103 protein-coding genes and 5 pseudogenes (2 of these 108 running past the window's edge) are annotated in these 115,343 nt (G+C 61.8%); 60 read left to right on the top strand and 48 right to left on the bottom strand.

From position 1 onward, the window contains the following. Together IM701_RS19175 and IM701_RS19170 are read right to left on the bottom strand one after the other, a co-directional pair. On the bottom strand, positions 1–687 hold the 5' portion of the coding sequence (locus IM701_RS19175; protein ID WP_370584382.1) for a PepSY-associated TM helix domain-containing protein. The gene continues 414 nt to the left of window position 1, outside the view; the window shows 687 of its 1,101 coding nt (coding positions 1–687); the start codon lies at positions 685–687; its stop codon lies off the left edge, out of view. Between the two features lies 1 nt (position 688). Next, positions 689–2,851 (bottom strand): TonB-dependent receptor, encoded by a 2,163-nt coding sequence (locus IM701_RS19170; RefSeq protein WP_370584381.1) that lies wholly within the window; start codon positions 2,849–2,851, stop codon positions 689–691. Between the two features lie 195 nt (positions 2,852–3,046). Here IM701_RS19170 and IM701_RS19165 point away from each other — a divergent pair, with 195 nt between their 5' ends. After that, complete coding sequence (locus IM701_RS19165; protein WP_039338491.1) at positions 3,047–3,979, top strand: sensor histidine kinase; 933 nt, start codon at positions 3,047–3,049, stop codon at positions 3,977–3,979. Between the two features lie 333 nt (positions 3,980–4,312). Here the strand turns inward: IM701_RS19165 and IM701_RS19160 are convergent, their stop codons facing one another. Then, positions 4,313–5,314 carry an AraC family transcriptional regulator gene (locus IM701_RS19160; protein ID WP_193828908.1) on the bottom strand — a complete coding sequence of 334 codons (1,002 nt, stop codon included), beginning with the start codon at positions 5,312–5,314 and terminating at the stop codon, positions 4,313–4,315. 135 nt (positions 5,315–5,449) lie between these two features. Here IM701_RS19160 and IM701_RS19155 point away from each other — a divergent pair, with 135 nt between their 5' ends. The 8 genes from IM701_RS19155 (at position 5,450) to IM701_RS19120 (ending at position 14,544) form a co-directional block, all read left to right on the top strand. Beyond that, positions 5,450–6,427 carry a quinone oxidoreductase gene (locus IM701_RS19155; protein WP_168904986.1) on the top strand — a complete coding sequence of 326 codons (978 nt, stop codon included), beginning with the start codon at positions 5,450–5,452 and terminating at the stop codon, positions 6,425–6,427. An 11-nt stretch (positions 6,428–6,438) separates the two neighbouring features. Further along, entirely contained in the window at positions 6,439–7,287 is an 849-nt protein-coding gene (locus tag IM701_RS19150; RefSeq protein WP_168904987.1) for a TauD/TfdA family dioxygenase, read from the top strand. 37 nt (positions 7,288–7,324) lie between these two features. Next, complete coding sequence (locus IM701_RS19145; RefSeq protein ID WP_193828907.1) at positions 7,325–8,389, top strand: 3-keto-5-aminohexanoate cleavage protein; 1,065 nt, start codon at positions 7,325–7,327, stop codon at positions 8,387–8,389. After that, entirely contained in the window at positions 8,386–8,940 is a 555-nt protein-coding gene (locus IM701_RS19140; RefSeq protein WP_193828906.1) for an alpha/beta hydrolase, read from the top strand. Before IM701_RS19145 ends, IM701_RS19140 begins: the two co-directional genes overlap by 4 nt. 22 nt (positions 8,941–8,962) lie before the next feature. Beyond that, positions 8,963–10,249, top strand: a complete 1,287-nt coding sequence (locus tag IM701_RS19135; RefSeq protein ID WP_168904990.1) for an MFS transporter — start codon at positions 8,963–8,965, stop codon at positions 10,247–10,249. A gap of 3 nt (positions 10,250–10,252) precedes the next feature. Continuing rightward, complete coding sequence (locus tag IM701_RS19130) at positions 10,253–11,248, top strand: YeiH family protein (protein ID WP_193828905.1); 996 nt, start codon at positions 10,253–10,255, stop codon at positions 11,246–11,248. Between the two features lie 96 nt (positions 11,249–11,344). Then, on the top strand, positions 11,345–13,708 hold the full coding sequence (locus IM701_RS19125; protein ID WP_193828904.1) for a TonB-dependent receptor: 2,364 nt from the start codon (positions 11,345–11,347) through the stop codon (positions 13,706–13,708). A 203-nt stretch (positions 13,709–13,911) separates the two neighbouring features. Further along, entirely contained in the window at positions 13,912–14,544 is a 633-nt protein-coding gene (locus IM701_RS19120) for a tyrosine-type recombinase/integrase (protein WP_193828903.1), read from the top strand. Between the two features lie 115 nt (positions 14,545–14,659). Here the strand turns inward: IM701_RS19120 and IM701_RS19115 are convergent, their stop codons facing one another. The 3 genes from IM701_RS19115 to IM701_RS19105 form a co-directional block, all read right to left on the bottom strand. Continuing rightward, positions 14,660–17,626, bottom strand: coding sequence for a PAS domain S-box protein (locus IM701_RS19115; protein WP_193828902.1), 2,967 nt, complete (start codon positions 17,624–17,626; stop codon positions 14,660–14,662). A 348-nt stretch (positions 17,627–17,974) separates the two neighbouring features. Beyond that, positions 17,975–19,090, bottom strand: coding sequence for a Fic family protein (locus tag IM701_RS19110; protein ID WP_039338022.1), 1,116 nt, complete (start codon positions 19,088–19,090; stop codon positions 17,975–17,977). Between the two features lie 420 nt (positions 19,091–19,510). Then, complete coding sequence (locus tag IM701_RS19105; RefSeq protein ID WP_193828901.1) at positions 19,511–20,023, bottom strand: hypothetical protein; 513 nt, start codon at positions 20,021–20,023, stop codon at positions 19,511–19,513. Positions 20,024–20,403: 380 nt separating this feature from the next. Here IM701_RS19105 and IM701_RS19100 point away from each other — a divergent pair, with 380 nt between their 5' ends. The 18 genes from IM701_RS19100 (at position 20,404) to IM701_RS19015 (ending at position 39,606) form a co-directional block, all read left to right on the top strand. Then, the gene (locus tag IM701_RS19100; protein WP_193828900.1) at positions 20,404–20,718 is read left to right on the top strand and encodes a hypothetical protein; all 315 of its coding nucleotides are present in this window, start codon (positions 20,404–20,406) and stop codon (positions 20,716–20,718) included. Positions 20,719–20,788: 70 nt separating this feature from the next. Next, a complete protein-coding gene (gene traL, locus IM701_RS19095) occupies positions 20,789–21,073 on the top strand; it encodes a type IV conjugative transfer system protein TraL (protein WP_193828899.1) in 285 nt (94 codons plus the stop codon). Between the two features lie 10 nt (positions 21,074–21,083). Then, positions 21,084–21,656 carry a type IV conjugative transfer system protein TraE gene (locus tag IM701_RS19090; RefSeq protein ID WP_193828898.1) on the top strand — a complete coding sequence of 191 codons (573 nt, stop codon included), beginning with the start codon at positions 21,084–21,086 and terminating at the stop codon, positions 21,654–21,656. Between the two features lie 38 nt (positions 21,657–21,694). Beyond that, the gene (locus tag IM701_RS19085; RefSeq protein WP_255527866.1) at positions 21,695–22,450 is read left to right on the top strand and encodes a type-F conjugative transfer system secretin TraK; all 756 of its coding nucleotides are present in this window, start codon (positions 21,695–21,697) and stop codon (positions 22,448–22,450) included. Continuing rightward, a complete protein-coding gene (locus IM701_RS19080; RefSeq protein ID WP_193828897.1) occupies positions 22,450–23,805 on the top strand; it encodes a TrbI/VirB10 family protein in 1,356 nt (451 codons plus the stop codon). The genes IM701_RS19085 and IM701_RS19080 overlap by 1 nt, the downstream gene beginning before the upstream one ends. 14 nt (positions 23,806–23,819) lie before the next feature. Further along, positions 23,820–24,725 (top strand): DsbC family protein, encoded by a 906-nt coding sequence (locus IM701_RS19075; protein ID WP_193828896.1) that lies wholly within the window; start codon positions 23,820–23,822, stop codon positions 24,723–24,725. Continuing rightward, the gene (locus tag IM701_RS22315) at positions 24,722–25,585 is read left to right on the top strand and encodes a TraV family lipoprotein (protein WP_193828895.1); all 864 of its coding nucleotides are present in this window, start codon (positions 24,722–24,724) and stop codon (positions 25,583–25,585) included. The genes IM701_RS19075 and IM701_RS22315 overlap by 4 nt, the downstream gene beginning before the upstream one ends. 5 nt (positions 25,586–25,590) lie before the next feature. After that, entirely contained in the window at positions 25,591–28,176 is a 2,586-nt protein-coding gene (gene traC, locus IM701_RS19065) for a type IV secretion system protein TraC (RefSeq protein WP_193828894.1), read from the top strand. Beyond that, positions 28,173–28,535 carry a hypothetical protein gene (locus tag IM701_RS19060; protein ID WP_193828893.1) on the top strand — a complete coding sequence of 121 codons (363 nt, stop codon included), beginning with the start codon at positions 28,173–28,175 and terminating at the stop codon, positions 28,533–28,535. The genes traC and IM701_RS19060 overlap by 4 nt, the downstream gene beginning before the upstream one ends. Beyond that, positions 28,528–29,106: a TrbI F-type domain-containing protein gene (locus tag IM701_RS19055; RefSeq protein WP_193828892.1), complete on the top strand. Its 579-nt coding sequence runs from the start codon at positions 28,528–28,530 to the stop codon at positions 29,104–29,106. The genes IM701_RS19060 and IM701_RS19055 overlap by 8 nt, the downstream gene beginning before the upstream one ends. Then, positions 29,090–29,608, top strand: a complete 519-nt coding sequence (locus tag IM701_RS19050) for a S26 family signal peptidase (RefSeq protein WP_193828891.1) — start codon at positions 29,090–29,092, stop codon at positions 29,606–29,608. Before IM701_RS19055 ends, IM701_RS19050 begins: the two co-directional genes overlap by 17 nt. After that, positions 29,605–30,321 (top strand): type-F conjugative transfer system protein TraW, encoded by a 717-nt coding sequence (traW, locus tag IM701_RS19045; protein WP_230487943.1) that lies wholly within the window; start codon positions 29,605–29,607, stop codon positions 30,319–30,321. The genes IM701_RS19050 and traW overlap by 4 nt, the downstream gene beginning before the upstream one ends. After that, complete coding sequence (gene traU, locus IM701_RS19040) at positions 30,318–31,331, top strand: conjugal transfer pilus assembly protein TraU (protein WP_193828890.1); 1,014 nt, start codon at positions 30,318–30,320, stop codon at positions 31,329–31,331. The genes traW and traU overlap by 4 nt, the downstream gene beginning before the upstream one ends. A 77-nt stretch (positions 31,332–31,408) precedes the next feature. Then, a complete protein-coding gene (gene trbC, locus IM701_RS19035; protein WP_230487942.1) occupies positions 31,409–32,122 on the top strand; it encodes a type-F conjugative transfer system pilin assembly protein TrbC in 714 nt (237 codons plus the stop codon). Next, positions 32,119–34,230, top strand: a complete 2,112-nt coding sequence (locus IM701_RS19030; RefSeq protein ID WP_193828888.1) for a conjugal transfer protein TraN — start codon at positions 32,119–32,121, stop codon at positions 34,228–34,230. The genes trbC and IM701_RS19030 overlap by 4 nt, the downstream gene beginning before the upstream one ends. A gap of 29 nt (positions 34,231–34,259) precedes the next feature. Next, the gene (gene traF, locus IM701_RS19025; protein ID WP_370584380.1) at positions 34,260–35,084 is read left to right on the top strand and encodes a conjugal transfer protein TraF; all 825 of its coding nucleotides are present in this window, start codon (positions 34,260–34,262) and stop codon (positions 35,082–35,084) included. Positions 35,085–35,170: 86 nt separating this feature from the next. Beyond that, complete coding sequence (locus IM701_RS19020) at positions 35,171–36,532, top strand: conjugal transfer protein TraH (protein ID WP_230487941.1); 1,362 nt, start codon at positions 35,171–35,173, stop codon at positions 36,530–36,532. A 35-nt stretch (positions 36,533–36,567) separates the two neighbouring features. Next, the gene (locus tag IM701_RS19015) at positions 36,568–39,606 is read left to right on the top strand and encodes a conjugal transfer protein TraG N-terminal domain-containing protein (RefSeq protein WP_193828886.1); all 3,039 of its coding nucleotides are present in this window, start codon (positions 36,568–36,570) and stop codon (positions 39,604–39,606) included. A gap of 424 nt (positions 39,607–40,030) precedes the next feature. On the opposite strand, the gene IM701_RS19010 is transcribed toward IM701_RS19015, so the two are convergent. From IM701_RS19010 to IM701_RS21985, 5 genes and pseudogenes are all read right to left on the bottom strand, one after another. Continuing rightward, a complete protein-coding gene (locus tag IM701_RS19010; protein ID WP_230487940.1) occupies positions 40,031–40,246 on the bottom strand; it encodes a DUF5818 domain-containing protein in 216 nt (71 codons plus the stop codon). A 179-nt stretch (positions 40,247–40,425) separates the two neighbouring features. Beyond that, positions 40,426–40,743, bottom strand: a complete 318-nt coding sequence (locus IM701_RS19005; RefSeq protein WP_193828884.1) for a DNA-binding transcriptional regulator — start codon at positions 40,741–40,743, stop codon at positions 40,426–40,428. Continuing rightward, positions 40,727–41,128 carry a type II toxin-antitoxin system RelE/ParE family toxin gene (locus IM701_RS19000; protein ID WP_193828883.1) on the bottom strand — a complete coding sequence of 134 codons (402 nt, stop codon included), beginning with the start codon at positions 41,126–41,128 and terminating at the stop codon, positions 40,727–40,729. The genes IM701_RS19005 and IM701_RS19000 overlap by 17 nt, the downstream gene beginning before the upstream one ends. Positions 41,129–41,566: 438 nt before the next feature. Then, a pseudogene (mobF, locus tag IM701_RS18995) lies at positions 41,567–44,611 on the bottom strand (MobF family relaxase). A 3-nt stretch (positions 44,612–44,614) separates the two neighbouring features. Continuing rightward, on the bottom strand, positions 44,615–46,114 hold the full coding sequence (locus IM701_RS21985; protein ID WP_230487939.1) for an SLOG family protein: 1,500 nt from the start codon (positions 46,112–46,114) through the stop codon (positions 44,615–44,617). A gap of 452 nt (positions 46,115–46,566) precedes the next feature. On the opposite strand from IM701_RS21985, the gene IM701_RS18985 reads away from it, so the two are divergent. The 4 genes from IM701_RS18985 (at position 46,567) to IM701_RS18970 (ending at position 52,456) form a co-directional block, all read left to right on the top strand. Further along, complete coding sequence (locus IM701_RS18985; protein WP_193829016.1) at positions 46,567–47,814, top strand: ATP-binding protein; 1,248 nt, start codon at positions 46,567–46,569, stop codon at positions 47,812–47,814. An 837-nt stretch (positions 47,815–48,651) separates the two neighbouring features. Next, on the top strand, positions 48,652–49,866 hold the full coding sequence (locus IM701_RS18980) for a tyrosine-type recombinase/integrase (RefSeq protein WP_230487938.1): 1,215 nt from the start codon (positions 48,652–48,654) through the stop codon (positions 49,864–49,866). Further along, on the top strand, positions 49,857–51,980 hold the full coding sequence (locus IM701_RS18975; RefSeq protein ID WP_193828882.1) for a tyrosine-type recombinase/integrase: 2,124 nt from the start codon (positions 49,857–49,859) through the stop codon (positions 51,978–51,980). Before IM701_RS18980 ends, IM701_RS18975 begins: the two co-directional genes overlap by 10 nt. Further along, positions 51,977–52,456, top strand: a complete 480-nt coding sequence (locus IM701_RS18970) for a hypothetical protein (protein WP_193828881.1) — start codon at positions 51,977–51,979, stop codon at positions 52,454–52,456. The genes IM701_RS18975 and IM701_RS18970 overlap by 4 nt, the downstream gene beginning before the upstream one ends. A gap of 250 nt (positions 52,457–52,706) precedes the next feature. Here the strand turns inward: IM701_RS18970 and IM701_RS18965 are convergent, their stop codons facing one another. Then, positions 52,707–53,069, bottom strand: coding sequence for an XRE family transcriptional regulator (locus IM701_RS18965; protein ID WP_193828880.1), 363 nt, complete (start codon positions 53,067–53,069; stop codon positions 52,707–52,709). A 75-nt stretch (positions 53,070–53,144) separates the two neighbouring features. Here IM701_RS18965 and IM701_RS18960 point away from each other — a divergent pair, with 75 nt between their 5' ends. Together IM701_RS18960 and IM701_RS18955 are read left to right on the top strand one after the other, a co-directional pair. Then, positions 53,145–53,444: a DUF1778 domain-containing protein gene (locus IM701_RS18960; RefSeq protein ID WP_062343467.1), complete on the top strand. Its 300-nt coding sequence runs from the start codon at positions 53,145–53,147 to the stop codon at positions 53,442–53,444. A gap of 3 nt (positions 53,445–53,447) precedes the next feature. Then, the gene (locus IM701_RS18955) at positions 53,448–53,957 is read left to right on the top strand and encodes a GNAT family N-acetyltransferase (protein ID WP_062343466.1); all 510 of its coding nucleotides are present in this window, start codon (positions 53,448–53,450) and stop codon (positions 53,955–53,957) included. Positions 53,958–54,098: 141 nt separating this feature from the next. On the opposite strand, the gene IM701_RS18950 is transcribed toward IM701_RS18955, so the two are convergent. The 5 genes and pseudogenes from IM701_RS18950 to IM701_RS18930 form a co-directional block, all read right to left on the bottom strand. After that, positions 54,099–54,656, bottom strand: coding sequence for a hypothetical protein (locus IM701_RS18950; RefSeq protein ID WP_193828879.1), 558 nt, complete (start codon positions 54,654–54,656; stop codon positions 54,099–54,101). Positions 54,657–55,162: 506 nt separating this feature from the next. Then, entirely contained in the window at positions 55,163–55,498 is a 336-nt protein-coding gene (locus tag IM701_RS18945) for a single-stranded DNA-binding protein (protein WP_039336867.1), read from the bottom strand. Positions 55,499–55,974: 476 nt separating this feature from the next. Further along, entirely contained in the window at positions 55,975–56,319 is a 345-nt protein-coding gene (locus IM701_RS18940) for a thermonuclease family protein (RefSeq protein ID WP_193828878.1), read from the bottom strand. A gap of 519 nt (positions 56,320–56,838) precedes the next feature. Continuing rightward, a pseudogene (locus tag IM701_RS18935) lies at positions 56,839–57,529 on the bottom strand (pentapeptide repeat-containing protein). 164 nt (positions 57,530–57,693) lie between these two features. Continuing rightward, positions 57,694–58,509, bottom strand: coding sequence for a DUF3800 domain-containing protein (locus IM701_RS18930; RefSeq protein WP_230487937.1), 816 nt, complete (start codon positions 58,507–58,509; stop codon positions 57,694–57,696). A 230-nt stretch (positions 58,510–58,739) separates the two neighbouring features. On the opposite strand from IM701_RS18930, the gene IM701_RS18925 reads away from it, so the two are divergent. The 3 genes from IM701_RS18925 (at position 58,740) to IM701_RS18915 (ending at position 60,824) form a co-directional block, all read left to right on the top strand. After that, positions 58,740–59,972: a DUF1173 domain-containing protein gene (locus IM701_RS18925; protein ID WP_062345128.1), complete on the top strand. Its 1,233-nt coding sequence runs from the start codon at positions 58,740–58,742 to the stop codon at positions 59,970–59,972. Between the two features lie 66 nt (positions 59,973–60,038). Then, positions 60,039–60,335: a hypothetical protein gene (locus tag IM701_RS18920; RefSeq protein WP_193828877.1), complete on the top strand. Its 297-nt coding sequence runs from the start codon at positions 60,039–60,041 to the stop codon at positions 60,333–60,335. 225 nt (positions 60,336–60,560) lie between these two features. Next, positions 60,561–60,824, top strand: coding sequence for a hypothetical protein (locus tag IM701_RS18915; RefSeq protein ID WP_156135954.1), 264 nt, complete (start codon positions 60,561–60,563; stop codon positions 60,822–60,824). A 233-nt stretch (positions 60,825–61,057) separates the two neighbouring features. Here the strand turns inward: IM701_RS18915 and IM701_RS18910 are convergent, their stop codons facing one another. Then, on the bottom strand, positions 61,058–61,522 hold the full coding sequence (locus IM701_RS18910) for a hypothetical protein (RefSeq protein WP_039338706.1): 465 nt from the start codon (positions 61,520–61,522) through the stop codon (positions 61,058–61,060). A 53-nt stretch (positions 61,523–61,575) separates the two neighbouring features. Continuing rightward, positions 61,576–62,190 carry an SOS response-associated peptidase gene (locus IM701_RS18905; protein ID WP_039338704.1) on the bottom strand — a complete coding sequence of 205 codons (615 nt, stop codon included), beginning with the start codon at positions 62,188–62,190 and terminating at the stop codon, positions 61,576–61,578. Between the two features lie 97 nt (positions 62,191–62,287). On the opposite strand from IM701_RS18905, the gene IM701_RS18900 reads away from it, so the two are divergent. After that, positions 62,288–62,479 carry a DUF6771 family protein gene (locus IM701_RS18900; protein WP_039338703.1) on the top strand — a complete coding sequence of 64 codons (192 nt, stop codon included), beginning with the start codon at positions 62,288–62,290 and terminating at the stop codon, positions 62,477–62,479. A 528-nt stretch (positions 62,480–63,007) separates the two neighbouring features. On the opposite strand, the gene IM701_RS18895 is transcribed toward IM701_RS18900, so the two are convergent. Beyond that, entirely contained in the window at positions 63,008–63,541 is a 534-nt protein-coding gene (locus IM701_RS18895) for a DUF736 domain-containing protein (RefSeq protein WP_039338701.1), read from the bottom strand. 499 nt (positions 63,542–64,040) lie between these two features. Between IM701_RS18895 and IM701_RS18890 the strand changes: the two genes are divergently transcribed. Both IM701_RS18890 and IM701_RS18885 read left to right on the top strand, forming a co-directional pair. Beyond that, on the top strand, positions 64,041–64,319 hold the full coding sequence (locus tag IM701_RS18890) for a hypothetical protein (RefSeq protein ID WP_370584387.1): 279 nt from the start codon (positions 64,041–64,043) through the stop codon (positions 64,317–64,319). 315 nt (positions 64,320–64,634) lie between these two features. After that, positions 64,635–65,789 (top strand): choice-of-anchor tandem repeat GloVer-containing protein, encoded by a 1,155-nt coding sequence (locus IM701_RS18885; RefSeq protein ID WP_193829007.1) that lies wholly within the window; start codon positions 64,635–64,637, stop codon positions 65,787–65,789. A 144-nt stretch (positions 65,790–65,933) separates the two neighbouring features. Here IM701_RS18885 and IM701_RS18880 read toward each other — a convergent pair whose 3' ends face one another. Then, on the bottom strand, positions 65,934–66,458 hold the full coding sequence (locus IM701_RS18880) for a hypothetical protein (protein ID WP_193829006.1): 525 nt from the start codon (positions 66,456–66,458) through the stop codon (positions 65,934–65,936). A gap of 112 nt (positions 66,459–66,570) precedes the next feature. Beyond that, positions 66,571–68,193, bottom strand: a complete 1,623-nt coding sequence (locus IM701_RS18875; RefSeq protein WP_193829005.1) for a hypothetical protein — start codon at positions 68,191–68,193, stop codon at positions 66,571–66,573. 255 nt (positions 68,194–68,448) lie between these two features. Here IM701_RS18875 and IM701_RS18870 point away from each other — a divergent pair, with 255 nt between their 5' ends. Next, positions 68,449–68,760 carry a hypothetical protein gene (locus IM701_RS18870; protein ID WP_193829004.1) on the top strand — a complete coding sequence of 104 codons (312 nt, stop codon included), beginning with the start codon at positions 68,449–68,451 and terminating at the stop codon, positions 68,758–68,760. Positions 68,761–69,223: 463 nt separating this feature from the next. On the opposite strand, the gene IM701_RS18865 is transcribed toward IM701_RS18870, so the two are convergent. The 8 genes and pseudogenes from IM701_RS18865 to IM701_RS18830 form a co-directional block, all read right to left on the bottom strand. Further along, positions 69,224–69,526 carry a type II toxin-antitoxin system RelE/ParE family toxin gene (locus IM701_RS18865; protein WP_039338748.1) on the bottom strand — a complete coding sequence of 101 codons (303 nt, stop codon included), beginning with the start codon at positions 69,524–69,526 and terminating at the stop codon, positions 69,224–69,226. Positions 69,527–69,528: 2 nt separating this feature from the next. Next, positions 69,529–69,774, bottom strand: a complete 246-nt coding sequence (locus IM701_RS18860) for a type II toxin-antitoxin system ParD family antitoxin (RefSeq protein WP_039338749.1) — start codon at positions 69,772–69,774, stop codon at positions 69,529–69,531. Between the two features lie 44 nt (positions 69,775–69,818). Further along, positions 69,819–70,879: pseudogene (locus IM701_RS18855) on the bottom strand (IS110 family transposase). A gap of 159 nt (positions 70,880–71,038) precedes the next feature. Next, positions 71,039–72,253: a type II toxin-antitoxin system HipA family toxin gene (locus tag IM701_RS18850; protein ID WP_039338718.1), complete on the bottom strand. Its 1,215-nt coding sequence runs from the start codon at positions 72,251–72,253 to the stop codon at positions 71,039–71,041. Further along, the gene (locus IM701_RS18845; protein ID WP_230487957.1) at positions 72,250–72,792 is read right to left on the bottom strand and encodes a helix-turn-helix domain-containing protein; all 543 of its coding nucleotides are present in this window, start codon (positions 72,790–72,792) and stop codon (positions 72,250–72,252) included. Before IM701_RS18845 ends, IM701_RS18850 begins: the two co-directional genes overlap by 4 nt. A 613-nt stretch (positions 72,793–73,405) precedes the next feature. Beyond that, a complete protein-coding gene (locus IM701_RS18840) occupies positions 73,406–74,188 on the bottom strand; it encodes an alpha/beta hydrolase (protein WP_193829003.1) in 783 nt (260 codons plus the stop codon). 303 nt (positions 74,189–74,491) lie between these two features. After that, a complete protein-coding gene (locus tag IM701_RS18835) occupies positions 74,492–75,871 on the bottom strand; it encodes a nicotinate phosphoribosyltransferase (RefSeq protein WP_039338029.1) in 1,380 nt (459 codons plus the stop codon). Positions 75,872–75,930: 59 nt separating this feature from the next. Continuing rightward, complete coding sequence (locus tag IM701_RS18830; RefSeq protein ID WP_039338030.1) at positions 75,931–76,995, bottom strand: bifunctional nicotinamide-nucleotide adenylyltransferase/Nudix hydroxylase; 1,065 nt, start codon at positions 76,993–76,995, stop codon at positions 75,931–75,933. Positions 76,996–77,097: 102 nt separating this feature from the next. Here IM701_RS18830 and IM701_RS18825 point away from each other — a divergent pair, with 102 nt between their 5' ends. After that, positions 77,098–77,802, top strand: coding sequence for an NUDIX domain-containing protein (locus tag IM701_RS18825; protein WP_052242734.1), 705 nt, complete (start codon positions 77,098–77,100; stop codon positions 77,800–77,802). 156 nt (positions 77,803–77,958) lie between these two features. Here the strand turns inward: IM701_RS18825 and IM701_RS18820 are convergent. After that, positions 77,959–78,153, bottom strand: a pseudogene (locus tag IM701_RS18820) (helix-turn-helix domain-containing protein); the annotation flags it as partial. 21 nt (positions 78,154–78,174) lie between these two features. On the opposite strand from IM701_RS18820, the gene IM701_RS18815 reads away from it, so the two are divergent. The 4 genes from IM701_RS18815 (at position 78,175) to IM701_RS18800 (ending at position 79,709) form a co-directional block, all read left to right on the top strand. Continuing rightward, positions 78,175–78,372, top strand: coding sequence for a carboxymuconolactone decarboxylase family protein (locus IM701_RS18815; protein WP_230487962.1), 198 nt, complete (start codon positions 78,175–78,177; stop codon positions 78,370–78,372). A 212-nt stretch (positions 78,373–78,584) separates the two neighbouring features. Then, the gene (locus IM701_RS18810; RefSeq protein WP_156135919.1) at positions 78,585–78,746 is read left to right on the top strand and encodes a hypothetical protein; all 162 of its coding nucleotides are present in this window, start codon (positions 78,585–78,587) and stop codon (positions 78,744–78,746) included. Between the two features lie 74 nt (positions 78,747–78,820). Further along, entirely contained in the window at positions 78,821–79,555 is a 735-nt protein-coding gene (locus IM701_RS18805; protein ID WP_193829002.1) for a hypothetical protein, read from the top strand. Then, positions 79,548–79,709, top strand: coding sequence for a hypothetical protein (locus tag IM701_RS18800; RefSeq protein WP_156135920.1), 162 nt, complete (start codon positions 79,548–79,550; stop codon positions 79,707–79,709). The genes IM701_RS18805 and IM701_RS18800 overlap by 8 nt, the downstream gene beginning before the upstream one ends. Before the next feature lie 1,387 nt (positions 79,710–81,096). Here the strand turns inward: IM701_RS18800 and IM701_RS18795 are convergent. Then, entirely contained in the window at positions 81,097–82,185 is a 1,089-nt protein-coding gene (locus IM701_RS18795; RefSeq protein ID WP_039338312.1) for an IS5 family transposase, read from the bottom strand. Between the two features lie 211 nt (positions 82,186–82,396). Between IM701_RS18795 and IM701_RS18790 the strand changes: the two genes are divergently transcribed. The 7 genes from IM701_RS18790 to IM701_RS18765 all read left to right on the top strand — a co-directional run bounded on the left by IM701_RS18790 (position 82,397) and on the right by IM701_RS18765 (position 86,143). Beyond that, positions 82,397–82,687: a hypothetical protein gene (locus IM701_RS18790; RefSeq protein WP_052242735.1), complete on the top strand. Its 291-nt coding sequence runs from the start codon at positions 82,397–82,399 to the stop codon at positions 82,685–82,687. 366 nt (positions 82,688–83,053) lie between these two features. Further along, entirely contained in the window at positions 83,054–83,248 is a 195-nt protein-coding gene (locus tag IM701_RS22155) for a hypothetical protein (protein ID WP_255527865.1), read from the top strand. Continuing rightward, complete coding sequence (locus IM701_RS18785; protein ID WP_255527863.1) at positions 83,169–83,726, top strand: SRPBCC family protein; 558 nt, start codon at positions 83,169–83,171, stop codon at positions 83,724–83,726. The genes IM701_RS22155 and IM701_RS18785 overlap by 80 nt, the downstream gene beginning before the upstream one ends. A 284-nt stretch (positions 83,727–84,010) precedes the next feature. After that, complete coding sequence (locus IM701_RS18780) at positions 84,011–84,304, top strand: hypothetical protein (RefSeq protein WP_156135922.1); 294 nt, start codon at positions 84,011–84,013, stop codon at positions 84,302–84,304. A 196-nt stretch (positions 84,305–84,500) separates the two neighbouring features. Continuing rightward, a complete protein-coding gene (locus IM701_RS18775) occupies positions 84,501–85,493 on the top strand; it encodes a methyltransferase (protein ID WP_052242737.1) in 993 nt (330 codons plus the stop codon). Then, a complete protein-coding gene (locus tag IM701_RS18770) occupies positions 85,483–85,842 on the top strand; it encodes a hypothetical protein (protein ID WP_230487956.1) in 360 nt (119 codons plus the stop codon). Before IM701_RS18775 ends, IM701_RS18770 begins: the two co-directional genes overlap by 11 nt. An 88-nt stretch (positions 85,843–85,930) precedes the next feature. Continuing rightward, positions 85,931–86,143 (top strand): hypothetical protein, encoded by a 213-nt coding sequence (locus IM701_RS18765; protein ID WP_039338035.1) that lies wholly within the window; start codon positions 85,931–85,933, stop codon positions 86,141–86,143. 568 nt (positions 86,144–86,711) lie between these two features. On the opposite strand, the gene IM701_RS18760 is transcribed toward IM701_RS18765, so the two are convergent. The 4 genes from IM701_RS18760 to cas9 all read right to left on the bottom strand — a co-directional run bounded on the left by IM701_RS18760 (position 86,712) and on the right by cas9 (position 90,837). Further along, on the bottom strand, positions 86,712–86,894 hold the full coding sequence (locus IM701_RS18760; RefSeq protein ID WP_193829001.1) for a hypothetical protein: 183 nt from the start codon (positions 86,892–86,894) through the stop codon (positions 86,712–86,714). Continuing rightward, complete coding sequence (locus IM701_RS18755) at positions 86,891–87,235, bottom strand: CRISPR-associated endonuclease Cas1 (RefSeq protein WP_193829000.1); 345 nt, start codon at positions 87,233–87,235, stop codon at positions 86,891–86,893. The genes IM701_RS18760 and IM701_RS18755 overlap by 4 nt, the downstream gene beginning before the upstream one ends. Before the next feature lie 203 nt (positions 87,236–87,438). After that, on the bottom strand, positions 87,439–87,585 hold the full coding sequence (locus IM701_RS18750; RefSeq protein ID WP_156452209.1) for a hypothetical protein: 147 nt from the start codon (positions 87,583–87,585) through the stop codon (positions 87,439–87,441). Positions 87,586–87,633: 48 nt separating this feature from the next. Continuing rightward, complete coding sequence (cas9, locus tag IM701_RS18745) at positions 87,634–90,837, bottom strand: type II CRISPR RNA-guided endonuclease Cas9 (protein ID WP_193828999.1); 3,204 nt, start codon at positions 90,835–90,837, stop codon at positions 87,634–87,636. A 338-nt stretch (positions 90,838–91,175) separates the two neighbouring features. Here cas9 and IM701_RS18740 point away from each other — a divergent pair, with 338 nt between their 5' ends. From IM701_RS18740 to IM701_RS18730, 3 genes are all read left to right on the top strand, one after another. After that, positions 91,176–91,334: a hypothetical protein gene (locus IM701_RS18740; protein WP_193828998.1), complete on the top strand. Its 159-nt coding sequence runs from the start codon at positions 91,176–91,178 to the stop codon at positions 91,332–91,334. Between the two features lie 281 nt (positions 91,335–91,615). Continuing rightward, on the top strand, positions 91,616–92,770 hold the full coding sequence (locus tag IM701_RS18735; protein ID WP_230487955.1) for an ATP-binding protein: 1,155 nt from the start codon (positions 91,616–91,618) through the stop codon (positions 92,768–92,770). Beyond that, positions 92,748–93,083 (top strand): response regulator, encoded by a 336-nt coding sequence (locus tag IM701_RS18730; RefSeq protein WP_039338037.1) that lies wholly within the window; start codon positions 92,748–92,750, stop codon positions 93,081–93,083. Before IM701_RS18735 ends, IM701_RS18730 begins: the two co-directional genes overlap by 23 nt. Positions 93,084–93,552: 469 nt before the next feature. Here the strand turns inward: IM701_RS18730 and IM701_RS18725 are convergent, their stop codons facing one another. The 6 genes from IM701_RS18725 to IM701_RS18695 form a co-directional block, all read right to left on the bottom strand. Then, the gene (locus tag IM701_RS18725) at positions 93,553–94,233 is read right to left on the bottom strand and encodes a thermonuclease family protein (protein ID WP_211257967.1); all 681 of its coding nucleotides are present in this window, start codon (positions 94,231–94,233) and stop codon (positions 93,553–93,555) included. Between the two features lie 773 nt (positions 94,234–95,006). After that, on the bottom strand, positions 95,007–95,612 hold the full coding sequence (locus IM701_RS21980) for a hypothetical protein (RefSeq protein WP_039338041.1): 606 nt from the start codon (positions 95,610–95,612) through the stop codon (positions 95,007–95,009). Positions 95,613–95,896: 284 nt separating this feature from the next. After that, a complete protein-coding gene (locus IM701_RS18710) occupies positions 95,897–96,799 on the bottom strand; it encodes an ArdC family protein (RefSeq protein ID WP_193828997.1) in 903 nt (300 codons plus the stop codon). A gap of 823 nt (positions 96,800–97,622) precedes the next feature. Next, positions 97,623–98,015, bottom strand: a complete 393-nt coding sequence (locus IM701_RS18705) for an RES family NAD+ phosphorylase (RefSeq protein ID WP_370584386.1) — start codon at positions 98,013–98,015, stop codon at positions 97,623–97,625. 107 nt (positions 98,016–98,122) lie between these two features. After that, positions 98,123–98,419 carry a hypothetical protein gene (locus IM701_RS18700; RefSeq protein WP_193828996.1) on the bottom strand — a complete coding sequence of 99 codons (297 nt, stop codon included), beginning with the start codon at positions 98,417–98,419 and terminating at the stop codon, positions 98,123–98,125. A 528-nt stretch (positions 98,420–98,947) separates the two neighbouring features. Further along, positions 98,948–100,972 carry a ParB/RepB/Spo0J family partition protein gene (locus IM701_RS18695; RefSeq protein ID WP_193828995.1) on the bottom strand — a complete coding sequence of 675 codons (2,025 nt, stop codon included), beginning with the start codon at positions 100,970–100,972 and terminating at the stop codon, positions 98,948–98,950. A 256-nt stretch (positions 100,973–101,228) separates the two neighbouring features. Between IM701_RS18695 and IM701_RS18690 the strand changes: the two genes are divergently transcribed. Both IM701_RS18690 and IM701_RS18685 read left to right on the top strand, forming a co-directional pair. Continuing rightward, the gene (locus IM701_RS18690; protein WP_039338233.1) at positions 101,229–101,687 is read left to right on the top strand and encodes a helix-turn-helix domain-containing protein; all 459 of its coding nucleotides are present in this window, start codon (positions 101,229–101,231) and stop codon (positions 101,685–101,687) included. 12 nt (positions 101,688–101,699) lie between these two features. Continuing rightward, positions 101,700–102,290, top strand: coding sequence for a PIN domain-containing protein (locus IM701_RS18685; RefSeq protein ID WP_039338235.1), 591 nt, complete (start codon positions 101,700–101,702; stop codon positions 102,288–102,290). Positions 102,291–102,313: 23 nt separating this feature from the next. On the opposite strand, the gene IM701_RS18680 is transcribed toward IM701_RS18685, so the two are convergent. The 3 genes from IM701_RS18680 to IM701_RS18670 all read right to left on the bottom strand — a co-directional run bounded on the left by IM701_RS18680 (position 102,314) and on the right by IM701_RS18670 (position 109,348). Next, on the bottom strand, positions 102,314–106,018 hold the full coding sequence (locus tag IM701_RS18680; RefSeq protein ID WP_193828994.1) for a strawberry notch-like NTP hydrolase domain-containing protein: 3,705 nt from the start codon (positions 106,016–106,018) through the stop codon (positions 102,314–102,316). A gap of 427 nt (positions 106,019–106,445) precedes the next feature. After that, on the bottom strand, positions 106,446–107,036 hold the full coding sequence (locus IM701_RS18675; RefSeq protein ID WP_193828993.1) for a hypothetical protein: 591 nt from the start codon (positions 107,034–107,036) through the stop codon (positions 106,446–106,448). Positions 107,037–108,781: 1,745 nt separating this feature from the next. After that, a complete protein-coding gene (locus IM701_RS18670; RefSeq protein ID WP_039338320.1) occupies positions 108,782–109,348 on the bottom strand; it encodes a porin family protein in 567 nt (188 codons plus the stop codon). A gap of 948 nt (positions 109,349–110,296) precedes the next feature. Here IM701_RS18670 and IM701_RS18665 point away from each other — a divergent pair. Then, entirely contained in the window at positions 110,297–110,770 is a 474-nt protein-coding gene (locus IM701_RS18665; RefSeq protein ID WP_039338254.1) for a MucR family transcriptional regulator, read from the top strand. A 495-nt stretch (positions 110,771–111,265) separates the two neighbouring features. On the opposite strand, the pseudogene IM701_RS18660 reads toward IM701_RS18665, so the two are convergent. Continuing rightward, positions 111,266–111,598 (bottom strand): annotated as a pseudogene (locus tag IM701_RS18660) (GDP-mannose 4,6-dehydratase); the annotation flags it as partial. A gap of 976 nt (positions 111,599–112,574) precedes the next feature. On the opposite strand from IM701_RS18660, the gene IM701_RS18655 reads away from it, so the two are divergent. Together IM701_RS18655 and IM701_RS18650 are read left to right on the top strand one after the other, a co-directional pair. Next, positions 112,575–113,327, top strand: coding sequence for an IS1595 family transposase (locus IM701_RS18655; protein WP_193828992.1), 753 nt, complete (start codon positions 112,575–112,577; stop codon positions 113,325–113,327). Position 113,328: 1 nt separating this feature from the next. After that, positions 113,329–114,282: a transposase gene (locus IM701_RS18650; protein WP_156452043.1), complete on the top strand. Its 954-nt coding sequence runs from the start codon at positions 113,329–113,331 to the stop codon at positions 114,280–114,282. A 6-nt stretch (positions 114,283–114,288) separates the two neighbouring features. Here IM701_RS18650 and IM701_RS18645 read toward each other — a convergent pair whose 3' ends face one another. Both IM701_RS18645 and lptC read right to left on the bottom strand, forming a co-directional pair. Further along, positions 114,289–114,846 carry an LptA/OstA family protein gene (locus tag IM701_RS18645; protein WP_174544621.1) on the bottom strand — a complete coding sequence of 186 codons (558 nt, stop codon included), beginning with the start codon at positions 114,844–114,846 and terminating at the stop codon, positions 114,289–114,291. Between the two features lie 11 nt (positions 114,847–114,857). Next, positions 114,858–115,343, bottom strand: the 3' portion of a protein-coding gene (lptC, locus tag IM701_RS18640; RefSeq protein WP_062344511.1) for an LPS export ABC transporter periplasmic protein LptC. The gene runs 159 nt beyond the window's last position; only the last 486 of its 645 coding nucleotides appear in the window; its start codon lies beyond the right edge, outside the window; its stop codon occupies positions 114,858–114,860.

Below are 115,343 nucleotides of genomic sequence, written 5' to 3'. Positions count from 1 at the left end.
ATGAGGCGCAAGCGGCTCGACCGCGAATTTCGGAGCTTTGAGATCGGCTTCGATTGCTGCCGGAAAAGTAAGCGGCGCCAGCACGGCACCGGCGACCGGGCGAAAGATCATCATCGTGCCGGTGAGCGCCAAGAGCAGCAGCAGGGGGGCGGCAATTATCCCAAGGTCGCGGTGCTGCATCCGGATGGCCGGGCCGGTCATGCGTGATGGCCAAAGCCGGAACCTGAAGGTGCGCCGCGTGCGCCACCACAGTATCGTTCCAGTCACGGCAAAAACGATAGCGGCAAGCCCGGCGACGCCCACGACTGTTTCGCCGACATCGCCGGTGAACAAGTGATGGTGCAAGTCAAACAGCCACAGTTCGGGTCGCTCCCACAGGCTCGACCAACGGGCGATGACTTCACCGCGCTGTGTGGCATAGAGGCCGTGCGCCCCTTCCCGTAACTGCACCAAGCCGAAACGGTCGCTGGCGAAAACGAGACTTTCGCCCCCCTTCGCACCGCCCAGCAGCTGTTCTGCGAGCCGGCCGAGCTGCGAGGGATCCGTTACCCGTACGTCCGACGCATGGGGTAGGCCGATCCACTCTTCCTTGTGAACTAGGATCGCACCGCTCAGGCCCAAGATCGTGAGGATCAGCCCCAGCAATCCACCGCACCAGCGATGCAACAGGTCCAGCAGCTTGATCATCCTAGAAGCGGTAGTCCCAGCCCAGCGTGAAGCTGCGGCCTCGACCAGCAAAATAGAAAGTGTTGTCCGTCGGCCTCTGCGTATCGCTCGCATAGGTAATGTATTGCCGGTCGAACAGGTTCTGAACGCTCAGCGTCAGCGCCCCGATGCCTGTCTGGTACCGGACGCTGGCATCGGTCAGCGTATAACCGCCGAAATCGTTTCGAGGATCTCGTACCAGCCCCCTGAACTTGCGCGAGAAGTAGACCTGGGTCTGGACGCGCGCCGAGAGCGGCCCCTTGGCATAGCTTGCGGCAAGATTGAGTCGGTCCGGCGAAATGTTGGCACCATCGAGATCGGTATCGACGACGTCGTCACCATTGCTGTCGAAGCGTCCCGAAAGATGAGCATAGCCGGTACTGAGCTTCAGACCTTCAATCGGCGTCATGACCGAGAGATTGATCTCGATGCCCTCGATTTTTACACGCTGGCGCTGCACATCGAAGATGCCATCTGGACGGGCGATGAGCAGCTGGCCCTTGTCCGAGGACGACCAGAAATACGTGGCCGATGCATCAAGTGGTCCACGCTTGATCTCGATGCCAAGCTCGCGATTGTTCGAAACGATCGGGCTGATGTCGAGAAAGGTATCGATATCGACCCCGGAACGGTTCACCGCGCGAGTGATGCGACCGACGTCGGGCACCGTGTATCCTTCAGCGTAGCTGGCATAGGCGCGAATGCCTGGCACCGGTTCGACGATTACGCCACCATTGAGCAACGTATCGGAAAAACGCGGACTGCCGCCGGCGACCTTCACACGATTTGACGTGGCAAGGGTGGTGTAGTCATTGATGGTGATGCGCACATCTTCATACCGCACCCCGGCAGCAAATCGCAGAACCTTGTCAAACAGGGCGAGGTTGGCTTGGGCGAACGGGGCGAGGCTACGGAAGTCGGTTGGCGGCACCCAGACCCGGTCGGTGGCAATCAGGCGCTGCTCGGTCTTGTCCCAGAGCGCATCGATGCCGACAATGGTCGTCAGCGCCTCAAGGCCGGGGACCGAGCGCTCGTAGCTGATCTTGCCACCATACTTGCGTGAACGGTTCTGCGACTGGTCGAAGAGCGTTCCGACAGGCGCAATGAGCGGGTCTTGGAAGGTTGCTACCGGAGCAATCTCTCCACCGAAGGTGTCGCGACTACGGTTCCAGAACACTTGCGTAATCAGATTGCCGCCCCACAGCGCACTGTCAGTCAACGAAAGGGCAACGCTTTCGGTGCGGTTGGCTGCTGGCACGCCTGGGGGCGTCCCGATCACGGCGCTGGTTGGCAGGTCCCTGAGGCGATCGCCGTTGGCTGCGACATAATCGCCATCGCTCTTGAGTTCGAAGCGGCTGGCGATGAGGTCAAGGCGTGCGCTGTCGCTCAGTGCGTAGCCAAAGCGTCCGAACAGTGAGAGTGTGGCGGTGTCCTGCGTTTCGCCTTGCGTCAGGTTGATGCCGACGCGGCGATCCTCCGCGTCGTAGAAGACGCCTCGGCGTTCGTATGCAGCACCAACGGAGGCGTCGAAGCGCTCGCTCTTGTATTGGACCAGACCCGCGGTCTTTCCGCCGATGCTGTCACCCTCGAACCCATCGGCAGCAGTACCCTGGATCAGCGCGCGACCGCTGATTCCGTCCTGCCGGGGCGCGCCGACGGTAACCTGATTAACGATTCCGCCAGTTCCACCAATTCCTTGGAGCGCATTCGACCCGAAGATCAGTTCGACCCGCTCGATGAAGAATGCGTCTATTGTAAAGCCGTCGCGACTGCCGTCGCGAAGTGGCGTAGATTGCGGGATACCGTTGATCGCATAGAGCGGAGAGCGACCCCGCAAGGTCTCTCCAGCACCTGAAAGCTTCTGGCGCGTCGGCGAAAATGAGGGCGTGAGCGTGGCCACTGCATCAGTCACCGAGCCTGATATCGCCACCTGCTGGTCGAGGTCTTCCTTGCCAATTACGTCAACGGTCAAGGGTAGGGCGTTCGCTGGCAAGATTGATCGCGCCGCAGAGACGATGATCTCATCTGAACTCTCTGCTTGGGTCGCGGAATACTCAGGCTTTGTGGCTTGCTGAGCAAATACAGGAGCGCTCGACAAGCAGGCTGCAGTTGACAGGAGGAGAACGTAGGTTGCGGAATTGGACAAGGGGCTGACCTCGGAATCTGGACGCAGAGCCGGCTAGCAACCTTCCGATGCTAATGCAAGCTATTCGCAATAACACGTCAACATATTGAGTTTTTCGGCTTTCGGATCCGACAACTGTGTAAAATCGGTCTCAGTCGCACCAAGGTTGACAAGCAATCGAGAAGGTCCACTAGTGACCTAGATTGGGGATAAGAGTTGCGCCGCAGTGGTTTCATCCGAAGCCTGACCAAGTCGCGCCCGTTTTGGGTCAAGGCGGCGATGCTTGTCCTGACTTTGTCAGCCGCAACGCTCATCCGCTGGTATATCGATCGAGGCAGGTCCGGCGCGCCCTTTGCGCTCTACTATCCCCTGGTCATATTGGTCGCTGTAGCGTTCGGCGGCCGATGGGCTGTCGTCGCTGGCGCGTTGTCCAGCTTCTTGTCGGTTGTCCTGTTCTTCGACCCCGCTTTTACGCTCCGGGCTTCAATACCCGATCTGGTTATTCTTGGTCTTTATGCCTTTGGCTGCACGCTTATCGCCTTTTTCGGGCACCTACTAAGAGCGACGATGCGCGAAGCCGACGAGAATGCTGCTGCCTTGAAGAGCATCAATCGCGAACTGCATCATCGCTCGCGCAACGTTGCAACAGTGGTGCGTGCCCTGCTGCATCGTGCAAGGAAATCCCAACCGCAAAGCATCCAACTCGACCAGTTCGAGGCTCAGCTAACGGCTTTGTTTGCGGCTAACGAAATACTGAAGTTCGGCATGGCTAAGTCATGCGATCTCAAGGCTCTGGCGCAGGCGGTGCTGCGGCCATTCCCAATCCAGCAAATCAAGTTACTTGGACCGGCTTACGAGGTCCAAGAGCAGGTCGTTACGCGTCTCGCCATGATCCTGCACGAACTGGCCACAAATGCTGTCAAGTATGGGGCCCTGAGCGACGAAGGCGGTCAAGTGGCGATCACCTGGGCCGACAAGAATGGGTTATTGCAGATTGTCTGGCAGGAAACAGGGGGGCCGCCGGTACAACAGCCCTCTCGCGAAGGGCTGGGCTCCTATCTTCTGAGGCCGGGAGGAGGTCTAAAGGCGGCAAAAGCAAGCTATGACCCTGAAGGGCTTACTTGCCATATGGTATTTGCCGCCCAGTAAAGGAAGTCGATCGTCCAGAATAGCAATAAGGAGTGACGAGGAATTCAGCCTACCTCGACATTGACGCTGTCCAACTCACTCGTGATCTTCGAGCTAACTAGGCCGCGTGGACGCATTTGAGCCCGCACGTGGTAGTGGCGTAATGGATTGCCCCGAGGAAGCTACGCCTCGTTTGGGTCGACGTTGACGATGCAATCACCACTGGCAGAGCGGACGAGAATTAGGCGTCGGAGATTGAGGCCTGCGAGCAATCGGCTGGCCCGAAAAGCGATGAACGGATGGCAGAAATCAATTTTCCAAAACCGACCTTGGAATGACCGGGTTCAAGGCGGCTTAAGAAAAAGACCGGGCCTTCCTCGGGCTTTCTCCAAAAGTCGCGCCATGCCAGCGAGTGAATGCGCCAATAGAGCTATAGCCTAGCAGTTCCGCAACGTCGGTTATTCGCATCCGAGGATTGGCAAGATATTGCACGGCAAGGTTCATGCGGGCGCTGTGGAGGAGCGTGCTGAAGCTGGTTCCTTCGGCGTCCAGTGCCCTTTGCAGTGTCCTGACCGTCATGCCCAATGCGGCAGCACAGCCCTGGATGCTCGCACGGCCCGATGGCATCAGGAGTTGGATCAATTGGCTGACGTCCTGCGCAACCGTGCGGTCAACCGGGCTCATGACCGCTTCGAGCAATTGCCGAGCGTGGCGGGCCAACTGGTCGTCCGCCTTGGCGTTGCGTCGGTCAAGATCGGCGATTGGCAGGACGATGCCGTTGAATTCACTTCCGAATTGCGGCCTGCAATGGAACACCCGGCTGAAGATCTGCAACTCCGCCGCAGGGGGGGCATCATGCGTGAAGCAGACCATGCTTGGCGACCACAGATCACCCAGCACGCTGCTGCAAAGGCGCGCAAGCACGCCAAGCGCCAGATCGTTTGACTGCCGCGATGGTTCAGGCCGGCGAAGCTGGAAGTCTTCGCGCAGGATCACGTCCTCCCCGTGTTCCTCGAAATGCAGCACCAGCGTCGAATTGATGCGCGAGCGAAACTCGGCCAAGGCCGAAAGGGCCTGCCGCAACGTAGGTTGATGGGCAATCAGCAGGCTCGTCGCGCCGAGGTTGGCGAGCGATCGGCATTCGGCCATGCGCAAGCCCAATGTGACGCAGCCCGTCATCGCCGCACTGCGTTCGAGCAGACGGATGGCTGCCTGTGCCGGGATCAATTGTTCGGGGTTCACCAGCAGATCGGGCGAGAGCCCCTGTTCGCGCAGGAGAGGCCGCGGATCGACGGCGAACCCGGCCATCGTTTCCATGTAGCCGGTCAAGGCCGCCACCCGGACATGCTCTGCCATGGCCAGTCTTCCCCCGCATCGCCCGACTTGGCGTCGAATGGGAAAACAATGTCATGAAATGTGAAAAAGGCAAGCGCGGGCCGCTCTAGGTCCAAGACAACTGCACAGGCAGAAGTTTTGGGGAGAGATGCTGCGATGGCCAAGGCTGTCCGCTTTTACGAAACCGGTGGGCCCGAGGTTCTCAAGCTTGAGGACGTCCATGTCGGCGAACCCGGTCCGGGCGAAGTACGCATCCGCCACGCGGCGGTCGGGTGCAACTTTGCCGATACCTACTTTCGCTCGGGGTACTATCCGGTGCAGCCGCCCTGCGGCATCGGCGTCGAAGGCGCCGGCACCATCGTCGCTCTCGGCGCTGGCGTAACCGGCTTCGCTGTCGGTGATCGGGTGGCCTACAACGGCAGCCCGCTGGGCGCCTACAGCACCGAACGGGTGATGCCGGCAGCGCCTCTGTTCAGGCTGCCCGACACGATCACCTTCGAGCAGGCCGCTGCCTCGACCATGCGCGGCCTTTCGGCGACCTACTGGCTGGTCAAGGCCAACCCCTCGATCAAGGCGGGCGATACGATCCTGTTGCACGCTGCGGCGGGCGGCGTCGGCTTGCTTGCGGTCCAGCTTGCCAAGCTGCTCGGCTTGCGGGTGATCGGCACCGTCTCGAGCGAGGAGAAGGCCGAAAAGGCGCGCGCCATGGGCTGCGACGAGATCATCTTCTACCGTCGCGAGGACGTGGCCGCGCGGGTCAGGGACCTGACCGGCGGCCAGGGCGTGAGCACCGTGTTCGACAGCGTCGGCAAGGACACGTTCGAAGGCTCGCTCAAGTCCTTGAAGCGGCGCGGCGTGCTCGTCGGCTGCGGCACCGCTTCCGGCCCATTTCCGCCGATCGATGCCTTCCAGCTGATGCTGCAGGGCTCGGTCTACTTCACCCGCCCTGCCTTTGCCGATTATTACGCCGATCCCGCCGAGCGTGCCGAACTGGCATCGCTTTGGTTCGGCCACCTCGCCGCAGGGCGGATCAAGGTCGAGATAGGTCAGAGCTATGGCCTTGCCGATTGCGTCGAGGCGCATCGCGACCTCGAAGCCGGGCGCACCATCGGCTCGTCGATCTTCGTGGTCTGAGGAGAAATTCCGTGCGGATCGATAAGCTTACCACCCATATCGGCGCGGAACTGGTCGGCGTGAACCTGGCCGACGCGGTTCACGACGACGCCCTGTTCCGCGTGATCCGCGTGGCGCTGCTCGAACACAAGGTGCTGTTCCTGCGCGATCAGGATTTCGACCGCGCCACCCACGTCGCCTTTGCCGAACGCTTCGGGTCGCTCGAGGACCACCCGGTGGCCGGGAGCGATCCCGACCACCCCGGTCTGGTCAGGATATACAAGGACGAGAACTCGCCGCCTGACTTCTATGAGAACGCCTGGCACTGCGACGCGACCTGGCGCGAAGCCCCGCCCCTGGGCTGCGTGCTGCGCTGCATTGCCTGCCCTCCGGTAGGCGGCGACACGATGTGGGCGAACATGGCTAGGGCCTATGACGATCTGCCCGCCAACGTGAAGCAGACCATCGCCCCGCTCAAGGCGCGCCATTCGATCGAGGCTTCCTTCGGCGCGCGCATGACCGAGGCAGAGCGTCACGACCTGAAGGCGCGCTTCCCCGATGCCGAACACCCGGTGGTCCGTACCCATCCCGAGACGGGCGAGAAGGTGCTGTTCGTCAACGGTTTCACCACCCACTTCACCAATTACCACACGGCACAGAACGTGCGCTACGGGCAGGACTATGCCCCCGGTGCCGCCAACCTGCTGCAGTATCTGATCGGCCGCGCTTCGATCCCCGAATACCAGGTGCGTTGGCGCTGGCAGCCCAACTCGGTCGCGATCTGGGACAACCGTTCGACCCAGCACTACGCGGTCATGGACTATGCGCCCACGGTGCGGCGCATGGAACGCGCCGGGATCATCGGCGACCGCCCTTTCTGAACACCCATCAACGACAAGAATTCCAAGGAGAGATCCGATGCAGTTCCTCGACGACTCCCTGCTCCCCCGCAATCAGGAAAAGCTGGTCATCACCGTGGCGCCCTATGGCCCGGAATGGGCGCCCGAGGACTTCCTCGAGGACATTCCGGTGACGATGGACGAGCAGGTCCAGAAGGCGGTCGATTGCTACAATGCCGGTGCCACCGTGCTCCACCTGCACTGCCGCGAGCCTGACGGCCACGGTTCGAAGCGCCTGTCGATGTTCAACGAGATGATTGGCAAGATCCGCAACGCCGTGCCCGAGATGATCATCCAGGTCGGCGGCTCGATCTCCTTCGCGCCCGAAAGCGAGGAAGAAGGCGCCGAGGCCAAGTGGCTCTCGGACGAAGTGCGCCACATGCTCGCCGAACTGACGCCCGCTCCCGAGCAGGTCACGATCGCCGTCAATACGACGCAGATGAACATCATGGACCTGATGCACGAGGAGGAATACGCGCAGACCTCCATCGCCAGCCCCGCCCTCTACCACGCCTATCGCGAGATGGTGGTGCCGGCCGGACCGCAGTGGGTGGAAGAGCACCTGCGCCGCCTCACCGGCGCCGGCATCCAGCCCCACTTCCAGCTGACCTGCATGCCCGACATGGAAACGGTCGAGCGCCTGATCCGTCGCGGGCACTACAAGGGGCCACTCAACCTCACCTGGGTCGGCATCGGCGGCGGTTTTGACGGGCCGAACCCTGCAAACTTCATGGAGTTCATCCGCCGCGCGCCCGATGGCTCGACCGTGACGCTCGAAAGCGTGATGGGCAATGTCCTGCCGATCAACACGATCGCCATCGCGCTGGGCATGCATGCCCGCTGCGGCATCGAGGACACGATCTACGATCCCCATGGCAACAAGATGGGCTCGGTCGCACAGATCGAACAGCTTGTCCGCATCAGCCGCGAACTGGGCCGCGAAGTCGCCAACGGTGACGAGGCGCGCGCGATCTACAAGATCGGCACGCAGTACAATTCCACCGAGGAAACGCTCGCCCGTCTCGGCATGGCGCCCAATCGCGAACGCGGCCAGCTCGCCGTGCCGATCCGCGAAGTCGCATGACGAAGACGGTCCTCTTCGTTCCGGGCCTGCGCGACCACGTGGAGGACCACTGGCAGACGCACGCGGCACGGGCCATTCCGGGCTCGGTCACGGTCGAACCGCTGACCGAAGACCGCCTGAGCCTTGCCGCGCGCGTTGCCGCTTTGGATGCCGCGCTCAACGCGATCGAGGGCGAAGTGGTGGTTGCCGCCCACAGCGCCGGGTGCCTGATGGTGGCGGCATGGGCACGCAATCCGACGCGCGCAGTGCGCGGCGCGCTGCTGGCGACGCCTGCCGATGTCGAGAATCCCCTGCCCCCGGGCTATCCCTCGCTGGAGGACCTGACGGCCAACGGCTGGTGCCCGATCGCCCGGGAACGCCTGCCATTTCCGGCAATCGTCGTGGCCAGCAACAACGATCCGCTGGGGCCTTTCGACCGCGTGGCGGAACTGGCGCACAGCTGGGGCGCGCGGCTGCACGATGCGGGCGAAGTCAGGCATCTCAATCCCCCTGCGGGCTATGGGCCGTGGGACGAGGCCCTGCCGTTGATCATCAAGGTCGCGGCGGGCTAAGGGACGGATCGGGGAGCGAAAAATGGCAGGGCCGATCAGCATCGAGAACGGGCAGGAAGGCCCTGCAAGCGCCAGCGCCTACAGCTGGATCGTCTTCGCGCTGAGCTTCGGCCTGCTTATCTCGGACTACATGGCACGACAGGTGCTCAACGCCGTATTCCCACTGCTCAAGGCCGAATGGAGCTTGAGTGACGGACAACTCGGCCTGCTTTCGGGCGTCGTTGCGGTCATGGTCGGCCTGCTGACCTTTCCGCTCTCGCTCGCTGCCGATCGCTGGGGCCGCGTTCGCAGCCTTGCCCTCATGGCGGTGCTGTGGAGCCTTGCCACCCTGCTCTGTGCCGTGGCGAGCGGGTTTGGCGAAATGCTGGTGGGCCGCGCTCTCGTCGGTCTTGGCGAGGCCGCTTATGGCAGCGTCGGCATCGCGGTGGTGATCAGCGTGTTCCCGCAACGTCTGCGCGCGACGCTTGCCGCTGCATTCATGGCGGGCGGATTGTTCGGGCAGGTGCTCGGCGTGGCCGTCGGCGGCACGATTGCGGCAAGCCACGGCTGGCGCAGCGCTTTCATGGCTATCGGCATTGCCGGTCTGGTGCTGGGTCTGCTCTATCCGTTGCTGGTGAGCGAGCGCCGTATCCGGGCGATGACCCGGCAGACAACCGATCAGGACAGCTGCGATGGACCTGCCAGGTCCGCCCCTTTGCGTGCGCTTGTCCGCAGCCGCTCGGTCCGCCTCGCCTACCTCGGAAGCGGCCTGCAGATGTTTGCCGCAGGTTCACTTCCTGCCTGGCTGCCCAGCTTCCTCAATCGCAACTACGGCTATGCAGTCGACCGTGCCGGGCAAGTGGCCGCGCTGCTGCTGCTGGCGTGTGGCGCGGGGATGATCCTGTGCGGAGTGATCAGCGACCGTCTCGCGCAGCAGCGGCCCGAGCGCAAGATCACCCTCGCCATGACCTACAGCATCGGCACGGCTGCGTGCCTCGCACTCGCCATGGCACTGCCACCCGGCCTTGCACAACTTGTCCTGATTGGCCTTGCCATGTTCCTGGTCGCCGGAACCACCGGCCCCGCCGGAGCGATGGTCGCGAACCTGACTCCGCTTGCCATCCACGGCTCGGCCTTTGCCACGTTGACGCTCGCCAACAACCTCGTCGGGTTGGCGCCGGGACCGATCCTGACCGGTCGCATCGCCGACGCCGTGGGGTTGGTCGGAGCCTTCCGCCTGCTGCCGCTGCCCTGCATCGCGGCCGCGCTCGTCTTTGCGGCCATGCGCCGCAGCTATCTTGCCGATCTGGCCACCGCCAAGGATACCTGACCCATGCAGACCCTGACCAGCCGTGCCCGGGCGCTCGCGCCGGGGCTCGGAGTCGCGCTCGTCATCGCCGCAGCGGCTACCTTCCTGTCGGAACACTACACCGCTCCGGTCATGCTCTACGCGCTGCTGCTGGGCATGGCGTTCAACTTCCTGATGGAAGGCGAACGCACGCGCCTTGGCATCGAGTTCGCCTCAAAGGCGCTGCTGCGCACCGGGGTCGCACTGCTCGGCATGCGCATCGGCTGGGCGCAAGTCACGGCGCTCGGCTGGGGACCGGTTGTCATGGTGTTGCTGCTAGTCGCAGTGACGATCCTCGCCTCGATCCTGCTCGCCAGACTCATGGGCTTCAACCCCCTGTTCGGCTTCCTCTCGGGCGGCGCGACCGCGATCTGCGGTGCATCGGCCGCGCTCGCAATATCCGCCTCGCTCCCCGCCCATGAGCGCAAGGAGCAGGCGACGCTGTTCACGGTCATCGGCGTCTCGGCCCTGTCGACGCTCGCCATGATTGCCTATCCGGTGATTGCCCACGCGGTCGGGCTCGACAACCGGCAGGCCGGCGTGTTCATCGGCGCGACGATCCATGACGTCGCGCAGGTCGTCGGCGCCGGTTACGCGATCTCGCCCGAAGCCGGGGACACTGCGACCATCGTCAAGCTGCTGCGCGTGGCCATGCTCCTCCCGGTGATCCTCGTCGCCGGGCAGATCACCCGGCGTCAGGCGACCGAAGGCACAACCCGCCCGCCCCTGCTGCCATGGTTCGTCGCGGCTTTCATCGGTCTCGTCGTCCTGAACAGCGTGGTCGCGATGCCCAAGGCCGTCACCGACGGTGCCAACGATCTTTCGCGCTGGTGCCTCGTCACCTCGCTCTCGGCGATCGGCATGAAGACGCAGCTGGGCGATATCGTGAAAGTCGGGCTCAAGCCCGTCGTGCTGATGCTGATCGAGACGGCGCTGCTGGCAGCGATGGTCCTCGCGATCCTGCATCTCCACCTCGTGTGACACGAAATGCAAAATCGCTGTCATCTATTGTGAAATAACGTGCGGGTCTCCCGGGTATCAGGGTGGCAACAACGGGAAATTGGGGAGGATACTGAAATGACCACCGGACACCTGCGCCTTTGCGCCAGCGCGCTTGCCATCCTTGCTGCGGGCACGACCATCGCCCACGCGCAGGACAGCGCAAGTGACACCGCCAGCGAAGCACCCGCCAACGGCGAGATCATCGTGACCGCGCAGAAGCGCGCCGAAAGCGTCCAGAGCGTGCCGATCTCGATTGCAGCCTTCAGCGGCGCCAGCCTCGACAAGCAGAACGTCGTGACCGTGCTCGATCTCGGAAAGGTGGCGACCAACTTCCAGACGGTCCGCTCGTCCAACACCGGTTCGACCCGCATCGGCATCCGTGGGGTCGGCTCGCTCGCAAACACCCTGATCGAACCCAGCGTCGCGGTGTTCGTCGACGGCGTCTACGTGCCGCGCTCGGGTTCGGTGCTCGGCGCGTTCCTCGATATCGAGGGCGTCGAAGTCCTGCGCGGGCCGCAAGGCACCCTGTTCGGCCGCAATGCCAGCGTCGGCGCGCTCTCGCTGCGCAGCGCTCTGCCCAAGGGCGAGTTCAGCGGCGAAGTCAGCGGCGAGGTCGGCTCGTTCGACCGCTACAAGATTTCCGGCAACCTCAACCTGCCGCTGACCGAGAACGTCGCCCTGCGCGTCGCCGGCATGGGCCAGTGGTTCAAGGGCCCTTGGATCAACAAGCTCGATGGCAAGCATTACGGCGGTTCGGACGACGTGTCGTTCCGCGGCACGCTCAAGGCCGATCTCGGCAACGTCGAATGGATCCTGCGCGGCGATTACACCCGCCTCGATGGCGATGGCGTCGCCAACTTCGATTTCGATCCCAACTCGGTCAGCGCCGCACGCCTTGCCTTCATCAAGGCCGCATTCAACGGCGGGCCGGACACCAACCTCAACGACCGCGTGATGAACCAGTCGATGGCGACGGGCCTGATCGATGAGAACTGGGGCATCTCGAGCACTGCCTCGCTCGAACTCGCGGGCGGCAGCACATTGAAGCTGATCAACAGCTACCGCGTCTGGACCAACGACCAGCTCGATGGCGACATCGTCTACTTCCCGGTCAGCCTCGCCTCGCGCCGCAGTCTGTTCGATTCGAAGAGCCAGAACCACGAGTTGCAGTTCATCTCGCCCGAGAAGGAATGGCTCGGCGGCAAGTTCGACATGGTCGCAGGCGTCTATTACTTCGAGGAAGACTTCGCGCTGGGCGAACAACTCAACCTGGGCACCGCCTTCTGCGGCGTGCTCGTCCCTGCTGGCCCTCCACGCACCGCTTGCGGCAACTACTACGCCGTGAACAACGGCGTAGCAGCGACCGACCAGGACGTGTTCCAGAACGTCAAGAGCTTCGCCGCCTACGGTCAGGGCAATCTGCACCTGTCCGACCAGCTGACCCTCACGCTGGGCGGCCGCTGGACCACCGACAGGAAGCGCGGCACTTATGCCCAGGCCTCCAGCCCCTTCACCCAGACCCTGCGCGCTACCGAGATGCTGACCTTCCCCGGCATCAGGGAGAACCGCTTCACCTATCGCGTCAGCCTCAACTACAAGCCCAGCGACGACATCCTCGTCTTCGCCAACCACTCGACCGGCTACAAGTCGGGGGGCTACAACTCGGGCGGCGGCACGCCGTCGCTCTCGGTGGTCGACGGCAACGGCAACCTCGTCTCGACCAAGCGGCTGTTCACGCGTGAGACGGTCAAGAACTACGAACTCGGCATCAAGTCGGCATGGCTGGATCGCAAGGTCCGCGCCAACGTCACGCTTTACCGCATGGACATCGGCGGTTTCCAGGACCGCGCGTTCGATGGCGTCAGCTTCATCGTCCGCAACGCCGGCAACTTGCGCCAGCAGGGCGTCGAAGTGGACCTGACCATCGCGCCCAGCCGCGATTTCTCGGTCACCGGCTCGGTCGCCTATCTCGACTCCCAGTTCACCGATTTCAGGACAGCTTCGAACCTGCCTGGCCTGCCCGGTACCCAGGACCTGACCGGCAAGCCCAACACCTTCTCGCCGAAGTGGTCCGGCAATGTCGCGGTCGACTGGGGCACGGACCTTGGCCAGAGCGGGATGCGCCTCGCCGTCAACGGCACGATGTCATTCATCTCCAGCCAGTTCGTCGGCACGGTGAACGACAACAATCCACAGTCACTGGCGGCGCCCTATGCCCTGCTGGGCGGTCGCATCTCGCTGAGCGGCGCGGATGATCGCTGGACCCTCTCGGTCTTTGCACGGAACCTCGCGAACAAGCACTATCGCCCGCTGTCGGTCTACCAGCCACTGGGCGGGGCACTGGGGCTCAACAATACGGTCTTCCCCGGCAGCACCGCCAATCGCGTCTCAGCCAGCGAGCCGCGCATGTTCGGAGCAGCCGCAACTTACCGTTTTTGACGACTGTCTGTCGATTGCACCCTCAGTCGAAACTCCCAAGGAACGAGAGTTGTGTAGAGCGAGGTACGCGACTGCCGACATTTTTTCAGCCGGTTGCGAGCAAAGCCGCACCCGGCTGACCACCTGTGACGCAGAACCCATGGTGGTTGATGAAGGCTACGTGGCAAAGTCTCCAAGGCCGTCAGGCCTACAGGAGAATCGTCATGGGATATTCAGATCTTGATGCTGCCGTGCATGATCGGCCGCCTTGGAATGCAGGGCAAAATGTTGGCCCGAAACGCCCTTTGCGCAGGCGAGACATCTGGGCAATTCGCTTCTATCTCGACGAGCACAAACGCCTTCGCGACCGCGCGTTGTTCGACCTCGCCATCGACAGCAAGCTTAGGGGCTGCGATTTGGTGAAGCTCCGCATTGGGGACGTTGTAAGCGGCGGACACATCAGAAACCGTGCAACCGTGATCCAGCAAAAAACGGGCCGACCTGTCCAGTTTGAAATCATGACTGAAACGCGAGCTACGCTAGAACGCTGGCTTGAACGAAGAGGCGGGCGACTCAACGATTTCGTGTTTCCAAGTCGGATCGATTATCTCGGCCATCTTAGCACGCGGCAATACGCACGGCTCGTCGATGAATGGGTGTCGGTGGTCGGCCTCGACAGGCGAGACTATGGCACACATTCGCTTCGACGAACGATAGCGTCCTTGATTTACAAATCGACCGGAAATCTGAGGGCGGTCCAGATCCTGCTCGGACACACGAACATTCAGAACACCGTTCGCTATCTCGGTGTCGACGTGGACGATGCAATAACACTGTCAGAGCGAACGGAGATTTAAACTCTTGGCAATTGGGCCTGTGGGGGATCGGCAGGCCCGACTATCGATGAACGAATGGCAGCAATCAATAAAAGGAAATCGACAACGGAATGACCGAGTTGAAAGGCGTCAGATGTCACTTTTTGCCGATGCCCAGCGCCGCAAGCGCCTGATCAAGATCTGCGGCTTTGAAGGGCTTGGTTAGCCTCGGAAGGTCGGGTGATATTCCTTCCACATCGGCGTAGCCAGATACGATCAGGCACGGAAGTCCTGAACGAAGGTCCTGTACTTGGCGCACAAGTTGCGACCCGTTCATGCCTGCCATCAGGTGATCTGTCACAAGGACTGCCACGTCGTCTAAGTCGTCCAGCAGGCGCAAAGCTTCTTCGGCTGACCCAGCTTCCGCCACTTCGAAGCCTGCGTCTTCAAGCATATCGGCAGTGCTAGCCCGTACCAGTATGTCGTCGTCAACAAGCAGAGCGACGCCGCGATAGCTTTGGGATCCTAACCGGTTGCGAACAGGGGCAGTCGCGTTCGAGTGCTGGTCTTCTGCCACCGGCAACCAAAGTTCGATGTTGGTGCCGTAACCTTGACGGCTGAAGATGCGAAGCTCGCCGCCAAGTTGGCGCGCAAGGCCGTGGACCATCGACAAGCCGAGGCCAGTTCCTTTGCCCACTCCTTTTGTCGAGAAGAAAGGTTCAATTGCCCTGGCAACGGTTTGTGCGTCCATGCCCGAGCCAGTGTCAGCGACGGATACTACGATGTAGCTACCCTCTTTAAGCTGGCCCTTGGGCGATTTGGATTGATTGCGAACGGATGCGCTAATCCGAAGTGTTCCACCCTCAGGCATGGCATCTCGTGCATTCACGCACAGGTTAAGCAGCGCCATCTCCAGTTGATTGAAGTCGGCCTGGGCAGGCCGAATATCATCGGCAAGGTCGGTCACCACCTTGATTTGCGGACCCGTGGTACTGGCAATGAGCTCGCTCATGCCTGTGATGAGTTCGCGAATATCGATGGCGGTCGGCTGCAGAGGTTGACGCCGTGCAAACGCAAGCAGCCTTTGTACGAGCATGGTTGCGCGCTCTGCCGATTGCATGGCTCCAGCAATCAGGCGTTGCTCGCGCTCGCCGCCGAACTGCTTTCGGGCAAGGAGGTCGAGCGTCCCGACGATGGGGGTGAGCAGATTATTGAAATCATGTGCGACGCCGCCGGTCAGCTGTCCCAGAGATTCAACCTTCTGAGCCTGCCGCAGCTGCTCCTCTGCTTCGGCCAGACGTTGTTGTTCGCAAATTCGGTCTGTCACGTCATGGACTATCTGGTAAGCGCCAATCTGCTGACCGGCGGCATCGCAAAGCCTGTTGAAGGTGATCTCGAATGATCGGCGCTGCCGTCCCAGGTCGCCAAACTCATCAATGATCGTAAATTCCTCGCCTGCCAGGGCCCGGCTCCAGGTCGCGCCAACATGCTCTTGCTCGTCCGGCAGGTGTCGGAGGACATCGAGCATCGAAGCGCCAACGCGGGGCTGGACGCCATAGACGGCTTCAAAGGCCGCGGCGGCAGCCTTGTTGACAGCGAGCCAGCGGAAGTCGCGATCTGCGACGAGAATGATAGCCGTAGTGTTTTCGACCACATCCGTAAGCAGCTTGCGCTCTGCAAGAGCGTCAGCAATCCGCTGCTCAAGCGTCTCGTTCAGCTCCCGCAGCGACTGTTCGATCGCCTTCCTTGCAGTGATGTCGATCGCTGTGCCGATGACGCGATTGCAAACGTCACCAGCGAAGACCCCGCGACCTTTGGCGGCGATCCATCGTACTACGCCATCTTCCTTGCCAATCGTGCGATATTCGACGTCATACGTCGTACGACGAGCGGGGTCCGCAGCCGAAGCGTAGGCTGCCGCCGTCGCTTGACGGTCGTTGGGGTGTAGCCCGGCGTAAAAATCATCCATCGACACTGCAACATTTGGAGAGATGCCGAACATTGCCTTCACGCGCGGTGGCCAGAACAACGTCTGGTTGATCTCGTCGACGTCCCACAGTCCGATCTCAGCCGCATCGATGGCCAGGCGCAATTGCTCTTCGCTTGCGCGCAGGTTTGCCTCGGCACCCACGCGCTCGACATGCGCCCAGGATCGGTCAGTGACCTCGCGAATAACCCTGAGCTCATAGTCAGACCAACGATGTGGAACGTTGTCGTGAATCGCCATCAGGGCCGCGAGCCGACCATCCTTGATCAGCGGCATGCAGATGGTCGCAGCTATCCCGATATTCTGAAATGTCTCTGCTTCTTCGGGAGCAATCTCGGTCAGATTATCATTGATGATCAAGGGTCGCCCAGCGTTGAGCTCCTGTACTGCGAGCTTACCAAAAGCAGCGAGGCGATACCGGCCAATAATCGATGGCGAGCCCGGAGCATGCCAGTTACCGCGGATGGTAAAGCCGTCCTGGTCGTCATCCATGTCGGCGTATGCGCAGTTGGTTATCGAGAGATGCTCGGCAACCATGCGCGTGCTTGTCGCCAAGACGGCGTCAGCGTCCTCAAGCCCGCCGACAGCTTGTCCCAGATCATCGAGAAAGCGATAAAGTTCTTCGCTTTTTGCCAGCTGCTGCTCTGCCAAGACGCGAGCTGTGATATCGAAAACCATGGCCAGGCTGCCCACTGGCTCGCCGTGCTGATTCCGGATCGGCAGGTATTCAAGGTCCATGAAGACTTGTTCGGGCCTGCCATGACGCCACAGTTCGAGTTCCTGCGCCTGGAAGCTCAGGGTCTCACCTGTTAGCCCCGCTGCTATCACTCTTGCGTTGAAATCACGCGCCTCTGGCCAGATCTCGAGAACCTTCCCACCCAAAGCTTCAGGGTGGCGAGGCCCACAGACCTGCGCATAGCCATCGTTATAGAGCAGGATCCCGTCAGCACCCCAAAGGACGACCATCGGCACTGGAGATGACAGCACCGTCTGAACGTTTATCTTCAGCTCGGCAGGCCAACTCTCGATTGCACCGAGCCCGGTCGATTCCCAATCCTTGGAGCGGATTAGATCGCCCGTCTTGCCACCGCCGAAAAGGCCGCTGCTACCAGGAGAACTTGCTACAGTGTCCAGCATAAGCTGGCATCGTAGCTCCTTTAGGTTTGGACGAATAGCCAAGACTTTGAAAACGCGCCATGAATAGCAACTCGAGGTTCGATAAATGCTGAGCCAGATCGGCGTCGTGAACGCTACTCCTGGCGAGATCGCTCGACCGAATTTCCGCACCTCCGGAGCTTACACTGTCAGAGCGAACGGATATCTCAACGTCTTTGTCTTGGGCCTATGAGGGACAAGCAAGCTCGACAATCGATGAATGAACGGCAGCAATGAATTTGACGAGATCAACTACGGAATGACCGGAGTTAAGGCGGCTTCTGCCTTGATGTTGAGAGCCACACCAACGAGAGGTTTGGGCGCTTACAGTCAAAAAGCCTCTCGCCCCTCGGCAATGTTGAGTAGTTCAGAGAAAACGAAAGTCGCCGGTGCGCGTCCTGAAGCTGGAACCAGTTCGCGCAGAAGGCCATTATCACGTAGGTCACGGATGATCTTTCGCGCCGTTGCCGGTGGAATTTGGGCCGAGGCTATAAAATCCGGCGTTTGGAAGATCGGGCGCTGGAAGATCCAGTCGAGGGCGCGGACCGCATATTGCGAGTGGGTGATCTCCACCACCCAATCTCGCTTGTCCTGATGGAGGGCAAGGATCGCCTGTGCTTTCTGGGTGTTGGCATCTGCCTGGGTGATTATGCCGCGCAGGAAGAAGGCCGCCCACCCGCTCCAGTCATCGTCACGGGAGACGGCGAGCATGCGGTCGTAATATTCGTCGCGATTGGCTTCGAGATATTCCGAAAGATAGAAGTTCGGCCGCGAGAGTAACCCGTGGGCGTAGAGGAACAGCGGGATGATCAGCCGCCCGATGCGCCCATTCCCGTCAAGAAACGGATGGATCGACTCAAACTCGGCATGGACGATGGCTAGTTGCACCAGTCTGTCTGGCGCGTCGGCGTGAATATAGGCTTCCCAGTCTGCCATTGCGCCGTCAAGGCAGTCAGCGCCGGGTGGCACAAAGCGCGCCTGTTCAATGGTACAGCCTTCTGGCCCGATCCAATTCGGGATGCGGCGGTATTCGCCGGGATCTTTGTTGCGGCCGCGAACGCCATCCATTAGCACACGATGAGTGGCTTTTATCAGCCGCTGCGATAGCGGAAGTTGTTTCATCAGACTTTCTGCCTCGCGCAGGGCGGCGCGGTAGTTCAGCACTTCGCGCGCGTCGGCCTTCTTCGGTGTGCTCTCGTCAAACAGATGGCCCTGGGCTTCAAACTCCAGGACTTCACCCAACGTCACCTGCGTTCCCTCGATCTTGCTGGACAGCACAGCTTCGCGGGCGGTTAGAGGTGACAGCAGGATATCGGGATTTGGAATGCCTGCGAGGACACCTTCATACCGTGCAATCGCGGCATTTGCAGGTCCAACCAGCGGAAAAAGTGCGCCAAGATCAAGCGCGGCTGGCGGAAATCGTCCTTCGTGATAGGCAATAGGCAATGGCGTCTCCGTCAGACCATCATGGACTGGCGAGCGAATCACACGCTCGCCGCTTGTTGATCGTCTATCGACAGTTACATCATTTGATGATCGCAAAACACGGTTTCGCTCACATCAAACTTTACTGATGTTCGTAGGCGATCATCAAGCCCACTGGCAAAATCCACATCCAGATGGCGAGAGGATTCGGTTGGACGCTCACGTTTCTTGATCTGGCCGTCATGGGGCTGACGGCCAGCACCCAGTCCCCGAACGATTAATGAGCGCGAAGGCCTCCTGAACCTACGGCAAGTGCCGCCGGACAATTCTTTGCCCGGAACGGCAGCAATGGACGGCGGAATCTGCTGCACCAGAAAGAACCGACACAGCTGACTTGAATTTGGTGCAGAAGGCATTGCTGAGTCCGTCCTGAGGGCTGCCTCAGCTCAACAACGTCTGGTTAGCCTCCGGCACCCGTTCCTGATGTGTCAGCAACATCTCGTAAGCGCGGCCTAACGCGGTATGAATAATCGCCGGACGCAGGTCGACCTGAATTGCGCCCCGTCTGCCCGATGCGGCTTCGCAGTACAGCCCTTTCAGCGCTTCGGCAGCCAGGAAAACTGCTTGATCGTGATAGACCGCTTCGCTTTTCAACAAGGAGACCGCAATCGTCGCGCGGGTATGGTCGATCCCGAGTTGCGCGAAGAGTTGATCGCGAAGCTCCTCGGTCAAAAATGCGCCTTGGCGAAGCACCTTGTGCAACTTGGTCCGAAGAAGTCCAAGCCTGTCCGCCATATGCGCCAGGGGGATAGCCTGGCGGGCAAGCTCGGCGTTGATCAGGCGCTTGTAACGTGACTGCTCGGTTTCCGGTTCAGCAACTCCTACGGCATCCACGTTCCGTATGACAGAGGACGAGTTGAAGACCGTCTCTGGTGTCATGGCCCCATGCAGCATCAAAGTTCCCCTTTGATCGCATGGCATCATATCCAGCCTTTTACGGTCAACATTATAATCGGCTTATCTCTCTGCATTGAATGCCAAACCCTTCGGCACGGTGCGTACCAAGCGCGACTCGCCACTCGGCAAATTGGTGCCAAGAACCGGGATCAGCATTTTCCGATCTTGGTCCTGGAATCCCTGATCTCGGGAATCTCCGTCCCCCACCGCCGCAATCCCCGACTCCAAGTTACGCAAGATCGCGCGCAGCGCGTCCCCACTTCCTGGAATTCTGCCATCAGCCGGCGCCTTTTCCATTGCTCTCGGCCCATCGTGAACGCTCCGTGAATTCGCCTGCGGACAACGCGGCGACCTTTCACGAATGGAGCCAAAGACCAATGACAAGCAGTTGGAAAGGAAAGGGCACAGTCCTCCTCCAGGGCGCAGCGATCATGGCCATTGCCGCAGGCCTCGGAAGCGAGATGGCCATGGCTGGCAACGACCAGACATTCAATACGGCCCTGCTCAAGTTCACCGGCTTCCTCCAAGGCTCGGGCGGGAAGATCATCACTGTTCTCAGTCTTGCGGGCGGGGTCGTTGGCCTCGCCGCCGGGCGCTTCAGCCTCGCGCAGATCGCGATACCTGTCGGTGTAGGCGTGGGCGTCGGCACCGGCGTGCCGATCGTGACCGCCGCGATCACCGCGACGATCTGAACTTCGATCGGCTGTGGCTCGCGAATCCCTCGGGACGTGACAGCTACAGTCGGAGGGTGGCGAAGTGACCATGCACAGATACATCGTGCCTCAGCACCTCGACGATCCGGAACTGATCGGATTTTGGACTCTCGACGAGTTCCTTGGCCTGATCGTGCCGTTCGCTTGGGGGATCCTGTCCCAACATATTCTGATCGGGCTCATGATGAGCGTGCTGGCCTGGTGGGGATTGCGCAAGTTGAAGGCAGGGAGGGCGGTGTCCTGGATAGTGCACACGGCCTACTGGCATCTGCCGGGCGCCTTTATCGGCCTCAAGGCAACGCCACCCTCACATATTCGCATCATGGCAGGATGAGGCAGCGACCATGGACCTGGCGATCACCTACCAGCAATCGCAGCGCCTGCTCAAGCAGCGCAACCTGCTTGCCGCGAGCTCGCTCGGCCTGTTCGCAGCGACGTTACTGCTAGTCCTTGCGGCAGCGGGACAAAACCGCGAGGTCATCCTCCAGCCCGTCCTGTCGCGTCCGCTGACAATCACTTCGGACGAAGTCAGCCGCGATTATCTCGAACTGGTGACGCGTGACGCGGCCTTGCTGATGCTCAATCGCTCGCCTTCCAATCTGCAATACTGGATGGAAGCGGTGCTCGCGCTGACCGATCCCAAAGCTCACGGCCGGATGAAGGCGGAGCTGCTCAAGGTCGTGACAGACCAGAGCGGTTCGAGCGTGTCGCAATACTTCACGATGGAGCGACTTACGGTCGATCCCGCAGGGCTCACAAGCGAAGTCAATGGCACCTTGCACACCGTCCTCGGCTCCAAGGAAGTAAGCGCGGAGGCACGGACGTTCCGGTTCGTGTGGAGCTACAGCGGGGTGTCGCTGCGCCTCCTTGCATTCGGGCAGGTGCAACCCGACCAGAAGCAAGGCGAGGACGCATGATGCACGCGCCTGACAATTGGCCCACCGTGTCCATAAGCATGGCACGGCTGCTGCGGTCCAACGGAGCTCTTCGTGCACATTTGTCGGCGGTTCTATCGGTGGGCGCGTGTCTGGTAGCAAACCCGGCCTTGGCTGACCAATCCGTGCTGGCGGCAGACAACGGTACGGTTGGATGTATCGCGTCGGCCAAGGACCTCACGCGGATCAGCCTAGCCGGCGATCAGTTCGCATCAGTGTCCAAGATCTCGACCGGCAACGCCGACGACGACTTCAAGATCGTCAACGAACCCACGCGTGGCGACATCTACCTCTCCGTTCCCGACGGCTACGGGAAGTCAAAGCTTTCGTTCTTCGGCACCACTCGCAAGGGTTACGTCTACAAGTTCGTCTGCGAGGTGAGGGGCGAGGAGGCCGAACAGCTCTTCGTTGCCAATCGCGCAATTCAGGCGGAGGAAGAACGGCAGACCGTACGATCCGTATCGCCTGAGGAGACGGCGGCGCGCCTCGTCCAGGCGATGTACCGCGGCGAAGCTCTCGAAGGCTTCGAGCAGGTGGATGATGTGCTGGCGCCGGTGCGCATCGGCAAGCTCGAAGTGCAGCAGATCGGGCAATACCAGGGCGAGGACTTGCGTGGCCTTATCCTGCGGGTCCGCAACACGGCGCGCGAGCCGATCACGCTTGACGAGCAGGTCCTCTCGGCCCGCGGCGCCGTCGCCTTCATGGCACCGGTCAGCGAGCTCGCACCGAATGCCGTTTCAGCCGTCTACCTCATCCAGAAAGCGGGAGCACGATAATGAAGCTCGCCCATATCTTTCGAAAGAAGCAGCGCGCGCTCGATGGCGGCGCAACTGTCGATACACTGCGAGGCGACGTCTCCCCACTGGGCGATGCCAATGCCATAAACGAGGCGGAACGGCGCAAGCAAAGCATACGCTTTGCCGGCGTCGGCTGCTTCGCGCTGGTGGCAGGATCGCTCTACATCTTTTCGGGTGATGATGCCGCTGAAGGCGTCTCGCCGGATGCATTGGCCTCCGGTGTCTCGGTCGACGAGATGGTCAACACCAACATGGCCGAGAAGGAATGGCGGGCGCAATCCGAGGCGCAGATTGCCGGGATCGAAACAGAACTGCGCACGCTTGGTGCGCGGGCCGAGCGGGCAGACCAGCTCGAAAAACAACTGTCCGGCTCGGCAGGGGAAAGTGGCGGTGCCGTTTCAGCGGACACGCAGCGGATCCTTTCCGCCTACCAGGCAGAGAACGACCAGCTGCGCGCGGCGCTCGATGCGGCGCGCCAGTCGCCGGCAACTGCGCCGGCAGCTCCTGGAAACCTGTACGGGCCCGGCGCTTCCTCGTTTACCCAGAGTGGGACGACGCCGGCGGGCGAAGCGGCGGCCGCGGCCGCCGGGTTCGGCTCGCTGCGCAAGAGCGAGGTCAGCTTGGTCTCGTTCGGAGAAGGCGCCGCAGGGACGGGATCTCCGGTGCCCAAGGGCAACACCGTCTACACCGACAGTGCCAACTATCTGCCGCCCAATTCGATCGCGGTCGCACGAGTCATCGTCGGCGTCGATGCCAATGCCGGCGTTCGCAGCGAGACCGATCCGCTCCCGGTTGTCCTGCGCATCACTGGCCCTGCACGCTCGGTCTATGACAGGGGGCGCCTCCTCAAGACGGAGATCAGCGGCTGCCTGGTCAACGGCGCGGCGCGCGGCGACCTCTCCTCGGAAAAAGTCTATGTCAAACTGCAGCGCATGACCTGCCCGCAAAAGGGCGGTCGCTATGCAGTGTCGGACGTCAAGGGCTTCATCGCGTTCGGCGGGAAGACCGGCGTGCGCGGTCGCGTGGTGAGCCGCGAAGGCGCGCTCGTCGGCCAAGCGTTCCTGGCAGGCCTCGCCGGAGGCTTTGGCCGAGGCTTTGCTGCCAACAGCAGCTCTTTGCTCACCGGCAGCACGGTCAATGTCAATGGCGAGCGGCAGAAGCTCGGCACCGGAGACATCCTGCAGGGCGGGATCGGCGAGGGCGTCGCGACTTCTGGCGACATGGTCTCGAAGTACCTGATCGAGCGGGCCGAGCAGTACCAGCCCGTGATCGAGATGCCGACCGGCATCGATGTCGAAATCGTGTTTCTCGAAGGCGTATTCATCCAGGGCTGAGGAGGCCGCATCCCATGTTTGCAGACGCCACGACCAGAATTGCGCGCACCAGAATCGCTGCGCCTGCAGTCAGGATCCTGCTGCCCCTCGCCGCCATCCTTGTCGGCAGTGGCACTTCGCTGGTCTGGGCCGAGGCCGGCTCGCCAAGCGCGGGCAAGACCGCCGACATTGAGATGCAGGTCAGGCATGCAATGGGGCAACGCTTGCCGCGTACGCCCGTTACCAAGGTCAACTGCACTCTAGTCGATGGTCTTTGCGAAGTGACCGCAGGATCGCAGCTGTTCTATGTCGATCGCTCTGGCCGATATCTGCTGGTCGGCCGGGTCTACGACATGGAAACGCACCGGGACCTGACGGCAGCACGGTTACTGGAAGTGAACCCGGATCTCCTGCTCGGAGCCCCCGCCACCAAGGGCAGTGGACATGACACCGACCTGGCATCCGATGACCCCAATCCCGAACGCGGCGCCCCCACTCAGGCCGCGAGCGGGGCGCCCCGGACAATGTCCCTTGCCGGACTGCCCGCCGCTGGCGGCATTGTCTGGGGCAACCCTGCAGGCCCGGCCGTCACTGTCTTCAGCGATTTCCGCTGTGGCTACTGCCGCGCCCTGTCGCAGACCCTAGAGGCCATGAAGGTACGGGTCATCGAGCGGCCTATCTCCATTCTTGGCAGCCGAGCACTCGCGAACCAGGTGTTCTGTGCTCGCGATCGGGCCCGGGCGATCAAGGCCGCTTATGCCGGAATGGCTATCGAGCAGGCCAAGCCCTGCGATACCTCGGCGCTTGATGCCAACGAGCGGTTCGCCAGGGAGCAGGGCATTGCTGGAACCCCGGTCCTGGTGCGCAGCGATGGTGCGGTGATCGAGGGCTTCCGCCCACGGGCGTTTCTCGAGAACTGGATCAAGGGGGGGCGTTCATGAGCCTCCAATTGCACAGGCTTTGCGTGTTCCAGTCCATTCCCAGCGCCCGCTCGGTCATGGTCCTGCTATCCAGCGCCGCCCTGTCATCCTGCGGCGTGCTGCTTGGCGATAACGTCAAGGGGAACTTTATCTGCAGCGCCCCGGGGGGGACCTGTGCGCCCTCCACGCTGATCGACGACCAGGCCCTGGCCCTGATCGAAGGTGCCCGGCCTGAGGTTTCAGGGTCCCAGCAACCGATTGGCTTCAGCCAGGCCAAGGCAAGGGCAGAGACGTTTCGGTCGGTATCGCGCAGTTCGCAGGGAGGGCAGTTTAAAAGTCCGGCACGCGTCCGCGACAATCTGCTCCACCGCGAAACTCGGACCTTGCGCCTGGTCTTCCCGGCCTATGTCGATGATGCAGGCAACCTGCACGAAGCCCGCGTCGTTCACACCGTTGTCGATCGGGGTGGCTGGATCGAACTGACGGACGGTTCTCTGGCGCCCCTAGCCGGAACGTACCCGAGCCAGGGTGAGGATTTACCCGCCACTCCAGCACCTGACCCGCCAGAAACATCCATATCGGACCAATCGCTTTCGGCGCCGGCTTTGGACAAGATCGGAGGACCAGTGAGCCCCGGAGGGGCGCCGCCGACCAGCCCTCTCACAATCGATGCTATCCGGGCCCAGGTCGCAGAGCGCCTTGCCACAACGCGCAAACCGCCAACCACGGTGCAGCCACAAGCAGATGGACCGCGCGCAGGGGCTTCCACGCCATCAGAGAAGGGACGCCCGCCCGAATCCTCCGCGACAATCTCAGCAAGACCCGGGATGCCCTTAGCCGCAAATCCGCCTGCGTCATTCTCAACGCCAGAAGTGGATTGATCGTCATGTCGACCAGCGCATGGAACCGTTTTCTCGATCTCGTCTTCGGCGAGGGGGCGCGGGCTGATGTTGCGCCGCAATCAACCGGTATGCCGATGCTCTCGGACTGGCTGCCCTATCGCAGTTATGACCCCGAGACCCGGCTGTTCATCAATACGGCAAGCATGGGTTTCATTCTCGAGCTTGCGCCGATGGTCGGGGCGGACGAGCGCACCGGCGAAATTTTCACCCAGTTCCTTTCAGACGGTCTGCCGGCAGGCTGCGAAGTGCAGATCATCCATTGGCAGAGCCCTGCGGCCGGCGTGCGCATTGCCGACTGGGTAATGCCGAGGGTGCTCGCCAAAGGCGTCTATGGCCGCGCGGCACAGCATCGCGCCCACTACCTGAGGCGTGCGGCCTGGACCTCGCTGTCGCGTGATGCCCCGTTTTGCCTGCGCCAGCATCGCGTTCTCGTCAGCATCGGCGCATCGCTGGGGTCTTCACTGACTGCAACGGACCTTGCGAGCGTTCGCGAAAGCCTAGGCGGGACCTTGCAGGCCCTCAGCATTCCGTACCGCGACATTGCCCCTGCCGAGTTGATCGCGTTTCTGAACGATCTCCTCGTTCCGGGCATAGACAATGCCGAGAGCGCAGACCTCTACTCTCCACTCGACCCCATCCACCAGCAATGTCTGCGACGCGACCTCATCACCGAAATCTCACCCGACCGTATCGTGCTCAAGGTCAGCCGCGACGGGCGAGACGGCCAAGCAAGCGGGCCAGCTTCGGGGCACACCTTGCAGCCGACCAGCGAACCCGAAGCCTTCGACTGGCGCTTCTTTTCGGTCCGGCAAATGCCGCGGCAATGGGCACCGTGGGATGTCCAGAAGCTGATTGGCGACGTGCTCAACGACAAGCTGCGCTTCGGCTGCAACGTGCTCACAGTTCTCGGGTTCGTCCTGTCCGATGAGGAAGCAACGGCTTCGCGGGCCGGTTTCAAGGTGCTGCGCACCACCAGCCTGGCCGACTCCCGCTCCGCGCGTTTCCTGCCGCAACTGGCGCAGCAGCGCGACGAGTGGCAGCAGGTTCAGGCGGAACTGCGCGAGGGGCGCAAGCTCGTCCAGGCCTACTATGCCGCGGGCGCGCTGTCGCCGCTCGGCAAGGGCGATGCCAACGAACGTCTGCTCAAATCGGTCTACAAGGCAGCTGGCTGGGACCTGGTTGAAGAGCGCTACCTGCAGACGATGGCTCTGCTGGCGGCAATGCCGCTCGCGCTCCCCAATGGCCTGTCGGGCGATTTCAAGCGAATGAAGCGGCTGCGTACGATGCTGAGCAATACCGCAGCAGCGATCGCGCCGCTCCAGGGCGAGCATACCGGCGGTCCGATCCCGCATATGCTGCTGGTGGGACGGCGCGGCCAACCCTTCTTCTGGTCGCCGTTCCAGAATGCAGCCGGCAATCACAATGTCGCGGTGTTCGGCAAGTCTGGCTCGGGCAAGTCGGTCTTCCTCCAGGATGTCTGCGCTGCACTTGCCGGAGCCGGTGCCAAGGTCATCGTGATCGACGATGGGCGCTCGTTCGAGCACATGGCCAAGGCCTTCGGCGGCGCATTCGTCGAGTTTCGGCTGTCGTCGGGTTTTTCGCTCAATCCCTTCGACATGATCGATGCGCGGGCGCTCGAGAGCGATGCCGATGGCGAGGACTACGAAGTCGAGTGCCTTGCCATGCTGAAGTCCATCGTCGGGCAGATGGCGCGCCAGCAGGACCGCCTGTCCGATACCGAGCGCGGTTTGATCGATTCTGCTGTCAGCCGCGTTTGGAGCGAGCACAAGCGCGCAGGCACTATCGATGCGATCGCCGCCGCCCTGCGCGCCAGCCCCTCGCCATTTGCCAATGATCTCGCAGATGCCATGTCGCCGTTCCTGTCGGGCGGCACCTACGGACGGTTCTTTGCCGGATCCTGCTCGATTGACCTGACGGCAGATCTCACCGTTTTCGAGTTGTCGGACCTGTCATCCAAACCCGAGCTGCGCTCGGTCGCACTCACTGCGCTGATGTTCCTGACCTTGCGCGTCATGCGCGATCTCGACCGTTCGATCCCTAAGCTCACGATGATCGACGAAGCCTGGCAATTGCTCGGTGGCGGACAGATGGGCCAGGCGATCGAGACCTATGCGCGCACCTGCCGCAAGTACGGCGGGGCGCTGGTCACAGCGACACAGTCTCTGAACGATTTCTACAAATCGGAAGGCTCGCTGGCCGCGCTCGAGAACAGCGACTGGTCGGTGGTGCTCCAGCAGAAGGAAGAGACGGTCAACGATCTGGCCCGGCACCAGCGCTTCGAGATGGACAGGCACACCGAGGCGCTGATCCGCTCGCTGAAGCGCAATGGCACGGAATACTCCGACGTCCTGATCAAGGGACCCGAGACCCTGGCGGTCGGACGTCTGGTGCTCGATCCCTACTCAGCGACGCTCTACTCTTCGAGCCCCAAGGTCTTCTCGGCGATCGAGACGCTGGTCGGCCAGGGCGTGCCGCTCGCCGATGCGATCGAACAGGTTGCCTTCCCGGATCGCGCCAAACCCGCAATGGCGGCAGAGTCCGGGGCATGATCCGCTATCCGGCCTTGACGCGCTTGGTGCCATCTTCCGCGCAGGTTCAGGACACCTGCCACCTGGGCCTGTGCCTCGCCGGGTGGCTGCTCATCAACATTTGCTGCACCGGGGCGATCTGGCTTGCGCTGTTCATCGTGCTCGGTGAGTTCACCCTTACCGGCACGCTGCTGCACCTCGACAATTTCGCGAGCCGCTATCTTGCGGCCGAGGCCGCACATCAGACGCACTTGCGCGACCAGTTCTGGATCGCGAGCGCGGTCCTGTTCCTGGGGCTAGCGGTGCTGCGCGCCGGATCGCTGCCGCGTTGGCATTCCGAACGTGCGCAAACACCTTCCAAGGAGAGGTCCCATGGTTGACCGCCGCCTGGCCGGGGAGGTCAGCCCCGGACCCCTGTTCGAAACGGACGCTCCACCAGTGCCTTCGACGACCATCGCCGCGCATCCGCGGCGGCGCGCGGTCGATTGGAAGTTGGCTGGACTGATCGGGGTTACAGTCGTCGCCGGACTGTGGGGCGCCTGGGTCACGCGTGAACTGCTCAATGCCCCGGCAGCGCCAACATTGGTGCGTGTGCAATTGTCCTCGATCATCGGCGAATATGTTGCAGCCCAGGCGAGATCGCAGACACCCCCCGATGTGGTGACCGCCGAAACAAAGGCCTTCATGGGTGCCGTGCAGCGCAATCTCAAAGCGCGAGGCGCGCGCGGGCAGGTCGTGCTGGTCGGCGAGGCCGTTCTGGCCGGCAACGTTCCCGATGTGACGATGGCCGTACGCCGGGAAGTCTACGCCAAGGTCCCTTCGCCGGGCTCCAGGACCGCCACCAACAGCCCCGTCATCGACGCAATGCGCCAGGTCATGGCCCCCAATTCCGCAAGCGCAGCCCTTGGCAGCGCTGCCGATAGAGAGGTTGACGATGACAGAGCCCGCTGAACGCTCGCGCGAAAGCCGGCGCTGGCTCGCCATCGGCGCCCTGGGCCTCACGCTCATGACAGGATCGGCGCTTGCGGACTGGCGCGACGATCATGCGATCCTGATCAACACCACCCGTTCGATGCCGGAGTGGGCCTTCTTCATCGACAAGGGAAGGATGCCACAGCGCGGTGACCTGATCGTCTTTGCGCCGCCCGACATTCCCTTGATCCGCGCCCATTTCGGGCGAGAGCCGGCTCCGTTTGCCAAGCGCGCGCTCGGCATGCCAGGTGACGTTGTCACCCGTCAGGGCGACACCATCCTCGTCAACGGCAGGCCAGTTGCCCGGCTCAAGGCGCGGACGACGCGTGGCGAAACACTGACCCCGGGGCCGACCGGTATCGTGCCTCCAGGCTGCTTCTATGCGGGCACTGCGCACAAGGACGGCTTTGACAGCCGCTACGCCGAGATCGGCTTTGTCTGTCGGCGCCAGATCATCGGCTCGGGTGATGCAGCCTTATGACGCGCCAGACGAGCATGCCGTGGGTCCAACGGACGAGGGGCATTCCCGGTGCAGCCCGTCTTGTTGCGGGCATGGCTGGCATCGTGGTCGTGGGCTTTGTCGCGGGATCTGTGCCCGCTGCCGCAATCGATCATGGCAGGATGGGCGAGATCTTTCCGATCATCGAAACCGACATGCTGACCGTCATTGCCACGCGATTACACACGCTCGAGGCCACAGGCAGTATCGCGCAACTGCAGGCCCGAATGCGGGACACAGCGATCGCGAGCGTGCGCCGGCCAGCGCTCGTGGCAGGCCTGAGTCCCGCGCAGGAGCGCCGCGAGTGGCTGTTCGATCCATCCTTCGTGCTCCAGCAGGACGTGATCGGCGCCAATGGCGAACGCATTGCCGCAAAGGGCACGCGGGTCAATCCGCTGGATCTTGTTCCGCTGCCAACGGATCTGGTCTTCGTAGATGGCCGCCGAACGGCGGAGCTCGACTGGGCCACGCGTTACTGGAAGCCGAACGAAGCCAAGGTCATTTTGGTTGCCGGTTCGCCCTTCGATGCGATGAAACCCTTCCAGCGCCGCTTCTGGTTCGATCAGCGCGGTGCCTTGGTTGCCCGCTTCGGCATCCGCCACACGCCTGCGGTCGTCTCTGCAGCCAGCGGGCAGCTTCAGGTTTCCGAGATACCAATTCCCGACACGACAATCCGGGAGAGCCCGGTGTCATGAACCGAAGTCTTCGCACCGTCCTGCTCTCGTTGGCGCTCCTCCTGGGGACCATGACCCCGGCGAGGGCGGCGGGCGCGCCGTGCCATGGCAGCTTCGTCAATCCGATCACCGATGTCTGCTGGTCCTGCCTGTTTCCACTCTCGGTCGGCGGTCTGGCGATCTGGAAAGGCTCACGGCCCGACCCGAGGAATCCTTCGTTTCCGCTTTGCGCCTGTGGCAGCCCGATCCCGCGCATCGGAATTTCGATCGGCTTCTGGGAGCCGGCAAGGCTGGTCGATGTCACCAACAAACCGTGGTGCTTCCCGAACTTGGGCGGCATCCGCCTCGACCCCGGTTTTGACATCGGCGGCGGCCATGTCCAGGGTGCAAGCCAGGTGGGCGGAAAGGCGCAGAACAGTTCGCAGTGGCAGGCGCACTACTACGTCTACCCGCTGCTCTACTGGATGGAGATCCTGACCGATTTCCTCTGTTTCGAGCAGACGACCTTCGACATCGCCTATGTCACGGAGCTCGATCCGCTCTGGCAGGATTCCGCGCTGACCTCGATCCTCAATCCCGAGGTCGCTCTATTCGCCAATCCTGCTGCTACGGCGGCTTGTGCTGCCGACTGCGTCGCATCGACCGCGAAGCTGCCGATCGACCAGCTGTTCTGGTGCGCCGGCTGCAACGGCAGCATGTATCCCTTGAACGGTCATGTCGCTGCACATGTCACCCCGGTCCAGGCCTCGCGCCTGGTTGCCACGCGGATGCTCTACAAGATGCACCGCAGCGGTCTTGCCTGGGGCACAATGGGCTCCAGGGCCTTGTGCTCGAAATACCTTATGCCGGTCATGCGCAAGCAGCAGTACCGCCTGCAGATGACCAATCCCACGGCAACGGTGAAAGGCCGCTACGCCTGCGCACCGCTCGGTGCCACCACGATCAACCCGCAGACCGGCAAAAGTTACCCGGTCAAAGGCGAGGATTTCGGCTACCTCGTCTGGCGCAAACGCAACTGTTGCGCTTTATGAAGTCGCAGTGCGTCCCTCTCGAACGCAGACCGCTGCGGCTGACGGCTCGCCTTGTAACCCGTCTTTTCGGACTTGCGATGCTTGCTGCCGTATCGGGAGTGACAGCGCAGAGCATTGACGGGCTTGATCTCGAAGCCATTCGCGCAAGGAACAGGACCGACACTGACGAGCTTGAAGCGCTTGTCGCGTCGGCGCTGAAACGGGCCGAGGCGCAGAGTGGTGCGGCAGAGCAGGTCCGCGCCGAAACGCAACAGAACTCCGGCCGCGGGCAGGAGACGCTTAGCGCCCGCGCTCCAGCGGGGGTGGTTGATTTCGACGCGATCCTTGATGGCGCTGTCGCAAATGCAAAAGTGCCGATGGGCGAGGGACCCTTGCTTATCGTCTTTGCCAGCCTGTCGATGCCGCAAGCCTCGCTCCAGCATCTGGTGCGCGATACCACGCGGGCAGGGGGTGTCGTCGTCTTCAGGGGCTTTCCGGACAATAGCGTCAAGACTTTTGCCAAAGGCCTGATGCGCGTGGTCACAAGCGAACAGGAAGAGGCGCACATCGCCATCGATCCGCGCTTGTTCCGCGCCTTCCGCATCGACGCCGCGCCCACCTTCGTCGTGGCAGAAGGCGGCTACGAGCTCTGTGACGGTCTCGATTGTACAAGCGCGGTGCCGGCCCACGCACGCATGACCGGCAATGTCAGCCTCGCTTACGCGCTCGAGAGCTTTGCCGCGGCCAATGAACCTGGTGCGGTGGTCGCGCGGATTGCGCTGGACCAGTTGGAGAAGAGGCGTGGGCAATGAAGGGCCCGGCTCTGTTCGCCGGTCTGGCCGCGCTAGGCTATATCGCTTTCGCGGCGAACGCTTCTGCGCAGGTCTATATCCCGCCCCCTGACGATGTGATCGAAGCTCTCCCGGCACTGCCAACCGCGCCAGCCCCGGCGTTGCCGGAGGCGGGTCCACCCCCGGGAAGGGCGGAAGGCCCGACCTCCGCTGCCCAGGCAGAAGCGGAAGCGCGACAATTGGGCAGTGCGTTGCGGCAGAGCTACCAGGGACTGACTGCGGCTCCGGGCGCAGCGGCACAGATCCCGGGCTACGCCCCGAACTATCCGCAAGCAACCCGCTACTACGACCATGCCGATGCCTTGGCCCCGGACGGTGGGGTCGCGGCAAGCCAGAGCGAAGCCTGGCGCACGGCCAATTCCACGTCGCGCCCGCGTATCGAGGTCCAGCGCGAGGACCTGGCACGCGCCGCCGCCATCGCCAGGGACCCGACACGCTTTGTCGACGGTGTGGCCGCCGACGGCAGCGGCGGGGCCTGTACCCCTCTGCCGGCGGGATCGAGTGCGCCCGGCAGCGTCGAGATGACCTGCAACGTCGGAGAAAGCATCGTCGAGCATGAACAGAGCTGCAAGTCGACGCTTGAGGTGAAGCCCTGGGAGGCCCTCGACTATCAGTATGTCTGCGTCGCGTCACCCACGTACAACGGCTGCGGAGCCCTGGACGGTTCGGCGCAGTGCCTCAAAACCGGTACCACGCCCGTTCCCGAGTACGGCCTCACCGTTACCTCCTATACTTGCAACGCGGCCGTTTCCGATCCGGACGCTTTCCTTGTGGGCACAACGACCGCGCCGCCACCTGTCGGCGCCTTTGAAGCGAGTGGTCACGTCTATCGCTGCAATCGCTCGGGGCTTGCAGAGGCTCTGAGCGTCGATCCAGCGACCGGGGCACCACTCGGATACCTCACGGGCTTGCAGCAATGTACGCCAGATCTCGGCACATCCTCGTGCACGCGCACAAATGTCCTGTCCGCTGGTCTCGTCGAGCGCGACCTCTGCCTATCCTGGGACTTTGCAGGCGATCCCATTAACGGTGGCAAGCTGCGCTGTATCGAGACGGCGCCGAAGGAAGAGGTCTACGCTTGCAACGCCTTGGTGCCCGGCCTCCAGCCCGAGCGCAGCGATACGCGGTGGTTCACCGCGCAATGGACCGCAAGTCCCTGCACGGCCGATCAGGGAAACTGCACGTCGACCAACGAGATCTGCAGCGTGCCCGACGAAACCCGGGTCATCGCCGGCATTCCGGTGCGGCAAGCCTGCTGGGAAAAGACACGCACCTCTGTGTGCAGCCAGGCCACTGGTGGCAACAACGACTGCGGCGCGATCGAAGCCACGCCCGGGTGCCGACAGACCGGCGAGATCTGTCTCGACGATCCGCCCGATCCGGGTGGGTCCTGCAAGGTCACCGAGCGTACCTATTCCTGCCCGGTTCCGGGCTCAGTCACCCAACCTCAGCAATACCTCTGCTCGGGCGACATCTATTGCCTAAATGGCGAATGCGAGACGGTCGAGCGCGAGGCATCGGACGAGTTCGAGGATGCACTGGTCGGGCTCCATGCCCTGGGGCAGGCCAATGCCGAATTCAGCGAGAATGACCTGTCGCTGTTCCAGGGTAACCGCGAGACTTGTGCCAAGAAGATCTTCGGCATTTCCAACTGCTGCACTGGCAAGGGCGCCCCCATTCTGACCCCGTGGCTGTGCAGCGCCGCCGAACAGCAGCTCGACAAGAAGGACGATGCCGGCCTGTGCCACAAGGTCGGGACCTATTGTTCCTCCAAGGTGCTTGGCGTCTGCGTGACCAAGCGCGACGCCTACTGCTGCTTTGCCTCGAAGCTGACCCGCATCCTGCAGGAACAGGGCAGGGTGCAACTCCGCAAGCCTTGGGGGCGCCCGAAGAGTGAAAGCTGCGAAGGCTTTACTGTTTTCGAATTCCAGCAGCTCGACCTGTCGGTCATGAACTTTTCCGAGATCTACGCCGATTTCACCGAGGCCGCGCGCCTGCCCGAGGAGGCCGCGATGCTGGTCGAAGTCCAGAACCGCATTGGCCAGTTCTACGGTCAGGCCCAGCCATAACCCCGCGAGTGACAGGAAAGGACCACGCCATGCCGACCTCGACAACAACTCTTCGGCCTCTTGGTGTGACCGGTCTGGCGATGGCTCTCGGACTCGCAGCGCAGGGCCATGCATCGCCCAGCGAGAGCAGCGAAATCGAGATTCGCCGCGACCCCGATGCGCTCTATTGCACCGAACGGCAGCTCGGCACCTGGTTCTACTGCGATCCCCCGGAGCGCAAGCCTGCACCTGCACCTAGCAGGACCTCGCCGCGGGCAACGCTTGCGGCCATAGGTGCCGAACTCGAGGAGCTCAAGGCGAGGGCGATCCTTGATCCCAGTCCCGAGAACGTCACCTCCTACATCCGCTTCCAGCGCGCGCAGCTTGATCGCTCCTCGACCTTTGCCGATGTCTGGCAGCGTGTGCTGTGGCAGGACCCAGGGCTCGACTACACCTTGCAGCGGCCGGTCTCTACGCTCGGCAAGCGTGCCTGGATCGACCAGCGCAGGGCCGATCGCGATCATGTCATGGCCGAACTTGGCCGCCGCTACGGCGTCTTCTACTTCTTTTCTTCGAGTTGCGGGGCCTGCGACATCTTCGCTCCGATCCTCAAGGCCGTCGCCGATCGCTATGCCTTGCCTGTGCTGGCAGTCTCGATGGACGGTGGCCCCTCGGCCATATTCCATGACTACATGGTCGACAGCGGGCAGTACGAGCGGCTCGGGCTCGGCAGCGATCGGCAAGTGCCGGCCCTTGTCCTGTTCGACAGCGTGACCCGGCGCCCCATGCCGATCGGCTACGGCATCTTAAGCCAGGACGAGATTCTCGATCGCGTGTTCCAGCTGACCAAGGTCAAGAGCGGGAGCGACTTCTAATGAGAGACTGGCTCTCCTGGCGTCGGGTCCGGGGCAGGTACCTGACCAGCATCGTTGCGGGCAGTGCCCTCCTTCTCGGAACGCCGATGCCCGCAAGCGCCGGGGTTGAGGGCGAGATGTCGAGCTTCATGAGCGAGATGGGCGCTGCCGCCAATGTCACTGGTCCCAGCGCCTATCGCGGGCAGTCCGCAGGCTACTACTCGATGGGCACGGTGTGGTCGCGCTTTCCGCAAAAGAGCATTCAGCCCTTCAATCTCCAGTTGCCTCATGCCCGCGCCGGCTGTGGCGGTATCGACCTGTTCTCGGGCTCATTCTCCTTCATCAACACTGCCGAGCTCGTCGCCATGATGAAAGCGACAGCCAACAATGCCCTGGGCTTTGCCTTCAAGCTCGCGATCGACACGATATCGCCCGAGATTGGCAAGGTTATGGATGAGCTGGCGCAAAAGGTTCAGCAGATGAACCAAATGAATATTGCCAGCTGCGAGACCGCGCAGGCGCTCGTTGGCGGCCTGTGGCCGACCAGCGACACCGCCTCCTCGGTGGTCTGCGAAGCCATCGCCAATAGCCAGGGCGCGGTGGCTGACTGGGCGCGTGCGCGCCAGCAATGCAACAACGGCGGGCAGCGCGAGAGCCTCAAGGCCGCGAACTCCGATCCCGCAATGGGCGAGCTTGCCGGCATGCCCAACAATTACACCTGGAAGGCGCTCTCCCGCAAATACGGTGGTTTCGACACGCAGTTTCGCGAGTTCCTGATGACGCTGGTCGGCACGGTCATCTACGATCCCGCAGGAAACGAGGGCAAGCCGCGGGTCCAGTTCATTGGTCCTGCCGATGCTGCGCTGATCAGCGCGATGCTCGATGGCACAGCATCGAGCCCGCATAAGGTCCTCACCTGCGGCAGTGACAGTGCTGCATGCATGCACCCGTCGGAGGTCCAGATGTTGATCGGCCCCAATGCGGCGATCAAGGCGCGCGTGCGCACCCTCATAGAAAGCATGGCGCGCAAGGTCCGCGACCCGGGCGCTGCGCTCACACCCGCCGAGATCCAGCTGCTCGGCATGGCCAGCGTGCCCGTCTACAAGATCATCACGGTGAGTGCCGCAGCCGAGTTCGGTATCTCGGCTCAGGAATTGAACGACCTTTCCGAGATCGTGGCGGTTGACCTCGTCACCACCATGACCATGCGCTTCATCGACATGGCCGTGAACGCCCGTTCGGACTTCAATGGCGCGGATGCGGACAGTTTGCGCGAATGGCGTGAGGGCCTCTACGAAACACGCCGCAACTTCCTCGGCATCGCGGCGCGCACCTCGCAGCGCTTCGACCAGACCTTCGCCCTCATACAGCGCACGCAGATGCTCGAGAAGACCCTGCGCAGTCAGCTCTCGCCGCAAATGGCGGCCGCATTGCGCTTCTCGCGGTCGCTCGGAACCCAGGTTCAGTAGGTTGCGGAAAGGTCACGCCAAGGGGAGGGCGGAACATGCTCGAAGTCTTCACGGTCGGCGGCGGCGAATTTCTCGTCAACACTTTCAACGCGGTGGCGGCCTGGACGGGGTCTGGCGGGTTTCGCTCGCTACTCAGGGTCTGCATGGTCATGGGGCTGACCTATGCCCTCTTGATCACCGCGATGGACCTCGATTGGCGGGTGTGGCTGCGCTGGTTCATCCAGTCGACGCTGATCTACCTCGTGCTGATGATGCCAACCGTGACGGTCAAGGTCACCGATCGCATCAATCCCAGCCTTGGTCCTGCCACCGTTGCCAACGTGCCGATCGGTCTTGGCATGATGGCCTCGTTCACCAGCCAGATCAGCGACTACTTCACCCGCACGGCCGAAACGGTTTTCGTCATGCCTTCGGCGCTCAACTACTCGACCGGCGGCTTTGTCTATGGCGCCCGGCTGTGGGACAGGACACGTGCGTTCGAGATCCGGGATCCGGTCTTCCGCGCCAATCTCGACGGCTTTCTCAAGCAGTGCGCCTATTACGACATCCTCCTGGGCACTCGCAGTCTCAAGATCTTTAGTGAGTCCAGCGATCTGTGGGCAGAGCTCGGCACTAATGCCGCGACCAATCGCGGCATGAAGTTCCTGACTGATACCGGGGGCGCAACCGACATCGAGGGCAAGACCTGCGCGCAGGCCTGGCAGACGCTCAATGCGCAGTGGAACGCACAGATCGACGTGGCGGCCATCCCGTTTGCGCGCACGCTGTATCCCAAGCTCGCATCGGCCGCAGCGAGCAGCAGGCTCGCAGCAGACTTGCCGGTAATCTCGCAGCTGCTGACCGGCACCTCAGCTTCACGAAATCAGATCCTCCGCCAGAAGAGCATGGTCGATGCATTCGAAACTGCGCAGCTGGATTTTGGGAACGTAGATTCCGATGCCTTCGCGCTGCAGCGCGCCGATACTCAGGCCCGCAATGCAATGACCACGACCGCAGAGCAGGGCCTTATCTGGATCCCGGTCCTCAACGTCGTGCTGACTGTAGTGTTCTACGCCCTGTTCCCGGTGGTCTTCCCCCTGCTGCTGTTTCCGCGGACCGGAATCGCGACACTGAAAGGCTACTTCGCGGGATTCTTTTACCTCGCTGCCTGGGGACCCATTTATGTCCTGATCCACAGTTTCGTCATGGACCGCCTTGCAGCACAGTCACGCGCGCTTGCCGGCAGCGGTGTGACGCTTGGCAACTGGTCCGGCATTGCCGGGGTGAACCAGGACATCGCGACGATGGCCGGGTTCCTGATGATGTCTGTCCCGGTCCTGGCCTTGATGGTCATGCGCGGGACTTTGGCGGTCGCGCACAGCATGGGTTCGATGCTGACATCTGCTCAGGGAGCAGCGGATGCCGCAGCCGCCGAACGGACCACCGGCAACTATGCCTTCGGCGACGTCAGCCATGGCAACTTCAACGTCAACAACCGCCAGATGGCGCAGTGGAACCAAGCGCCCAATCTGGCTGTGGGTGCAAGCCACATGGGCCTCAGAAGCGACGATGGCGCGATGGTTCATGCCTATGGCAGCGGCGCGCGGGTGATCGACACCAGCGGAGCAATCTCGCAATTGCCGTTCAAGGCCTCGATGACGCAGGGCTATGCCAGCGATTTGCGCAATCAGGGCCAGTCGTACCTCAATGAGGCCGACCGGATCGAGAACGGCACTTCGGTGAGCTGGAGCAGCACGCGCGGGACCTTCGGCAGCGCGGTTACTGCCAGCAGCCAGGTGACCGGAAGCCGCAGCGAACGCGGATCGCGCGCGTCCGACACCCACAATGTCGGCGGCAATGTCATGGTGGAAGGCTCGGTCGGCAAGTCGACACGGGAGGTAACCAACGAAGATCTGATCCTGCGGCAGGGTAATAGCCATTCGAGCGGGAGTTTCTCGACAAGGACCTTTGGTACTAGCGCATCTGTTACGGGCACCGGGACAATCGGGACCCCGCTCGACGGCGCCATCGGGAGCGGCCTCTCCGCTTCAGCCTCTGCCGCCATATCTGGTCGCAAAGAGACCGGCGACAGCGCGAGCGTAAACACCGAGCGGTCAGCAACGAACCAGGTCACCCGCGGCACCGACAAGTCCGAGGATCTCAGCAGCCGCGTCGTCGTCAGCGGCAACAGCGGCGAAGTCCAGTCTTCGGGCACGTTCAGCCAGAGCTCCGACTACACCGATGCCAGCCAGAGTCGGACCAGCAGCGAGGGCTCCGACTGGCGGGTCTCCAAAGCCGAGGAACGCCGCGCGGCGGCGGCGCGCTACCGCGAGATCGGCAGCCGTATGATGAACGAAGCAAGTTACGCAGAAAGCCACGGGTTCCAGGTCTCGAGCGACATGTCGAACCTGATCCAGGATCGATACGAGGCGCTGCAGCGCGAGCATCCCGAGTGGCACCTGCCAGACATTGCCAATCCGCGGCTCGATTACCGCGACATGGCACGGCGCGATCAGGCGATCAGCTACATCATGGATGACCTGCTGAGCGATCTCAGGAACCGCCGGATCGACGAACTGGGCGACGTCGCGGCGATCGCCGGGCAGGGCAAACTCGGCAGCCATGCCGATCTCGGCATGCCGCAAGCCGCATCGCTCCCGCCTGCCGATCGCACACCGCCCCTCGTGGCTTCACCCCTCCAAGGAGGAACGCTGCTTGCCGCTCCCGAAGGCCCGGTTGATGGTGCCAGGCTGGCTAGGGAACTCGGTATGGGCGTCAAGGCCGGCGCGCGTCTCGGCCGAATGGACGGCGACCTCGTCCCTGCGATGGGCGTGGTGGCGGACGAAGCAAGGGTGCTCGGGCTGCCGCGCCCGGTGGTAACCTCGGGGAATGACAGCACCCAGCATGCCTCCAGCTCGGCGCACTATGACAATCGCGCGCTCGACTTCCGCGGAAACAACATTTCAGACCAACAGGGGGAGCAGTGGGCGGATCGCGTGCGCGAGCGTCTGGGCCCGAATTATGCGGTCGACTTCGAGAGATTCCCCGACAACCCAGCGCGGGATCACCTGCACGTGGCCAAGCGGCGTCTATAGCTTCAGCCGAACAGATTCGACATATAAGCGAGGAAAGCTCCCAGCGCGGCCATGATCACCGCCAAGGGAAGTGCCAAGGGGTAGTTCCCCGAATGACCCCTTCCGCGAAAAGTCGGGAGCGGTTGGCCGGTTACGTGATCGAAGTGACCCGGGCGGGGATACAAGGGTTGGCCATCGAGTCCGTAACGATTGTGGTCCATGGTAGGGCTCCTTGCACTGGCAAGATCATATCCAGTTCTCACAGGATTTTCAATGATTTGCCAAGAAAAGGGAAAGCCCCCGCACCCATGCCGAACCTCCGCACTCCTCGGCGCAAAGCGCTGATCGCCCACTGACGCGAACTCGCAGTATCGAAGCTGATGCGAAGCTTTAAGCGGCTATTGTCAGCAAGACCTGCGGTGAAAAGCGGAAGCGGCAGGAGCGATCAGGCGCTGTCCTGGGTCTCGACGTATTCGACCTCGATCCGGTCGACCTCGACGATGCGTCCGCGCCCACGGACTCGCCCGCTCAGTCCATTGGCAGTGGTTTCATCGACGAATTGAAGATAGAGCCGCCAGATCACGCCATCGTCATCGCGGAGTAGGTATCCGCGGGCGCCGGCCTCCAGAATGCCTGTGATGGTTATCGAGGTCGGGCTCAATGCAGTTTCCAGGTGTTGACTGGGAAGCGGGTTGCGACAATCCATTCGCCCCCCAATGATCGCCCGGCGCGATTGTGAAGACGGCCCGACCACGCCGCGTTGCCGAGCAAGGCAAGGACTTCGAACCGCACAATGGTTGTCGTGCGAACCGATCGTTGAATTGACGGGCTCGTCACAAATCAAGCAATTGCCTCGAGCCCCTTGCGCTGGATGATTGAAAGTAGCCTCAGCGCTGGTCCGCCCGGTCGCTTCTTTCCGCGCTCCCAGTCGGACACAAGGTTCCTTGAAACATTGAGATAACGCGCAAACACCGGCTGCGAGACGTGTTCCGCCTCGCGGATGGCCTTGATCTGCTCTGGCTGGAGCGGAGTCGCTGGGGCGAGGCAAGCGTCGTCGAACTCGCGCAGTGTGCGCTTGTCGATGGCTCCTGCATCATGGAGCCCCTCGATCATCTCGTGGACGGCAGCAAGCGCCTCGCTCTTATAGGTCCTGGGCATCGTCTTTTACCTCGAACAATCTTTCTTCACGCACCTCGGTCTCGATCTGCGCCTGAGTCAACGCAAGAACGATCTTCGCAGCCTGCTTGTAAGCCTTGAGTTCGGCCGCGCTAAGGTTGGCCTTGTCGCTCTTGGCAAAACCAAAGGCAAAGACAGCTCGCTCCTCATGACGGAAGAACAACAGAGTACGATAGCCACCGGACTTGCCTCCGCCTTCACGAGCGACGCGCTGCTTGATCAAGCCGCTACCAAGATCGGCGTCGATCAGGCCCCGATTGGCCTGATCTATCGCCGCAACAAGCGTCGCGTTGCTTATCCCTTCACGGCTTGCAAATTTCGCGAACCAGCGGTTCTTGTAGATGCGGGTTCGCAGCTTACCGGTCATGGCTGGTGACTTTATATAACACTTTGTATGATACTACAATATGCATTGCCGTCTAAGACCCTGGAATTGTGTGACTGGCTTGGCTGCAAGGCTAGTCGCCTCTCCGTGTCATTGACGCAGAAAACGGGGGCTCACTCGAAGCATGCCCCCGTTTTACAGGCTGGGCATGTCTCGCTACCTCGGCATAGATCACGCGCCCGCGGCGGATAGCGCAAGGATGCCGATGACCAACTATGGCGCGGCCCGGTGGGAGGCAACCCGGACCGCGCCGTCTCGCCCTTACGGGCAGGACGTTAAAGCGCGCGCGGTCCCCGCAAATTGTGGCTCGGAGGGGACGATCCATCTGCAAGGCGAGGGCAACCCGGCATTGTCATCTAACGCCTCGACAGAGCTCGTCTGAACGCCGAGGTGAAAGGCTGCCCATGCAGTGGGACAACTTCACAGATCGAGCCCCAGGGACTTTTCGGGCACTGGCAGCTGCCGCAGTTGCGGTTCGCTTGCGGGCCCCAGCAAAGCATCCAGCTTTGCCTTGAGATCCGCGCTCATCCTGAGTTCGGGCAACTGCCGGGCATCGACCGGATTGTGGTGGCGGGGTTCGACCTCGACTTTGCCGGTCACCTCGAGCGCGGAGGTCTTGTTCCCAGGCGTCCGGTCGAGCTGCTGCTTGAGGCTTTCGAGGTTGTTGGTGACGACCGTGATGTCGTCTGTCGCGCGGGTGTTGAGCACATTCTGCGTGCGCTGGGTCGCGAGATTGCGCTGCGACGAGGAAATGACCTCGATCGCCTCAGGCTTGGTCATGCCCTGCGCCATGTGGGCATTGAGCGCATAGCCAAGGTCGAGTCGGCGCAGCATCGGATCGCCCGGCGCGAGCACCAGTTGCCGCTTGTCGGCAAGCTCGACCCGCACCCCTTCAGGCCGGGCCTCGAGGACGGTCGCGTAAGTCGACTTGACAATGTCGCGGGACCCATCCTTGTCGCGCCAGAACACGGTCTCGCCGTCATGGATCCTGAGCTCTCTCTGCTCGTAGCGCCCGATCCGGTCGAAGCCGTGATCGGGGTCGATGCGGGTCGGATCGATGGCCTTGCGCCGTCCCCCGGCCTCGAGCACGACCTTGCCGTCCTTGCGGATCTCGCAAACCTCGTACTCCCCGCGCTTCAGCCCCAGTTCGCGCACGTCCATCCGCGCGTCGAACACCTGGCCCACCCGATAAGTTGAGGCAAAGCGCAGTTCCTCGCGCGTGGTGTTGGCGCTCTGCAGAGTAGTGAGCGTGACACCTGGCCCGGTAAGGGCGCCGTCCTTGAGCAGCCCCACCTGGACCCGCGCATTGATCTCGGCGCGGTCATCGCGCCCGGCGGTGAAGATCGCGGTCGCCTCGCGCTTGTCGGGGCTGAGCGACAGCCATATGTCGGCTGCACGGGCCACATGGTCGGGCCCTGCTTCGATCACCCGGCCGTGAGCGGCAAGAAGGTCGAGCGCCAGGCTGGCATGGCCTTCGTTCGAGAGCCCGGCGACGGCCAGCAGCAGGGGCGAGTTCTTCTGGCGGATGTTCTCGTCCATCCGCACGGTTGCTTGCCCCGCGGCCTGGCTGACGGCGAACATCTTGCCCTGTTCGATGGCCGACAATTGCTGGCGGTCGCCCATGAAGGGTGCCTTGGCGAGATCGAGCTGCTCGGCAAGCGCGGTCAGTCGCAGCATGTCGCGCGAGGAGACCATCGAGCTTTCGTCGGTGATGATGACCGTGTTGGCAAGCGCCGCCTTGGCGGCTTCGAAGCGCTCACCCGATCCCGCGGCCGCAGCCCCGCCCTAGGTGCTGAGGAACTTCGCGATCGTGTAGGCCTCGATCCCCGCCTTGCGCATCTGCTCGGTCGACATGCCTTGGCCGCCCCCGCCACGCAGGTCGGCAACCATCTTGTTCTGGAAGGCGAGCCCTACGAGCTTGACGCCATCATCACTCAGGACCTTGTCGAGCGCTCCGAGCAGCGTCGATTTGCCCGCACCTGCGACGCCCTGGACATTAAGGAAGCGATCGGTGCCGGAGAGGATCGCGACGCCTGCGGCTAATTGGCCTTCGTTGAGCTGCCAGGTGTCGACCCCGGCGCGGGCCTGGCCAAGTTCGCGCGCCGCCTCCTGCAGCCGCGCCATGGCCTGCTCGGGCGGCATGAACGCGCGGCCCTTTCCGCCCCCCCCATCGATGTGGTCCAGAATCTGTTGCTCCATCGCGAGCGCCGCCGGCGTCGTCACCAGATCGAAGTGGCCGTCGAGCCGCTCCGACCTGCCCGGGATCAGGTGGCCCTCGCGAATGAGTTCGCCGATCCGCTCGACGACGGCGCCGCCTTCGAGGCCCTTGATCTGGAAGCCCAGCGCGGCGCCGAGGATCGCCTGCGGCGAGAACGCCGCTTCGCGTTCTGACAGGTGGCGGATGGCCGACGCCGTCGCGTGCTGGGCCTTGATCGTGCCGGCGGGGAGGAACAAGGCGGCTGCGCCGCTCACCGCCAGCGGGCTCGGCGTGCGCAGCGCGGCCCCGATCCGGGTCGAGACTTCACCAAGCGCGGCGGTTGCCGTTTCGCGGAAGGTCGGGCGCGCCTGCACCTCGGCGCGGGCCCTGGCCTCGGCGATGAGCGCCTTGCCGTCGAATCCCAGTGCCGCCGAGCGATCCTGCCAAGTCTGGACGAGTGCCTGCCGATCCTCAACAGCGAGCTTGGGGTCGCGGGTGTTGACCGTCACCCGGTCCTGTCCCTGCGGGGAAGCGATGCCGAGTTCCTCGACCTTGGTCAGGATGTCTTCGCGGCGCTGGCTGAACTCCTTGATGACCTCGCTCGGCACGCCCTTGATCTCGAACGAGCCGTGCTTGCCCGCCGCCTCGGTCTCGTAGCCGAGCTTCTGCAGCTGGGCGCGGAAGGCGGCATGGTAGAACTGGCCAATCGTCGTGTTGTTCTTCCAGATCTCGCCGTTCCACAGCGCCTTCCAGGTGCCCTTCGGATCGCGAGTCAGGTTGGCGACGACGGCATGGATATGGCCCTGCGGATCGAGGGCGCGGCTCGTATCGTGGGCGAACAGGGCATAGACGAGATTGCCGGTCTTTTGGGGTTCGCCGCTGCGCGAGCGGTCGTAATTGCGGCTCTCGGCAAACTGCTTTTCGACGAGCTGAGACATCGTCGATTTTACGGCGGCGAGGTGCGCATCGAGGATGCGCTTGTCGCCGCTCACCAGTGCGAGGATCGAAGCGGACTTGGGCATCGAGAAGGTAAGGTCGAGACCCAGACGACGCCCCTCGACCTGACCCACCATCTCGCCGTCGGGCAGCCGCCCATTCAAGATCGCCTCGAACTGGTCGCGCTCGACCCGGCCCTCAAGTCCGAGCGCGCGCGCACCCTCGCCACCCCAGACCCCGGCTTCCGCGTGTTCATCGGTCGTGTAGTAGTTGTCGTTCGCGAAATAGTCGGCTGCGCCGCTTGACGACCTGACGGATGCGATGGAGTGCATGGCCTACATCTCCATGCCGTCATCGGGGGTTGGGGCATCGATCTCGGGCTCTCGCAACGGTTCCTTCTCGCGTCCCGCTGCGGCTACGCGGTCGATCGCTTCGCCAAGCTCGCGGGATGCCTGAGACTGCTGCTGGACGGTCGACTTGGGGTTGACGCTCCGGGACGGCTTCGGTGCATTCTCCGGCTGATCGTCGCGCGCGTTCGCTGCGCTCTTCACGATCTCGGCGCTGGCGATCATCGAGCGCCCGAGGCTGGATTGCGGCGCTGCCGTGGGCTCGGCCTGCGCGGCGGCAAAGTTCAGCTCTTCCTGTCGGGGAGCGGGACAGGGCTTTGCCGGTTCGTCGTCGATCGCGGGTGCAGGGAAGAGTTCAATTTCATCTTTGTTTTCGCGTCCGCCGGCTTCGCCTTCCGCGTCATCGTCGGCATCGCGCGCAAACTCGATCGGCTCGACATGCACGCGCAGGACATAGCCTTCGGCAACCTTGGGATAGTCCTTGTAGGTAAGCTTGATCCGCGCGGCATCGAAGCCTTCGGGGAACACCAGGAAGCCGCGCAGCGAGGGCAGCTTCATGATGTCATCGGGGAGCACCAAAGGCTGCACTTCGGATCGCGGGGTGATCGTCGCGGCGTCGCGGATGTTGCACACCACCGCTTCGACCGGCTTGAAGGCGAGCATGCGGGCGTTGCGCTGATAGGGCGCTGAAGGTCCCCTCGAGGTGTCGGGCTTGCACAGGATCACCGGCACATTGTGGCGCGAGGCCCATGCTGCTGCGATCACGTCCGCGCCCTTGTTCTGCGCAGTCGTTGCCAGCGCCATCGACGGCACCCGGGTGTGGATCGCATCGAGGTAGTCTTCCACCAATGCAATGTCGGTGAACTGCTGCCCGCCCGAGAACACCACGACCGGACCCGAGGGGGCGAACTGCTCGCGCCGCTGCGCCTTCTGTGCCGCGAGATAATCGCGCGCTTCGATCATGGAGGCATTGGTCTTGGAGGACACCCGCGAACCCCGGACCGGCGAGAACGGACGGCCGGTTTCGACGAGGTAGATCCGCGCGGCATGATCCCGCATGCATTCCATCGCATCGCGGCATTCGGCAAGGCTACGGGCCTGCATGGTGAGGTCCTCAAGGTCGGTGGCGTAGACCTCGCTCGGATCGTACTCGCGCAGCTTCTCCTGAAGCCGGTTCGCCATTGCATCCTCGCGGTCATCGAGGCGCTTGGCCACGACATGGAAGCTGTTGGCGATGCCCCAGGCGACTTCGCTGGCGAAGTCCTCCATCCGGGTGTCGCGGAACAGGTCGAAGACCGTTGCCAGCATCATCTCGATCGCCGCCTGCGCCGCTTCCGGGTCGGGCATTTCAGCTGCGCTCGGCTCATGCTCGATCGAGAGCTTGGCCAGTTCGGTCTGCTCCATGAACGCCCGGGCGTAGTGGGGCGTGGCGATTTCGCGCGCATAGTGTTCAGCAAGGTCGGCAAAGTTCGAGAAACGGTCCGTCATGATAACCTCCAAAAGGAATTTTCTCTCATCACGCTGATGAAAGATGTGCCTTGAAGGACGCCGGAGTCAGGCAGTCAGGGACGGCGGCGCGCACGCGCTGCCGCCGCGAATAGCGGGCGTGGGGGGAGCCGATTTTTGATCGCAAGGCGCTAGCCGCAGCAAGCCAAAATCGGGGGGCACCCGCGATCCTTGACGGCCGCCAATCTCCCAGGCGTCATGCTATGGCGATGCTGATTTCGCTCAGCCACCGAGATGAGAGAGAGATTACGGTTTTGCCCCCGAAACCCTGAACCTGAAAGGAGCAGGGGCGTTCGGGGTTAACCGCAAAACACCGCTACTCTTCGCTGATCAAGCGGCTGTGAGAGGGCTGGGTTGGCGATGGGACGGATATAGACTGACGATTGGTCAGGCTTAGATTGACGATTGGACGCACTTTGATGTAGCAATTGGCCATGATCGCATCTCGAAAATTGCCGCTCGTACCGCGCCGTGCAGAGACGGCTGTGGCGACAGCACTCGAGGATACGCGCGTCGTGCTGGTCGAAGGTCCGCGCCAAGCGGGCAAGACGACCCTTGTGCGACAATTCGTTCACGAGCGTCGCCCCTACCTGTCGCTTGATGACCCGGTTATTCTTGCCAACGCCAAGAGCGATCCGGTCGGGTTCATCCGGAACCTGGAGGGTGCGGTCATCGACGAAATCCAGCGAGCTCCCGAACTCATGCTGGTGATCAAGCAGTCGGTCGATACCGACACAACCCCGGGACGTTTCCTGCTGACGGGCTCAGCCAATGTCATGGCGCTGCCAACGATAGGGGATTCGCTCGCGGGCCGTATCGAGATCGTCGAACTCTTTCCGTTCGCCCAGGCGGAGCTGTTGGAACGATCAGGCGATGCGATCGATCGCTTCTTCAGCGGCGATCCGATTGTGATCGGTGAACCCGTTGTCGGGCAGGATCTGGCGCAGCTGGTCACCCGAGGCGGATATCCCGAAGCCATAGGTCGCGCCGACGGAAAGCGGCGGATCAAATGGTTCGACGACTATCTCGCCTTGATCCTCGATCGGGACGTGCGCGACATTGCTACGATCGACCAGTTGGAAAAACTCCCCTTGTTAGTCCGGCTGCTCGCGGAGCAGTCGGGACAGCTATCCAATCATTCCAACATGGCGTCGGCACTGCAAATCTCGCGGGCGACAGTCGGGCGTTACATCGAGACGCTCGAACGCATGTTCCTGATCGACACGCTGCCGCCCTGGTTCAGCAATCGTATCTCGCGCCTCATCAAGACACCGAAGCATCACTTCCTTGACAGTGGCCTCCTGGCCGCGCTCCGTCGCTTCAGCCCGGCACCGCCGCAGACAGATCCCGAGCGCTTCGGCCCGCTCCTCGAAAGCTTCGTTGGGTCTGAACTACGCAAGCTGATCGGCTGGAGCGATGCACGCGTGACCCTCTCGCATTTTCGTACGAAAGAGGGTGACGAGGTCGACTTCGTGCTCGAGGATCAACAGGGACGCGTCGTCGGTATCGAGGTCAAGGCTTCCGCGACGTTGCGTCGCGGGGACTTTTCGGGGCTGCGCAAACTAGAAGAGGCGGCTGGCGACAAATTCGTTCGTGGGCTGATGCTCCACGACTATGACGGGCCGCGACCGTTCAGTGAGAAGATTTCCGGTGTTCCTGTATCGGTGCTCTGGGCCAACTGACCATGCGAAAAGCATGATCAGGCTGGTTGAACTTCACTTGCGATCCGGTAGGACCCTTGAGATCCGATGCGCTGGAAGACGACAAAGTGGCCATCGTAGCCGATCTGTCGGCGGATCCGGGCTGAGACCGCAGCGCGCGTCCAGTCGGAACTTGGGTCGAGCGCCTGCTATTTCAGGCAGTATCCAGCTTCGATGGTGAAACCGATTTGCCTAGCCGCTCGACGGCCTCGCTTGCCAAGATCCGGATCCCGATGATAGCCGCAGGCCTGCCGGTCAGCGGCGAGGGCTCGGCCTTCGCGTAAAGACCCTAGCCAATCCGGACCAGACGGCCTGACTGCACCTGATGGAGAAGCCCGCGCCCGACCGTGTCATTGCCTCCAAATTCGCCAAAATCGAATCGCATGAACACGTTGCGCCGGGATCGCCGGACCCGCTGTGCGATGCGCTCTGCACTCGACGAGGCGGACGAGGTCATCAGGCCGCTTGTAAATCCGAAAGCAAAGACATGGAAATCGACGACCAGATGCGACGCTTCTTTGGGACCGATGATCTCGGAGCGGTGTCACCTGAAGGATGCGCCGCCCGCAGATCGAGGCCAATGCAGGCGACCTGATCGGCACCCAAAGCGCGAGACAGGATCGGGTTTATCCCACAACCTGGCAAGAGGGGAAAATGTGGGATAAATTGGCGGGACGCGAGCGGTCACCGCTGCCACCCGTTTCAAATTGATAATATATCTTATGTTAATACCGATACCATAACTGTCCATGTAAACTGTGTCCAGTGTGATGGCGAAAGGCTTGCAGTCACGGGGGTCTTTCAACAGTATCAGCGACCGTGTCCACTCCGTTCGCTACGACGCCCTGGCAGGCTGCGCGCATCGAAATGCCCGGCGGTCGCCGGTCGTGGACGGTATTGGATGATGACGGCGATGTCGTCGAGTGCCTTCGTCACTGGATCGTCCATCTCGAACAGACCCATTCGTCACCAAACACGATCCGGGCTTATGTTCGCCACGTTGTCGACTTCGCGAACTTCCTCGGCGCCAACGGCGCCGGCATCCATGAAGCCACGGTCGCGCTGTACGACAGCTTCCTTGCCTGGCGGCTCGCACGCCGAAAGGATGCGCTGCCAAGTCCTCGGCTGATCCTGCTACGCAAGCAGGAAACGCGGATTCTGGCACCATCGACGCGCAACCAGATCCAACTCGCGGTCAAATCGTTCTACCGCTTCTACAATGGCACCGATGACTTCGCGGTCGATACGGCCGAGGTCACCAAGGCCTATGATGGGCACCGGATCTACAAGCCGTTCCTCGAGCATATCAGCCAAAGGCGCACGACGCGGCGCAAGGACCGCTATCTCTCGGGCGATCCCGGCCGGGTCCAGCAGCAGGTGCTCAAGAAGCGGCTGACGCCGAGCGAGGTTCTGCGGCTGATCGAGGCTTGCGGGCTCGCGCGCGACGCGTTCCTGATCGTGCTGCTCTACAATACGGGCCTCAGGATCGGTGAAGCGCTGGGCCTGCGCCACGTCGACATCGATCTCGCCGAAAAGGTCATCTGGGTCGTTCCGCGCGAGGACAATGCCAATGAAGCCCGCGCGAAATCGGGCCGAACACGCGGTGTGCCGGTGCACGACTACGTGCTCAACATGTACGTCGACTACCTCACCAGCGACGAATATCTGCCAGCCTTCGAGGCCGGTGCCGAGTACGTCTTCGCCAATGTCAAAGCCGGCGTCATCGGGCACGCCATGAGCCTGTCCTACGCGCAGAAGCTCGCGGGCCTGCTGGAGCAGCGCGCCCATATCGGCTTCAGCTGGCACATGTTCCGCCACAGCCATGCATCCGAGGCGATAGCGGCGGGATACAGCCTGCTCGAAGTGGCCGACCGGCTCGGGCATGCCAGCCCGCAAACGACAGCGGCGTTCTACCAGCACCTGTTCGCCTCGGAAATCCGCAGGCTCTACCTCACAGGTCCCGACGAGGTGCATGAAAGACTTGAGAAACTTCGCGAGGCTGAGCTGCTCGGAAAGGATCTGCGATGGGCCTGACACCGCTGGCGCTCGTCGGCGGCACACCGCACGATACCGATCGCTACAACAACTGGCTTGAGGGGCGCCTCGCGGAGATATCCCCCCTCCTCGTCGCCAATCCCGTCTGGTCGGACGCCATGATGGGTGAGGTGTTCGGCCATCCCTGGCTGAGCCAGACATACGCAAGCATGCCGCTCCAGGCTGCGGTTCCGGTACTGACCAACGAGATCAAGGCTTACCTGGCAACATCCGTTCTCGACGACCGCAAAGCGGACGCCCACTGGTTCCAGCGCCGGATCCCGGTGATCCGCTATCTGGTCGAGGAAGGCGCGAACCTGCTTCAGCACTTTGAGGCGGGCTGCCTTGCCGACATCCCTCATCCTGGCTTCGGAACGTCGGAGAGTGGCGGTGCCCGGAACCACAACGATGCTGTCCTGGAGCGCTACGCCGCTTGGTACAGCGCGAATTATGAGCGACGAAGACTGAGCCAGACCCGCCAGTGGATCCGGGACGGAGAGATCGTCACCACGCAGTATCGATCACCGGAAGTGCAGCTGTTCGGCGATATCCATCGCTTCGCGATCATCAATCGTGCGCAGATGGCGCCGATGCATGACCGCGACATCATCCTGCTCAACGATCTCTACAGCGAAGAGGACACCCGCTTCCGCGACCGGCAGCGTCGGAGCGACACCTATCTGAACTTCCTGTGCGTCGAGCCGTGGTTGCGCCCGCTGATGCGCGGCTTCCTTCTGGACAAGGTCGCGCATGGCGAACTTGCACCATCGACACTTGTCGGAATGCAGTCGCGCTTACGGTTCTTCGCGCAGTTCCTGCACGCGGAGGGCATTACCGAGCCCGCTCGGGTCAATGAACTGTCGATGGAGCGTTACCTCGCTTGGGGGAATGCGCAGAATGCCGCTGGCAAGAACTGGTACACCGACATCGTCCAACTGATGCGTGCAGCGCCAGTCCTCCTGCCGGGACAATGGCCGCGGATCACGCTCGACAAGCGCGCGGCACGGCGCATCCGTTACAAGCAGGCACCGGACGATCCGCGTAACCGCCTTTACGCATCGCGCGAGGGCGCCAACCGGGCGGCACCGCCGGAAGCCCTGTCGGCGATGGTGGCCAGACTCGACGAAATGCCCGCACCCATCCCTGCCATCTTCATGATCGGCATCACGACCGGGGCGCGGGCCGAAGACCTTCATGCCCTGCTCTTCGACTGCTTGCGGCCCGATCCGCACGACAAGCGGTTCATGCTGTTCACGTTCTGGCAGAACAAGGTCAGCCGCTGGAATACCAAGCCGTTACTGGCGGCCGATCCCGCGCACCAGGCCATGATCGAACTGATCGAAGCCCAGCGGGATCGTGTCCGGCGGCGTCATGGACGCGCCACGAAATACCTGTTCCCGGTCTTTTATGGAAAGCGGGAATCGTTCCTCGGCCAAAACTGGACCATGCAGGAGCTCAAGAAGCTGTGCCTCAAGCACCGAATCGTCGATGGTGATGGCCGTCCGTTCGACTTCTCGTGGCATCCGCTGCGCCACCATCGCGGGACGCAGATGGCGGCCGAAGGCCACGATATCCTGAGCATCATGTTCGAGCTCGGCCATGCCTCGCCCGATATGGCGTCGATGTACGTCAACCAGCGTCTCGACCTCAAGAAGAACGCCTTGCTACGAAAGGGCGGCGGCCAGTTCTTCACGATCGCAGGCAAGGTCGACGAAGCGGTTGGCGATCTCCTGCTGCGCAAGGAAACCATGCTGGCTACGCGGGTCTGCGGCGGCGCCTGCACGCTGCCAGGGCAACTCGGCGAATGGTGCGAGCATGCCCACGCCTGCCTGACCTGCCGGTTCTTCCGCGCCGATGGTGACGACGTGGAGCACTTCCGCTGCGAGCGGGCCGGACTTTACGCCGCGATCGAAGGCCTCGAGCAGGAAGCGCAGAACTACGAGGAAGGCGGACAGACCCGCATGGCCGACATCACGCGCAAGCGCCTGCAGCGCAACAAGGATGCGGTCCACAACACCGACACCATCATCCGCTCCATCGAGGAACACGGTCTCTACAAGGGTGAAAAGCAGCGCTACAGGCCGGCCGCTGCTCGGGAGGAAGCGACGTCATGACCATGGGGCCGGATCTGCGGATCGCAACACTCAACGACGCCCGCAGCCGTCGTAGCGCTGAGAAGCGCGCCGCGGTCGAAGATGCGATTATGCGGCTGCGCGACACCAGGCAGGCTGTGACGTTCGTCTCGGTGGCCCGTGAAGCAAAGGTCAGCCGCCAGTACCTCTACAACAACTTCGCCGACGAGATCGGCGAGGAACGCGTCGAAACCCGCGCGGAAACCGAGGTGATAGACGGCAAGAAGGTCCCGCTGCGAACGCCCGAGGAATATCGGCACATCGAAGCGGCGCTCCGCAACAAGATCGAGCGTCTTGAGACCGAACTCCGGGATGCCCGCGCCGAAAAGGCCAAGGCGGACCGAACGGCCGAGCGTGAGCGCGGTAAGGCGGAACACTGGCGTCAGCTCTACACGGCTGTCCTAGCTCGCGTATCACCGGGACAGTCGCCCGAGCCGCTGCCCTCCTCCGAAGACTGAACCGTCACGCTGCGATCGGGTTACGATCAAGCGAGTAGGAAGTGAGCCGCCTACGGCGTCTTGCACTTCCAACTCCCTTGATCGTCCAAATTATGAGCGAAACACAATGGACAGGTTTATCGCCTGCAAACCATTGAAACCAGGACATAAGACACGACTTGGTGTTGATATATGTAAAATGTTATCAATGGTTTACACGGATTTCCCGTCGCGCGGCAAGTGCGATCGCGCGAAGCATAGCACTCCAGAATCAGGCAAAGCCGCCATCTTTCAGCCGATCAAGATAAGCGTGCAGCTTGTTGCTCCATCCCTGACGCACAAGTTCTTCAGCCGTTGCATCACCGAAAGAAGGCAGCGATTGCGACCGGTACCAGGCATAGGCCGTTGGCGCGCTGCCCGCCCAAGGAATGATCCGGTCGATGATCCCGCAAATTTCAACCAACTGCGATTGCGGTGTCACGCTTCCGATGCGGGCAGCTTTGGTAAGCGCTTCAGGCGAGACCCAGGCAACAATGGCCAACTCGGATTCGGCGGTCCTGAGCGCCGCAGCCAGACGCCGGGGAGAAACACCGTGTTGGTCGGATACGTCACTCAAGAATTCCGAATTGCTCATGGACCCCGTCCGACCGCAATTAGTCTGTATTGCATTTTGCAATACACCCTGTATGATGCCTTGTGGAGATAGAATATGGCCAAGTCCCTTGAACGCAAGGATCACCCGGTATCGATGCGTCTGCCTGATGCCGACATTGCCCTGATCGATCGTGCGGCAATTGCGCGCGGCCGCTCGCGAACCGATTTCGTGCGAGAAGCGGCGGTGCGCGCCGCCGAGGATGTGCTGATGGACCAGAGGCTCGTGCGGATGAGCACCGAAGGGTTTGCCGAATTCATCGCGCTGCTCGAAAAGCCTGCCGAGGCCGTTCCCTCGCTCGTCGATGTGCTCAGACGACCGGCGCCTTGGGACATGCCCTCGGACGATCGGCACTGACAATTGGGCCTGTCGGCGCCGGAACTGTTGAACGCAGCTCACGAAGTCGATGACTTCGACTGCGGCAAGCCATCGCTCAATCACTGGCTCAAGGGGCGCGCCCTCGCAAACCAAGAGCGCGGGTTTACTGCGGTGTTGGTCGTGCATGAGGCGATGCGGGTGGTGGGCTACTACGGCCTGGCTCCGACATCGGTGATACCCGGCATTCTGCCGCGGTCCATCCGGACGGGGCAACCGCCCGATCCCGTGCCTTGCCTGCTGCTCGGTCAACTCGCGACCGATCTGGCATGGGCGGGACAGGGCATCGGCTCGGGATTGCTGCGGCACGCTCTGGGACGGTGTCTGGAAGCTGCCCGCCTCGTTGGCGGCCGGGCAGTGATCGTCAATGCCATCGATGACGAGGCTGCAGCCTTCTGGCTAGGCAAGGGCTTCCTGCCTTCGCGCGACGATCCACTCGTGCTGTTCCAGTCGATCGGCGCCATCGCTGCTTCCCTGGCAGCGGCAGAACGTTGAGCCCGTGCTGAGTCAGGGCACGACCGAAGCCATAACCGCGGAGCTCGGACCTTCGGCCTATGGCCGGGCGTAGGGCCAAAGCCCGATCCTCGCCGCGAGCTTTTCTGCATGGCGGGATAGCCGGGAGCGACCATGGATAGATCAGGCCGCAAAGAGTTCGCCTTGGGGATTGGCAGGACCTGGACGTTGTCGCTGCGGCGGCGCAGGTTTGCGCAGCAGCGCAAGGACGCCTGGCTTGACCACATAAACCGCGTGACGTCCGCCGCCGCGGTTCTTGTGGTTGGTGGCGTAGCCCGCATAGTGCCGGGTCATCAGCCCGGCGCGGACCAGATCGGAAATCGCGCGGCTGACATTGGCGCGGCCCACGGCCTGGACCTGCTCTTCCACCGCCGCTTCGATGTGCGCGGCATCGCGAACAGCGTCACCGGTCAGTTCGTCCTTCAGCGCAGCGGCAACGCGCGCACGCATCGCCGCACGACGAGCGGGCTGTTCGCTCATCGGCAGAAGCTGAGAGCAGAGCCATTCGCGCAGGAGCACCGGCACGCCGCCCTGCGCGACGAAGGGTCCGGCCTGCCCTCGCCCGTCGGCAATTTCGGCTACCAGTTGAAGGACGAGAAACGCATAGCGCGGGCGGTTCGAGGCTTCGACCAGGACCGCGTAGATCCCACCGACGCCAGTGATTTCAGGGGCTCGTTCCATCAATCAGTATTGAGCACAAAAGGTGAATCCTGTGAATCCCCTTTGTGCCCTGCCCTGTCATTTGTCGCCCGTGACACTTCGCCCGGAGACGCCATCTGGTTTGCCCTGCCACACGTGCGCTGCCCTCTCTCCGCGACTACTTCCGCCATCGTGCAGGCATAATCGATGACCCGCCCTCCGCGCATGTCACGGGCGCAGCGCAACATGACACTCTGCCCGAGGGCAAAGTGTCACAGATGTCATGCCCCGCAAGGGGCACAAGCCCCGACCCGACAGGCAAAAAAATAGGGCCGGCGTGAGCCAGCCCCTTGGAAAGTTTTGGGAGAGGATGCCTGAAAGGCATGCCACATAGGGGCCAGCCCCCTACATGCTGCAAGTGCGAAAAGAACGCGGAGTGTTGCCTTTTCGCAACCGCCGCTCCTTCTGGACATCGTCTTCATGAGCAATCGGGGGCCGGTCCGGATGGTCCCAATGGGAGGCGGCGCTACCGCCTCCCGGGCTCGGTGTCACAGGAAAAGGACTTCCTCGGCGACGATCTCGACCGCGTAGCGTTCGACGCCCTCCCGGTCGGTCCACTTCGAGTAGTGGAGGCGGCCCTGCACCTCGACCAGGTCGCCCTTCTTCTTGTGCTTGGCGACCGAGGTGCCGAGGCCGTTGAAAGCAGTGACGCGGTGGAATTCGGCGAGAGTCTCGGCGTAGCCCGCCTCGTTCTTGACCGTCTTGCCGTCGACCAGCTTGGGGCGATCGGTGACGAGGGTGAACGAGGTGATTGCGGTCTCGCCGGCGTGGCGGGTTTCGGGAGCAGCGGCGATGCGGCCGATCAGGATGACGAGGTTCTTCATGGGGTATCTCCGTGGCTTGAACTCGGCGGAACCGCCCGCCGATGAACATCACAGGCAGGGCCAAAGGCCCGGGCCCGCACCGAACGCATGTGAGGGAAACCCAAAAGCGAGGAGTGGTGCGGCAAGCCCGAAGGGCTTCACGGTCCGCTGCTTTTGGGTTGCAGCCAGGGACTGGCCCTGCAGGGTTCATCGGCAAACGAAGGGCGGTTTCGTCAGGTCAGGCTCAGCGGATCCCCGCAAAGATCAGATCCGTCAGCCTCGGCCATTTCGGCAGGACCTGCTCCCACCCGCCAGCGCCCGCGCAGCGGGCATTGCCTTCCTCGGCCCCCGCTCCATACTGGTCAGTGACGCACGGTCACACGGGGCCGGGCCCAGCCCCTCCCGTCCAGTGCCATGCGCTACGGCAAGGCTATTTGTCAGATGCGCAAGAAGGCGGCCGCAGGCGAGCATGGGTCGCCTGCCCTCGATGGGGACGCTCAGCGCCAAGGCCTCACAAGGCCTTGCGCGACCAGATAGTCGCCGGCATCCACGCCGTTCACCGAGACCGAGGCGAGCGTCCGTCCATAGGGGGCGGTGCCAAGTCGCGTGATCGTCACCTGTCCGCGCGACAGCAGCCGCGTCAGGGCAACCCGCGAGGCTTCGCCTGCGGCAAAGTCACACCAGGCGTAGGACCGTCTCCGGTCCTGGCACTTGCGACTATCGGGCAGTTCGGGTGCATCGATATTGGCGATGCGGACACGCTCGCGGCCGCAGCGGATCGTGTCGCCGTCGTGAACCGAAGGCGACATGCAAAGGGCGGCGGCAGCAAGAGCGATCGGCATGGGTAGAGCCTAGCGCCCTCTTCCGCCCGCGCCAACCAGCCTCGCCGCTTCCTCCACTGGCCCCGATCGTCACCCGAAGGGCCGGCATCCATGCCGGCGAGCTTGGGTGGGCGGCGGTGCGAAAGCGCCGACGCTCCGCCCTAGCGAGTAGAGCGGGTCGCCGCGGCGCCCGCGTGGGGACGCGGGCGCCGGGTGCCCCTTCCCTCCCCGCCTCGCCAGACTCCCGCAAAAACCGGTATGAACGCACTTCAACCCGGCCGCTCTGGCCCCGCTGCCGCAAGCAGAGCCATCGAAGGGAAAGGATCCCGGACCATGGCTGATCCTCAGATGATGCCAAGCGCCCTGCAGGTGGCGCGCGCGATGACTGAGGTGCTGCGCGCGAAGCTGAGTGTCTTAGCGGCTGAAGAGGTCACGCTCTCCCGCGAGGAAGCCGCGCTTTGCCTCGGTCTTGCCGAAGGCGTGACCGAAAGCCTGGAACAGGACGCACTTCAGGACCGGTTAGCCGCCCGGCCCTGCGACCTACCGGACATTGAGCCCCAATTCGCCCAGCAATTGCCCGGCCTGCTCGCGCGAGATGGTCGCCCCGCGAAACAGCCCCGCATCGACCAGGCGTAGCCCGCCGAGGTCGGCACCGCGCAGGTCTGAGCCCTCGAAGCGCCATCCGGCGACCAGCGCCTCGCGCAGCGAGCAGTCCTCGAACACCGTCATGCGAAAATCGCCCTTGCGCACATCCGCACCCGACAGATCGACCCGGCGCAGAGTTTCCTTGCGAATCGAGAAGCCCGGCAGCTTGGCAGAGACCAGCAGCACTTCCTCGAAATGGACGTGCATGGCGCGCGCTTCGGTAAAATCGGCGCCGGTGAGCTTGGAGCCGGTGAAGCGGGTCGAGGTCAGGCTGGCCCGGCGCATCGCGCAATTGTTCCAGTCGCCGCCAATGAATTTGGCCTCGCTGAGGTTCGCGCCCGAGAAATTGGCGAACGGTCCCCGGCAACCTTGCCAGACCGTACCTTCAAGCTTTGCCCCCGCAAGATCGCTGTGCCGCAGGTTGCAGCGTTCAAAGCGCGAGCGGGTGAGATCGAGCCCGGAAAGGTCGGCTTCCTCGAGATCGCAGTCGACGACCACCTGAGCCGGACCGCCGCAGAGCGGGACGAGATCGGCACGAACCAGTGTTCTTCCGACGAGGCCACGCGGGGGCAAACAGGTCGTCCATCACGCGCCCAACTCTTTCGCGGCCCATCGCCTGGCTTCGGCTCGGCCGGATTGGCACAATGTTCCGTTTGTCAATTGGCCGGGAGTGCGCATATAGGGGGCACAAGTGGACTGGGGGTTCCCGGTCGGCGTCATAGCCTCGGTGAGTTTCATCGGGGCTTTCGCTTACTTGGGGCGGGAAACCTTGAGCCCCCAGTTCTCATAACCGCTGCCGACATTTTCGCGCCCGCCGTCGCAATAGAACTTGCGGGTCAGGACATCGAACGCGCGATTGTCCTGGCTCGGCCGCAGCACGCTCATGCCGATCGGCCGCGCCACCAGATCGGCCAGTTGCAGCCCGGATGAGTTCGCCTTCTTGTCGGCAAAGACAATCTCGAACGGCAGCGGTGCCCCAAGCTTGTTCTCGCCGTCGCAGATCCTGCGGAATTCCAGTTCGAGGTCCTTGTCTTCCTTCTTGCCGCGGCACTCGAAGACCACGTGGGTCTTCTTGGCGTCCTGGTTCTTCTCGATGAGAAACTCGTAGAGTGTCTCAAGGCAGAACCCGAGCGCCAGATGGTAGGGGTTGTCTCGCTCGACATCGCGCGCGCCGAGCCGGTGCTTGTCGATCACGCAGCTGATCAGGATGAAGTTGGACTTGTCGACGATGCCGCTGAGACCATCGATGAACCCCAGCTTCTCGGCCTCGTTGGCGAACTTGAAGGGACCCGTTTCCTTGCGGATTTCCCGCTCATGCAGGATCACGATGTCGTGGCCGAAGTGGGTGAATTTGAACTTCTCGAGCGCCGGGACAACCTTCTCGCTGTAGTGCTTCGTGTAGAAAACGCAGAATGCGAGGACGAACAGCGGATAGTTGGGATCGACGGTCTGCATGCCGTGATCGCCGCTTTCGTCGACATAGACGATGAAATTGCTGAAGCGCCCGGCAGGCGTAGTGGCGCTCTTGCGGTCTTCGACCACCGGGTCGAGATCGAGATCGAACAAGGAAATTGCTAGTCGGATGCCGTCATCGCGCAGTGATGCCAGCGCGGACCGTGCAAGCCAAGCCGGAGCGCGGTTTTCCACACACCACCCCCGTGCATAGCAAGCCTTGCCGCGCCCTTAAGGCCAGCATAGACTGACTCACGCGAGCCCACCCGGGGCCGCGTAAAACGAAGGAGATGCGCGAGAGGTCGAACGGGCAGCGTCGATCGCGAGAAATTGGAGATACCCCAATGATCCAGCGATACCGTGTGCTCGGCCGCAGCGTGGTCGAAGGCGATGAACTTCAGCACGTGCTGCGCGAAGCCTACGAGCGCAAAAGCCCGGTCCATTGCGAATGCCGCAAGGGAAGCGAACTCCCCCTCTACATTTCGCACCGGCAGAATGGCTACGTGCTCGCGCGCTGGCCGGGCTCGGGCGCGCGCCATGCGACCGCCTGCGATCACTACGATGCGCCCGATTACCTCACCGGCATGGGCCAGGTACGTGGCAGCGCCGTGCGTGACGATGAGACAAGCGGCGAGACCAGCTTGAAGCTCGGCTTCCCGCTTTCGCGCGGGGCCGCCCGGCTCGCGCCCGCGGCGCTGACCAACGACAAGCCGACGGTGAAATCAACAGGTCAGAAGCTCTCGATGCGCGGGCTGCTGCACGTCCTCTGGGACCGTGCCGAACTCACCCACTGGCATCCGAAGATGGCGGGCAAGCGGACCTGGTTCGTGGTGCGCCGCGCGCTGCTCGAGGCGGCGGCCAGCTGCCGCGCCAAGCAGGAAGCCCTGCCCCACGTCCTATTCGTGCCCGAGAGCTTCAAAGTCGAGGAGAAAGAGGAAATCCGGGTCCGCCGCCGCGCGGCGCTTGCCCGGGTCTATGCCTCACGCGATGAAATGATGGTGGTGGTGGGCGAGATCAAGGAGATCGTGGCCGCGCACGGCGCGGAAAAGATCGTCCTGCGCCATGTCGGCGACATGCCGTTCGTGATGGACCAGGACATGGCGCGGCGCTTCCACAAGCGGTTCGCGGGCGAACTCGCGTTGTGGCAGGCGCAGGACAGTCCGAACGGCAAAAGCGGCCACCTGGTTCTTGCCGGCTCGTTCGCGCGGCGCCGCGAGGGCACCTTCGATCTCATCGAGGTCGCGCTCATGCCGGTGACGGCGGAATGGCTGCCCTATGAGACCAGCGACGAACGCTATCTCGTCGGAAAGGCAGTCGCGGAAAAGCGGCGGTTCGTGAAGGGCCTGCGCGTCAATCTCGATGCCGACACTCCGATCGCCAGCCTGGTGCTCAAGGACACCGGCGAGGAAGCGATCGCCATCCACATCCACGACCGCGACAATGAGGTCGCAGAGCCGCTGGAAGCGCTGCTCGCCGGGCAAGGCGTAGCGCACCTGCTGTGGAAGGAAGGCGAGCCGCTCCCGGCCCGCGTCAGCCGGGCGCCGCGGCGAAGCTGGGACGGGCAACAGGCGGCCTGAGCGGGCCCAGTCGCCTGTGCCGGGCAGCGGCTTCGTCGGCAGCAGATCGAGACGCCGGGGCGTGTCGTGGTCCGCCCGCAAAGCTTCGAGCCGCGCCGCGACTTCGCGCTCGTGCTGGGTGATCTCGATGCAATTGAGGCCGACGATGGTCCAGACCGGCAACTCGGGCCGCTCGGTCACGTGGACCGAGTAGGCGATGGGCAGCTTGTCGGGATAGAGCCACAGCAGCAGCACGGGCAGCGCGGCGAGGTTGGGTGTGCCGCCCGCCGCAGCGAGCGTCATCACGCCTCGGTCCTGGCCATATCGGAAGGTAATCCCGAGCGGCTGCGGGTGCCCGGCAAGGCCAAGGATCGTCTCGCGTGACCGAGCGCCGAAGATGGCGTCGAGTTCGGCCGGGGGCTCGGCCTCGGCGTCCTCGCCCACCTCGGCGAGGAACAGTTCGACCGCGGCAAAGCGCGCGGCTTCCTCGCTGGTGCAGGCAAGTTCGAGGGTGAGCTTGATCGAGGACATGGCTAGGGCTTTCGTGTTGCCGCGCGCCGACGCGTCCCGTTGCCAAGGCAAGGGATAGAACGGCGACCAGGCGCGGAATTGAACGGATCAGAGAACGGGGTGGCGCTCGACGTGGGCGCGTGTTCGCGGCGGCTGGAGCTTGAAGACGGAGACGCCGTGGCTGGCGGCGATGCGCAGCGCCTGGCCGGTGCCGCCCGAGGCCTCGCCGTCGGCGGGACCGGCACCGAGTTCGAGAATCCGGTGCCGGCTCATGACGCAGCCCCCAGTGAGCTGTCGGGATACCAGGCAAGTTCCAATGCGTCCGGATGCGCTGCCTCGAACTCGGCGATGCGGCATGGGTGATGAGACCCGCACGATCCTTGAGCCCGACGTAGCCCCCGTAGAAGCGGTCACCGGCTGCAACGAACTGGGCGTGGATGTCCTCGCTCACCGCCTCGCTGGCGAAGAAGCCTGGCACGCCGGCGATGTGCGCCGGGGGCAGGACGCCGAGCATGTCGTCGAAGAAGGCCTCGCTCACCCGCGAGAGCGGGAAGCGGGCGAGCACGGCTTCGCGCGAGGCGGCCGGCAGGGTTGCGTCAGCTGCGGTCATCGCTCGCACCTCTGGTCACCTCGAAGGCCGGGATGGTCATCTCGGCGCGGGCCATCTCGCGTTTGAGATCGCGCAGCCGCGTGAAGCTGTTGATCCATGACGTGGTGAAGAGAACGAATTCGTCTTCGCTTGCCGTGTAGTCGCGCATCGGCCCTCGCCCATCGAACAGGACGATTTCGGGGAGGAACGCACCGAGGCAGCCGCCCGACCAGCGGCGGAACGGCAGGCCGTGCTCGGCGCAGAAGGCGTCGATCTCGGGAATCTGTCCGCCATTGAGCTCGGTGCCGTAGAGCTCGAGCGGCTCGCCGCCGGGCAGTGCCGCAGGATCGAAGGGTTCGCCGTCCCACTCGGTGCGCAGGTCATAGTCGGCCGCGTGCGCGGCGAAGAGGGCAAGATTTTCGCGCGGCAATGCGCCGCCGATGGTGATGTGGACGGGGGCTCGGTCGTCCATGGGCCTGGGTCCTTTCGCTTGGGTCTGATCCGACCGGCGAAGCCCCCCTCCCCTCAGCCTGATGTCGCTGTGGGCCTCCCTGCCCCCCAGCGTTCGGCTGTGCGATCGACGGCGAGTGCGCTGGAGCAGGTCTGGCACAGCGCGAAGGCTTCAGCAGGTGTGCCCGCGAGCCACTGCTCCCAGTTTTCTCGGGCGAGGACGACGGGCATGCGGTCGTGTACGTCGCCCATCTGCGGGCAGCCATCCACCATCACCATTGAATAGGCCGCGCCCCACTCTTCGGTCGGGCGCCACAGCCCTGCGACGGCAAAGACCTCTTCGCCCGCCAGCGAGTACCCGGTCCGGGTCATCTGACCCTTGATGCCCTCGGCCTCGGCCCAGGCGGTCACCGGGATCAGGCAGCGGCGGCGCTCGAAGCTTGGCCGCCAGAACGAAGTGCCGAGCTTGTCCTCACGCGCGTTGTTGACGGGCTTTGGCTTCAGCGGTTGACCGTGCTTGCCTTTGAGGACGAGAGGAAAGCCCTTGGGGCTACCCGCGTCTGGCCCTCGGCGACGGCCGGGATAGCCGGGATAGACTTCGGCGGCGAAGTTCGCGCCTGCGCCGCCGCGCGCACCGAACAGCCGGACGATTTTCCCAGGGGCCCTGGTCATGCGATACAACTTGCACATGGGGGGATGCTCGGCGGACCACCCTGCCCTGTCAATCGGAACGGGCAGCGGTGCCAGCCGTCTTGCAAACATGTTCTTTCTATGTTCTCATATCGACATGGAACAAATCGATACGTCTGCTGTCGCTCATGCGATCCTGGACGCCCCGGGCTGGGCGCGGGTCGGCATCACTGCCCCAAGCTACTGGCTGCGCGAAGATGCCGCACTCGAACTCGCACGCGTGATTGCCGACGCGGTCGACGCGCCCGCGAATGCGCCGTCATCGCAACAGTCGATCCTGCCGCTCTGAGGCCCGCTAGTTCAGCCCGCCGGGCGAGTGAGAGCGCCTCGATCTGCCGGTCGAGCGGAAACCCGAAACGCCGGGCGATCTCGGCGGCGTGTTCGAAGTCCGCAGCGCTGATGTGGATCGAGCGGGCGAGATCCGCTAGCGTTTCGCCCTCGGGCGGCGCGGACAGGGCATGGAGATGCCCGTGCGCCTGCGTCACCGCAAACGGCTTGGGGCTGGCGACGCCGACCACCCTCCTCCGTGAACACGACCAGCGTGTCGCCGGTATGGATGGCCTCGTCGCACTGGACCGCATCGTAGGCATTACCGGTGCTGGCAAAGGCGTGGTGACGCCGGGTGATGAAGGCGAAGCGTTCACTGTCAGTCAGCATTCTGGTTCTCCGGACATCCCCATGCAAGCGAAGAGGCGGAACGCCGGGCGGGGGGCAGTGCCGGCGTTCCGCCTCAGACCGCGGGGGGGGGCATCCGCGGCCTTTGCACGGAGACGGGGACCCGCTTGGGGTCCCCGCCGGTTGGAGGTGGACTTGCCGATCAGGCCTCGACGAGCGGCGGCAGCGCGCCATCGTGTTCGGTGCCGTCCTTGGCACCCACCCGGCCGCGCTTGGCAGGCGGGGTCGCGGTGCTGTCGCCCAGACCGTCGTCATTGCGCCCGTCACCGGCCTGCTCCGCGCCGAGGTCGCCGCCGGCATCGTCGGCCGGGAACATGTCGCTCTCGCCGTATTCGGCCGAACCGAGCTGGCTGTTCCTGCGACGCGGACGCTGCCAGGCGATCGCCATGGTGCCGTCCTCGCGCGGGAAAGCGGCGATGTAGAGCGGCTGCGCCATCGACGGGTCGTCGATCTTGCCCTGGTAGAAGCTCTCGCCGGTCGAGTTCGAGGATAGCTCGAAGAGCGCGCCGACGATCACCCAGCGGCGCTGGTCGTTGAGCGCGACGATCTCGTAGCGGGGTGCGCGGGGGTTGCTGGAGGTCACCGGCCGCAGGCCGATGGTGCGGGTGATGGTGAGCGTTTCGACAGAGCCGATCAGCTGGCCGTTGGCGTTCTTGCGGATTTCACCGATGTTCATGGACGTTCTCCTAGGTGGATCGATTGCGACCGAACCCCTTGTTCGATCACTCTCTTCCCACCCCCCCTTCCCTCCCGGCCGTCAGGCCGAAGCTGCCGGCATCGCCCGCAGTGGTACCCAAGACCGCACAAGCGGTGTTTTCTAACCACGAGGTCGATGAACGACCAACGACAGGAATGTCGGACGTTGCTGAACAACAGGCCCGGGGGTCCGATTTGCGGTAAACTGCTTCAGGTCGCTGCGTTCGGTCAAGACGGCTGCCGACCAGAGCCAGACCCTCAGATTGACTGAATTGAACGTCGTATTTAGCCGGAAGCGGTCGATCGCTGAGGGGAAAGCAGAAGGTCAGCAAAGCGCCCCAATCCCGGTCATTGGTGGCCTGCGCCGCGTTTCCCAAAACCGGCCATTGCAGGACTGAAAGCAAGGTCCGCTTTCGCGCCACACGGAGCAGCTCCTCCCCGTTCTACTTCATCGCCACTTTCGGCCATGGAGAAGCATCATGATTTATTCGCACCTTGGTTCAGGCAAGCATGACTGCGTGATCTCGAATGCCGGTAAGACGGTTGGCACCAAACGGCCCCTGACCCAGAAGCATCTTTGGGTGATCCGTTTCTTTATTGATCGCGAAGAGCGGCTGCGGGATCAGGCATTGTTCGACTTCGCAATCGACAGCAGGCACCGCGGCTGTGATCTTCTAGCCCGTTCAGTCATGAGCGATCAATCAGCAGGCGACATGAAGCTCGGCTGGTCGATGAATGGGGCACTTCTAATGGTATAGATCGCGAGGATTACGGCACTCTTTCGATGCGAAGGGAAAAGACACTTGCGTTAAAATGGTGGAGACGCCGCTTTCGCTATCAAGCGTTTCGCGTTATGTGAAATGCCATGATTTCAAAGCTTCATCAGCTCGCATATACGACAATCGTCGCTCTCGGTTTAACAGTGTCAGGGTGCGGCGGCGGTGACGCGTCTGGGTGGCGGAGTGGCTCTTCCGACGCCGACCCCCTCTCCAAGCCCTTCGCCCAGTCCAAGTCCTACTCCGACCGCCGGCCCCGCTGCGTCAGTTTCGTTTCTTTATACATTGCCAGAAGGAATGCCAGACGGCGCTCCGGCCGCAGAGCTGATCAAGGCATCGGACGGAAACTACTACGGTGTGATGGTTCAAGGGGGGCCTAACACGTGTCGTCCTGAGAGCCCGATCAGTTGTGGCGCCATTCGGAAAGTCACCCCCAGCGGGGAGGAGTCGATTCTCTACGCATTCGGTAGTATTCCGCAGGACGGTTACACTCCCCTCATGGTGTTGCAGGCATCGGATGGTGCACTTTACGGGGTTACGACAAACGGCGGAAAGTTTGGCGGTGGGGGCGTATTCTTCCGGGTGACACTTTCTGGCGAATACAAGGTGATCTACTCTTGGGGGAGGACCGAGAAAGACGGTGTCGTTCCCAACGGAATTGTTCAGGGCAAAGACGGGAACTTTTACGGAACCACTTCATCTGGCGGTGAATTCCGATGCGAAATCATCCCTGTGTCCGGGAACAATTGCGGCACATTCTTTAAAATGACTCCATCCGGGCAGCAAACTGTCCTGCATTCCTTCGGATCTTCGAAGGTTGACGGATACGAGCCTCTGGGCACTGTTGTGGAGGGTGGCGACGGCAACTTTTATGGCATAACGCATTTGGGCGGTAAATTTACAAGCAACACCGAGGGCGGTGGCGGCACTGTTTTCCGGATTACTCCTCAAGGCGCTCTAAGCATTGTCCACGACTTCGGTGAAACTGCAAACGACGGCCTTTCGCCAAATCGATCACTGATCAAGGGCTCCGACGGTGTGATCTATGGGATGACGCCAAGTGGCGGTGGTGGTGATAGCTGCGCTTGGCAGTTTGGCTGCGGCACAATCTTCAGTGTAACTACCGCAGGGGCATTCCGGCAAATCTACGCATTTGCCAAAGGCAATTTTGATGACGGCGCAGGCCCATCCTCTATTCTTGTAAGCCAAGACGGTAATTTGTATGGAACAGCGATTTCCAGAGGCGCAAACCGTTGCGATAGCTGCGGCACTGTATTTAGGCTTACCAAAACGGGCGTCATGACCACATTGTTCTCGTTCGGCCCTGCTGTTGTTGAGCCAAGCCGCCCGACAAACCTTGTTGAAGTGCGTCCCGGTGTTTTCTTCGGCCTTAATGAGTGGGGCGGTCAGAAAGCTAACGGCTCAATCTTCTTCAAAATGGTCCTAAACTAAGGCGAGCTATCATCATACATCAGCCAAGCTGCTTAGCGCGTCGATGCCCAGCGGACTTATCGGCACTGCAATCTCCTGTCCGCTTGCCCCTGTACCAGCCAGACCTGCCGATCAGCAACCGACGCCAAAGCGGGCATGGTCGTGCTAAAGCAGCGCCCGCCCTAGGAGGGCCAACATCGCTCCGGCCACGACAATCCACACCACTGCTGACGCGTTCGCGACATTTACCCAAAGCCGTGACTGCGACAGCAACGGACTTTCCTTCTGAATAGCCTGAGGATCAACGCCGGTTTGGTCTGTCAAAACCTTGGTGAAGCGCGACCATAGGTCGTTGTCTGCATGGTCGGCAGGCAGAGCTTGGCAGAGCGATGCGAACAGGTCGCCAGCGGTGTACCATTGTGCCGCGTGGGTCTTATCAAGCTTGACCCCGAAGGCGCGTTCAACGTCGTCGATGGCGACAATCTCGTCACCGTCCCCGCCAAGTCCAACGCTGGTAGCCAATGTGCTCATGAGCAGATCATAATGCCGTCCACCGTCGCAGCAATGGCAGTAAACCACCCCGATCCAGCCGCAAATGTGGATCCAGCGGCTGCCTGACAGCCGACCTTCCAGCTTTAGCCGCGTGCCAGCCAAAACCTGCCGATCGGCAACCGGCCCACCACCAGCCATCGGTTGGGCTGCGGCGCCCGTTTGAAAGTTGCCTGGCAGATTCAGCCCGCCCGGCCGCCGAAAGCTGAAACTCCCAAAGCGCGTTCTAAGATTTTCCCAATCGGGGTCAGCTCTATCGTGGCGTCAATTTCCGCGACGAGCAAATGGAACTCGACTTCGGCCAGTCCCTCTGAGCCAGCCTGATCACGAGCAAGCCCTTTGGTCCGCCGTCCATCCAAGCTGGCTCGCTTCTAAAGTGGCGCGCTTGAAAGGCGATCGCCGCACGAAGGAGCAAGTCGCGCTCGTCTTCGGACAGGTTGGATGCACCCGCCATCTCTTCCAACAAATCCTCGTAGAGTTCGTCACCTTCTTGCCCGAGCGCCGAAATCGCCAATTTCCGGCGCTCGCCACCGTCGCAAAAGGCGCGGCGCAAGGCTGAGATGCTCTTGTCGCTCCAGGCGCTTGCAAACACGCGAAGCGGCAGCATGTCGTGGCGCTGCTGTGGTTTGAGCTCGGACGGGTCCGGACCTTGCGATGCTTGAGGGCGTGACAGCTCGTTTTCCGCCCAACCCATGACTCCTTCATCGAAAGCCTCAGCAAGAGCGATAGTCAGTTCGGGTCGCGCGCGATAATCTGAGACTGGAATGTCTGAAAGCGGGTCGGTGAGCCAGCCGCCGACTCTATCCATGCCGACGGTGGCGGTGGCATAGCGGTATACTGCGAAGGCCAGTTCGGGCCACGTCACTTTTGCGTGAGGGTCTTGGCGCCAGCGTTCCTTTCCATCTTCGTAGTCGTCACCCGTCTGAGCATGGCCGACATGCGTCAGCAAACGTTCCGCATCTTCGGACGGCAGGCGACCTAGCTCAGGCAACAACCGTTCTTCGATCCATTTGTAAGCGCGGGAATATTGTCCGTTGCGCGCAAAATACCGGAGCGTGAGGCCGCGTTGATCGACGTCCAAATCCGTGCGCGCCGATAGCGAGTCAAACAGCGGCAACGCGTCGGGATGTTCGCCTTCGGCGAGAGCGGCCAGAATGAGTCGCCTGGCCTCTTGGGGGTCTTGCGGCGAGACAGTTTTCGTTTCGCCCCGTTCGATCCTTGCATGTAAATCCAGCAGGTGAGCGGTCGGCTTCCATGGCGAGATTGAGCGTAGGTGATTTGCGATGTCCGCACGTTCGGCATCAGCCAACGGGCGGCCCTCATCATCAAGTCTCGTTTCGGCCATCCGTGTTAGCGCCGCAATTTGCTCCATCGGAGGCCTGCTTCTCTGGAGACGCAAATAGCGGCGGACGGCGCGCATCCATGCATTGTTCTCGCCGATGTAATCTTCGTTGATCCTGGAAAATGGGAAGCCAAGCTGTCGCCATTCTCCATTTTCTCCACGCTCCAGAAACATCAGGTAGCGTGAGTCCCGGGCAAAGGTCATGCGGTTGCAGGCACCCATGTCACCTTCCGGGTTGGCCCCCGAAAGGTCGGACAGATCGCTCGCGATGGGTTTGCCGATAGATGCGAAGGGGAGGACGACTCTGTCAGGTGCGTTGCCCTTCAGGCTTGCTTCAATGCGAAAGGCGACTGCTGGGTCTGCCGGGCCGTTCTGAACATCTGTCTCGGCTCGTGCGACCACGATGGCGTCCGCAATTTGCACAAGTTCGAAATTGGACGGTCGGATGTAGGTTTCTACCACAGAGCAGGCGTTGGCAGGAGGAATGGCGACCATCGCCGCGAGTCCCAAGATGATTGCCTTCGTCAGCCTCATGGTTTCGTGTCCTCGGGGTGCAGCTCTTGCATGTCAATGCCAGTGGTCCCCCACGGCAGTATAGCCGGTAAAAGTTGAAGCTGTGCGAGGCCCACAAGGTTCGCCTTCCACCCATTCCCGGCCGTGATCAGGCACCCACCGCGGTCTTGAAACCTGCCGGGCAACTTCAACGGATTTTTTCGCCAGAGGCGGAATTTCTCAAAGCGACATCATTCAGGACATTGACCCCTACTGCTGAAAACGTCAGTCAGGGCTATGAACGCTGAAATCGAAGATGCTTTCGCAGCCCTCTCCGTACGAGCAAAAATCGCCGTCCTGGCTCGCGCTATCCACATGGAAACAATCCATAATCGGGATCAACCAGAAAGTGCTGAGCGGCTCTACCGTTCGAGTGAGTTCATACATCGATTGGTCGGGTTCATTATGTCGCTGGCCTATCGGCCTGAGGATTTCCAACGTGATGCGACTTGGGCGAGCAAGACTCTAGTCGAAGGCGTGGAAGTTCACGGCCAACCATATTTGGCAAAGTTGCACGATTGGATTGTGGAAGTTCGTACGGTTTCTTGAGGTCAATTTCCCACCCAGATTCGGTCACGCCAGGCCTAGCAAGGTCATCCCGAAAGCCGACCTGCGGCTTTTGCCCTTTGCCAGCCAGAACCTGCCTTTCAGCAACCGGCCCAATAGCGGTCGCAATTCGTGCCCAGCGCGCAGACGGCAGAGTGGCGGGTTTTGGCAATGAACCTGCCGTTGAACTCGTCAGGCGGGAATGGCCGGTTAGTCCCAACCCAAGTCTTTTCCCCACTGCTACAGCATGCTGAACGAGGGGCAGGAATCGATCACGAAAAACTGATGATCGAATGTCCGAGTTCAAGGCGCCTGCTGCCAAGGTGGGCTGGCATATGCCAATGTCGAGTTTCGGCATTTTCGGACTTTCAAGGATCCACTGCTGAAGGGCGTGTTTGGTCGGCAGAGAAATGCCAAGTCGGGTGGGATCTCTTCGGATTGGCCGCCAGCGCTTACCCTGCGACGGCTAACCGTGGTAATTCGAGGATATCCAATCTTCTCGACCATGCCGGACACGCAGAATGATGACCTTGTCCTCATCTCCGACATCATAAATCACCAGATGCGCCTTGTAGGGATGCACGCGGACAGGAGGTGATATTTCCTCTCGCAATCGCGCAGCTTGGGGATAGTCGGCAAGAAACTCGAAGATCGCGCTCAGCCCTTCGTGATAGGTATCGGCCTGAGGCAGTCCGAACTGCTCGATGCCTTGGAGAAAGATGGCTGTCAGATCTTCGGCGGCGGCGCGCGTTAAGCGAAAGCGAGGCACGGTCAGGCTTGCAGGTCAGCCTGGCTGATCGCTCGCGTCCGGATGTCCGCCATCGTCTCGTCGCTCAAACCGCTGGCGCGGGCCTCATCGACGAGGCGCTGCATGGCCGCGACTTTGTCAGCACGTTCCTGGTCACGACGGATGAGATCGCGCACATAGTCGCTGGCATTGCTATACCGACCAGTGTCAGCTTGCGCTTCTACCCATTGCTTCATCGGATCGGGCAGTGAAATGTTCATCGTAGCCATGGCAACCTCCAAGGCCAAAAAATAGCAAAGATTGGCAAAGGTTGTCAATTGGTGCTCAGCGACGGCCAGCCCCCGCGAACAGGGCTGTTGTGCAGCCGACGCAATGTACCCTTCCCTTCGTGGTCTACTTGGTTCGCGAGCGCCACCGAGACCAACATGCGCGGCTTGCGCGCCAGCATTTTCTCCAGCCATGAACCGGCGGGCGCCCCGAAGCGAGACGCCTGGCGGACCATCGAGCTACCGCCAATGATCAGCAGCCTTCGGATTGTGCGCTCGCCCATCCTTGCGATGCTGCCAATTCGCTGTTTGCCACCGGCGAGTGCTGGCGCGGCGTAAGGCCGAGCCAGGCGGCGAAGTCGCGACCCTTGCGGAAGGTCTCGACAGGCGGGGCAAGCGCCAGGATTGCAGTGGCCGCGATGGGGCCAGTGCCGGGAATGGTCATCAGGCGGCGAGCTGCCTCATCCTCCTTTGCCCGCCGCGCGATTTCACGGTCGAGCGTAGCGACGCGATTGTCCAACTCGGCCAGCAAGTCGAGCATGAGCTTGAACATCGGCAGCGCCGCTGCCGGCAATGTCGAGGCCATCTCCTCTTCGTCGATGAGTGACGCCAGCAGCGTCATGTTTGCCGTGCCCTGCGGTGCCACCCAGCCATACTCTGCCAGATGTCCGCGGATCGCGTTGATCAACTGGGTGCGCTGACGCACAACGAGGTCCCGTGTGCGAAACACCAATCCTGCAGCCTGCTGCTCTTCGGTCTTCACCGCCACGAAGCGCATGCCAGGTCGTTGCGCCGCTTCGCAGATCGCCTCTGCATCGATCGCATCGTTCTTGTTCCGCTTCACAAACGGTTTGACGTAGGCGGGCGAGATCAGCCGAACTTCGTGGCCCATGGTCTCCAACTCGCGCGCGCAGTGATGTGCGCCGCCACAGGCTTCGAGAGCCACGACACAGGCTGGCTGGCCGGCGAAGAAATTGAGCAGCTTTGCCCTGGTCAGCTTGCGGCTGAAAACCATGGCGCCGCGCTCGTCGGCGCCATGTGCGTGAAAAACGTTCTTGGCGATATCCAGACCGATTGTGGTAACCTGCGACGACGGACTCCTCCTCAAGTGGTGTTTCAACACCTCCACTTTGGGACATAGAGCCGTCGGGGGGCGTCCACCCCATCAAGAATCGATCACGTCAAAATTGAGCGCGAACGACCGGGTTCGGGGCGCCAGCTGTCCGAGGCCTGGCCAAGCTTTGCTAGGCGCGGGGGGAGTGAATACCTAGACCGCAAGGCGCTTTCGATGCTTGTCGATTGCGGCCACGACTTCTCCCGAAAAGGGCAGATGCGCCTTTTCTTGATCCCAAAGCGCGTCAAATTGCTCGACGGTCTCTTTCGCCGTCGAGACGACAAGGTGTGAGGGCAACCGCGCCTTATCCGCGATTGTTTCCAGTTCGCGGTAGGTGAACGACTCCCATTCGCGCGAGCGATGGAATTTGAGAGCGGAATCTTCCTCGGGGATATAGGCAACCGTCGATAGGAGGTCGTAAGCGGGGGCGAGGATTGGTCGGCGCTTGTCGGGATAGATCAGCGACCAGTTTTTCAGGTGCATGTCACCATTGCCGATCAGCACGGAATAGGTGAGGCGGCGGACAAACTCGACGGCGCTTGCCTCGTCTGTCTCGATGGCGAGCACAGACAAGATTTGGCGGTAGCTGGCATTCTCATACTTATCGTCGGGGTACACGCCATAGACCTGGGCAAAGTCCTCGACGTGAATTGCGCCTTCCTCGCTACGATCGAAGCGGCGTATGGCGTAGGCTGACGCCCCGTATCGGGTGATGCCGTCGGGCAATCCTTCAATCGTATCGAGCGGCACGAGATCGATGCCAGGGACATCGATCCCGAGCTTGGAGGCCAAGCTCATGGCGGCGTACTCGTTTTCCGGTACGTCGGGGTGACGGGCTGATGGGAGTTTTACGATCCAGTCGCCGCCTGTGCCGCTTACCGGAATGGTGAGTCCACCATTTTTGCCTCGGGTCTTCAAGGCCGAGAATTTGAGCTGAACGCCTGCAAGGGAGAAACGCAGGGCATGCTTGGCCTGCCCTGCGACACCGTCATTTTCGGAATCCTCGGGCGGGGCATCGCGTGCCTCAACGGGAACGGCTTTGACGGCTCCTGGCAAGTCGCCGCCGAGTTGGGCGAGCAGCGGGTATTCGCGAATAGCTTTGACCCCAGCGCGCCGCGCCAAATAATCGCGCAGCGTACCCTCGGGCAGGAGGTTGGAGAAGAACGGCTCTATCTTGGTCTGGTAAGCGCGCGGCGCGTTGACGATGCCGCCATAAGGGTCGCGGTAGGCGAGCGAGAGCGTCGAACGATCCTCATCTGCGAGGTAAACCTCGTCAAACGTGAAGATGCTGCGATCCCCATCGAGACGGGCAAGCGTCCCGATGCGGCGGTCATACAGGAGTATGTCGAGAGCGGATGCGTCAATCATTCGTCATCCTCCTCCAGCCGATAGGCGGGAAGCTGACGCCGTGTCTCTATGAGCGGTGTGTGCACCTGAATGTTGCGGAAGTGCCTAAGCGATGAAGTCGCCTCCTCAAGCTGCTTGGCCAGCTTGGATGCAGCGCCCTGAGCTTCGACCAGGGATTTGAGACGCTTTGCAGGTTGCAAAGCTTCGTCCAGAGCCTTCAGTTGAGCGGCATCGAATTGCAGCTTTAGAATGTTCCGGATCGCGTTCTGAAAGCCCTCGATCTGCGAAAGATCGGGAAAGCTACCTTTGATGCGCTCGGCAAGCTGCGCTTGCTCGTTGAGCAAGTTCAGGGCCCGACTGGTTTCGACAGTCGTGCCGTGGGCGCGAACAGCGCCCTCCACAGCGGGCAAAGCCTTGCGGGGGACAAGCTTGACCTCAAGGTCGAGCGCGCGCGCGATTTCGACAAGGCTTGAGAGCTGGAGGTCAACTGCGCCTTTCTCTATCTTGGAGATATGGCTTTGAGGCAGGCCAACGCGCTGCCCCAGTTCCTTCTGGGTCATTGCCTTTGCCTGCCGTGCCGCACGAACGCTGGCGGCTATCTCGTTAATTCCTGCTCTCATTTATCTGCTTTTGCATATACCGGACTAAAAATATATGGTTTTGCATATCATGCTCTAGGAGTTTCCTCAAGATTCATATGTTTTTGCATATATTCTTCATATTTAATCTGTAATTGCATATATAGAATGGCGAATTTGCAGGGCTACTGCCGTGGCCTAAGCCCGCCAGCTTCCTCCAGATTTGGGTGGAATTTGGTCCAGGCAGGAAGGGTGGCCACGACCTGGACCAAAGGAGACTTACATGCAGCACCTCTGGAGCCGTTAATGTCCGCCATGTTGGCGGCTGCGGTCGGCACGTCGAGCGGAGGTAGGACTGGCGGGTCCCGACCAACTCAAGCCGTTCCCATCAGCGGCTGGGAACGACCGTTCGGGCCGAAAGCGGCCATGAGCATCGCTAAAACGCAGCGCCCTGTTTTCGTGATCCCAGACTGGCGATTCCCGCCCCAAAGGCGGACATTAGGCCGGCAGAAGAATGTCGTAGCAGCGTTTCGTCGGGGCCGTTTCGCGCGGCTTACTTGTGAATTGGTGGAGCTATCGTGCCAAAGCCGGATCGCTAATTGGCAATGCTGGCCAGCCAAGCAAGCGTTCGATCCTGCGAGCTGGCTGTATAAGCCAGCTCATGCCCTTTGGCAGGAAAGATGTCGAGGCGGGCGTGTCCGCTTGCCGCGGCCAGCGCAGCACCTTGGGCCGCGGGAATGAGCGTATCCATTCCCCCATGCAATATGAGCGTCGGGCAGCCGATCCTCGCCAGTTTCCGCTCGTTATCGAAGCGGTCGCGCACAAGCAGGCCTGCAGGCACGAATGGGAGTTGCAATTGGACCACATCGACCATGCTGGTGAATCCGGAAACAAGGATGAGGGCGGCGACCCTGTGCTCCATAGCCATTTCGGTGGCGACCCCCGATCCAAGCGAGTTGCCCATAATGACTATCTGCGGGCCCTGAACGCCATGGTTCATGAGCCACTGAAGTGCAGCTCTGCCGTCGTTGTACAATCCTTCCTCACTGGGCGATCCGGGATTCCCGGCATAGCCTCGATACTCCGGCAGGAGCAGGCCGTATCCAGCTCGGGCGAAGGCTTGGGTTGCTACTCTGCTACCCGCGTTGGTGTCGCCGTTACCGTGGAAAAAGACGATCGTCGGCTGCCCATCCCTAGCGGGCCGATAAATTGCACGCAGAACGAACCCATCGGGCGTCCTGAGGCTGACCATTTCCGGATCGGCGAGCGCATTTGAGCCTGCATGAGTTGCGCCAGGATAAATGTAGGATCGCTGGTTGACGTACAACCATGTCAGGCTTGCCAAATAGAGCAGGAGGGTCCCTCCAACGGCGCCCAAAATGATCTTTCGCGCCAGTTGCCCATCTCCGACCAGGGACGACGGCTTCTGCCGATGTCCAATCCTCGAAACTCATAGTGCGATGGATAGCCATCCACTTGGGCGGTCGTCAAACCTACATTAGAGGGGTCAGCCATGCGACGGTCCGCTTCCCACCAGAATGCAAAATTCGCCACCGACGGCTGCCGACCAAATCCAGTCACTTCGGTGCCCATCTATGAACGGCGGCTACTTTCGAGAGCTGCCAAAGCGACATCATAGAATGCAAAGGGGGCGCCAACGCGGACGCACCCTGTGCAAGTCTCAAGCCGCCCGCGCCCGCAGTTCGTCAAAGCTGTGGCGCACCAGCATGGTCCCGTTGCGCCAGACCGGGCGGAGCAGGTTGTCGGCATCGGCCACGTCGTCCATCCGCCGCGCCACCATGTGGCCTGCTTCGAGCACCACCGCCTGCCGCCCCGCCTTGCTGGCCTTGCCGAGGTCGGTGGCAGGCGCCTTGGACACGTCGTGCCACACGCCTTCGGCATCGCCCATGGCGTTGGCCTTCATCGCAAAGCGCAAGGTGTCGCGATTGACCTGCTGGAGCAGGCCGCCGCCCATGCCGAAGGCGATGTTGTCGATGGCGAAGCCTTCCTCGATCAGCCGATCGATCAGACGGGCAATCGTGGCAGGCGTCATGCCATCGCCCTGGATCACGCGGACGTGGGGATCGAGCACGCGATAGCCCTTGGCGTTGACCGTGCCGCCGAAGGCCTCCCACAAGGTCTTGACTGCCCGCACCGGGGTTTCCACCGGGTCGCCACTGTCGGGCCGGACGACGAGCGTGCCCTTGCGCGCCAGCACCTTGTCGCGCAGGCTCCCGCCCCAGATTCCAGTCAGCGCCGCATCGAGGTCGTAGCTGTCCGAGACCACGGCGACGACCTTGCCTTCACCCTCGAAGGCGTCGAGCATGTTGGCATAGGCCGCTTCCTCGCGCTCGCGCCCCCAGCTGGTCATCGTGCTGTGCTCGGCCGCCGGGATCGAGAAGCCGGCCATGTCCGCTCCGTAATAGCGACGGGCGGCGATCAGCCCTTCCATAGTGTCGGTGCCCATGAAGTTGACAAGGTGGGCCATGCCGCCAAGGCCTGCACTCTCGCCGCTGCTGGTGCCGCGGGCGCCGAAGTCGTGCAGCTTGAATGGAAGCTGGCCTTCCACATCCTCGCTGGTCTTCGCGAGCCCTGCACGGATGATCAGGCGGCACTGGCGGCTGAGCGTGGCGACCGTAGTCGGATACCAGATTGCGCGAAGCAGCGCGGTCTCGATGAAGGTTGCCAGCCACGGCAGGCGCGGGTCTGTCGTTTCGACCTGCACCATCGGCACCCCGGTCGGCACGATCATGCCTTCAGGCAGAGCGCGGATCTCGATCGGCAGGTAGGCGCCATGTTCGTCGAGCACGATCTGCCAGCCCTTGCGATTGAAGGGCACGCCATGCGCGGTGCAGACTGCCTCGGCCTCTTCGATGTCAGCCTGGGTGATCGGCCGCCCGAGATAGTCCATGAGATAGGGCTGCAGGCCCATGAACAGCACTTCGTCAGCAAAGTCGTTGGGGCGAGCCTCGATATAGGCGCTGATCGCGCGGGTCTCGGGCGGGTACTGCAGATAGTGGCTGTGCTTGTAGCTGTCGGTTGCCAGGAGCAGGTTGGTCATGATGTGAACTCCTCACATTTTCGCCGGGTGCAGGACTCCCCTGCGCGGCGCTTCCGTCTTCAAAGGTCGGCCATTTCCTCGATGATGGCCCAGTGGTCCTCGAACAGCATTTCAGGCGACAGATCGCCAAAGCGGTACCACTGCGCGTGCGCCGCATCGTCACCGCCCTTCACGCTGAACAGCTTGCGGCGTTCGGGTAGGCGGAACAGGAAGGCGTGGGTGATGATACGACCACGCAAGGAACGGTTCGGCGCATCGAACACCCGCGTACGCGCATCCTCAATAAAGCTGGCGAGCATAGCCGGCGGGATCTGGCCCTTGCCGTCGCTGATCGCGGTTTCCTCGCGCAGCTCGCGGATCGCGGCGTCGCGAATGCGCTCGGCCGGATTTACGAAGCCACCCGGCAGTGCAAGCAGGCCCTTGCCCGGTGCCCATCCCCGTTCGACCAGCAGGATGTGTCCCGACTGGACGACGACCGCATCGGCGGTGACGAAGGGCCCCCTCCCCCATTGCGCAGGATAAGCCGCCAGAAACTCGGCTTCCTCAAGCAGCGCCTTGAAGGTCTCGCCCAGCATGAACTCGCGCAGGAACTCTGCAACACCTGCAGAGAGGATGGCGGCGGGCACTTCAGGGATGCGCTGGAAATAGCGCTGGCGCACGTCGCTCGACGAGAAGGTGCCGTACTGGCTCTCGACCTGCAGGTTCTCCCACTCCGGGAACAGCTTGAGGTAATAGGACGAGGCATCCTTGCCGTAGCCGGCCAGAGCGACACGGAAATCGCTCAGCCCATGGTTCTGGAAGCCGTGACCGTTGCCATGCTCGAGCACCAGGGAACGAACCTTGCGCTGGACCTGTGTGACCCAGGCGGTGTCGGAATAGAGGTGATCGTCGATGGGGGCGATGATCAGGCGGCCCTGTGCCACTTCGTGCCGGAAAGCGGAACGCAGCATCGCCTCCCGCTCGGCATAGGTGAAGGGATTGCGCGGATCGCGCGCGACATTGGCCGACCCCACCAGCACGAACAACCGCTCGACCTGTTCGAGCGTGCGCGTGATGACGTGTTCATGGCCGACGTGCAGTGGCTGGAAGCGTCCTATTAAGACGCCGAAATCGAACTTGCTCATATCCGAGGCTCCCCCAGATGATCGTAGCGAGGCGGACTCCCCGACTCGCACCAGTCTTATACACACTGGACTTATATCCAGTCAAGATATAAGACGGACGTCATGAGCCATCCACCCTTCGCCGTCACTGTCGACCTCGTGCTGATGACCGTCGTCGACGCTGTTCTGTCGGTCCTGCTGCAGCGCCGGGGCGAAGAGCCTTACGTCGACGCGCTTGCGCTGCCGGGCGGGTTCGTTGGCATTGAGGAGACGCTGGACGATGCTGCAAGGCGCATGCTGGTGGGCAAGGCAGGCGTTGCCGCGCAGGACAGCGCCTGGCTGGAGCAGCTGTACACCTTCGGCGATCCGCAGCGCGATCCACGGATGCGCACAGTGAGCGTCGCCTACTTTGCTCTGCTGCCACATGCGGTTCTACAACAGGCCGTTACTTCGAAAGCAGATCTTGCGTTACGCCCGGTCACAGAACCTGGCGAGCTGCTCGCATTCGACCACACCGCCATCATTGCAACAGCGCATGGGCGGCTCCGCGGCAAGCTCGACTACGCTCCCCTTGCCTTCTCTCTGCTGCCTGACCTCTTCACTCTGCGTGATCTCCAGGCCGTGCATGAGGCCATCACTGGCAGCACCTTCAACAAGCCCGCCTTCCGTCGCCGCATGCTCGACACTGGCTGGATCGAAGCAACAGGGCAGCGCGAGAGCGACACGCCGTTTCGGCCGGCGGAGCTTTACAGAATAAGTGCGCGTGTCACCGATAGCAGTGAAGTTTATCAACGAGACTTGGACCGCCGATACTCGAGGGTGCCCTGACAATTTCAAAAGTGTTTTGTGCTGTCTCCGACCAAATAAAGTCGTAGGGCCATGAACATCTAAATGGCAGCTCGACCCAAAACTAGACCATGATCTGCTCAGCTGTGATACAACAGGGGCGAGCCGAACGTTTGACGACCGAGCCAGATTTAGCATCTAAGCCGCCTTGGCCAGCCTACGCGGGGTCTGTGGTGGCTGGCCATACTGGCGCACGAACGCCTCGCGCATACGACGGATGTCGATGAAGCCCGATTCCAGCGCGATCTGGTCCATCGGGTGACGGGTCTCCTCGATCATCAGCCGCGCTGCAACCAGACGCATCTGCTCGATGGCCTTGGCCGGGGTTTGGCCGGGGCACCTCGGACGATCCCCGTGCCGCAGCCGCTTCCGCCTTCCCGCAAGGTTGCCGAAGCTCGAGGCAAGGTTTCGGCAGAGGATATCGAGGCGGTGAAGGAAGCCGGGTTCAGCGAAGGCCAGATCATCGAAATCGTCGCCGTGTTGGCCGAGATCTTCTTCACCAACCTGATCAACAACGTTGCGGGCACGGAAGTGAACTTCCCGGCGATTTAGGTCAGTGCTCCCAATGCCGAGGAAGTTGCGGCCTTGTGCGATTTTAAATCGCACTGGGCCGCGACCGATCGAAGGGAGGCCAACAGCGACACTGCTCGTAATCCGAGTCCGTCGCAAATGACCGCTTCGTCTCACGATCCGTTGATCCATTGCGACAGCAGCCGACCAATAGTGTTGAAAAACCCACTGCTGGGATCGAGGGTAATGTCAACTTGGCAACGGTTGAGGAAACGATGGGGTCGGACGTTGCGGGCCTGTTCCGTCCATGGCTGCAATTCATCGCGAATGAATGGGTTTACGATCGTGCGGGCATGAGCAAGCTGGAAGCCTTCATGCGGGCGACACAACGCTCGTCGGCATGGCTTACCGCCTAGGTACGATGTTCGCTCAGCTTGGTGGCTATGTCGGCTCGGTGGAGCGTATTGGTCCTCACTGGTTCGCGGCGGGCATGAACACGACGCTGCGCAATCCTAAAGAGGCCAGTGCCTTCGCTCTCGATCGTAGCCTTGAACTCAAGAGCCGCTTCGACACGCTGGACCGCGACATCAGGGAAAACGTGCGCCGCTTCGCTGGCAAGACTGACCTTGCTTCAATGGTGCAGCGCTACAGGTTCACCGGCATCAGCTTCTTCGATCGCCTCGTCGTCATTCCGACCTGGATCGGCGCGTACAACAAGGCCATCGCGGCGGGCATGGACGAAGACCAAGCGGTGCACGAAGCGGACTCCGCCGTCCGTGAAAGCCAAGGTGCGGGCGCTGCCAAGGATCTGGCTGCAATCCAGCGCGGGAGCGGTCCTGCCGGTGAGATGGGCAAGTCCCTGACGATGTTCTACTCGTTCCAGTTCGCGAACTATCAGCGGTTTCTGGAGTTGGCTTGGGACGCCGGAGAGGCTGTTCGCAGCCGCAATGGGAGATGGTGCCGGAACTGGCGATGCGCGGCCTGTTGCTGGCTGTCGTTGCTCCTATCCTGCCTGCGCTGCTGTCAGGGCAAGGGCCTGACGATGACAACGAGGAAAGTTGGACCGAAGGCGCGGCATCGGCGCAGTTCTTCGTCGACGTGCTCGCAGGCGATACTCAGCCCCAAGACATGGGCGACTGGTTGCAAGGCGTGTGATTCGGTAAAATCTATGCGGAGCAATGACTTAGTTGCGTCAACGCAAGTAGGAGGTGGCCGCAATGGATGACATGGTAGAAATGTTAGCCTTGATCAAACAGGCCCGCGACATCTGGGAAGTTGATCCGGACGAAGCCAGCATCGAAGAGCAGCAGGCTTGGGAGGATTTAAACGAGGTCGGCATCAAGCTGGCGAGGCTCAAAGGTGAACCCGAACCGGGCTAGTCCTTCCAAATCGGCCCACACCGCACATCCTTGCACCCGTCATTTCGAGCACCTAAGCAAAGGCTCGACGAACATCATCATCAGGCTGCGGCCCTGCTTGTGCAGCGTTGCGTCAGAGCCCCGCATAGGACGTGGCTGGAATTATTTGTGATCGCCCTTGCGCACGTCGTCCAATTGACCGGAGCTTCGGAAGCGTTTGCAAATCATGTCGGCGATTACCCATGCGACGATAAATCCAAGTAGGACTATTGCGAGAACTGGTATGATCGGCATTACGATGCCCTCCGGCGAGTCGTCACTCTGGAGCGGCGCATTAAAGCCTACTGACTTTAGTTATGACAAGCCCCCCCTGTCTCCACGGGAACGAAGGGTCGATTGGGCTGTTGGTAGAAGAGGCCGGACGCCCCTTATCCGGCCCCTTTTACCGGTTGCACAAAATACTCCGGTCTGGTCATCAGATCGGAGTTTTTTGGATGGCAAACATGCTGCGAAGGCCGAACGTTGCCCGGTTCTTCAACGAAGGTAATATCTTGCCATCACGACAGGGCTTGAGTCGCCTGGTCGTGATGCCCTAGCCCTTGGGTGATCCAGCAAGGGCTAGGGCAGCTTATCGGAATACAACCCCAAGCCTGCAAGCATGCCGACGAGTAAGCAACCAAGTCCTGCAAGCGTCAGGACCAGCACCCACTCTGCAGCGTTCCAATCTGGCAGCTTCATGGGGTCCCTAGCCGTTCACTGCGAGTTGCAAGGCCAACAATGCCTTGCAGACGGCTCACCTAAATGTGAGTCTCAACAGTGTACCAAGGCGTTCTTTCCCATTGATTAATTGGGAAATTCGTCATCCTCGGTTCGGTCGCGCGACACGAATTTCCGAGACAAGATTTCCGCCAGGAACAAGGCCACAGCCAGGCCGACAACAACGATCAGGATTACAGGCAGGAGAGGCATTTGACGCGTCCCGTTGCATGCCGGGAGCGCGGTGGTCTCTCAAGCACCAGCAGGCGAACTGGCTGGTGACATCGATCTCCTACACTCGTTTGGAGTGAGTGTCGAACCTTACAAGGGCATTAGCTGTTTTGCGTTTCCGCTTTCACCGCGATCTTTCGCTCAGCATCAGCAATAGCTGCCTCGTCGAGTTTCCCAGACGCCTTCAAATAGTAGCCGGATTCGATGTCGAAACGGTCAATCTTGTCGCCTAATCCCACTGCTATTGCCACCTCTTGAACGAGGTCCAGAAATGCGGCGACAAAAGTGGACGGTTCGAAGAACCGTCTGATTCCGGCATGATAGGGACGCGATGGCCTGTGAGGAGATGGTGAGCCTCGGTGCTGGTTGGCTGATCCGCTGATTTCCTTGGTGGATCCGACTTCCGAACGAGGTTTTCGCGTTATGCAGGCGCACTACGCCCCTCAAGCCAGGCGAGCCTCTGGAAGTTATAGGCAAGGTTGGCCATGCCGATCTTGATGCGGGCGCGGGCAATGCCAATGGTGCGCACGATCAGGCCCATGCGGTGCTTTTGCCCGGCAAAGACGTGTTCGACTGCCGAGCGGATGGCTGAGCGCTTCGCATTGGCTCTGGCGACACGCTCGGGCATGGCACGGCGGTTCGGCTTGCGCTGGTGGATGTGGCTCTTGAACATACCCTTCTCAAGGAAGGCCTCGTCCTTCTTCGAACGGTAGGCGGTATCGGCCCAGACGCCCGAGCCGGTGTTGCTCGTGCTGATCAGATTCGGCAACCGGGCGCCGTCATTGGCATTGGCGGCGCTGGCATCCCAGGTCCGGATCAACCCGTGAGCCCGGTCGATGCCGATGTGGTTCTTGTAACCGAACATCGGGATGGCGAGATCGACCGGCTTGAAGGCCTTGGGATCGGCACCCTCCTTCACCTTGGCCTTGGTGTACTTCACGCTCCAGCGGGCATCGCGATCCTTCTGACGGAGCCGGGCTGGCTTTGCCTTCCATGCCTCCGGGATCCGGCCGTCCTTGATCGCTGCCTTCTCCTCCTCGGTGTTCCGCTGCTTGGGGGCAGGCACAACGGTAGCATCGATGATCTGGCCGCCCATGGCGAGATAGCCCCGGTCGGTCAGTGCGGCATCGAAGCGGGCGAAGAGCTTGTCGATTGCCTTGGCTTGCACCAAGCGCTCGCGGAACAGCCACACCGTCGTTGCATCCGGCACCGTGCCATCGAGCCCAAGGCCCAGGAAGCGCTGGAACGACAAGCGATACTTGATCTGGAATACCGTTGCCTCGTCCGAAAGCGAATAGAGCGCCTGCAGCACCAGAATTTTGAACGTCATCACCGGGTCAAACGGCGGCCGCCCGCCTTTGCCACGAACACTGCGGCGCAGAGCGGCGATCAATGGCCCCCGGAAAACCTCAAAGTCGACCACCCCGGACAGACGCTCCAACGGATCACTCGCTGCGCTCAAGGCCTCGTACTGGTTCGAAAGATCAAAGAAACCGGGCTGTCCCGCCATCATCGCCTCCGCTCATCCGCAAGGGCAGTGAATCAGGTCAGGTCACCAAACTCCAGAGTTTTTCGAGCCGTCCAAGTATCAGCGTCAAAGGGCTTCGCGTCCGCTGCTTTCATAAACATGCGCCGTGCGGTGATTGAAGATCTGAAAAAGAGGTAAGCCTTTCAGTTTTCAACTCATTCTTCGCACTTCGGTGTTAGTGGAGTCGGGTCTAATGAACTTGAGGTTGGTTTCTATGATCGAGTGGCGCCCCATTGAAAGCATGCCTGACAACCGAAAAGATGGCCGATACCTGCTTCTTTGGGATGCTGACGGCGCAGTGGTAGCGAGCTGGAATGCCGACGATTGGGAAAGGAGCGGCGGGTTCGACGACCCTATTGACGGTATTACCCATTGGGCGGACATTAATCGTCCAGGCGATCGCGCAATGAGAAATCCAAGCCAGGACGAAATTCTCAACGGGCTGGTCGAGAAGTTCAAGATCAGGCTCAATCGGTCAATCTGACGGCGGTAACGATCTCTAGCCCCACCGAGGCGTACGACACGGCAAGCCGAAGGCGGCAATGCGGGATGCACTGGGGGTGGTTGTTTCGCCCACCACCCGCCAAATTGGCGGAAGCAGAAGGCGACTGATCATCCGCTGTTATTGCCGTGCGCGACATGCCCGAGGGCTTCGACACGGGAGCCCACGCCCTGCGACCGGTGGCCATCCAGAATGTCGGCGGCCTGCTGTTCCTCTGCCTTTCCGAAAACCCGCCGCCGATCGACCGGGTGAAGGAGGACATTAGTTCCCCAGATCGCACTCTATCAGTTGGACAAGCTCAAGATCGCAGCCACTGAAGAGCTGGTTGACCATGCCAACTGGAAGCTGGTGATGGAAAACAACCGGGAGTGCTATCACTGCGAAAGCAATCACCCCCGAACTGCTGAAGTCACTGGATGGATCAGGCTTTGGCAAGGGCTTGCCCGAGGACAACGTCTGCGGCGTGAAGACCGACGCCGACCGGGCGGTCGAGGCACAGCGGGCCGAATGGGAAGCATTGGGCATCTATCGCGACCTGATTGAATTTCCGGACGGCTGGTGGCATAGCGTCGCCCGCCTCGGCCTTGCTCCGGGTGCTGTTACCCAGACCCTGAGCGGCAAGCCGGCATCGCGCAAACTGATCTGGCCCCATGGCGATCAGGTGGAAACCAGCCTGTCGGTGTGGACGCAACCCAACAGCTGGCATCACTTCTGCTGCGACCATGTGGTGACGTTCAGCCTCGTCCCGCTCGCCGCCGACCGTACCCTGCTGCGCACCAGTTGGCTGGTTCACGAGGATGCCGTCGAAGGCGTGGACTATGACGTGGACAAGCTCACCGAGGTGTGGCGCGCCACCAACGCCCAGGATGGCCGTCTTGCGGAGAACAACCACGCGGGGATCAAGACCGACGGTTATCAGCCGGGCCCTTACTCGAACGAGGAGAAGCTCGTCGATGCGTTCAAGTCCTTCTACGTCGTGAAGTCCCTCGAGGCGCTTGAACCGGCCGCAACAGAGGGCTGAGGATTGCACGGGGCCATCTCGCCGGCTTGAAAGCGAAAAGCTCAACCCGGCGATGATGGCCGCAGCGCTGACACGAGCAGGCTGGAACTGGTTGGCCCGACCGGTGCGCCCCGATCCCGCATGAGCTGCGCTCCCGGTAAAATCGGTCATGGCGCATTTCGCACACCTGGGCCGCAGTGCCGAGGGTGAAACGCCACACCCTTTTCACCCTCTATAAAGTTTATCCGCTTGGCGAATAAGCTTTGCATACGTATGGCCCGCATGACTTGCACCGGGGGGGTCAAATGGTCGTGAATTCAAATGCAGACGAGCAGCAATATTCTGTGGCGACGATGGCCATACATATCAATACTTTAAGAACACTGATCTCATGCTTGCTGCCCATGGCAGCGAAGAATGCCAATGATCCGTCACTCTGGATCGCGCAATTTGAAGCTCTGGCATTGCGAAGTGCCGATTACGCCGCATTCGAGGCCTCAGGCGCTGTCGATCCCGAGCTGATGAAGGCGGCAGTCATCAGTTCGCTGGAAGAGATTCTCGGCGCGGCCAAGCGCGCCATCATTCACGTTCAGGGCTGAGGCGCCACCATACGCCCGCTGGGCTGACGAGCTTAGCCCGGATCATGTTGCCGGCAGCAAGGGCGGACGACGCTCGTGCGTGGCTGGCCGCGGCTGCCCGCCAGCTGGCGAACAAGCATGGAGGCTGAGTGGGAACTTCCAGCCGCTGCGGTGCACTCCTGCCGCAACGATTCCATGGATCAGACATTGATTGCTGATGTTTGATCCGACACCAGAAAACCCTCTGTCCGCTCCAGATCAGGCTCTCGTTGCGCTGCTGCGTGCCTTGAAGGCGCGGCGCTATGTCTTCGTCACGCCAACTCCGGCGACGCACGCGCGGATCCGTGCCCGCGAGCCGACACGCGATGCCGCAGACCTGCGCGACGCATTGGGATGGAACATGCCGTTCGCCAAGGACCTGCTCGATCCGGAGATCCGCGACCTCCTCGACGCAGCCGGCGCGCTCGACAGGTTTCGGGACGGGCGATGGAAGTGCACCTTGCGCGTCTCCAGTCTCGGCACCGACCTGTATCTCCACTCTTCCTACCCGACCATTTCGGAAGACGCCGTCTTCTTCGGGCCGGACAGCTATCGTTTCGCAAGCCTCGTCCAGCGCGAACTCGCACCGCTTGCCCTGGCAGATGGTTGCCACCTCGTAGACATCGGCACCGGGTCCGGGGTGGGCGCCATCACGGCCGCGCAGGTACAGCCGGGTCTCCAGTTAACCATGACCGATATCAACCCGAACGCCTTGCGTCTGGCCCGGATCAACGCCTGCGCAGCGGGCATCAGGGTTCGTTCGGTCCAGGGGGAGACCCTCGACGGCGTCCGCGGGCCCATCGACATTGCCCTGGCCAATCCTCCCTACATGATCGACCGCAAAGCGCGTGCCTATCGTGACGGCGGCGACATGCACGGAGGTCAGGTCGCTTATGACATGGCCGTTGCAACAGTGGAGCGCCTGTCGTCCGGAGGAAAGTTCATCCTCTATACCGGCAGTGCGATCCTTCGCGGGCAGGATCACCTGCGCGAAGCGCTTGGCGCGATGGCATCGGGCTACGACTGCGACTTGCGCTATCGGGAGATCGATCCGGACGTCTTCGGCGAGGAGCTAGAAACTGACGCCTATGCCGCTGTCGAGCGCATAGCGCTCATTTCAGCGGTTTTCACGCGGCATGGCCAGAAAGCCCGTACAGCCAATGCCCGATGAAACCGAGCGCGGCGAACAGTTGCCGGGAACGATGGACCGGACCAAGCGCTTCACCCATATGCGCATTTCGAACTGGATGAGCCTCGGGCTTGAAAGCTGGACCTTGGCGGCAGAAGCGTCTGCGGTGATCGCCCTGCGCCTTGCGAGGTTCACCACCTGGGATGCCCGCTCGCAACACGAAGCGCTGCTGATGGTTTCCGAGAAGATCGGTACTGCCCTGGAACTGCAACAACGCGCAATCACTGGGCAGCTTGGACGGACGCCATACTCGGCCGCGAGCGCCTGCCTTGTGCACTATCGCAAGGCCGTGGTGGCCAACCGGCGGAGGTTGTCCAGGCTGCGGCACTGACGGGGACGTTGCATTGAATCCCGGCGCCGTGAAACCAGCGGCCCCCTGCGCCGTTGCGCCGTTGGACGGGATAGTGGAGTGCGCGGCTATGGCTTGGTCCTATCGCATCATCGATCACGGTCACTATTTTGCTCTTCACGCGGTGGAGGAAGGCAGCGCCGGCGAACTGCTGCAGTGTTCATCCAAGCCGATCGACTTTGCCTTCGACGCAGCCGGCGGGCCCGACAAGGTGGTCACCGAGCTGGAAATGGCCCTGAAAGCTGCTTCGAAGGCTCCCGTGCTGCCCATGCCACAAGAGTGACGCACCAGTCCAAAGCGAGCGGATCATGCCGGGCGCTGGCTGGTTGACAGGCTATCCCAACCTGATCCGGCGCGAAGAGATCTGGGAAGCTTCATTGAGGTTCAACGCTATAGGAACCAGCGGTTGTGAACACGTGCTGATTGAGGAGTGCCTTTCGCAAGCCAGAACACGCTAATCTCGACGTGCAGGAAGCCGGGCAGCCTTCGACTGGGTGGCCAGCGAAAGACTCTGTCTGGCTGCTTGGAAGGGCTTTGGGCTGGTCAGATGCAAGCGATAAAGGTCGCGCGACTCTGGGATTTAACATTCCTCCAAATGGGTCCCATCTGGGTCCGAATCGCGCTACAGCTGGACCGCGATTTCCAGAGTGCTATATTGTCGTCGCTCGCTTGACGCTTAGGGCGTTGTTGCAGCTGGACCGCGATTTCTGAAATGCTTTGATGGCTAGCAGAGCGAAGTGAAGTGCCGGGGTCGCAGCTGGACTGCGATTTCGGAAAAGCTGTGACAGATGGGCGTCTAACCAGTTGAATTGGAATTGGGAAAAACCCCATCTGTCACAGCGAAAATGCGCTTAATCTTCAATGGCGAGTGCCGACTCGCGTTCTTCGAAACGCCTCGCAAGCAATTGAGCACGGCGTTGGATCGCCACAGACACAGGCGAAATAGTCCCGCCCAGACGCAAATCATGCCCGATCAGCCGGGAAAGCCCTTGTTTTGCTTCTGGAGTTCCGGACATGATATCTTCGTCGATCATCCGCCGACTAGCCGGTCAACCCGAGGGCGAAACAGTTCCACACGATCGTCAGCGAGCGCGAACCGTTTATCCGATTTTTGGTGGTGCAGGCCGATTGCAGGGGGCAGTCCTGCCCCGATGATCGCCCCGGGCACGCAGGATCGCACGACAGTGCAGCGATGATTCAACTGGGCAGTGGCACCGCCGGCGTTCAGATCACGGGGAAAGTCAGCGCCCATCAGAGCCGGACAATGTTTTCGTGCCGCCTGCGCCTCAAGATTGTCGCGGTCGCCGGAGCGGACGCGCCGCGCCATCAGCATGAGTGCTCTGGCTTCTGCCTGCCTCGCGCTGCCAGCGATCACGCGTGCACTGTAATCCTGGTGACAAGGCTTTTCTGCCAAAGCTGTTTGAATAGCGGGCGAGCCGCATCCACTTTCGCCCGCATTCTCGCTGCCCGGGGATGGTGGCCAACAATCGGTGATATGAAGACGACCGCCGTATTGGTGTAAGTGCAAGGCAGCTGGATTGTGCAGTGTTCTGCGAGCGCCACGACAGGTCTGGTCTTTCAGGTCACACCGTGCGCATGAACGATAGCCGCTTGAATATCGTCGAGCGCCCCGCCCTGTTCCTCACGATCAAGGCTGACAACCAAAGATCCGCGATGCGCCGACAGGTTCAGATCATCCGAGACAATATCGACAACACGATCCAAGGTCAGCCTTTTGGAGATGGAGGCTGGCGCATCATCGATAGTGAGAGGTTAACGCGGCCCGGGATCGAAGATGCGCCCAAGTTCGTCGATACGAATCTGCCGGGCTCTGGCCTTCTGCAAGCCGCCAGCAGAAGAATAGAAATATTTGAAGGGATCAATATCGGGCGAAGTCGCGTCTCGCGCTTTCAAGGGTCCTGCTTCCTGATGTTCTGCGAAGGTAATCTGTCCCCCACTGGAAAATTTCACGACCCGCAAAATCTTGCGCGGCTGACCTTGCGGCTCGACCGCTACCAAATCGTTCTGGCGCAAACTCAAAACTCTCTTCGCCGCTGGGTGTGGGCGCTGGACAGGCTGGCCGGCCTGGTGCGCTTCAAACATGGTTATGATGCCCGAATGAGCTTTCCCGTCCCTGTCCCTCCAGCTTGATACCCATTTTCCGTCCGGCATCCGCCACACGTCATATCGCGCGTTGGCATCGCCCTTATAGGCTTTGAAGGCATGACCCGATGCGTCACGGATCGGGATGACCTTCAATGTTTCCCGCACTCTGACATGCCGTATACCCTTGAACACAGGGTCTGATTTGGAGAACTGGGCCAGCGCCTCCTGGAAATCCTTACCCGATTTGCCGTCAGTGGCCTCCCGCAGTGCCCGCTGCAAAGCAGCGTCCGGGATGCGGATGGGATTGGAGAGGTCATCCGGCTTGAGGCTGAGCAGAGGCACACGGTGGACGACAATCGGCAAGCCGCTTTCGCTGGTCAGGCCGGTCAGTCCGTAGGCAGTTTCGTTGTGCAGCCGTGCGGCGGTGGCATCCTTGCCCTTTGCCGGAACGCCCTTGCGGCCATGATCGGCCTTGTGACTGACAACGACGCGCGACAGAGACTCACGAAGGTCTTCGCGGAATGTTTCCCAAGGCTTGGGCAGATCGATGAAAAGCCCGTCGACATTCTCACCCTCGGCGCGGCCTGCCGCCTTCGAAATCTCGTTCAACAGACCCCGTGTCGTGACCCCGACAACGGCGGCATCAATTGCATGGTGGCGATGATCGAGGCGATTCTTGGGCGCGCCGCTATGAGGATTCTCGACGTAGTTATGATCGGGCAGAAGCTCGTTCAAACCCCATAGGCGCCGCAGCATCGCAGTCATGCGACCGGAAATGACATGAACCGCCGCAGTGTCGGGATAAAGGCTCGAAAGATAGGTCCCTACCATCCGCGACAGATATTGCGTGTCGCTCAGCTGACGCGCAATAAAGCCGCCCTCTTGATCGATGCGTTCCATTGCGTCCGGAGCAAAGCGCCATTGCTTTGATTTATGGAGCCGTGACACTTGCTCGGCGATGATCGCCCAGCGTTCAGTGTGTCCCCAGGCTTCCCAAGGCGTCTTGTTGCCCTTTTCCTGCTTGCAGCTGCGATGCGCGATGACCTTGTTTGCGACGCTATCGTCGAGGCAACGCGAGAAGGGAATGATGTGTTCGATCTCGGTTTCGCCTGAGAACAATGCCATTTGCCCGATGTGACGTCCGCAAAACGGGCAGCACCGGTCGAGCGGATTGTTTGGATTGAGGTCTTCCCACAGTTTCAGGAGCGCCCGGTTCGCCCCGGTATCAGGCTGTCCGCCTTCGAGCAGTTTTTTCGACCTGGCCTCAGCAGCGCGAGTGTTCGCGCTGATACGCCGGTTGTGTTCGGCCTTGCCTTTCTCGCTGAGCTTTAGTTCGCGTGCCAGTTCGATAACGATCTCATCGGGGCGGCCATGAGCCTTGATAAGGGCATTCACCAGGCGGCGGAGCTGGTTCAGGCCGATATGGACCGTGGGATTTGTGATCTTGCCCCAGCGTATTTCGTCGTCGTCGTCCGGATCGAGCGAGCCGGGCGGAATTTCCCTGGAGAGGATTTCACCGTAGTAAGGTAGCTGGTCCAGTCTCTCGCCGGTGCGGAAATCGCTGTGCGACTTTCCGAGCGCGGCTTCCACTGCCTCGTTGTAGGTCAGCGGATGTCCATCTTTCGACCCCGACTTTAGTTGGGCGAGAATCAATCGGCTGGCCGTTTCGCCGAGGCGCCCATGGCCTTCTGGCAGGCGCACACGCCCAATTGCTTCCGCCTGTTCCACAGTGACACCGTGCGTGGCCATCAACCAGTCGCGCAGGCGCACCGGATCTTCCTCCTCTGCCACCGTCTCGATAATTGACCATTGAACGCCGGGATCGAAATGCGCCCAACGATCACCAAAGCACCTTTTGTCGCTGAATGAGGTGAAGATATCATCGCCGGCAAGACCAGTGCGGTTTTCGGTAGCCTTGTTGAAGCTCTCACCATCAGCGAGCTTCAGCAGTCTCGCTAGGGCTGAGAAACTCGCAGTCTTTGCCGATTTGAGTTTGAGAATGATCTTGTCGCGCTGGTCGAGCGTCAGCTTTCGAGATGGTGCTCCCGCTCTGGTGATTTCAAGCTGATTGACCTCTTCATACAACCGCCGTTCCTGAAACAGCGGGTGGGCCTTGGGCAGGCGTGGCTCTTCGTTGAAAAAGGTGCAGCCTCCGACTTTCGGTGCCTTCAATGGTCGCTGGAAAAAGATGATGCGCCGCAAGCGGTCGCGGACAACATCGGTCAGCAACGCAGGATTATATGCGGCCTGCGCGTCCCAGATTGCATCGAACTCAGCTTCCAGATGGCGGCGCTCGGGGTAAAAGTCATAGCCATCTCCTTCCGTGCGCATCCGCACGCGTTTTGCATCCCTGCCAGCCAGAAACTCCCCATAGGTGCGCGCGCCTGCTTCATGCATCGCCAGATCGAGCGCCTTTGCACCGTCCGCGATCTTGCCGCCCTCCTTGTCATCCCCTGCTTTGCGCTCAGCCTTACGGTTCGATTTGAATCCTCGCCGCTGGTTCAGATGGAAGAGCACTCGGCCAAGAAGGTGGGCATCCAACGCTCTATCCAACGCTTTCGCGCGCAGAACATAAGGGTCGCACCCGGTCAGGGCTTTGGCTTCCTGAACGTCAGCAGGCATGAGGCCAGTGTTCATCAGGGCCTCCAGCAGAGCTGACCGACGCCGAATATAGCGATCACGCCGCCGCCGCATTGCGCGTGCGACTCGTCGCTCAACCGCAAGAGACGCTCCTGACCTGGGATCGCGCCCGTCCGAGAAAATGCGAACGCCGATGTCGCGTATACCGATCGGCCTGCCTGCCCCATCAAGATTGAAAAGGCACCAACCAATGCTGTTCGTGCCAATGTCGAGACCGAGACGCGTACCCATCGCAAATCCTGCTGTAAGCCGATATCCGATTTTGACGAGGGATATTGACGACTGCAAGCAACATGGTATTTTCAAGTTTCAGAAATTGCAGGTCTGGTTGTTAACAAGCAACTTGATTGCACCAAATAAGGTGGGGGCTGCGGCCCCCATTTTTACAGCGCGATTTAGTTGAGTCTCGCGCTGAATTAGCTCGACCAGCGACACTCAAAGGCGCAAGTGGCGGTATCTTCCGGTCTATGTCAGGCCTATCCCCGCGAGACGCAGGAGATGGTGTTTGACGCCCAAGCCCAGGGCTTCGCCTTCTTCGACCGCGTTCCGCTGCGGGGGATCCATGACACATGAAAACCCGCAGATCCGCGGTCTTCGAGGCAAGAAGCGTTTACGACGACGGCATCGATAGCACCGTGACTTTTCCACCGGCCGCGACCTTCACCGCCGGCGCTCGAGTTACCGCGGCCTTCAACTCCAAGCTGAACCTCTATGGCAAGGCAGGCTAGGCCAATGCCCGCATAAAGAACGAACTCAACGGGTCCGTGATAAGTCACCGAGTTTGGGAATCCGTCCAGGGAGCCCTGCTGGCGAGGGGTGCTTGCCCGTCAGTCGCGGAGCCGCTTGGCGGCACAGGGCGACAGTGCGCTTGCGATCAATCCAACACAGTCTCGATCACGTCCGTGAGGAGAATCCTGTATTGGGGCTCAGGATTAAGCCACCCCGCGCAAGCAGGCCGATTGCTTCCAATGGCGATTGCGACGATGCTCGACCCTGTTAGGAGCGATCGATGGAAATGCTCGACAGGTTAATGCGCTTTATCCTGCAGACAGGCTTGCCGCCCCATGGCTTTTGCCTCCTTTGGGATCCGGGTCTTGTCTGGACGCATGTCATCGCCGACGCGCTCATTGCAATGGCGTATTACTCAATTCCAGTGGTTCTCTGGCTGTTTCTGAGGCGTCGTCCGGACCTTGAATTCGGTTGGGTCCTGGGCCTTTTCGCCCTCTTCATCCTGGCCTGTGGCACAACGCACCTGATCAGCATTCTCGTTTTGTGGGTTCCGGCATACGGTATCGAAGCGCTCGTCAAGGTCATCACGGCAGGCGTCTCGATCGTGACAGCGATTGTTTTGTGGCCACTTCTACCAAAGTTGGTTGCCGTACCCTCGCCGAGCCAGCTGCAATCCGCACTTGACCGATTGCATGAAGAGGTGGCCGAGCGCCAACGTGCGGAAGAAATGCTGCGGCAGTCGCTAAAAATGCAGGCAGTGGGCCAGTTGACTGCAGGGATCGCACATGACTTCAATAATCTTTTGACGATCATCAATGGCAATCTGGAGCGTCTGAAGCGCGGAGTTGGTGACGAGCACAAGGCCGCAAGAAGCATCGAGAATGCCCTTTCAGCCAGCGAACGGGCGGCAAGGTTAACCGGTCAGTTGCTCGCTTTTGCCCGCAAGCAGCCCCTCCTGATCGTCCCGGTCGACGTCAATCAGGCAGTCTGCGATCTTGTGCCGCTAATCGAACAGACGACCGATGGGAAAATGACGATCGAGACGGACTTGTGGCCCGCGTCCCTGGATATCGCGATCGACAAGAACCAGTTCGACGGAGCGATCCTGAACCTCGCGCTCAATGCCCGGGACGCGATGCCGGCAGGTGGTCTTTTGCGGATCACCACTGCCCTGGAAGGTGGGTCCGTTGCTATCTTTGTGAAAGATCAAGGCGTCGGGATGGACAGCGAGACCATTTCACGGGCGGTCGAACCGTTCTTCACGACCAAGCCTGTCGGTTCTGGCACCGGCCTTGGCTTGAGCCAGGTCTTCGGATTCGTGGTGCAAAGCGGTGGGCAGGTCAAGATCGAGTCCGAGCCGGGAACTGGAACCAGCGTGAAGCTTTCTTTTCCGCGACGTGTTGGAGGGGCAGATGAAGCGAGTGCTGGCTGTTGACGATGAGCCGTTGCTTCTCGAGCTTCTCGTCGATGAGCTTGAACTTGGCGGCTACAAGGTCGAAAGTGCCTCGAACGGTGATGCTGCCATGGCCCTGCTGGGTTCGGATCACAGGTTCGACGTGATCGTCACGGACTTGAGGATGCCTGGCAAAGTCGATGGCTGGATGCTTGGCCGTCATGCCCTCGACAGCGATCCGGATGCTCGCGTAGTCTACATGACAGGGTATGCCGAAATGCCGGCGGCGTTGACCGATCGAGAGAAATTTCTGCGCAAACCCTTCACAATGGACAAGCTTTTCTCGCTCCTCTGAGAAGGACCGTTCTTCCCTTCCAGGCCTTGCAGGCGATCTTTGTGTGTCGTCCTGGATCAACCCCTACGTTCAGTTACGAGCCGTAACTTGAGCCGCTGCGCAATGCGCAAATTGGCAGTCGCCCCGCAATTCCCGCCAACGACCGACCACCGGGCCTGACGCGAAACGAAAGTCACCTTGGCGATGATCGCCGAACCCACACAACCGGGCTGCCGCATCTGGCTGCGCCATGCCGACCTTGACGGCCATCCGGTGCCACAGGGATGCCGGGAGCCGGCAATTCATCGATAGAGCACCGGCAATAGGATGATCTGACCGATGGCAAGCAAGGCTTGCCATTCATGATTAATGCAAGCGTGCCATCGACTTTCCGGCAATGGTTTTGCGGGTGTGCCTTAGCGGCGGAGATGGCCGGGCCGTCGATCGCCGGGTGAACACGGCCGTTGACGGTTCGAGCGTGCGCTGCATCTCACGGCCGCACGATGGCCCGCCTGTATCCTGCCGCTTGCGCCTCCGCCTCGCTACAGAAGATTTCCTCCGGACGGGTGGCTTCGTAATAGGGCATCCCCGGCAGATGATAGATCCACTGGCCGCGCCTGTTGCGATTTCCCTTGATCACGCAACCGGACACGCGCGACGGGCGAGACGTGGAGGCTCGCGCGGTAGCGGCACGATCTCGAGGTTGGCCTGCATGGCGAAAATCGGCTGGCATCTGGAAGGTGCTGCTCCAGATGCCAAGGCCGTAGCGTTTGGCCCGAAGCTCCGCATCGACATAGTCGAGACTGTACTCGCGATAGGCTGTAGCCCAGCCATTCTCGACCAGAACCCTGTTCAGGTCTTCCGAACCGGCCTTGCAGATAGACACAGCCCGGCCATAGCTGTCTGTGCTCAAGCGTCTGCAATGGACCTGGGCACCTGCAATCAAGGCGGAAAGTTGCTCTTTGGCCGCTTGGCCGCAGGCCCAGGTCTCGCCATCGCGCTGGCATGTCTGAGCAAGTTCGGGCGCATCGATTCCGAACAAGCGGACCTTCTGGCCTGCGACAACAAGGGAATCGCCATCTGCTGCCGTTGCACTGCCCGTTATAACCTGAGCGTGTGCCGGAAAGGCCAAGGCTGCAACCAGGGCGAGGGCAGCGATCCAGTTGCGCATCATCATTCCTTTGCCGGTTCAAATCGCATAACCTCCATAGAATTCAAGAAATTACGATTCGGTGATCGGGCAGAAGCAGGACCACATTTGCCGATCTTGCAGCGCTCGGGTTTGGCGCGGCAAGAGACGATAATCCATGCGCGCGAGCGGACTCTTCGCAGGGCTTGTAACGCGTTGGCCGGGACACGCCCTGCTTGCCCATAGCGATAGCATTGTGAGGCATGAGCTTGATCGCTTGCCCTGGTTCACCGTTATTCGAGGCACTGGCACCGTTGGCTAGCCCTTTCTCAAGCCGCGCTGGACATGCGGCGTGCATCTCATGGCTTGGCTGAGAGCCTTGCCGGTGCCCCTTCCCCTTCGCCGCACCATCTATCGCCGCGACATCGGCAGCGTCGAGCCTGAGCGTGAAAGGCGATGCCCAGCCCCGGGGCTCCCTCGGGCGCGTAGATTGCCTCGCCAATCTTCCAGCGAGCCAGATCGAGAATATCGACGGCAAGCCGCCGATCGCCGTCCAGTCGCGCTGCGCGTCTTCGAGCAGCTATCTGAACAGTCAATCTGTCTCAGGCGCATTCTGAAGCGCTCGACAGATCATTCGTACTGCTTTCGCGGGTGGCGAAGCGCTGGCGGGAACGCGCGGTTGGTGACCTGGTCGAGCCTTGCATTCCTATATCTTAAGTGGTCCTGGACATGCTCGGCGACCTGTGTGGCGATCCGGCTGGACGAGCATTGCCTCGGCGCGCGATCCGTCATGGCGCTGCCCGCTTGCTGCCAGGTCAGGAGGCAGACGGGGCGATGGCCGGCGGCACGATCGTCCAGGCCCTGCTCATCAGCCTGCTGATTTTTACCCCGACCCCATCGCTGACGCGGCACAGGATCGTCTTGTGGCCCGACTGGACTACGCGAAAGCTCCGCTCGCTCTGCCCGTCGGTGAAGGTCAGCGGCTCGGCGAGAACCAGCATATCGCCGGGCGACGGCTTGCGGCGCGCGGTCAAGGCAAGGCGCTGACGGCAGTGTTCGCGCCACTGCGCGGCATGTTCATTGCCGGGTGGCCCGAGCAGGTCGAGGATCGAGGCCGGGCAGTCGTAATTGTACGGCCCCATCGTTTCGGTGAGATCCTTGTAGCCGAACGCCTCGCTGCTGCGCGCGGCGGGCTTCCATTTGACGAGGCAGATGATCGCGAAAGTCTCGCGCGGGCCATCAGCGTCGTAGCTCTGGCAGGCGGCGTAGTAGGCACCTGAACGAACCGTCGACTTCAGGACACGCAGGCCCGTCGTCCGGCCCCTGTCGGGGTCGGGCGGATAGGTGCACTGGTTGTCGAGATAGGCTTGCGGCGTGGCGAACGGAGCCATGCCATCGCGTGACATGAATAGCCAACCCATGGTCTCTTCTCCTCAACTAGCGCCCTTTGGCGCGGATTTTTGAGTTTGCGGCCTCGCGGACGAAAAGCGCGGGGAAACGCGTCGGCATGGCAAGGACGACGACGAGGCAGGAGTGGTTGCTCACCCCCCGACCTGGCCGCATCAGCACTGGATGGCGCAGGCGCGGCGGTCGTGGCGCTTATCGGGGAGGCGCTGTTGGACACAAAGATTGCCGGACAGAGCGCTTCCACATTCCTGACATGCCAGCGCCATGTGCCTTCCCGCGTAGACTTCCAAAGCGCAGGTCATGCAGCGAACTCCTCAGGCTGGGGCTGCTGGGCGTGCATCCAGTCAGCAGCAGCCTGAGCCTTGCTGGCGGCAGAGAAGATGGCGCGATGATCGTCTTTCAGCACGCGCAACCACGATGCAACGTAAGCAGAATGATCGGCGCGCGGATGGTGGGCGATTCCGAGGTCGGCAAGCACGAAGGATGCTGTCAGTTCAGCACAGATCTCCTCCATTGCCAGGCTGTCGCGCTTGAACCTTGCGGAGAAGTTGCGGTCGAGCCGGTGCCTTGCTCCTGTAGCGTGGGCTGCCTCGTGCAGAAGAGTGGCCATGTGTGCCGACGCATCCCGAAACGAGGAGAAGTGCGGCATGAAGATGTGATCGAGATCGATCCGGTAATGCGCATCGTAAGCGCCCTCGGTAACCGGAACCTTCAGGGCTGCCACGAAAGCCTCGGCATGTGCGAGCCGCTCGCTTTCGGGCAAGACCGCGACCGGGAGGGGCTCATAGCCCTCGACCTGTGCGAGGTTGAACACTGTGAAGGCCCGGGCGAACATGCAGGCAGGGCCGGCTTGGTCGTCGCCATGATCGTCACTGGCAGGTGAGGCCACCTGCTTCCAGAGCACGACAGTCGTTCCGCGCTCTCCCTTGCGAACTTGCGCGCCAAGCGCTGCCCATTGACGATAGGTCCCCCAAAGACCGCTGGAGTAGCTGCTCGCCCTTGCGGCGATCCATAGCGCCAGCACGTTGACACCCCGATAACGGCGGCGTGAGGCAACGTTCTGCGCTCGGGCCGTGGCAGCGCCATCATGATGCCAAGGCATACGCCAATTGCCGGCGCCGGACTCGATGGCAGAAACAATTTCGTGGGTGATGCGCGAATAGACATCGGCTCGCGGCGTTGAAGGGTGGGTTCGGGACATGGCGGACCTTTCACGACGGGCAGACAGGAGCTCTCCTCCCCTCCTTCAGCCCGTGATCCCCACACCCGCTTTCTCTCCCTCCTGTCACACCAGCGAGAGCTGTGGCAGTCTCCTGTGCGGGCTGTTCCAGGGAAACGTTCGATGCTCGCAACCTGGCCCTGAGGCATCACCTGCTGCGGTTCTGCAAGGCCTCTTCTCGCGCAGCGTCAGCCGCGCCTCATCAGCCCCCGCATTGCCATGCCGGGCGATGCGGTTCAGCGATGCTGGCGTAAGGCAGCTGACCGACCGGACCCTGACGTCTTGGTTTCCCTCGCGTCGGGTTCCAGAAGCATGTCGAGGAACAACGGCAGTAGGCCAGATCAGGGCCTCCGTCGGCGAGCGGGCCGACAGGCAGTGTCCGCACAAGGCTGCCCGCTATCGTGCGGCAGGTGCGCAATGACGCGTGCCGCTTTGCGATTGTCAAGGTCGACAAGGGTCCCCGATCTGGGCGACTGCGCACCGAACCTCGATCTCTCGCCGGAATCCGGACCGGCTACTGCCGGCATAGCTCCGAAAGCTCCAATACCGGCTTGCGAGCCCTGTCGGGGCTGTCTTCGACAGCTGACGGGGCTTGGGCATCGTCCAGGCACTGGATGACCTTGCATGGCTGTTCGTTGTCCTGCGTCCCTTACTGCGCGATGCAGGGAACAGATTCATCGCCCGGGCCATCAGCTTGGACCGCCCGTCGATCCTGTGGCCGCGAGCGATCCCGAAGGGCCTGTCCGAACATGCTCGGCCGACTGCCTCGAGGGGCCCTCGTGGTATCTCGGCTCGGCGGCAGAAGTCACGGAGCGCGCAGGCCAAGCCGGTCGTCGTCATCGACGAGCGTGACGCGCCCTTCCCACTCCCACAGGACGAGGTTGAGAGCGTCGGCGGGAGCGCCGCGGGCGTAGCTCGACACGACAATGCCGACATAGCCTTGCGCAATCGCGGCCTCGGCGAGGTCCTGCGTGGGCACGGGCTTTCCAGAGAGCATCCGGTCCCGCCAGCTTGGGCCGCCAAGCTCCGCCGGCGCCATGCCGAAGGGCTGGAGTACGGCTGTATCGCGGCCATCCAGCAAAGGCCCGATATCGGCCCGATAGGCTACCAGGGTGGTCGGCTGCAACGTGCCGACCTGATTGGCCTCACGCAGTGCCGTCTGAGGCGCAAGCGAAGTATAGAGCGCCGCGCGCCACATGCGATTGAACCGTCCGCCAAACCGGGCAGCCCCCTTCCCCCGAGAACGGTTCGCGGGACCAGACCGGATTGTGGGCGCGGTAGAGCAGCCCGGCGAAGTGCATGAGGCTAGGCGTGAATGCCGGTGTCGACAGCGTCGATATAGGCCAGCACGTCATCGGCCCGGTTGTTCTGCACGAGCTGCATTGCGGTCTGGCCCGAGAAGCGCGGCTCGACCTTGTTGAGCACTTCGACCATCTGGCGAAGGCGGCGCTGGGTGCGTGTCGACGCGATCCGGTCCTTGCGCTGGATCGCGTTCTTGCCGAGGCCCAGCGAGCGTGCCAGTTCGTCGCTGGTGGTGCGCAGCACATCGACGACCTTGCGCGGAGCGAACGCACCGTTGTCAGCGTAGTTCTGTATCGCCATTGCAATGCTCCGGAGATTTTGCCGCTATAAAGCGTCATTCCTCGCGGCATTCAATCCGAGGTGTGGTTGGAAGCGATGTGCGTCAAGGAGAGACAGCTTGCAGCTCGGTCGCGCCTGCAAGCGTTTACGAGGTCGGCATGCACAAGGGCTGAAGCTCGCCCCGGCCTTGCAGCAACATTTGCGATTTCGTCGGCATGAAGCCATGCGTGGCTGTCGGATATCTCGTGATCGCAAGTGATGTATCTCGCCAGACCGTAGATAGATCGCTCTGTTCGTAATGAACCGACGCTCCAGCCACCGCCAGCTGCTTGTGTCGGCGCGGAGACTGCCCCGCCCCTGCCCGCACTTCAGCCTCATCCTGGCAGTTCGAGATTGCAGACCCAGCATACAAGGTAACCCTGGAGGTCGCCTCAGGCGAGACCCGCGCACCTGGCCTGGTGTTCATGGTCATGGTGTCGTGTCCTGGAGGGACCGGCACGCTGCCCCAGAGCGACGGTGGGCGCTGGCCAGCGTGCCGACAAGGCTGGTTCAGGCGTCGACGGTCTCGCTGGTTGCGACGTCCTCCTCTTGGGCAGGTTCGTGCTCGACCGGTGCCTCCTCACAGGGCGCGCTCGCGGCGAGCACCCGGAAGCGCATGGCTTCGGGCACCCAGGCGAGTGCTGCTTCCCTGATCTCGGGGGCAACAATTGTTTCGCCTGCGAACAGCTTCTCGCAGCTGGCCGAGAGGTCGCTCTTCTTCGAGCCCATGAAGCTTGCTGCCATGGCCGGCCCGCCGACTTCGCGGACATGGCCGAGCAGGGTCTGCTTGGCTACCCGGTCGAAGTAGTTGGCCGAGGTCGGCCGCCAGTGGCTGGCGACCTTGATCCCCATCAGGGCGGCGAGATGGTCGTGAAGGTCGATCGGCTCAGGGCCGGGCTGGCCCGCCTTCTTGTCGATCCCCATGCTGGCCTCGAGCGTCTTGGCCATGCACAAGGCAAGCCAGCTTGCCTTGGCATCGTCGTCGAGCGCGCTGAACGCGGAGAACCGGTCGACCGTGCGGCAGTGCTCGGTCCAGGACAGGTCGAGCGTCTCGCGCATGTCGGCCATCAGCGTATGCGCCGGGCTTTCCGGGTAGTTGGCGAGGGTGAGCGAGGGCGACGGCGCGCGGAGCGTCGTGCCCAGGGCCTGCGCACTGTAGAGCGCACGGGAGTCGGCGATGGCGAAGATCAGGTAGTCGAGTGCGATCGCCGGGTTTGAGGCGAGGTTGATCGCGAGAATGTCGCGGCGCTGGACAGCGAGCTCTTCGACCAGCTTCTGCGACAACAGCTTGGGGGCCGTAGCGGCGCTACCGCCCTCCCCTGCTCCGCTGGCACCCTCGCTCGCGTCGGACCCACGTGCCTTACGGCGTTCGAGCGGCTTGTCGCTGTAGAGGCCGCTTGCAACCGCAGGCCGGCCATCGGCGCCGATGATCACGAAGCAGCCGACGTTGGCCTTCATTTCCTCCGGGATCACCGGGGGCTTGTCGTGGAGCGCATCGTAGGCGCTGCTTGCGGCATCCCAGCGCTCCTGGAACTCGGCGGCAGCGGCCTCGTCGTCTTCGTCGAGGGTTTCGCTTTCGGCTTCGAGCGCCGAGATCGTCTCGAGCAGTTTGTCGGCCTCGACCTGTTCCTCCTCGGTGAGCGGTGCCGGTTCGAGATCGACCTGGTGGAGGTTTTCGGTCGCGTTATAGGTGACACGGGTCTCGAGGATCGGGCGCACCCAGGCATAACCGGAGGCTTGGGCGATCTCGGCCGCAAAGGCCTGGAGCTTCTCGCCGGCAATACGCTGGGCAATGTCGGCATCGATCCAGGTCTCGCCGCCGTCCTCGGTGAACAGGTCGCGCTCGATCTTGCCACCGGCCGCGAGGTAGTCGGCCTCGCTCGCCAGCTTGGCCATCGGCGAGGATGAGCGGATCGCGCTGTGCGTGACCATGCGGCGGATCGAGTCCGGATTGTTGCCCTGCCAGGAGTTCGACAGCTCGTTCCAGACCATCATCTGGCGCTCGTGATTGGGCGTGGTCGCATAGGCCTTGGCGACGTCGAGGGTGATCTTGCCCTCTTCGAGCGCGGCGAAGATCGGATCGGCAAGGTCCGCAAGCCGCAGGCGGCCTTCGATGAACCGGCGGGTGCGGCCGAACCGCTTGGCGATCGCGTCGAGGTCCGCGCCTTCGCCCACGAAGTGCTTGTAGGCGCGAATCTCGTCGGTCGGCGTCATGTCAAGGCGAATGACATTCTCGATCAGCGAGAGTTCGGACTGCTCGGCGGCATCGATGTCGAGCACCCGGCAGGCGATGGGGTGGTCCTTGGGGAGCTTGCCGGCCGTCAGAAGGAAGTTGAGGGCGCGCAGGCGGCGACCGCCTGCGGTCACGTCGAAAAGCCCTCGCTTCTTGGCGGGCACGACGATCAGGTTCTGGAGGAGGCCTTTGGCCTCGATATTGGCGGCCAATTCCTCGATGAAGAGGTTGCTGTCTTGTCTGCGGACGTTGGCTTCGGACAAGCGCAGCTTGCCGAGCGGGATCAACTCGATATCGTTCATGGGGGTGCTCCTGAAAGCCGGATTTGGCCGAGCCCTTCGGCTCACCCCTTCCAGCCCCCCTCCCCTCACGATTTCAGGAATGCCCGATTTCGCGGGAAAGACTGCGCGTCCCAAGGTGGCTCGCTCGATGCCGTGAGGCATAGATTTTAGATTTATGCCTCACGGCCCGGATCGTCCGCGGAACCCAGATTGCACAACTTGGTTGCGTTTATTGCGAATATGCGCTAGGGAATATCGCCATCAGCGGAGAGACACGATGACACTGCCAGCCAATGCCTTGCCCTTCGGCAACAGGCTGCCCTCTGCCGACGATCGCCAGATCGCCAACCAGCTTCGGCGCATCCTTGCCTCGCAGAAGGCCGGCGAGGCCAAGTTGCGCGTTCCCGATCCAAAGACCAGGAAACCGGTCGAGATCACGCTGACACCAGCGATGTCGGACCTGTTCCTCGAGTTGTTGCGTCACATCGGGAGCGGGGATGCCGTCACGCTCGTGCCGATCCAGCAGATGTTGACGACGCAGCAGGCAGCAGATCTGCTTAACATGTCCCGTCCTTACCTGATCAGGTTGATCGAGAAGGGTGACATCCCGCACAGCATGGTAGGACGGCATCGGCGGCTCAAGGCCGAGGACGTGTTCGCGTACAAGGCGGAGCGCGATAAGATCCGTTCGAAGGCGATGGACGAACTGATTGCGGACGGCTCGGACCTGTATTGATCTGAACCTGCCATGTTCGCCAATCGCTACACCGCTCTGGTCGATGCCTGCACACTGGTCAGCGCGCCGCGTCGTGATCTGCTGCTCACTCTCGCCGAGGCAGAATTCTTTCGTGTGCGCTGGTCGCAACGTATCCTTGATGAGACTCGTGCGGCATTGGACAAGATCTTTGCCGAGCGAGGGTTCGCTGACGCACCGACAAGGGCCGCTCGATCCGTCGACGCCATACACCAGGCTTTTCCCGAGGCTCTCGTTGAGGCGCACGCTTCAGTTGCGGCCCTGAAATTCGGACTTCCCGACGCCAATGACGAACATGTGCTGGCCGCTGCAGTCCAGACGCAGGCCCAGGCTGTCGTGACCGAAAACATCAGCGATTTCCCGGCAGCGATTCTCGCACCGCTCAACATCGAAACGCGAACCGCAGACGAGTTCATCGCGGACACCATCGCGCTCGACGAGGGCAAGGCGGTTGCCGCCATCCGGACGTTGCGCATTCGGTTGAAGCGGCCGGAAATGTCCGCTGAGGACTACCTGCGCTCCCTGGAGGCACATGGCCTGTTCGTCACCGCGTCGATCCTGAGCGGCCACGCCGAATCTATCTGACCTGCAGTGACGCAGGCCAACGACTAAGCGATGATCCTCCAAAGAATCTCGCTTGCTCCGTCCATCGGCACGAACACGCGGGTCTTGTAGGCTATGATTTCGGTGAAGCAGCCCTGAGACTTGAGCTCGGGAATGCGCGCAGCTTCGGCATCGACAATCTCGATCCTTCGGGAACCGTTCACGCGGGCTGTGCGGATCGTGAAGCCCAAGGGGTGCGGGGCCTTCCATGTGCCCCCGCCCATGATTGCAGCAGCGATCTTGGCGGGATCGGTCTGCGCCTTGCGGGCAACCCCGAGTTTCTCGAGGGTAGCATCGACGTAGAGGTCCTGGACATGCCGCCCAAGCCAGGAGGCGCCGGACTTGTCGACGATGCGATTGACTGTGAGATCCTCCTTGGGAAGCGCGCCCCAGATTGGCAGGAGTAGTCCCGTTGCGAGATAGACGGTCTCGGTCACAAGCTGGCTCTCGTCGGCGGCGTATTCTTCCTCCCATAGCGCACTGAACGTGGACTTGGTGACGGGCTCCCAGGCGGACTCGTGGAGGCGGTCAGCGCGCAGGTACTCGCTGCGGAGCGGTCGCACGAGTTCGAAGCGGCGGATCATGTGGCCCTCCTCGTCCATGTGCGAGGGCGCCGCGATGCCGAGTGCGACCTTGCCCGACTTGTCATTGCGCAGGAACAGGGGCTCTTCCTCATGTGATGCCATTTTGAGCACGCGCTCGAACGAGAGGACCTTGCGCCGCTGGGTCAGAGACAGTTCAAGGAGGTGCGAAGTCGCGCCGGTCACGGAATCGGTTCGGATCACCGTGTCCGACAGCACCTCGCAGGTTTCCACCGCTACGGTCTCGACGCCGATATCGAAGGTCCCGGCTTCCTTGGCGGCCGAGACGCAGGTTTCGACAAGGGTCAGGAACTCATCGAAGATGGCCCCGGTCATGAACGCGGTGGTCTCGGCAAGGTTGGTCCGGGGTGAGCGGCTTTCGAGACGCTGCCGGCCCGATCCATCACGGACCAGGCGTTTGCTGCGCCCTGTCACCTCGGCCACCGCAGTCACCCCGTAGTGCTCGAGCAAGGCATCGAGCGCGGTCGGGATCGGCGGCATGGCGCAGATATGCTCGATCAGGTCGGCGCGCGCGGCCTCGGCCTGCGGGTTGTGGACCGGATTACCCGCCTCGTCCCACATCGGCCGCGAGCGCACGTCGCCGAGCTCGTCGGTATATTCCTCCATCTGCCGGGTCGGGAAGGCGCGCGTGAGGTAGTCCACTATCGCCTCTCTTGGCGACAGGTCCAGTTCCAGCGCCTCGCGCTCGTAGGGATCGAGCTCGTTCAGCCGCCGGTTGAGGATAGATTCTGCCGTACTGACCAACTGGACCACGACGCTTTCGTCGTTTGCCAGATGCTCGTCGATCGCGGGGTAGATCGAGGGCAGCTTCAGCGAGAGCAGGACCTGCGCAAAGAAGCGCTGCTTGGTCCCCTCGAACCGGCTGCGGGCGGCCGCCTTGGCGCCGCTGTTGAGCGTCCTGTTCTCAAGCCCATCGACGATGCCGGTGAGCTCAAGCGCCGCTTCGAGGTTCTGGTGAATGATCGTCCAGGCCTCGCAATAGGTGTCGTAGACCGCGATCTGCTCAGTGGTCAGGTCATGGCGCAGGATGTCGTACTCGATTCCGGCGAAGCTCAATGCCCGGGCGAGGTAGAGCCCGGAGGCCTTGAGGTCGCGCGCCACCAGTTCCATCGCGGCAATGCCGCCGTCGCGGATCTCGCTGATGAACTGCTCGCGGTTTGCGAATGCGGTGCCGGGGCCCCACAGGCCAAGTCGGACCGCATAGGCAAGATTGTTGACGTCCGATGCGCCGGTGGCCGAAGCGTAGAGCACCCGGGCGCGCGGCAGTATGTTCTGGAGCAGCACCCCGGCAATGCCCTGGAGCGAGCCCTGTTTCTGGCCCCCGGATCTCTGGCCAAAGCCCCCTTCCCCGCCGGCGACGCCGCCCATTTCGTGGGCCTCGTCGAAGACGATGACCCCTTCGAAGTCTTCACCGGCCCAGCGAACGATCTGGTCAAGCCGGGTATCCTCCACCCTCGAACTGCGCAGCGTGCCATAAGGAACGAACAGGATGCCCTCGGGCGCGGTGATCTCCTCGCCGATCTTCCAGCGAGCAAGGTCGAGAATGTCGGACGGCAATCCGCCGATCGCGGTCCAGTCGCGCTGCGCGTCCTCGAGCAGCGGCGCATTCTTCGATATCCAGATGTGACGGCGATTGCCCTTGAGCCATTGGTCGAGAATGCAGGCCGCTGCCTGCCTCCCCTTCCCTGCCCCAGTGCCATCGCCAAGGAAGAAGCCAGTGCGGTAGAGCTTGCCGTCCGGGTCCTCCTTGAGCGCGACTTCGCCGTCAGGATGACTGAAGCGGCCATGGAGATCGCGGCTCCAGGCCTCGCCTGCGTAGATCACGGTTTCGAGCTGGGCGGCCGAGAGCAGCCGCGCCGTGACGGTCCGCTCGGGTAGCGAGGGCACGTAGCTGGGTTTCGGCGCGGCGATCGAAGCCATGGCGGCGGATTCGACGAGGTGGGTGGGATGTTCGCCCGCTTCCGCGATCACCACGCGGGATGGCCGGTAGTCGGCATAGACCCCGCGCTGCTCGCCCATCGCGGCCGGTTCGTCCAGGACTTCGTAGGCGACAGGGCGGACGTCGTTGGTCTGCAGAGTTCGAACGATCACGGGCCGGGCTGGACCGGTCTTCACCGAGCGGAAGAGGCTGAGCTTGGGTCGGGGCGCTGCCGCCTGCGTCGGGTCGCGCAATGGCGCCCGAGGTGGCACGGTTGGCAGCGCGGCGAAGAGTTCGCCGACCGAGCCGCGATTGATCGTGGATACGCTGATCTCGCCTGGCACCTTGTCGATCACCAGCATGCGGACCGCGATACCGGTGCCGTGCTTGACGTAGCCGCCCTTGTCGAGGCGGAGCGACAGGACGACCCGTGCGCCTTCGAGGGTGCGCCGAAAGGTTTCTCCGTGTTTGGCCGAAGGCGAGAACCAGTCCGGGATGATCGCGACGATCCGGCCACCCGGCAGCATGTGGTCGAGCGCAGCACGCAAGTGCCTAGCGGCGGTGTTCTGATCTTGCCCACGTGATTGCGACACCGAGAACGGCGGGTTCATCAGAACGACGCTCGGCCGTTCTGTCCCGGAGAGCAGCGCGCCGAGTTTCGCGCCGTCGTGGCGGTAGACCTTCGTGCCCGGAAACACGGTCTCGAGCAGGTCCGCGCGGGTGGGTTCGAGTTCGTTGAGGATCAGGTCCTTGACCGTGCCCTTGGCAAGCGAAGCGATGATCCCGGTGCCCGCGCTCGGCTCCAGCAACACGTCATCGCCGGAAAGCCGCGCCAGATGAACCGCGAGCCTGGCCAGCGCCGGCGGCGTCGAGAACTGCTGGAACTGGATCTGGTCCTCGCTGCGCACCGTGTGCGTTGGCAAGGCTCGGGAAATCGCCTCGAGCGTACTGATTGCAGCTGCCACCTCCATCCGGCCCACGAGCGTCGGAATGGCAAGGGAAAGTGCGACTTCCAGGGCCTCGAAACTGTCGCGCTGCTGCCACGCGCCCTGGAAATCGCTGCCGCCTGCGCTTTTGGTCATGGCTTGGGTGAGAGTGGCCCTGCTGATCGACCCCGCAAGAAGCAGTCTATCGGCAAGGGTGCGCGCTGCGCCCATAATGGCACTGGCGCGAGCATGAGTTAGGGTCATGGTTTTCTCCGGGAATTGCTGCAAAGGCCTGAAGCCGACAAGGCGGCATACCTGCCCGCTCCCCCTCCCCTCCCCGCGCCTTACCCGGGCAAATCCCTGGCAGATCGCTTTAGCCTGCAGATTCGACCGGGACGCGACGGCTTGACACAGCTCGCCTGAAAGAAGGGTGCTGAATGCAAAGGACGCTTTGCCGATGCCCAGATCGGCAGCAGAGCCGTTGAGAAATCCCCGAACCGATGAGCCGCCAGCCTCGAGCATGGCAACCTGGCGCACCAGAATTGCGACCCAATCGGGTAAGGACGCAATCTCCGTGATGTCAGGCTCAACCTGCGCCGCGTTACGCCAGCATCTGTGGCTTAGCCGGAGACGCCAGGCATCTGCGTCAGGTCCGTGGCCCTGTGCTTTTCGCTGCCGCTGTCCAGCCCGATCAGCATGGGCACACCTGTCGCTTCGGCCGGCTTCCCGCAACACGCAGTGTCCGGTCGAGGGCACCGATGTGCACAGCGAGGAAAACAGTCCTTAAACCGCCGCTGCCTATGCAGACAGTTTTGACTTCTGCCCGTTCGACCTCGTTCAGATTGTTGACGCCATCACGCAGTTTGGAGTCGGCTGGCAGGTATCCGAGCGGTTCACCGCGCCTGTTCACGGCAACAGTGGCACCTTCGCCGTGATCATGTGCCGTCACCGACGTGAGGGTGACACCTTCGCCCAGAGCAAGCTTGCGGATTGCAGTCTGGAAGTGCTGTTCCCCTGACAACTGGACGGAATGGACATGGTGATTCTCAAGCCAGGCCATGTCCGGTCGGGCATCGCCTGGTCCGGTGACCACTGCAATTCGAGGCGCCAGCAGTTGCCCCTTGCCGTCTTCTGCGCCAATGCTGGTGATCCTGGCAGCAAGCACCGCGTCGGCGTTGGCAATAGCCCTCGCAAGTGCACTCTTTGCGCCGATCCTGCCGATCAGGGTGCCATCCTGCAATGTAACGATGAAAGCGCCCGCACAATCCGGATCAGTCTTCACGAGCACATCTGCCTGCGGCTGGCAGCGTTCGATACCTTCCTGGCACTCGGTGGCGCCGAGAAGAGCGACAGGTGCGTGCCTGACAATTCCGGCACCGGGTAACGCTTGGGCAATGGCCTTTCGCCTGAGCAGCCCGGGCGCTTGTGTAACCGGCCGCTCTGATTGTGCGAATGGCTCCACTGCACTTCGTTGGACAAGGTCATATTGCGTGAGGCCTTGCCGCACCCTGTGCAATCGCCGTTGCAGAGCCGGATCAATTGGTGCGGCCTTGCCGCCCCTGCCCCTGCCCCTGCCCTTGCCCTTGCCCTTGCGAACGATGCAATCAGCTAAACTCTTCCAGGAGCTCATTTTTACCGCGGGCAGATCCTGGCAAGACGGTTATTGGACCCAGGCAGGCAAGTCCGTGTGCTGGATCACAACGCGCCGCTCCATCGCATGATCTGGCACGCACTTTCCCGATGAGCGCAGGTGTGTCTGTATCTTGCAAGAGGCTGCATGGGCTGTGAAGATTGCCCTTTGCCCGGACAACGCCATTCAAACACCAGGATCAGATGGCAGAGCTCGGGAGGCGGATGGATGCCGAAGGTCGAGCGCCCATCGAGGAACTTGCTGAGGCTGCCATTGTCTCGCGATGCGATGAGGCCATTGCCGCGCTGTTCCCTCAGATGGCGGCATCAAGATGAATACGCGTTATCGGGGAGCAGATGCTGGAGCACAATGACAACGAGGCGGTATCCCGCCGCTCCATAACGCTGGAGATTCTCGGCTCTGCGAGCCGTGATCGCGTTGTCCGCCTGCCAGCTCTGGCTGCCTGACCCGAACCCGGTCCCGGCGTGGAGCGACAGTCCTTGCGCCACCTTGCGGGACACGACGGTCATCACGCCGCAGGTGCAAACGAAATTCGGAAGGCATTCGGCAGAACCGCAGCGCTGATGCGTTCGGCAAAGCCGCAATGCCCTCCTGCCAACCGTGTCTAGGCAAGTGCCCCTAAGATCGCGTTAACGATGCAGCAACCATAAACTCCTGCCTTGGCAGTGCTGCTGGTGGCTGCCTGAGAACCGAATTCGCCACCAGGCTGGGTGCTATCGATCATCCAATCCGACATCAGCCCCGGGTCGTTCATCGGCATGGCCTGGCTAAAGACTTCGGGAGTTGAACGATAGGGGCGGTTCCTGCTCAGGCGCGGTGTGACCTGCGCTGACTTGGCTTTACCAGGCGCTTGACCGATGCCCGGCGGCGGCTCCTCGAACCGTTCTTTTCACCGCCATTCATGTTTGGCGCATCGGCATGAATAGCCCGTACTGCAGATCAACGAGGCCATCCTCTTCTTGCTGCACCGTGTACCGCCATGATGATTTACCGCACTGGTTTGCGTCCCTCGCAACGGTTGGGTCGCTGCTCCATCTGCGGCGGTTTTCAAGGCCTATGTTGCGAGCAAGCGCGCAAATGGACCGAGACAGAGGGCCGTGTGTGCTGGCTGCCATTGCCGGTGGCGCACCCTTCGCTGGCCGATGGCGGTCATGCTCAATGCAAGCCCAGAGATGCCCTGCACCCGCCTCGCAAGGACTTCTTGCAAAACCTGGCAAGGGCAATTGCTTGGTTGATCATGGTTTCAATCCTGCAATCTGCCCGACGCGTGGCAGGAGCCTCAAGCCTTGCAGATAAATCCAGATCGGGCCGAGAAGACCACAGAAAATGGAGAGGACAGCGCCGCTGGCCTCCCCAGTCCGTTCACTCAGGAGTGATCAGAAGCGCAGGCCGACGCCTGCGAGCACCTGGTTGCGCGAGAAGTTGGATTCGTAGTTCGAGTAACGGTACTCGAGCAGGCCGTAGCTGTTGCCACCGAGGCCGAGCTGAGCGCCCAGGCCAAGGCGCACGCCATCACCGTTCTCGCCATCCTTGAAGCCGTTGAGCTCACCCTTGATGCGGGCGTTCGTGTAGCCAACCTTGCCATAGAGATTCAGCTTCGGGTTGACCGCGGCAGTCACGCGAGCACCGACGTAGAGGTCACGGCCGGTCGAAATCACCGCGCGATCGACGCCATCGTCATAAACGTACTTGGTCGACGAGTCCGAGACTTCAGCGTCAACGCCGAAGGCGACGTTGCCGGTGGTCGGAATGTCATAGCCGAGAGCCAAGCCAAAACCGACACCGTCTTCGCTGTACGTGCCAAGGCCCAAGTCATTCAGGTCGAGCGAGACGCGATCCCAGCCAACAAGCACTTCGGTGCGGACGCCCGAGGGAGCCTCGGCAAACGCAGGCGTGGCGCAAGCTGCAACAACGGCTGCGAGCGCGATCGTGATCTTCTTCATGATGTTCCCCATTCTTGCATATCGCGGTTCTGATTGCGTTTTTCCGAGACCGCGGCGGCGCGCCCATCTGAGGATTGTCCGGCTGGGACAACCGCAAAGTGGGGCATGCGATGTCGCGAAAAAACAACGTGTTGCCGCAATGCAACAAAAATCGCGATGCCATCGGGACACGAAAGCTGCTTGCGAGAAAATCACACCAGGGTCGCAGAAATGTGCGCTTGCTCACTTGAACGGCCTCGAGCGACAGACGGGCCAGGTTCCCGGTAACCAACCGGTTTCCTGCATCCCGCCCGAATACTGGGACCTGGGCGGCATCCTGTGGACTGGCGCCCTCCGGCCGCCGTTCGGTCCGCACACTCATGGTGACAATGAACTGGCGACCCTTGCCGCCCTTCTTGCCCAATCCGGCCTTCGCTGGCGGGACCGAGGCTTGCGGTGGTGTCTTGCGCGGTTTGCCAACCAGCGCCTCGATCGCGGGTATCGGTGCTGACATCCGCGCAGTTGGCGCACGATGCGCAGGCAAAGGCCTGCTCCAGGCAACTTCGCGGCGGCTATGAAAAAGGGTGATGGAGCCATCCACTGGATGCATCGGGACCAGATTTACCGCGCAACCCATTCCTGCCAAATCTGCAAGCAGTTAAGCACAGACACCAATCGCGGTCCCCGGGTATGGTTGTGGTTGGGTACGACGATTTTCAGGGTCTTGCATGAGCGGAAGCAATTTCCGAATTTTATTGAATTTCTCGGTCTCCTGACGACATGATCATATCGTGGACATGCTTATACTCGTGCATTGTCCAACCATTTATTAACCTTGTTTTTCCGGTTTTTGAATAAATCCGCAGCCGATCATCCTTGCGGATAAGGAAGGGCTGGTCCTGCAAGTCAGCGTGCGCTAGAAGTTCACGAATTATTCGGGGCTGCAATGCACAAAGGGAGCTGACTGAAATGCAAGATGATCTTGCCAATCGCGAAACGCTTGTCACACTGACGTCGGATATTGTCTCCGCTCACGTGAGCAACAACAGCGTCGCAGTGGGCGACCTCCCTGCGCTTATCGCCAACGTCTACAACGCTCTTGCAGGTCTCGACAAGCCTGAGGAGGTACACGAATCCCTTCCTGAGCCTGCGGTTTCGGTTCGGGCATCTGTCAAGAACGACTACATCGTGTGCCTTGAAGACGGCAAGAAGATGAAGATGCTCAAGCGCCATCTGGCGAACCGTTACAACATGACGCCCGAACAATATCGTGCGCGCTGGAACCTGCCTGCCGATTATCCGATGGTGGCGCCGGCATATGCCGAAAAGCGCCGGGAACTCGCCAAGGCGATCGGGCTGGGGCGCAAGCCCGGAACCAAGGTCGTCAAACCGGTGGCCAAGCGTGGCCGCAAGCCTGCGAAGCCTGAAGCGGCACAGCCCTGACGCACTAAGCAGGCGACTTGCCTGTCGGGGCTCACGGATGAGATAGCTGCCCTGTTCTCTTGCGTTTCGCGAGACAGCAGAAGTGTCCGAGCCCCAGGTGTGTCACATCGGGCCCGAACTGCGCCAGCTGACCGCGGCAAGCCTTCGGGGGAGGACCCTGGGGCACGGAACGCGCGCTCGCAGCGTGTAATCCTGGCTCGCTCCGCCTTGCGCGTAATGTCCCGGTTGGGCGTCTGTCTCGGGTGCGTCCCTCAGGCCTGCGCGAATGAAGTGGCTGGTTTCACCCGCCTTTGCTTGTCAGGCAGTTGCAACGCCCAAACGGCAAGCTCAAACCCCACTATGTGAGGTTTTGGGGGCATGGTCTCCGGCATTGTGCCGGGTCCGACAGGGTGCCTGCATCTCGACAGTAAAGAGACACTGGGCACGCCAAACCACCTGGGCGGCACACCGTGTGGCAAGGGTTGGGCGAGCGTGCGCATCCCATGGCCGGAACATGCGCGCGGCCTTGAGCAGGCTGCTGGTGCCGATCACATTCGTCTCGATCAAGGCGTCGGGCCCCGTGATCGAGCGATCGATGTGGCTTTCAGCGACAAAATGGACGAGCGTTGCCACACCTTGCTCGCGCAGCAGCTTCTCGACAAGCGCTGTGTCGCCAATGTCACCGACGACGAGGTCAGTCTGCTCGACATCGGCAATGGTCGAACGGTTGCGGGCATAGGTCAGGCAATCGAGCACGATGATCGTATCGTCGGGATTTTGCTTGCTACAATAGCGAACGAAGTTGCCGCCAATGAAGCCGACACCGCCAGTAACAAGCATGTTAGCCAAGAGCTTTTCCTCTTTCAACATCGTCCTGAGATGGGCGTTCCAGTGGATATGACCGGCACCCTCGATCACGCGGGTTGCCGATATTTCGAGCGCCGAGCAGGACGGCTGCCGTACTAGCGGGGGCTTGGCTGGCCATCGAGCAGGTCCAGGAAGGCACTGGCCCCGCGCAGCGGCGATGTCTGTCGAAGCACCTGGGCGGCGCACCTGTTATCATTGCGTGCCAGCGCCATAACACCCCCTGCCACGGCCGAAGCTTCTGCTATTGCTTGGCGTCAGAATACTCATAATGCCTGACGCTGCCGACAAAGTCGGTCGCGGGGCAGCCGGAATCACGCGGTACATCGGAACTGGCATCGCCTTTCATGCGACGTTGCGATCCTCGTGCGACTACGCGAGCCGGGCAAGGGCCAAGTGCGAACGGCCTTGCCGTATCGCGGCAAGGCGGCGGCCCCTGAGAACTTGAAATCCTGCTCCAGCAAGCTATCGTCAAGTGTCTGCTCGATCTTCGTCGTGAGAGTGGATCCGCCAGAACCGGCGGTCGAACACGGGCTCCGACTCCGTCGGGTGGCCTGCGAAATACAACACCCATGGGGAATACGCGGGGCGCGTTTTCCCTGTGTTCACGCGCGACGAACCGCCCGGCTCGTCGCGAGGACGAGTCGTGCAAATGCTTCTTCGGCAATGTCGCGAGGCTTGCGGCCGCGCGGACACTACGGATCAGCACCTTTACGGACAGGTGCCGTTTGGCTGGCGTCCGCTGGTGATTTCCTCGACCAAAGAGACTATCGTGGGGACAAGCCTCGACCTGTTCAATCAGGTCTTTCCCGATGATGCTGCCTGTCTCCGCCATGTCTTCGACATGCGCTTTGGCCAGGGCCATCCCTGCCCGAAGTGCGGTCGGCCCGCCCGCTGGTCAAGACGCAAGGGTCGCTCGTGCTTCACCGCGCGGTGTTGCAGCAACGCGGAGATCTATCCCTTGGCGGGCACCTTGTTTGGTCACAGTCGCTTACCCTTGCGCGATCTCTTCCTGGTCCTCCTGCATTTCACAAATTCCAAGGTCGGATTTTCCGCATCGCTCACCCGCCGCCTGCTCGGCATTTCCCATCCCGCCGCTTTCACGCTGTGCGACCGGATCCGCTGCCACCTCGCCATGTTGACCGGTCGCAACCGCATCGGCGGTCCTGGCCAGCAGGTCTTTATCGACGAGGCCTTGCTGCGCGGCGTCCTGACCACGGGCAACCGGCCCAACAAGGCCAGTCTGGTTGCCCTGTGTACGCGTCAGGACCTGTTGACGGCGATTGTGCCTGACAGGCGCGCAGCGACGCTCGTCGCGTTGATCGAACACGTCGTCAGGCCTGGATCCATACTCGTGACCGACGGCTTTGCCGGCTATCGCGGCCTGCACCGGCGAGGGTGGCATCATGAGGTCGTCAATCATCATCGCAGGATCTGGGTCAATAGCAACGGAGCCTGCCAGGCCCAGGTCGAGACTTACTGGTGGCATCTCAAGCGCACCTTGCGCCTGACGTACCTGCGAATAGACCGTGAGAATGCATGGAAATACATAAACGCGTTCAATTTTGTCTATAACAGGCGAACGAGGAGCCGCGAGACCTTCTGGGATGCAGTGTCGCACTTTCCTGCCTTCCCGGACGATCCCAGGGCCTATCTGGAGATGGACCTCGAACTCGGCCTGATGCCGGCATTGCAACTCGACGAGGGCCATTGACGTGGCACAAGCAGCGGCTTGCCCATCTTTACAGGGGATCGCGGAGCTGCGCCCCGTCAGCGCACCTCGCCACCGCAGCGGCACCAGTTTTCGTCAGGTCGAGCAATGCCTGGGCAGCGAGGAGGCAATAGTCGCCCATCTGTTCAGGTGTCGCGAGAAAGAGCTAAGCCTGTGCCCGACATGCGCAAGGCCGGTCAAACTCGTGCCCACGAAAAGAATTGGCACGTATTCAGGCACGTGCTGCCAGGCCTTCCACCGGATCGTGACAATGGACACGTTGTTCGAACGCAGCACCTGGCCTCTCACGTCATGGATAATGGCGATGGTCTACTTCGCAAACTCCCGTAGCGGGATTTCCCGCGCCTTCCTTCAAACCATGTTCGGCCTGACCGGGGGCAGCGCCCATATCATCTGCAAACGCATTCGACAGCACATGGCTCTGCTCGAGGATGAAAGGCAATTGGGTGGGCCGAGCGAACCCGTCGGCCTGTCATTCCAGCGGATAAAAGGGGCGCGAGGCAGTCGTATCCAATCGCGTAGCGTGCTGGTCATGGCAATTCACGACGCATCCCATGTCGTACCGGTCGTTGTTGCAGATCGCAGGCCCTCGACGATCCATCCTATCGTCCGGGCAAAGGTGCGGCCCGGGTCGATCCTGGTCTATCGCGACCGCATCGAGCATGCGCGCCTCAACCAGTTTCGGTCGAACTGGGGACTGGCACGCTCGTTCGCGATCGAGCCCGCCTCCCGGTATTCCGGGATCGACAACGCCATACTTGTCTTCTGGATGCATTTCCGCAGGGTCATGGCAGCTGGGCACGGCCATTTCGCAAGAGGCAACCTGTGGCTCTATCTCGGAGAATTTGCCTTCCGTTTCAATCGCCGCTCCGAACCGGACCAGATCTTCTGGGACATGGTCTCGCACTTTCCTCCGGTCGTCGGGCGTGGAGCATGAAGCTGATCAGTTCCTGCGTTTGACGTTGAAAGTTCCGCTGACGCGGCCGCCGCTACCGCCACCTGATCGCCCGTCGACGCTCGAAAGGCCAGAATCGAGATCGATGACCAGGCGCCCGCCGTTCAACGTATCGCCGTTGCGACGGAGCGCCACGTTCCCTGTCATGGTGATGATGTTGCGGTTGAAGTCGTAGACGGCAACATCGCCGCGCGCACTTTCACCTCCACGGTTGACCATGACACCTCCTGTCGCATCGATCCTGTCGATCTGGATGTCGCCGGCATTCCTGTAGGCAACGGTTGTCCGGGCGGCCTGCATGCGCAAATCCGACTGGGTGATGTCGACGTTGCCGGACAGGACGACGCGCTTTGTCTTGTCCTGCACCTCGATGCGATCTGCCGCGTAGTTCACAGGCGCATTGCTGTCATGTCCCGAGATGCCCTGCGCCCAAAGATGCTGACCACCCGCCATGAGCGCGGCCGACGCGGCAAAACCGATAGCGGCCCAGCGCAGCGGACGGGCCGAACGAATGATCTCGCGCGTTGTCAGGGGATACTTGGTCATCGGTGTCCTGCTCATGGCATTTGCATCCTGCCCGGTACCATGCGGAGGCGGGCATTACCCTCGAGCGCAACCGTACGCTCGTTCAGATTGGCGCTAATCCGATCGGCGGAAAAGGTCCCGGCAGGAATGCGCCCTTCGACAGGCCCGCGACTCTTGAGGGTTTTGCTGCCAAGATCGATGTCGACGTTCGTCGCAGTCATGCGATAGCCGTCCGAAGTCTGGACATTGATCGGGCCTGCGATATCCACGATCTCCTTCCCGAAATCGTAGTTGCCTCTGCCCGCAGTGAGCAAGGCCGGGCCATTGTCCAGCATGATCCGCGCGGTCAGTTGATCCAGCTCGATCATGGGCTGCGCCTTGGTTCGTTGGACTGCCGAGCCTGCGGTGATCGAAAAATTGCGACCGTCATCATCCTGCCCGCGATACATGGCACTCGAAACCTGCATGCGTTCATTGACCATCGCAACCTTGCGACGATCCAGCAGGAAACTGATTTC

The organism is Novosphingobium sp. ES2-1 (assembly GCF_015169775.1).
Taxonomy (GTDB): Bacteria; Pseudomonadota; Alphaproteobacteria; order Sphingomonadales; family Sphingomonadaceae; genus Novosphingobium; species Novosphingobium subterraneum.
The sequence above is the reverse complement of the archived record's forward strand: the minus strand, read 5'-3'. Positions and strand labels throughout refer to the sequence as shown.

Excerpts from the sequence above, each read along its gene's own strand:
- IM701_RS18710 (WP_193828997.1), bottom strand. The coding sequence starts at position 96,799 with ATGTCCCGAACCCACCCTTCAACGCCGCGAGCCGATGTCTATTCGCGC.
- IM701_RS19120 (WP_193828903.1), top strand. The coding sequence starts at position 13,912 with ATGGGATATTCAGATCTTGATGCTGCCGTGCATGATCGGCCGCCTTGG.
- IM701_RS18645 (WP_174544621.1), bottom strand. The coding sequence starts at position 114,846 with ATGACCAAGTATCCCCTGACAACGCGCGAGATCATTCGTTCGGCCCGT.
- IM701_RS19060 (WP_193828893.1), top strand. The coding sequence starts at position 28,173 with ATGATCCGCTATCCGGCCTTGACGCGCTTGGTGCCATCTTCCGCGCAG.
- IM701_RS18965 (WP_193828880.1), bottom strand. The coding sequence starts at position 53,069 with ATGAGCAATTCGGAATTCTTGAGTGACGTATCCGACCAACACGGTGTT.
- IM701_RS19015 (WP_193828886.1), top strand. The coding sequence starts at position 36,568 with ATGCTCGAAGTCTTCACGGTCGGCGGCGGCGAATTTCTCGTCAACACT.
- IM701_RS19080 (WP_193828897.1), top strand. The coding sequence starts at position 22,450 with ATGAAGCTCGCCCATATCTTTCGAAAGAAGCAGCGCGCGCTCGATGGC.
- traW (WP_230487943.1), top strand. The coding sequence starts at position 29,605 with ATGACGCGCCAGACGAGCATGCCGTGGGTCCAACGGACGAGGGGCATT.
- IM701_RS18890 (WP_370584387.1), top strand. The coding sequence starts at position 64,041 with ATGATTTATTCGCACCTTGGTTCAGGCAAGCATGACTGCGTGATCTCG.
- IM701_RS18735 (WP_230487955.1), top strand. The coding sequence starts at position 91,616 with ATGGAAATGCTCGACAGGTTAATGCGCTTTATCCTGCAGACAGGCTTG.
- cas9 (WP_193828999.1), bottom strand. The coding sequence starts at position 90,837 with ATGGGTACGCGTCTCGGTCTCGACATTGGCACGAACAGCATTGGTTGG.
- IM701_RS18880 (WP_193829006.1), bottom strand. The coding sequence starts at position 66,458 with ATGGCTGGTGGTGGGCCGGTTGCCGATCGGCAGGTTTTGGCTGGCACG.
- IM701_RS19075 (WP_193828896.1), top strand. The coding sequence starts at position 23,820 with ATGTTTGCAGACGCCACGACCAGAATTGCGCGCACCAGAATCGCTGCG.
- IM701_RS18775 (WP_052242737.1), top strand. The coding sequence starts at position 84,501 with ATGTTTGATCCGACACCAGAAAACCCTCTGTCCGCTCCAGATCAGGCT.
- IM701_RS18825 (WP_052242734.1), top strand. The coding sequence starts at position 77,098 with ATGAGCCATCCACCCTTCGCCGTCACTGTCGACCTCGTGCTGATGACC.
- IM701_RS19105 (WP_193828901.1), bottom strand. The coding sequence starts at position 20,023 with ATGCTGCATGGGGCCATGACACCAGAGACGGTCTTCAACTCGTCCTCT.
- IM701_RS18760 (WP_193829001.1), bottom strand. The coding sequence starts at position 86,894 with ATGATCGACGAAGATATCATGTCCGGAACTCCAGAAGCAAAACAAGGG.
- IM701_RS18975 (WP_193828882.1), top strand. The coding sequence starts at position 49,857 with ATGGGCCTGACACCGCTGGCGCTCGTCGGCGGCACACCGCACGATACC.
- IM701_RS19100 (WP_193828900.1), top strand. The coding sequence starts at position 20,404 with ATGACAAGCAGTTGGAAAGGAAAGGGCACAGTCCTCCTCCAGGGCGCA.
- IM701_RS18985 (WP_193829016.1), top strand. The coding sequence starts at position 46,567 with ATGATCGCATCTCGAAAATTGCCGCTCGTACCGCGCCGTGCAGAGACG.
- IM701_RS18795 (WP_039338312.1), bottom strand. The coding sequence starts at position 82,185 with ATGGCGGGACAGCCCGGTTTCTTTGATCTTTCGAACCAGTACGAGGCC.
- IM701_RS19125 (WP_193828904.1), top strand. The coding sequence starts at position 11,345 with ATGACCACCGGACACCTGCGCCTTTGCGCCAGCGCGCTTGCCATCCTT.
- IM701_RS18910 (WP_039338706.1), bottom strand. The coding sequence starts at position 61,522 with ATGGACGACCGAGCCCCCGTCCACATCACCATCGGCGGCGCATTGCCG.
- IM701_RS18940 (WP_193828878.1), bottom strand. The coding sequence starts at position 56,319 with ATGCCGATCGCTCTTGCTGCCGCCGCCCTTTGCATGTCGCCTTCGGTT.
- IM701_RS18950 (WP_193828879.1), bottom strand. The coding sequence starts at position 54,656 with ATGGAACGAGCCCCTGAAATCACTGGCGTCGGTGGGATCTACGCGGTC.
- trbC (WP_230487942.1), top strand. The coding sequence starts at position 31,409 with ATGCTTGCTGCCGTATCGGGAGTGACAGCGCAGAGCATTGACGGGCTT.
- IM701_RS18960 (WP_062343467.1), top strand. The coding sequence starts at position 53,145 with ATGGCCAAGTCCCTTGAACGCAAGGATCACCCGGTATCGATGCGTCTG.
- traC (WP_193828894.1), top strand. The coding sequence starts at position 25,591 with ATGTCGACCAGCGCATGGAACCGTTTTCTCGATCTCGTCTTCGGCGAG.
- IM701_RS18835 (WP_039338029.1), bottom strand. The coding sequence starts at position 75,871 with ATGACCAACCTGCTCCTGGCAACCGACAGCTACAAGCACAGCCACTAT.
- IM701_RS19020 (WP_230487941.1), top strand. The coding sequence starts at position 35,171 with ATGCCCGCAAGCGCCGGGGTTGAGGGCGAGATGTCGAGCTTCATGAGC.
- IM701_RS18875 (WP_193829005.1), bottom strand. The coding sequence starts at position 68,193 with ATGAGGCTGACGAAGGCAATCATCTTGGGACTCGCGGCGATGGTCGCC.
- IM701_RS18695 (WP_193828995.1), bottom strand. The coding sequence starts at position 100,972 with ATGAACGATATCGAGTTGATCCCGCTCGGCAAGCTGCGCTTGTCCGAA.
- IM701_RS19135 (WP_168904990.1), top strand. The coding sequence starts at position 8,963 with ATGGCAGGGCCGATCAGCATCGAGAACGGGCAGGAAGGCCCTGCAAGC.
- IM701_RS18945 (WP_039336867.1), bottom strand. The coding sequence starts at position 55,498 with ATGAAGAACCTCGTCATCCTGATCGGCCGCATCGCCGCTGCTCCCGAA.
- IM701_RS19085 (WP_255527866.1), top strand. The coding sequence starts at position 21,695 with ATGGCACGGCTGCTGCGGTCCAACGGAGCTCTTCGTGCACATTTGTCG.
- IM701_RS18905 (WP_039338704.1), bottom strand. The coding sequence starts at position 62,190 with ATGTGCAAGTTGTATCGCATGACCAGGGCCCCTGGGAAAATCGTCCGG.
- IM701_RS18790 (WP_052242735.1), top strand. The coding sequence starts at position 82,397 with ATGAACTTGAGGTTGGTTTCTATGATCGAGTGGCGCCCCATTGAAAGC.
- IM701_RS18845 (WP_230487957.1), bottom strand. The coding sequence starts at position 72,792 with ATGACCCAGAAGGAACTGGGGCAGCGCGTTGGCCTGCCTCAAAGCCAT.
- IM701_RS18870 (WP_193829004.1), top strand. The coding sequence starts at position 68,449 with ATGAACGCTGAAATCGAAGATGCTTTCGCAGCCCTCTCCGTACGAGCA.
- IM701_RS18700 (WP_193828996.1), bottom strand. The coding sequence starts at position 98,419 with ATGGCGATACAGAACTACGCTGACAACGGTGCGTTCGCTCCGCGCAAG.
- IM701_RS18805 (WP_193829002.1), top strand. The coding sequence starts at position 78,821 with ATGAACACGACGCTGCGCAATCCTAAAGAGGCCAGTGCCTTCGCTCTC.
- IM701_RS18800 (WP_156135920.1), top strand. The coding sequence starts at position 79,548 with ATGGATGACATGGTAGAAATGTTAGCCTTGATCAAACAGGCCCGCGAC.
- traU (WP_193828890.1), top strand. The coding sequence starts at position 30,318 with ATGAACCGAAGTCTTCGCACCGTCCTGCTCTCGTTGGCGCTCCTCCTG.
- IM701_RS18670 (WP_039338320.1), bottom strand. The coding sequence starts at position 109,348 with ATGAAGAAGATCACGATCGCGCTCGCAGCCGTTGTTGCAGCTTGCGCC.
- IM701_RS19005 (WP_193828884.1), bottom strand. The coding sequence starts at position 40,743 with ATGCCCAGGACCTATAAGAGCGAGGCGCTTGCTGCCGTCCACGAGATG.
- IM701_RS18850 (WP_039338718.1), bottom strand. The coding sequence starts at position 72,253 with ATGATTGACGCATCCGCTCTCGACATACTCCTGTATGACCGCCGCATC.
- IM701_RS19145 (WP_193828907.1), top strand. The coding sequence starts at position 7,325 with ATGCAGTTCCTCGACGACTCCCTGCTCCCCCGCAATCAGGAAAAGCTG.
- IM701_RS18765 (WP_039338035.1), top strand. The coding sequence starts at position 85,931 with ATGGCTTGGTCCTATCGCATCATCGATCACGGTCACTATTTTGCTCTT.
- traF (WP_370584380.1), top strand. The coding sequence starts at position 34,260 with ATGCCGACCTCGACAACAACTCTTCGGCCTCTTGGTGTGACCGGTCTG.
- IM701_RS18860 (WP_039338749.1), bottom strand. The coding sequence starts at position 69,774 with ATGGCTACGATGAACATTTCACTGCCCGATCCGATGAAGCAATGGGTA.
- IM701_RS19055 (WP_193828892.1), top strand. The coding sequence starts at position 28,528 with ATGGTTGACCGCCGCCTGGCCGGGGAGGTCAGCCCCGGACCCCTGTTC.
- IM701_RS18705 (WP_370584386.1), bottom strand. The coding sequence starts at position 98,015 with ATGTGGCGCGCGGCGCTCTATACTTCGCTTGCGCCTCAGACGGCACTG.
- IM701_RS18925 (WP_062345128.1), top strand. The coding sequence starts at position 58,740 with ATGATCCAGCGATACCGTGTGCTCGGCCGCAGCGTGGTCGAAGGCGAT.
- IM701_RS18725 (WP_211257967.1), bottom strand. The coding sequence starts at position 94,233 with ATGCGCAACTGGATCGCTGCCCTCGCCCTGGTTGCAGCCTTGGCCTTT.
- IM701_RS19000 (WP_193828883.1), bottom strand. The coding sequence starts at position 41,128 with ATGACCGGTAAGCTGCGAACCCGCATCTACAAGAACCGCTGGTTCGCG.
- IM701_RS19130 (WP_193828905.1), top strand. The coding sequence starts at position 10,253 with ATGCAGACCCTGACCAGCCGTGCCCGGGCGCTCGCGCCGGGGCTCGGA.
- traL (WP_193828899.1), top strand. The coding sequence starts at position 20,789 with ATGCACAGATACATCGTGCCTCAGCACCTCGACGATCCGGAACTGATC.
- IM701_RS21985 (WP_230487939.1), bottom strand. The coding sequence starts at position 46,114 with ATGACGGACCGTTTCTCGAACTTTGCCGACCTTGCTGAACACTATGCG.
- IM701_RS18970 (WP_193828881.1), top strand. The coding sequence starts at position 51,977 with ATGACCATGGGGCCGGATCTGCGGATCGCAACACTCAACGACGCCCGC.
- IM701_RS19030 (WP_193828888.1), top strand. The coding sequence starts at position 32,119 with ATGAAGGGCCCGGCTCTGTTCGCCGGTCTGGCCGCGCTAGGCTATATC.
- IM701_RS18770 (WP_230487956.1), top strand. The coding sequence starts at position 85,483 with ATGCCCGATGAAACCGAGCGCGGCGAACAGTTGCCGGGAACGATGGAC.
- IM701_RS18690 (WP_039338233.1), top strand. The coding sequence starts at position 101,229 with ATGACACTGCCAGCCAATGCCTTGCCCTTCGGCAACAGGCTGCCCTCT.
- IM701_RS19160 (WP_193828908.1), bottom strand. The coding sequence starts at position 5,314 with ATGGCAGAGCATGTCCGGGTGGCGGCCTTGACCGGCTACATGGAAACG.
- IM701_RS18895 (WP_039338701.1), bottom strand. The coding sequence starts at position 63,541 with ATGAACATCGGTGAAATCCGCAAGAACGCCAACGGCCAGCTGATCGGC.
- IM701_RS18830 (WP_039338030.1), bottom strand. The coding sequence starts at position 76,995 with ATGAGCAAGTTCGATTTCGGCGTCTTAATAGGACGCTTCCAGCCACTG.
- IM701_RS22315 (WP_193828895.1), top strand. The coding sequence starts at position 24,722 with ATGAGCCTCCAATTGCACAGGCTTTGCGTGTTCCAGTCCATTCCCAGC.
- IM701_RS18665 (WP_039338254.1), top strand. The coding sequence starts at position 110,297 with ATGCAAGATGATCTTGCCAATCGCGAAACGCTTGTCACACTGACGTCG.
- IM701_RS18680 (WP_193828994.1), bottom strand. The coding sequence starts at position 106,018 with ATGACCCTAACTCATGCTCGCGCCAGTGCCATTATGGGCGCAGCGCGC.
- IM701_RS19050 (WP_193828891.1), top strand. The coding sequence starts at position 29,090 with ATGACAGAGCCCGCTGAACGCTCGCGCGAAAGCCGGCGCTGGCTCGCC.
- IM701_RS18685 (WP_039338235.1), top strand. The coding sequence starts at position 101,700 with ATGTTCGCCAATCGCTACACCGCTCTGGTCGATGCCTGCACACTGGTC.
- IM701_RS21980 (WP_039338041.1), bottom strand. The coding sequence starts at position 95,612 with ATGGGTTGGCTATTCATGTCACGCGATGGCATGGCTCCGTTCGCCACG.
- IM701_RS19090 (WP_193828898.1), top strand. The coding sequence starts at position 21,084 with ATGGACCTGGCGATCACCTACCAGCAATCGCAGCGCCTGCTCAAGCAG.
- IM701_RS19140 (WP_193828906.1), top strand. The coding sequence starts at position 8,386 with ATGACGAAGACGGTCCTCTTCGTTCCGGGCCTGCGCGACCACGTGGAG.
- IM701_RS19115 (WP_193828902.1), bottom strand. The coding sequence starts at position 17,626 with ATGCTGGACACTGTAGCAAGTTCTCCTGGTAGCAGCGGCCTTTTCGGC.
- IM701_RS18740 (WP_193828998.1), top strand. The coding sequence starts at position 91,176 with ATGAAAACCCGCAGATCCGCGGTCTTCGAGGCAAGAAGCGTTTACGAC.
- IM701_RS18885 (WP_193829007.1), top strand. The coding sequence starts at position 64,635 with ATGCCAGACGGCGCTCCGGCCGCAGAGCTGATCAAGGCATCGGACGGA.
- IM701_RS19155 (WP_168904986.1), top strand. The coding sequence starts at position 5,450 with ATGGCCAAGGCTGTCCGCTTTTACGAAACCGGTGGGCCCGAGGTTCTC.
- IM701_RS18730 (WP_039338037.1), top strand. The coding sequence starts at position 92,748 with ATGAAGCGAGTGCTGGCTGTTGACGATGAGCCGTTGCTTCTCGAGCTT.
- IM701_RS18900 (WP_039338703.1), top strand. The coding sequence starts at position 62,288 with ATGGAACAAATCGATACGTCTGCTGTCGCTCATGCGATCCTGGACGCC.
- IM701_RS18780 (WP_156135922.1), top strand. The coding sequence starts at position 84,011 with ATGGTCGTGAATTCAAATGCAGACGAGCAGCAATATTCTGTGGCGACG.